This window comes from Massilia sp. LjRoot122 (genome assembly GCF_964252725.1).
In the GTDB taxonomy this organism is placed as follows: domain Bacteria; phylum Pseudomonadota; class Gammaproteobacteria; order Burkholderiales; family Burkholderiaceae_D; genus Telluria.
The window spans coordinates 1,870,148-1,981,734 of sequence record NZ_CAXUPB020000001.1 but is presented as its reverse complement, the minus strand read 5'-3'; the positions used below and the strand labels follow the sequence as shown (position 1 = coordinate 1,981,734).

106 protein-coding genes and 6 tRNA genes (2 of these 112 running past the window's edge) are annotated in these 111,587 nt (G+C 66.0%); 47 read left to right on the top strand and 65 right to left on the bottom strand.

Features of this window, described 5'->3' with window-relative positions:
• The 14 genes from lepA to ACSQ25_RS08730 form a co-directional block, all read right to left on the bottom strand.
• A protein-coding gene (lepA, locus tag ACSQ25_RS08795; protein ID WP_436105315.1) for a translation elongation factor 4 crosses the window boundary here: on the bottom strand, positions 1-1,632 show its 5' portion. The gene continues 162 nt to the left of window position 1, outside the view; 1,632 of the gene's 1,794 nt are visible here — the first part of the coding sequence; it begins with the start codon at positions 1,630-1,632; the stop codon falls past the left edge of the window.
• A gap of 400 nt (positions 1,633-2,032) precedes the next feature.
• Complete coding sequence (locus ACSQ25_RS08790) at positions 2,033-2,302, bottom strand: glutaredoxin family protein (protein WP_436105314.1); 270 nt, start codon at positions 2,300-2,302, stop codon at positions 2,033-2,035.
• A complete protein-coding gene (locus ACSQ25_RS08785) occupies positions 2,302-3,774 on the bottom strand; it encodes a DegQ family serine endoprotease (RefSeq protein ID WP_436105313.1) in 1,473 nt (490 codons plus the stop codon). The genes ACSQ25_RS08790 and ACSQ25_RS08785 overlap by 1 nt, the downstream gene beginning before the upstream one ends.
• A gap of 101 nt (positions 3,775-3,875) precedes the next feature.
• The gene (locus ACSQ25_RS08780; RefSeq protein ID WP_436105312.1) at positions 3,876-4,298 is read right to left on the bottom strand and encodes a sigma-E factor negative regulatory protein; all 423 of its coding nucleotides are present in this window, start codon (positions 4,296-4,298) and stop codon (positions 3,876-3,878) included.
• Between the two features lie 57 nt (positions 4,299-4,355).
• A complete protein-coding gene (gene rpoE, locus ACSQ25_RS08775) occupies positions 4,356-4,958 on the bottom strand; it encodes an RNA polymerase sigma factor RpoE (protein ID WP_436105311.1) in 603 nt (200 codons plus the stop codon).
• A 73-nt stretch (positions 4,959-5,031) separates the two neighbouring features.
• Positions 5,032-5,535: a hypothetical protein gene (locus tag ACSQ25_RS08770; protein WP_436105310.1), complete on the bottom strand. Its 504-nt coding sequence runs from the start codon at positions 5,533-5,535 to the stop codon at positions 5,032-5,034.
• A 155-nt stretch (positions 5,536-5,690) separates the two neighbouring features.
• Positions 5,691-6,941 carry a beta-ketoacyl-ACP synthase II gene (gene fabF / locus ACSQ25_RS08765; RefSeq protein ID WP_436105309.1) on the bottom strand — a complete coding sequence of 417 codons (1,251 nt, stop codon included), beginning with the start codon at positions 6,939-6,941 and terminating at the stop codon, positions 5,691-5,693.
• Between the two features lie 38 nt (positions 6,942-6,979).
• Complete coding sequence (gene acpP / locus ACSQ25_RS08760; protein ID WP_020653257.1) at positions 6,980-7,219, bottom strand: acyl carrier protein; 240 nt, start codon at positions 7,217-7,219, stop codon at positions 6,980-6,982.
• A gap of 167 nt (positions 7,220-7,386) precedes the next feature.
• Positions 7,387-8,124, bottom strand: coding sequence for a 3-oxoacyl-ACP reductase FabG (gene fabG / locus ACSQ25_RS08755; protein WP_436105308.1), 738 nt, complete (start codon positions 8,122-8,124; stop codon positions 7,387-7,389).
• A gap of 27 nt (positions 8,125-8,151) precedes the next feature.
• A complete protein-coding gene (gene fabD / locus ACSQ25_RS08750) occupies positions 8,152-9,090 on the bottom strand; it encodes an ACP S-malonyltransferase (protein ID WP_436105307.1) in 939 nt (312 codons plus the stop codon).
• A 72-nt stretch (positions 9,091-9,162) separates the two neighbouring features.
• On the bottom strand, positions 9,163-10,149 hold the full coding sequence (locus tag ACSQ25_RS08745; RefSeq protein WP_436105306.1) for a beta-ketoacyl-ACP synthase III: 987 nt from the start codon (positions 10,147-10,149) through the stop codon (positions 9,163-9,165).
• 22 nt (positions 10,150-10,171) lie between these two features.
• Positions 10,172-11,197, bottom strand: coding sequence for a phosphate acyltransferase PlsX (plsX, locus tag ACSQ25_RS08740; RefSeq protein WP_436105305.1), 1,026 nt, complete (start codon positions 11,195-11,197; stop codon positions 10,172-10,174).
• Positions 11,198-11,412: 215 nt separating this feature from the next.
• The gene (rpmF, locus tag ACSQ25_RS08735) at positions 11,413-11,595 is read right to left on the bottom strand and encodes a 50S ribosomal protein L32 (protein WP_005666806.1); all 183 of its coding nucleotides are present in this window, start codon (positions 11,593-11,595) and stop codon (positions 11,413-11,415) included.
• Between the two features lie 219 nt (positions 11,596-11,814).
• Complete coding sequence (locus ACSQ25_RS08730) at positions 11,815-12,312, bottom strand: YceD family protein (protein ID WP_436105304.1); 498 nt, start codon at positions 12,310-12,312, stop codon at positions 11,815-11,817.
• Positions 12,313-12,451: 139 nt separating this feature from the next.
• On the opposite strand from ACSQ25_RS08730, the gene ACSQ25_RS08725 reads away from it, so the two are divergent.
• Positions 12,452-13,066: a Maf-like protein gene (locus tag ACSQ25_RS08725; RefSeq protein WP_436105303.1), complete on the top strand. Its 615-nt coding sequence runs from the start codon at positions 12,452-12,454 to the stop codon at positions 13,064-13,066.
• 18 nt (positions 13,067-13,084) lie between these two features.
• Positions 13,085-13,834 carry an SAM-dependent methyltransferase gene (locus ACSQ25_RS08720; protein ID WP_436105302.1) on the top strand — a complete coding sequence of 250 codons (750 nt, stop codon included), beginning with the start codon at positions 13,085-13,087 and terminating at the stop codon, positions 13,832-13,834.
• A 164-nt stretch (positions 13,835-13,998) separates the two neighbouring features.
• On the opposite strand, the gene ACSQ25_RS08715 is transcribed toward ACSQ25_RS08720, so the two are convergent.
• From ACSQ25_RS08715 to aceA, 3 genes are all read right to left on the bottom strand, one after another.
• Positions 13,999-15,264 carry an EAL and HDOD domain-containing protein gene (locus ACSQ25_RS08715; RefSeq protein WP_436105301.1) on the bottom strand — a complete coding sequence of 422 codons (1,266 nt, stop codon included), beginning with the start codon at positions 15,262-15,264 and terminating at the stop codon, positions 13,999-14,001.
• Positions 15,265-15,385: 121 nt separating this feature from the next.
• Positions 15,386-16,639 carry a 23S rRNA (adenine(2030)-N(6))-methyltransferase RlmJ gene (locus tag ACSQ25_RS08710; RefSeq protein ID WP_436105300.1) on the bottom strand — a complete coding sequence of 418 codons (1,254 nt, stop codon included), beginning with the start codon at positions 16,637-16,639 and terminating at the stop codon, positions 15,386-15,388.
• A 154-nt stretch (positions 16,640-16,793) separates the two neighbouring features.
• Positions 16,794-18,092, bottom strand: coding sequence for an isocitrate lyase (aceA, locus tag ACSQ25_RS08705; protein WP_436105299.1), 1,299 nt, complete (start codon positions 18,090-18,092; stop codon positions 16,794-16,796).
• A 368-nt stretch (positions 18,093-18,460) separates the two neighbouring features.
• Between aceA and ACSQ25_RS08700 the strand changes: the two genes are divergently transcribed.
• Both ACSQ25_RS08700 and ACSQ25_RS08695 read left to right on the top strand, forming a co-directional pair.
• Positions 18,461-19,168 carry a PEP-CTERM sorting domain-containing protein gene (locus ACSQ25_RS08700; protein ID WP_436105298.1) on the top strand — a complete coding sequence of 236 codons (708 nt, stop codon included), beginning with the start codon at positions 18,461-18,463 and terminating at the stop codon, positions 19,166-19,168.
• Between the two features lie 174 nt (positions 19,169-19,342).
• On the top strand, positions 19,343-19,918 hold the full coding sequence (locus ACSQ25_RS08695; RefSeq protein ID WP_436105297.1) for a PEP-CTERM sorting domain-containing protein: 576 nt from the start codon (positions 19,343-19,345) through the stop codon (positions 19,916-19,918).
• 70 nt (positions 19,919-19,988) lie between these two features.
• Here ACSQ25_RS08695 and clpB read toward each other — a convergent pair whose 3' ends face one another.
• From clpB to ACSQ25_RS08660, 7 genes are all read right to left on the bottom strand, one after another.
• Positions 19,989-22,595 (bottom strand): ATP-dependent chaperone ClpB, encoded by a 2,607-nt coding sequence (gene clpB / locus ACSQ25_RS08690; protein ID WP_436105296.1) that lies wholly within the window; start codon positions 22,593-22,595, stop codon positions 19,989-19,991.
• A 100-nt stretch (positions 22,596-22,695) separates the two neighbouring features.
• The gene (gene yiaA / locus ACSQ25_RS08685; protein ID WP_436105295.1) at positions 22,696-23,118 is read right to left on the bottom strand and encodes an inner membrane protein YiaA; all 423 of its coding nucleotides are present in this window, start codon (positions 23,116-23,118) and stop codon (positions 22,696-22,698) included.
• Between the two features lie 92 nt (positions 23,119-23,210).
• Complete coding sequence (gene crcB, locus ACSQ25_RS08680) at positions 23,211-23,585, bottom strand: fluoride efflux transporter CrcB (protein ID WP_436105294.1); 375 nt, start codon at positions 23,583-23,585, stop codon at positions 23,211-23,213.
• Positions 23,582-24,064 (bottom strand): molybdopterin synthase catalytic subunit MoaE, encoded by a 483-nt coding sequence (gene moaE, locus ACSQ25_RS08675; RefSeq protein ID WP_436105293.1) that lies wholly within the window; start codon positions 24,062-24,064, stop codon positions 23,582-23,584. Before moaE ends, crcB begins: the two co-directional genes overlap by 4 nt.
• Complete coding sequence (locus ACSQ25_RS08670; RefSeq protein WP_436105292.1) at positions 24,061-26,709, bottom strand: DUF349 domain-containing protein; 2,649 nt, start codon at positions 26,707-26,709, stop codon at positions 24,061-24,063. The genes moaE and ACSQ25_RS08670 overlap by 4 nt, the downstream gene beginning before the upstream one ends.
• Before the next feature lie 101 nt (positions 26,710-26,810).
• Positions 26,811-27,380: a hypothetical protein gene (locus ACSQ25_RS08665; RefSeq protein ID WP_436105291.1), complete on the bottom strand. Its 570-nt coding sequence runs from the start codon at positions 27,378-27,380 to the stop codon at positions 26,811-26,813.
• Between the two features lie 219 nt (positions 27,381-27,599).
• On the bottom strand, positions 27,600-28,841 hold the full coding sequence (locus tag ACSQ25_RS08660; RefSeq protein WP_436105290.1) for a winged helix-turn-helix domain-containing protein: 1,242 nt from the start codon (positions 28,839-28,841) through the stop codon (positions 27,600-27,602).
• Positions 28,842-28,953: 112 nt separating this feature from the next.
• Between ACSQ25_RS08660 and ACSQ25_RS08655 the strand changes: the two genes are divergently transcribed.
• The 9 genes from ACSQ25_RS08655 to ACSQ25_RS08615 all read left to right on the top strand — a co-directional run bounded on the left by ACSQ25_RS08655 (position 28,954) and on the right by ACSQ25_RS08615 (position 39,068).
• The gene (locus tag ACSQ25_RS08655; RefSeq protein WP_436105289.1) at positions 28,954-30,237 is read left to right on the top strand and encodes an exonuclease SbcCD subunit D C-terminal domain-containing protein; all 1,284 of its coding nucleotides are present in this window, start codon (positions 28,954-28,956) and stop codon (positions 30,235-30,237) included.
• Positions 30,234-33,995 carry an AAA family ATPase gene (locus tag ACSQ25_RS08650; RefSeq protein WP_436105288.1) on the top strand — a complete coding sequence of 1,254 codons (3,762 nt, stop codon included), beginning with the start codon at positions 30,234-30,236 and terminating at the stop codon, positions 33,993-33,995. Before ACSQ25_RS08655 ends, ACSQ25_RS08650 begins: the two co-directional genes overlap by 4 nt.
• Before the next feature lie 51 nt (positions 33,996-34,046).
• On the top strand, positions 34,047-34,256 hold the full coding sequence (locus ACSQ25_RS08645; RefSeq protein WP_027863734.1) for a hypothetical protein: 210 nt from the start codon (positions 34,047-34,049) through the stop codon (positions 34,254-34,256).
• Positions 34,256-35,395 (top strand): methyltransferase, encoded by a 1,140-nt coding sequence (locus ACSQ25_RS08640; protein ID WP_436105287.1) that lies wholly within the window; start codon positions 34,256-34,258, stop codon positions 35,393-35,395. The genes ACSQ25_RS08645 and ACSQ25_RS08640 overlap by 1 nt, the downstream gene beginning before the upstream one ends.
• A gap of 49 nt (positions 35,396-35,444) precedes the next feature.
• Positions 35,445-35,521 (top strand) — tRNA-Met (locus ACSQ25_RS08635).
• A gap of 75 nt (positions 35,522-35,596) precedes the next feature.
• Positions 35,597-35,830 carry a hypothetical protein gene (locus tag ACSQ25_RS08630; protein ID WP_436105286.1) on the top strand — a complete coding sequence of 78 codons (234 nt, stop codon included), beginning with the start codon at positions 35,597-35,599 and terminating at the stop codon, positions 35,828-35,830.
• Positions 35,831-35,864: 34 nt separating this feature from the next.
• Entirely contained in the window at positions 35,865-37,283 is a 1,419-nt protein-coding gene (gene dbpA, locus ACSQ25_RS08625) for an ATP-dependent RNA helicase DbpA (protein WP_436105285.1), read from the top strand.
• A gap of 139 nt (positions 37,284-37,422) precedes the next feature.
• A complete protein-coding gene (locus tag ACSQ25_RS08620) occupies positions 37,423-38,556 on the top strand; it encodes a hypothetical protein (RefSeq protein WP_436105284.1) in 1,134 nt (377 codons plus the stop codon).
• On the top strand, positions 38,553-39,068 hold the full coding sequence (locus ACSQ25_RS08615; protein ID WP_436105283.1) for a TssQ family T6SS-associated lipoprotein: 516 nt from the start codon (positions 38,553-38,555) through the stop codon (positions 39,066-39,068). Before ACSQ25_RS08620 ends, ACSQ25_RS08615 begins: the two co-directional genes overlap by 4 nt.
• Positions 39,069-39,077: 9 nt before the next feature.
• Here ACSQ25_RS08615 and ACSQ25_RS08610 read toward each other — a convergent pair whose 3' ends face one another.
• From ACSQ25_RS08610 to apbC, 12 genes are all read right to left on the bottom strand, one after another.
• Positions 39,078-40,676 (bottom strand): amidase, encoded by a 1,599-nt coding sequence (locus ACSQ25_RS08610; RefSeq protein ID WP_436105282.1) that lies wholly within the window; start codon positions 40,674-40,676, stop codon positions 39,078-39,080.
• Positions 40,677-40,775: 99 nt separating this feature from the next.
• Positions 40,776-41,351 carry an elongation factor P gene (locus tag ACSQ25_RS08605; RefSeq protein ID WP_027863741.1) on the bottom strand — a complete coding sequence of 192 codons (576 nt, stop codon included), beginning with the start codon at positions 41,349-41,351 and terminating at the stop codon, positions 40,776-40,778.
• A gap of 111 nt (positions 41,352-41,462) precedes the next feature.
• A complete protein-coding gene (gene earP / locus ACSQ25_RS08600) occupies positions 41,463-42,647 on the bottom strand; it encodes an elongation factor P maturation arginine rhamnosyltransferase EarP (protein WP_436105281.1) in 1,185 nt (394 codons plus the stop codon).
• 83 nt (positions 42,648-42,730) lie between these two features.
• Positions 42,731-42,806, bottom strand: a tRNA-Glu gene (locus tag ACSQ25_RS08595).
• A gap of 45 nt (positions 42,807-42,851) precedes the next feature.
• A tRNA-Glu gene (locus tag ACSQ25_RS08590) sits at positions 42,852-42,927 on the bottom strand.
• A 31-nt stretch (positions 42,928-42,958) separates the two neighbouring features.
• Positions 42,959-43,034, bottom strand: a tRNA-Ala gene (locus ACSQ25_RS08585).
• Between the two features lie 76 nt (positions 43,035-43,110).
• Positions 43,111-43,186 (bottom strand) — tRNA-Glu (locus tag ACSQ25_RS08580).
• Positions 43,187-43,216: 30 nt separating this feature from the next.
• Positions 43,217-43,292, bottom strand: a tRNA-Ala gene (locus ACSQ25_RS08575).
• A gap of 124 nt (positions 43,293-43,416) precedes the next feature.
• The gene (gltX, locus tag ACSQ25_RS08570; protein WP_436105280.1) at positions 43,417-44,808 is read right to left on the bottom strand and encodes a glutamate--tRNA ligase; all 1,392 of its coding nucleotides are present in this window, start codon (positions 44,806-44,808) and stop codon (positions 43,417-43,419) included.
• Between the two features lie 31 nt (positions 44,809-44,839).
• On the bottom strand, positions 44,840-46,189 hold the full coding sequence (locus ACSQ25_RS08565) for an aminotransferase class I/II-fold pyridoxal phosphate-dependent enzyme (RefSeq protein ID WP_436105279.1): 1,350 nt from the start codon (positions 46,187-46,189) through the stop codon (positions 44,840-44,842).
• A 40-nt stretch (positions 46,190-46,229) separates the two neighbouring features.
• Positions 46,230-48,746 (bottom strand): bifunctional diguanylate cyclase/phosphodiesterase, encoded by a 2,517-nt coding sequence (locus tag ACSQ25_RS08560; protein WP_436105278.1) that lies wholly within the window; start codon positions 48,744-48,746, stop codon positions 46,230-46,232.
• Positions 48,747-48,852: 106 nt separating this feature from the next.
• Entirely contained in the window at positions 48,853-49,941 is a 1,089-nt protein-coding gene (gene apbC, locus ACSQ25_RS08555; protein WP_436105277.1) for an iron-sulfur cluster carrier protein ApbC, read from the bottom strand.
• Between the two features lie 148 nt (positions 49,942-50,089).
• Here apbC and metG point away from each other — a divergent pair, with 148 nt between their 5' ends.
• The 6 genes from metG (at position 50,090) to ACSQ25_RS08525 (ending at position 56,672) form a co-directional block, all read left to right on the top strand.
• Entirely contained in the window at positions 50,090-52,228 is a 2,139-nt protein-coding gene (gene metG / locus ACSQ25_RS08550) for a methionine--tRNA ligase (protein ID WP_436105276.1), read from the top strand.
• Positions 52,229-52,396: 168 nt separating this feature from the next.
• Entirely contained in the window at positions 52,397-53,713 is a 1,317-nt protein-coding gene (locus ACSQ25_RS08545; RefSeq protein ID WP_436105275.1) for an enoyl ACP reductase FabMG family protein, read from the top strand.
• A gap of 66 nt (positions 53,714-53,779) precedes the next feature.
• Positions 53,780-53,989 carry a DUF3460 family protein gene (locus ACSQ25_RS08540; protein ID WP_436105274.1) on the top strand — a complete coding sequence of 70 codons (210 nt, stop codon included), beginning with the start codon at positions 53,780-53,782 and terminating at the stop codon, positions 53,987-53,989.
• A 17-nt stretch (positions 53,990-54,006) separates the two neighbouring features.
• A complete protein-coding gene (locus ACSQ25_RS08535) occupies positions 54,007-54,897 on the top strand; it encodes a segregation and condensation protein A (RefSeq protein ID WP_436105273.1) in 891 nt (296 codons plus the stop codon).
• Between the two features lie 41 nt (positions 54,898-54,938).
• Positions 54,939-55,778, top strand: coding sequence for a pantoate--beta-alanine ligase (panC, locus tag ACSQ25_RS08530; RefSeq protein ID WP_436105272.1), 840 nt, complete (start codon positions 54,939-54,941; stop codon positions 55,776-55,778).
• 81 nt (positions 55,779-55,859) lie between these two features.
• Complete coding sequence (locus ACSQ25_RS08525; RefSeq protein WP_436105271.1) at positions 55,860-56,672, top strand: flagellar brake protein; 813 nt, start codon at positions 55,860-55,862, stop codon at positions 56,670-56,672.
• Positions 56,673-56,681: 9 nt separating this feature from the next.
• On the opposite strand, the gene ACSQ25_RS08520 is transcribed toward ACSQ25_RS08525, so the two are convergent.
• The 15 genes from ACSQ25_RS08520 to flhD form a co-directional block, all read right to left on the bottom strand.
• Positions 56,682-57,887, bottom strand: a complete 1,206-nt coding sequence (locus ACSQ25_RS08520; RefSeq protein ID WP_436105270.1) for an EAL and HDOD domain-containing protein — start codon at positions 57,885-57,887, stop codon at positions 56,682-56,684.
• Positions 57,888-57,946: 59 nt separating this feature from the next.
• A complete protein-coding gene (gene cheZ, locus ACSQ25_RS08515; RefSeq protein WP_436105269.1) occupies positions 57,947-58,585 on the bottom strand; it encodes a protein phosphatase CheZ in 639 nt (212 codons plus the stop codon).
• A gap of 1 nt (position 58,586) precedes the next feature.
• Positions 58,587-58,982, bottom strand: coding sequence for a chemotaxis response regulator CheY (gene cheY / locus ACSQ25_RS08510; protein ID WP_436105268.1), 396 nt, complete (start codon positions 58,980-58,982; stop codon positions 58,587-58,589).
• 121 nt (positions 58,983-59,103) lie between these two features.
• The gene (locus ACSQ25_RS08505; RefSeq protein WP_436105267.1) at positions 59,104-60,165 is read right to left on the bottom strand and encodes a protein-glutamate methylesterase/protein-glutamine glutaminase; all 1,062 of its coding nucleotides are present in this window, start codon (positions 60,163-60,165) and stop codon (positions 59,104-59,106) included.
• A 32-nt stretch (positions 60,166-60,197) separates the two neighbouring features.
• Entirely contained in the window at positions 60,198-60,794 is a 597-nt protein-coding gene (gene cheD, locus ACSQ25_RS08500; RefSeq protein ID WP_436105266.1) for a chemoreceptor glutamine deamidase CheD, read from the bottom strand.
• A 5-nt stretch (positions 60,795-60,799) separates the two neighbouring features.
• A complete protein-coding gene (locus ACSQ25_RS08495; protein ID WP_436105265.1) occupies positions 60,800-61,657 on the bottom strand; it encodes a CheR family methyltransferase in 858 nt (285 codons plus the stop codon).
• A gap of 91 nt (positions 61,658-61,748) precedes the next feature.
• The gene (locus ACSQ25_RS08490; protein WP_436105264.1) at positions 61,749-62,252 is read right to left on the bottom strand and encodes a chemotaxis protein CheW; all 504 of its coding nucleotides are present in this window, start codon (positions 62,250-62,252) and stop codon (positions 61,749-61,751) included.
• A gap of 27 nt (positions 62,253-62,279) precedes the next feature.
• Complete coding sequence (cheA, locus tag ACSQ25_RS08485) at positions 62,280-64,457, bottom strand: chemotaxis protein CheA (protein ID WP_436105263.1); 2,178 nt, start codon at positions 64,455-64,457, stop codon at positions 62,280-62,282.
• Positions 64,458-64,493: 36 nt separating this feature from the next.
• Positions 64,494-64,859, bottom strand: coding sequence for a response regulator (locus ACSQ25_RS08480; protein ID WP_436105262.1), 366 nt, complete (start codon positions 64,857-64,859; stop codon positions 64,494-64,496).
• A gap of 72 nt (positions 64,860-64,931) precedes the next feature.
• Complete coding sequence (locus tag ACSQ25_RS08475) at positions 64,932-65,480, bottom strand: chemotaxis protein (protein WP_436105261.1); 549 nt, start codon at positions 65,478-65,480, stop codon at positions 64,932-64,934.
• A 19-nt stretch (positions 65,481-65,499) separates the two neighbouring features.
• The gene (gene motB, locus ACSQ25_RS08470) at positions 65,500-66,459 is read right to left on the bottom strand and encodes a flagellar motor protein MotB (RefSeq protein WP_436105260.1); all 960 of its coding nucleotides are present in this window, start codon (positions 66,457-66,459) and stop codon (positions 65,500-65,502) included.
• A 51-nt stretch (positions 66,460-66,510) separates the two neighbouring features.
• Complete coding sequence (gene motA, locus ACSQ25_RS08465) at positions 66,511-67,365, bottom strand: flagellar motor stator protein MotA (protein WP_436105259.1); 855 nt, start codon at positions 67,363-67,365, stop codon at positions 66,511-66,513.
• A 131-nt stretch (positions 67,366-67,496) separates the two neighbouring features.
• The gene (locus ACSQ25_RS08460; protein ID WP_436105258.1) at positions 67,497-68,240 is read right to left on the bottom strand and encodes a class I SAM-dependent methyltransferase; all 744 of its coding nucleotides are present in this window, start codon (positions 68,238-68,240) and stop codon (positions 67,497-67,499) included.
• On the bottom strand, positions 68,237-68,836 hold the full coding sequence (flhC, locus tag ACSQ25_RS08455) for a flagellar transcriptional regulator FlhC (protein WP_436105257.1): 600 nt from the start codon (positions 68,834-68,836) through the stop codon (positions 68,237-68,239). Before flhC ends, ACSQ25_RS08460 begins: the two co-directional genes overlap by 4 nt.
• A gap of 59 nt (positions 68,837-68,895) precedes the next feature.
• Positions 68,896-69,213, bottom strand: a complete 318-nt coding sequence (gene flhD / locus ACSQ25_RS08450) for a flagellar transcriptional regulator FlhD (RefSeq protein WP_231059877.1) — start codon at positions 69,211-69,213, stop codon at positions 68,896-68,898.
• A 528-nt stretch (positions 69,214-69,741) separates the two neighbouring features.
• Here flhD and kynB point away from each other — a divergent pair.
• From kynB to ACSQ25_RS08420, 6 genes are read left to right on the top strand one after another with little or no spacing between them, the layout of a single operon-like run.
• Positions 69,742-70,389 (top strand): arylformamidase, encoded by a 648-nt coding sequence (kynB, locus tag ACSQ25_RS08445; RefSeq protein WP_436105256.1) that lies wholly within the window; start codon positions 69,742-69,744, stop codon positions 70,387-70,389.
• Positions 70,386-71,642: a kynureninase gene (gene kynU / locus ACSQ25_RS08440; RefSeq protein WP_436105255.1), complete on the top strand. Its 1,257-nt coding sequence runs from the start codon at positions 70,386-70,388 to the stop codon at positions 71,640-71,642. Before kynB ends, kynU begins: the two co-directional genes overlap by 4 nt.
• A 9-nt stretch (positions 71,643-71,651) precedes the next feature.
• Entirely contained in the window at positions 71,652-72,494 is an 843-nt protein-coding gene (gene kynA, locus ACSQ25_RS08435; RefSeq protein WP_436105254.1) for a tryptophan 2,3-dioxygenase, read from the top strand.
• Positions 72,495-72,538: 44 nt separating this feature from the next.
• Positions 72,539-73,090, top strand: a complete 552-nt coding sequence (locus ACSQ25_RS08430; RefSeq protein ID WP_436105253.1) for an RBBP9/YdeN family alpha/beta hydrolase — start codon at positions 72,539-72,541, stop codon at positions 73,088-73,090.
• A complete protein-coding gene (locus tag ACSQ25_RS08425) occupies positions 73,087-73,611 on the top strand; it encodes a GNAT family N-acetyltransferase (RefSeq protein WP_436105252.1) in 525 nt (174 codons plus the stop codon). The genes ACSQ25_RS08430 and ACSQ25_RS08425 overlap by 4 nt, the downstream gene beginning before the upstream one ends.
• 6 nt (positions 73,612-73,617) lie before the next feature.
• On the top strand, positions 73,618-74,016 hold the full coding sequence (locus ACSQ25_RS08420) for a GFA family protein (RefSeq protein ID WP_436105251.1): 399 nt from the start codon (positions 73,618-73,620) through the stop codon (positions 74,014-74,016).
• Between the two features lie 171 nt (positions 74,017-74,187).
• Here ACSQ25_RS08420 and htpG read toward each other — a convergent pair whose 3' ends face one another.
• Positions 74,188-76,107, bottom strand: coding sequence for a molecular chaperone HtpG (gene htpG / locus ACSQ25_RS08415; protein WP_436105250.1), 1,920 nt, complete (start codon positions 76,105-76,107; stop codon positions 74,188-74,190).
• Between the two features lie 190 nt (positions 76,108-76,297).
• On the opposite strand from htpG, the gene ACSQ25_RS08410 reads away from it, so the two are divergent.
• Positions 76,298-76,780 (top strand): VOC family protein, encoded by a 483-nt coding sequence (locus tag ACSQ25_RS08410; RefSeq protein WP_436105249.1) that lies wholly within the window; start codon positions 76,298-76,300, stop codon positions 76,778-76,780.
• Here the strand turns inward: ACSQ25_RS08410 and ACSQ25_RS08405 are convergent.
• A complete protein-coding gene (locus ACSQ25_RS08405) occupies positions 76,777-78,192 on the bottom strand; it encodes a PLP-dependent aminotransferase family protein (protein ID WP_436105248.1) in 1,416 nt (471 codons plus the stop codon). The two genes, ACSQ25_RS08410 and ACSQ25_RS08405, sit on opposite strands and share 4 nt — an antisense overlap.
• A 114-nt stretch (positions 78,193-78,306) precedes the next feature.
• On the opposite strand from ACSQ25_RS08405, the gene ACSQ25_RS08400 reads away from it, so the two are divergent.
• The 4 genes from ACSQ25_RS08400 (at position 78,307) to ACSQ25_RS08385 (ending at position 82,571) form a co-directional block, all read left to right on the top strand.
• The gene (locus tag ACSQ25_RS08400) at positions 78,307-79,218 is read left to right on the top strand and encodes a DMT family transporter (protein ID WP_436105247.1); all 912 of its coding nucleotides are present in this window, start codon (positions 78,307-78,309) and stop codon (positions 79,216-79,218) included.
• Positions 79,219-79,285: 67 nt separating this feature from the next.
• The gene (locus ACSQ25_RS08395; RefSeq protein ID WP_436105246.1) at positions 79,286-79,747 is read left to right on the top strand and encodes a RidA family protein; all 462 of its coding nucleotides are present in this window, start codon (positions 79,286-79,288) and stop codon (positions 79,745-79,747) included.
• A gap of 124 nt (positions 79,748-79,871) precedes the next feature.
• A complete protein-coding gene (locus ACSQ25_RS08390; RefSeq protein WP_436105245.1) occupies positions 79,872-81,065 on the top strand; it encodes a PLP-dependent aminotransferase family protein in 1,194 nt (397 codons plus the stop codon).
• A gap of 177 nt (positions 81,066-81,242) precedes the next feature.
• Positions 81,243-82,571, top strand: coding sequence for a diguanylate cyclase (locus ACSQ25_RS08385; RefSeq protein WP_436105244.1), 1,329 nt, complete (start codon positions 81,243-81,245; stop codon positions 82,569-82,571).
• On the opposite strand, the gene ACSQ25_RS08380 is transcribed toward ACSQ25_RS08385, so the two are convergent.
• Positions 82,568-84,142 carry an FGGY-family carbohydrate kinase gene (locus tag ACSQ25_RS08380; protein WP_436105243.1) on the bottom strand — a complete coding sequence of 525 codons (1,575 nt, stop codon included), beginning with the start codon at positions 84,140-84,142 and terminating at the stop codon, positions 82,568-82,570. The genes ACSQ25_RS08385 and ACSQ25_RS08380 overlap by 4 nt on opposite strands.
• Positions 84,143-84,251: 109 nt before the next feature.
• Between ACSQ25_RS08380 and ACSQ25_RS08375 the strand changes: the two genes are divergently transcribed.
• The 10 genes from ACSQ25_RS08375 (at position 84,252) to ACSQ25_RS08330 (ending at position 93,470) form a co-directional block, all read left to right on the top strand.
• Entirely contained in the window at positions 84,252-84,515 is a 264-nt protein-coding gene (locus ACSQ25_RS08375) for a hypothetical protein (protein WP_436105242.1), read from the top strand.
• Positions 84,516-84,592: 77 nt separating this feature from the next.
• Positions 84,593-85,234 carry a uridine kinase gene (gene udk / locus ACSQ25_RS08370; RefSeq protein ID WP_436105241.1) on the top strand — a complete coding sequence of 214 codons (642 nt, stop codon included), beginning with the start codon at positions 84,593-84,595 and terminating at the stop codon, positions 85,232-85,234.
• 30 nt (positions 85,235-85,264) lie between these two features.
• Positions 85,265-85,462 carry a hypothetical protein gene (locus ACSQ25_RS08365; RefSeq protein ID WP_436105240.1) on the top strand — a complete coding sequence of 66 codons (198 nt, stop codon included), beginning with the start codon at positions 85,265-85,267 and terminating at the stop codon, positions 85,460-85,462.
• A 125-nt stretch (positions 85,463-85,587) separates the two neighbouring features.
• The gene (dapC, locus tag ACSQ25_RS08360) at positions 85,588-86,799 is read left to right on the top strand and encodes a succinyldiaminopimelate transaminase (RefSeq protein WP_436105239.1); all 1,212 of its coding nucleotides are present in this window, start codon (positions 85,588-85,590) and stop codon (positions 86,797-86,799) included.
• Positions 86,800-86,839: 40 nt separating this feature from the next.
• Complete coding sequence (gene dapD / locus ACSQ25_RS08355; protein WP_436105238.1) at positions 86,840-87,667, top strand: 2,3,4,5-tetrahydropyridine-2,6-dicarboxylate N-succinyltransferase; 828 nt, start codon at positions 86,840-86,842, stop codon at positions 87,665-87,667.
• 31 nt (positions 87,668-87,698) lie between these two features.
• Positions 87,699-88,847: a PilT/PilU family type 4a pilus ATPase gene (locus ACSQ25_RS08350; RefSeq protein WP_436105237.1), complete on the top strand. Its 1,149-nt coding sequence runs from the start codon at positions 87,699-87,701 to the stop codon at positions 88,845-88,847.
• Positions 88,848-88,979: 132 nt separating this feature from the next.
• On the top strand, positions 88,980-89,339 hold the full coding sequence (locus tag ACSQ25_RS08345; protein WP_436105236.1) for an ArsC family reductase: 360 nt from the start codon (positions 88,980-88,982) through the stop codon (positions 89,337-89,339).
• Positions 89,336-90,472, top strand: coding sequence for a succinyl-diaminopimelate desuccinylase (gene dapE, locus ACSQ25_RS08340; protein ID WP_436105235.1), 1,137 nt, complete (start codon positions 89,336-89,338; stop codon positions 90,470-90,472). Before ACSQ25_RS08345 ends, dapE begins: the two co-directional genes overlap by 4 nt.
• Positions 90,473-90,490: 18 nt before the next feature.
• Positions 90,491-91,381: a 50S ribosomal protein L3 N(5)-glutamine methyltransferase gene (gene prmB / locus ACSQ25_RS08335; protein ID WP_436105234.1), complete on the top strand. Its 891-nt coding sequence runs from the start codon at positions 90,491-90,493 to the stop codon at positions 91,379-91,381.
• A gap of 121 nt (positions 91,382-91,502) precedes the next feature.
• The gene (locus tag ACSQ25_RS08330) at positions 91,503-93,470 is read left to right on the top strand and encodes an ATP-binding cassette domain-containing protein (RefSeq protein ID WP_436105233.1); all 1,968 of its coding nucleotides are present in this window, start codon (positions 91,503-91,505) and stop codon (positions 93,468-93,470) included.
• 4 nt (positions 93,471-93,474) lie between these two features.
• On the opposite strand, the gene ACSQ25_RS08325 is transcribed toward ACSQ25_RS08330, so the two are convergent.
• Genes ACSQ25_RS08325 through ACSQ25_RS08315 form a run of 3 tightly spaced genes read right to left on the bottom strand, consistent with a single transcriptional unit; the run spans position 93,475 to position 97,545 of the window.
• Positions 93,475-93,957 (bottom strand): chemotaxis protein CheW, encoded by a 483-nt coding sequence (locus ACSQ25_RS08325; RefSeq protein ID WP_436105232.1) that lies wholly within the window; start codon positions 93,955-93,957, stop codon positions 93,475-93,477.
• A 57-nt stretch (positions 93,958-94,014) separates the two neighbouring features.
• On the bottom strand, positions 94,015-94,641 hold the full coding sequence (locus ACSQ25_RS08320) for an NUDIX hydrolase (RefSeq protein ID WP_436105231.1): 627 nt from the start codon (positions 94,639-94,641) through the stop codon (positions 94,015-94,017).
• A 9-nt stretch (positions 94,642-94,650) separates the two neighbouring features.
• Entirely contained in the window at positions 94,651-97,545 is a 2,895-nt protein-coding gene (locus ACSQ25_RS08315) for a PAS domain-containing protein (RefSeq protein ID WP_436105230.1), read from the bottom strand.
• A gap of 173 nt (positions 97,546-97,718) precedes the next feature.
• Here ACSQ25_RS08315 and ACSQ25_RS08310 point away from each other — a divergent pair, with 173 nt between their 5' ends.
• Both ACSQ25_RS08310 and ACSQ25_RS08305 read left to right on the top strand, forming a co-directional pair.
• Positions 97,719-98,588 (top strand): DUF817 domain-containing protein, encoded by an 870-nt coding sequence (locus ACSQ25_RS08310; protein ID WP_436105229.1) that lies wholly within the window; start codon positions 97,719-97,721, stop codon positions 98,586-98,588.
• A 70-nt stretch (positions 98,589-98,658) separates the two neighbouring features.
• Positions 98,659-99,159: a nuclear transport factor 2 family protein gene (locus ACSQ25_RS08305; protein ID WP_436105228.1), complete on the top strand. Its 501-nt coding sequence runs from the start codon at positions 98,659-98,661 to the stop codon at positions 99,157-99,159.
• A gap of 12 nt (positions 99,160-99,171) precedes the next feature.
• Here the strand turns inward: ACSQ25_RS08305 and ACSQ25_RS08300 are convergent, their stop codons facing one another.
• Together ACSQ25_RS08300 and ACSQ25_RS08295 are read right to left on the bottom strand one after the other, a co-directional pair.
• A complete protein-coding gene (locus tag ACSQ25_RS08300; protein WP_436105227.1) occupies positions 99,172-101,031 on the bottom strand; it encodes a flagellar assembly protein A in 1,860 nt (619 codons plus the stop codon).
• Positions 101,032-101,187: 156 nt separating this feature from the next.
• Positions 101,188-101,583: a hypothetical protein gene (locus ACSQ25_RS08295; protein ID WP_436105226.1), complete on the bottom strand. Its 396-nt coding sequence runs from the start codon at positions 101,581-101,583 to the stop codon at positions 101,188-101,190.
• Between the two features lie 280 nt (positions 101,584-101,863).
• Between ACSQ25_RS08295 and ompR the strand changes: the two genes are divergently transcribed.
• Both ompR and ACSQ25_RS08285 read left to right on the top strand, forming a co-directional pair.
• Positions 101,864-102,565: an osmolarity response regulator transcription factor OmpR gene (gene ompR / locus ACSQ25_RS08290; protein ID WP_051306146.1), complete on the top strand. Its 702-nt coding sequence runs from the start codon at positions 101,864-101,866 to the stop codon at positions 102,563-102,565.
• A complete protein-coding gene (locus ACSQ25_RS08285) occupies positions 102,565-103,938 on the top strand; it encodes an ATP-binding protein (RefSeq protein ID WP_436105225.1) in 1,374 nt (457 codons plus the stop codon). The genes ompR and ACSQ25_RS08285 overlap by 1 nt, the downstream gene beginning before the upstream one ends.
• Here ACSQ25_RS08285 and ACSQ25_RS08280 read toward each other — a convergent pair.
• The 3 genes from ACSQ25_RS08280 to ACSQ25_RS08270 form a co-directional block, all read right to left on the bottom strand.
• Positions 103,935-105,416 carry a pyridoxal phosphate-dependent aminotransferase gene (locus ACSQ25_RS08280; protein WP_436105224.1) on the bottom strand — a complete coding sequence of 494 codons (1,482 nt, stop codon included), beginning with the start codon at positions 105,414-105,416 and terminating at the stop codon, positions 103,935-103,937. The genes ACSQ25_RS08285 and ACSQ25_RS08280 overlap by 4 nt on opposite strands.
• Positions 105,417-105,560: 144 nt before the next feature.
• Complete coding sequence (locus ACSQ25_RS08275) at positions 105,561-106,619, bottom strand: TIGR01777 family oxidoreductase (protein ID WP_436105223.1); 1,059 nt, start codon at positions 106,617-106,619, stop codon at positions 105,561-105,563.
• The gene (locus ACSQ25_RS08270; RefSeq protein WP_436105222.1) at positions 106,616-107,155 is read right to left on the bottom strand and encodes a GbsR/MarR family transcriptional regulator; all 540 of its coding nucleotides are present in this window, start codon (positions 107,153-107,155) and stop codon (positions 106,616-106,618) included. Before ACSQ25_RS08270 ends, ACSQ25_RS08275 begins: the two co-directional genes overlap by 4 nt.
• 96 nt (positions 107,156-107,251) lie before the next feature.
• On the opposite strand from ACSQ25_RS08270, the gene ACSQ25_RS08265 reads away from it, so the two are divergent.
• Entirely contained in the window at positions 107,252-108,229 is a 978-nt protein-coding gene (locus ACSQ25_RS08265; RefSeq protein ID WP_436105221.1) for a threo-3-hydroxy-L-aspartate ammonia-lyase, read from the top strand.
• Positions 108,229-108,603 carry a RidA family protein gene (locus tag ACSQ25_RS08260; RefSeq protein WP_436105220.1) on the top strand — a complete coding sequence of 125 codons (375 nt, stop codon included), beginning with the start codon at positions 108,229-108,231 and terminating at the stop codon, positions 108,601-108,603. Before ACSQ25_RS08265 ends, ACSQ25_RS08260 begins: the two co-directional genes overlap by 1 nt.
• Positions 108,604-108,616: 13 nt before the next feature.
• Here ACSQ25_RS08260 and ACSQ25_RS08255 read toward each other — a convergent pair whose 3' ends face one another.
• Together ACSQ25_RS08255 and ACSQ25_RS08250 are read right to left on the bottom strand one after the other, a co-directional pair.
• Positions 108,617-108,868 (bottom strand): hypothetical protein, encoded by a 252-nt coding sequence (locus ACSQ25_RS08255; RefSeq protein WP_436105219.1) that lies wholly within the window; start codon positions 108,866-108,868, stop codon positions 108,617-108,619.
• Between the two features lie 320 nt (positions 108,869-109,188).
• Positions 109,189-109,689 (bottom strand): hypothetical protein, encoded by a 501-nt coding sequence (locus ACSQ25_RS08250; RefSeq protein ID WP_436105218.1) that lies wholly within the window; start codon positions 109,687-109,689, stop codon positions 109,189-109,191.
• A gap of 693 nt (positions 109,690-110,382) precedes the next feature.
• On the opposite strand from ACSQ25_RS08250, the gene ACSQ25_RS08245 reads away from it, so the two are divergent.
• The gene (locus tag ACSQ25_RS08245) at positions 110,383-110,754 is read left to right on the top strand and encodes a DUF4124 domain-containing protein (protein WP_436105217.1); all 372 of its coding nucleotides are present in this window, start codon (positions 110,383-110,385) and stop codon (positions 110,752-110,754) included.
• Between the two features lie 19 nt (positions 110,755-110,773).
• Here the strand turns inward: ACSQ25_RS08245 and ACSQ25_RS08240 are convergent, their stop codons facing one another.
• Positions 110,774-111,587 carry the 3' portion of a putative bifunctional diguanylate cyclase/phosphodiesterase gene (locus tag ACSQ25_RS08240; RefSeq protein ID WP_436105216.1) on the bottom strand. The gene runs 2,069 nt beyond the window's last position, so only the last 814 of its 2,883 coding nucleotides appear in the window; its start codon lies beyond the right edge, outside the window; its stop codon occupies positions 110,774-110,776.

Here is a 111,587-nt window from a genome sequence, read left to right as displayed (position 1 = left end):
CGCCTTGACGTTTTCGCGGGAGATGATGGTGGCGCCGATCGCGGCCTGGATCGCCACGTCGAACATCTGGCGCGGGATCAGTTCGCGCATCTTGGCCGCCACCTGGCGTCCGCGGTAAGGGGCGTTGGCGCGGTGCACGATGATGGCCAGCGCATCGACCTTCTCGCTGTTGATCAGCATGTCGACCTTCACCACGTCGGCGGCGCGGTATTCCTTGAACTCGTAATCCATCGAGGCATAGCCGCGCGAGGTCGACTTCAGGCGGTCGAAGAAGTCCAGCACGATTTCCGCCATCGGGATCTCGTAGTGCAGCTTGACCTGGCGGCCGTGGTAGGCCATGTCCATCTGGACGCCGCGCTTGCCGTTACACAGGGTCATGACCGCACCGACGTATTCTTGCGGCATGTACAGGTTGACGTCGACGATCGGCTCGCGCACCTCGTTGATCTTGGACGGCTCCGGCATCTTCGACGGGTTGTCGACGCGGAGCATGCTGCCGTCGCGCATCTCGACCTCGTAGACGACGGTCGGCGCGGTGGTGATCAGGTCCATGTCGAACTCGCGCTCGAGGCGTTCCTGCACGATCTCCATGTGCAGCAGGCCCAGGAAGCCGCAGCGGAAGCCGAAGCCCAGCGCCTGCGAGACTTCCGGCTCGTACATCAGGGCGGCGTCGTTCAGCTTCAGCTTCTCGAGCGAGTCGCGCAGCGCGTCGTACTGGTTGGCTTCGACCGGGAACAGGCCGGCGAAGACCTGGGGCTGGACTTCCTTGAAGCCCGGCAGCGGGCTAGGGGCCGGCTTGGCGGCCAGGGTGACGGTATCGCCCACCTTGGCGGCGGTCAGTTCCTTGATGCCGGCGATGATGAAGCCCACCTGCCCTGCCGACAGTTCCGGCAGCGAGACCGAACGCGGGGTGAACACGCCGACGCTCTCGACCAGATTGACCGAACCGGTCGCCATCAGCAGGATCTTTTCTTTCGGACGCAGGGTACCGTTGACCACGCGCACCAGCATCACGACGCCGACATAGGGGTCGTACCACGAGTCGACGATCAGGGCCTGCAACGGCGCTTCCGGGTCGCCCTTCGGCGGAGGGACCTTGGCGATCAGGGTTTCCAGCACGTCTTCCACGCCCAGGCCGGTCTTGGCTGAGCAGGTGGTGGCGTCGGACGCGTCGATGCCGATGACGTCCTCGATTTCCTTCTTGGCGTTGTCCGGATCGGCGTGCGGCAGGTCGATCTTGTTCAGGATCGGCACCACTTCCACGCCCAGGTCGAGCGCGGTGTAGCAGTTGGCCACGGTCTGGGCTTCCACGCCCTGCGATGCGTCGACGACCAGCAGCGCGCCTTCGCAGGCCGACAGCGAACGCGAGACTTCATAGCTGAAGTCGACGTGGCCCGGGGTGTCGATCAGGTTCAGGTTGTAGATCTGGCCGTCGCGCGCCTTGTACTGCAGCGCCGCGGTCTGGGCCTTGATGGTGATGCCGCGCTCGCGTTCCAGGTCCATCGAGTCGAGCACCTGCGCGTCCATCTCGCGTTCCGACAGGCCGCCGCACAATTGAATGATGCGGTCGGCCAGGGTCGATTTGCCGTGGTCGATGTGGGCGATGATGGAGAAGTTACGTATGTTGTTCATTAACAAAGCTCAAAACCAAAAAGGCCGCGGGCAGCGCGGCGCTACGACAGCGAAAAGGGGCAAGCATCCAGCGTCATCCGTGCGAAACGTGAACGTCATGCAAAAAAGCGCTCCGTGGGGGCATGCCGGTCCCCGGCCGAAGCGCTTGTTAAAGCGAGAGAAAGCTCGTGTGCGAAGGGCAGACGCTTTTCCGACCCCGGCATTTTACCGGATTCCGCGCCGGAAAGCCCGGTTTTGGGGCTGGCTAGGGCAGAAAGGAGGGTTTCGCGCAGTCCGGCCGCGAATATGCTGGGTTTCGTAGGGTGGACGGCTCTGCCGTCCGCGCGTTCAACCAGCTGAAAAACAGCCGATACATCTGCTCAGCCTGGATTTGAACGCGCGGACGGCGAAGCCGTCCACCCTACGCGGCGGCTCGGGCGTAGGTGTCCGCCCAGCCGCGCGCCGCAGCCGGGTCGAGGAAGTAATGACACAACTCGGCACCGGCCGGATCGCCGAACAGCACCGGCACCAGCTCGTCGAAGCGCTCCACCAGGGCCGGGTCGGCATCGACGTCGACCACGGCGACCTCGAAGCGTTCGCCCGGCTGCTGCAGGGCCAGCAGGGCCAGCAGCATGTCCTCGCACAGGTGGCAGTAGCTGCGCGAGTACAGCGTGAACGGAACCGCGCGCATCACTGGCGCGGCTTCACGACGACGTACTGGGTGACGTTCTCGCGCCGCACCAGCAGGGCCACCGGCTTCTTCGGATCCAGCTTGGCGACCAGCGCATTGAACTGGGCCGCGTTGGCCACCGGGGTATTGCCCACCTGCGAGATCAGGTCGCCGGCGCGGATGCCGGCCGTGGCCGCGCTGCCCTCGGCATTTTCGACCAGCACGCCCTCGCCCGCCTCGGCGCGCTGGGCCGCGGGGACGTCGGACACCACCAGGCCGAGCGCGTTCGGCGCGGCGCCCGGGGCCGGCTTCTTCGGCGTCGGGCGGGCGGTCGGCGAGCGCTCTTCCTGGAGCTCGACGACCGTTACCGGCACCTCGATCTGGGTGCCGCGGCGCCAGACGGTGACGGTGGCGCGGCTGCCCACCTTGGTCGCACCGACCAGGCGCGGCAGGTCGCGGGTGGTCTCGATCGGCTGGTTGTTGAACTTGAGGATGATGTCGCCGACCTTGATGCCGCCCTTCTCCGCCGGGCCGCCGGCTTCGACCATCGAGACTTCGGCGCCGCGCGCCTTGCCCAGGCCGAGCGATTCGGCCACGTCGCGCGTGACCTCGCTGATCTGCACGCCGAGGCGGCCGCGCGTGACCTTGCCGGTGGTTTTCAGCTGATCGGCGACGCGCATCACTTCGTCGATCGGCACCGCGAAGGAAATCCCGTTGTAGGCGCCGGACAGGGTGGCGATCTGCGAATTGATGCCGATGACCTCGCCCCGCATATTGATCAGGGGACCACCCGAGTTGCCCGGATTGACGGCCACGTCGGACTGGATCAGCGGCAGGTATTCGCCGGTGTCGCGCGACTTGGCCGAGATGATGCCGGCGGTGACGGTGTTGTCGAGGTTGAAGGGCGAGCCGATCGCCACCACCCACTCGCCGACCCGGATCTTGCTGGAATCGCCGGTGCGCAGGTAAGGCAGGTTATTGGCCGACAGCTTGAGCAGGGCGACGTCCGAGCGGCGGTCGGCGCCCAGCACCTTGGCCTTGAATTCGCGGCGGTCGGTGAGCGTCACGGTGACCTCGTCGGCGCCCTCCACCACGTGGGCATTGGTCAGCACGAAGCCGTCATTGGAGATGATGAAGCCGGAACCGACGCCGCGCGTGACCTGTTCTTCCGGGCTGCCCTGCCCGCCCGGACGGCCCGGCGCACGGCCGCCGCCGCGCGGGATCTGGCCGCCGAAGAAGCGGCGCAGGAATTCCTGCATCTCCTCTTCACCCGGCATGCCCTGGCCGCGGGTGACGCGCTCGGTGGTGCGGATGTTGACGACGGCGGGCCCGACCTTGTCGATCAGGTCGGAAAAATCGGGCAGCCCGGTGACCACCGGGGTCTGCACCGGCGCCGCGGCCGTCGCGGTGGCGGGGAGGAAGGCGCTGGCACCCGAGAGCAGCAGGGCCGACAGGATCAGGCTGGTGGAAGGACGCGAAAAGTTGCGGGTCATAAGCTTGACGTGGGAAGGCTGAGATTGACTTTATGGTAAGCCAAAATACGCGCTTTGTCGCGCGCAGCGCGGGTGTGCGCCGGGTCGGCCAGCCGGCCGCGCTACAGGCGCTTCACGGTCGCCGGCCCGGGATCGGCTGCCGGGGCTGGATCGGCCACGGACGCTTCGCGCGGCGCCAGCGGAGCTCCGCCCAGCTTGGTCCCGTTGAGCGCCTCGGCACCCGCAGCGACGGCCGGGGCGATCGCCGCCAGCGCATCCGCCGGCGTGGGCGGGCGTGTTGGCGGGCGCCGCAGCGGTGCCGGCTCGGCGGCGAGCTTGTCCGCCAGGCGTGCAGCGAAGCCGGGTGTCAGCTCGGCCTGCCCTGGTTCGCTGCGCAGTGCGTCGCCGATATGGTGGTAGAGCGACCATGCCTGCCGCCCATCCGCTTCGCGCAGCGCAGCCAGCGCGAGCTCGAGGTCGGCATCCGGCAGCTCGCCGTCGGCAAAGGCCGATATGTATTCGCGCATCTTCTTGTTCGTGTCCATCTGCTTGCCCGTCGACGTCGGTTGTTCTAGTGTCCCGCCTGTGTACGATCCTGCTAGCTACCGACGTTTGTCAACCGGGAAATCGAGCAATGGGCGCAATTTCTCGGCGATGACTTCGCGTGCACGGAAAATCCGGCTGCGTACGGTTCCTATCGGACACGCCATCACCTCGGAGATTTCTTCGTAGCTCAATCCTTCTATTTCTCGCAGGACAATTGCCGTTCGCAATTCCAGCGGCAATGCTTCCATCGCCGCATTGACTGTGTGGGCAATCTGCTTGCTCGCCAACATCGATTCCGGCGTATTTATGTCGCGCAAGCTGTCCGCGTCGTCGAATCCCTCTGCCCGCTCGGCATCCGCCTCGGTGGAGGTCGGCGCGCGGCGGCCCTGTGTGACCAGAAAATTCTTTGCCGTGTTGATTCCGATGCGATACAGCCAGGTATAGAAGGCGGAATCGCCGCGGAAGTGCCGCAGGGCGCGGAAGGCCTTGATGAAGGTCTCCTGCACCACGTCCTCGGCCTCGGCCGGGTCATGCACGAGGCGCGACACCAGGCGCATCAGGCGACGCTGGTATTTGGCCACGAGCAGGTCGAACGCGCCCCGGTCCCCGGCCTGGACGCGCTCCACCAACACCTGATCACCCTCGCGTTCTGTCGTCACGGACCTTGCCCCATCGGCTGCAACGGCCCTCCTGCATAAGAGTTGGCCCGCTGCAATAAGTTCAAGCTATTTTTTATCCCGTCGCTGTGCCGGGTGCCCCACTGCCGGCGCCGAGCGCCACCGCCAGGGCACGAAAGGCCTCCGGCGCCAGGCTGTCGGGCAGGATCACGACGCTGAGGCAGGCAGGCTTGGCGCATGCCGCCGCAGTGCCCATGGCGCCATCAGCCGCCGTCTCCAGGCGCAGCACCAGCAGCCGCGGCCACAGCGTCGAACCGGGCAAAAGCCGCACCGGCAGCGCCCTGCTTTTGTCCGGCCGCACACCCTGTTGTACCGTCAGGCGTAGCTGGCCGGGTCCAGAAATATCAATGCGCTGCACCGTTGCGCGAGCCAGCGCCGCATGCACCACGCATACGCCCGCGAACAGCAGCGCAGCCGCCACAAGCGGCCCGGCAGCGAAGCGGAAGGACGCGTCCGTGCCCACGGCGCAGGCGGCCGCGAACAGGGAGGCGCCGAAGCCGGCGAGCAGGAAACGCAGGCGGCGCGACGGCGCAATGAGGACGCTCATCGCGATCGACATGCTTCGGACAGGGAAAAAATGGGGCGCCGCAGGCCGAGGGCCGCGCGGGAGAAGCTGAGAGGGGATTGGCTTGATGCGCAGGACCGAACGGTCCAGGCTGTCAGGCGCCCATCCCGGTTAGACCGGAATGGGCGTGGCCTGGTTCAGACCGACGGTCAGATTTTTGCGAAGACGAGGGTACCGTTGGTACCGCCGAAGCCGAAGGAGTTCTTGACCGCGTAATCGATCTTCATGTCCCGTGCCGTGTTGGCCACGAAGTCCAGGTCGCATTCCGGATCCTGGTTGAAGATGTTGATCGTCGGCGGCGACACCTGGTTGTGGATCGCCAGCACGGTGAACACCGATTCCAGGCCGCCCGCGCCACCCAGCAGGTGGCCGGTCATCGACTTGGTCGAGTTCACGACCAGGCCGCTCTTGGCGTGGTCGCCGAAGACGCGCTTGATGCCGCGCACTTCCGCCACGTCGCCCAGCGGCGTCGAGGTGCCGTGCGCATTGACGTACTGGACTTCGCCGGCGTTCAGGCCGGCGTTCTTCAGTGCCGCAACCATGCAGCGCGCCGCGCCACTGCCATCCTCGACCGGCGAGGTGATGTGGTTGGCGTCCGCGCTCATGCCGAAGCCGATGACTTCCGCATAGATCTTGGCGCCGCGTGCGACCGCGTGTTCGTACTCTTCGAGCACCATCACGCCGGCACCCTCGCCCAGCACGAAGCCGTCGCGGTCCTTGTCCCACGGACGCGAGGCGGTAGCCGGATCGTCGTTGCGGGTGGACAGCGCGCGTGCCGAGGCGAAGCCGCCCAGGCCCAGCGGCGACACGGTCGATTCCGCGCCGCCGGCGACCATCACGTCGGCATCGCCGTACTCGATCAGGCGAGCGGCGGCGCCGATGCAGTGCAGGCCGGTGGTGCAGGCGGTGACGATCGCCAGGTTCGGGCCGCGCAGGCCGAATTTGATCGAGAGATCGCCCGAGATCATGTTGATGATCGATGCCGGCACGAAGAAGGGCGAGATGCGGCGCGGGCCGCGATTCATGTACTCTTCCTTGGTGGCTTCGATCATCGGCAGGCCGCCGATGCCCGAACCGATGGTCACACCGATGCGGTCCGCGTTTTCCTCGGTCACGACCAGGCCCGAATCCTGCAGGGCCTGGATGCCGGCGGCCATGCCGTAATGGATAAAGCTATCCATGTTACGGCCTTCCTTGCCCGGCAGGTAGTCTTCCACCTTAAAGTTCTTCACCTCACCGGCGAAATGCGTCGTGAACGGCGTCGCGTCGAACTTGGTAATGTTGGCAATGCCCGACTTACCGGCCAGCGCCGCGTCCCACGCCTCGGCAATGGTGTTGCCGATTGGTGAAATGCAGCCCAGGCCGGTAACGACGACACGGCGGTTGCGTGAACGGCTCAAGCGATTCTCCCAGAAACTTTTAAAGCGCTAGCTACTACTTAGGCCTTGACGTGCGCGGTTGCGTAGTCGATGGCTTGCTTGACGGTGGTGATCTTCTCAGCCTGCTCGTCAGGGATTTCCATTTCGAACTCGTCTTCCAGTGCCATCACCAGTTCCACGGTGTCCAGCGAGTCAGCGCCGAGGTCGTCAACGAACGAGGATTCGATTTTGATGTCTGCTTCTGCAACGCCCAGTTGCTCAGCGACGATTTTTTTAACGCGTTGTTCGATATCCGACATGTTATGGCTCCATTAAGGTATGTGTTGCGGAAAGTGCGCGCATTTTATCAGGTTTGCGCGATGAAAAACTACTTTCGGCGATTACCGCTATTTCCACCGAAATTACAGCTAAAAGTACCGAATCCGCCGGATTTTGTTTCGCAGTAGTGCGAAGCCCGGCGCATCCATTAATTCATGTACATGCCGCCGTTGACGTGCAGCTCGGTGCCGGTGATGTAGGCGGCGGTCGGACCGGCCAGGAAGGCCACGGCGTGGGCGATGTCTTCCGGCTGGCCCAGGCGGCCCAGCGGGATCTGGCCCAGCAGCGCGGCGTGCTGGTCCTCGCCCAGCGCCTTGGTCATGTCGGTGTCGATGAAGCCGGGTGCGACGCAGTTGACGGTGATGTTGCGGCTGCCGATCTCGCGCGCCAGGGCGCGGGTCATGCCGGCCACGCCGGCCTTGGCGGCGGCGTAGTTCATCTGCCCCGGGTTGCCCGAGGCGCCCACCACCGAGGTGATGTTGATGATGCGGCCGTGCTTGGCCTTCATCATCCCGCGCAGTACCAGGCGCGACAGGCGACCGACGGCGGTGAGGTTGGTCGATATGACGCTCTCCCACTCCTCGTCCTTCATGCGCATGGCCAGGTTGTCCTGGGTGATGCCGGCATTGTTGACCAGGATGGACAGGCTGCCGAAGCCCTTCTGCACCTCGTCGACGACGGCGCCGCAGTTGGCGGCATCGGTCACGTTCAGCACCAGGCCCTTGCCGCCGAACTCTTTCAGGTAGTCGGTGATGGCCTGGGCGCCGCTTTCGCTGGTGGCAGTGCCGACGACCTTGGCGCCCTGGCGCGCCAGTTCGAGCGCGATGGCCTTGCCGATACCGCGCGATGCGCCGGTGACGAGCGCGACTTGGTTCTCCAGATTCATGCTATTCCTTTTCTTGTCGTGTTTGTTTCAAGCCGCCTTGATCGCCGCCAGCACGCGCTCCAGCGCGGCCTGGTCGACCAGGGCTTCGCCGGCCAGCGCCGGATCGATGCGCTTGGCCATGCCGATCAGGGTCTTGCTCGGCGCGCATTCGATCACCTGGGTGACGCCGCTCGCGGCCATCTTCTGCATGGTCTCGACCCAGCGCACCGGACCCGCGGCCTGGCGTACCAGGGCGTCCTTGATGGCAGCCGGATCGTGCAGGATAGCGACGTCCACGTTGTTGATCAAGTCGATCTGCGGCGCCGAGAAAGCGATGTTTTCCATGTAGTCGCGCAAACGGTCCGAGGCCGGTTTGAGCAGCGACGAGTGGAACGGCGCCGACACGGCCAGCTTCATGGCGCGCTTGGCGCCCTTGGCCTTGGCGATCTCGCAGGCGCGGTCTATCGCGGCGGCGTGGCCGGCGATGACGATCTGGGTCGGCTCGTTGAAATTCACGGCCTCGACCACTTCGCCCTGGGCAGCTTCAAGGCAGACTGCGCGCACGTCCTCGGCCTGCAGGCCCAGCACGACGGCCATGCCGCCCTGCCCGACCGGCACCGCTTCCTGCATCGACTGGGCGCGGAAGCGCACCAGCGGCACCGCGTCCTTGAACTGGATCACACCCGCGGCAACCAGGGCCGAGTATTCGCCCAGGCTGTGGCCGGCGACGACATTCGGCACCGGGCCGCCGGCGGCGATCCAGGCGCGGTACACGGCGACCGCGGCGGTCAGCATGACGGGCTGGGTGTTGGTGGTGAGGTCGAGGTCTTCCTTCGGGCCTTCGGCGATCAGCTTGCCGATGTCGAAGCCGAGTGCCTCGGACGCTTCGGCGACGGTCTGGTCGACGACCGGGTTGCCGGCGAAGCCGTTCAGCATGCCGACGGCCTGGGCGCCCTGGCCCGTAAACAGGAATGCGAATTTGCTCATCGTGTTCTCTCTTCTCTTATTTTTAATGAGGATGGCCGCGTTCGCCGCGTGGCGGCGAACGGTGTGCGTGCATTACATGCGGGCGAGAATCGCGCCCCAGGTAAAGCCGCCGCCGACGCCTTCCATCAGCACATTGTCGCCCTTCTTGATGCGACCATCGCGCACGGCAGCGTCGAGCGCCAGCGGGATCGAGGCGGCCGAAGTGTTGCCGTGCTGGTCGACGGTGACGACCATCTTTTCCATCGGCAGGTCGAGCTTCTTGGCGGTGCCCTTCATGATGCGCAGGTTGGCCTGGTGCGGGATCAGCCAGTCGATGTCGGACGGCTGCATCTTGGCGTGCTCGAGCGCTTCGCGGGCGACTTCTTCCAGCACCGTGACGGCCAGCTTGAAGACCGCCGGGCCATCCATGTAGAGGAAGCCGCTGCCGGCCACCGCGCCGCCGGCCAGGTTGCCCGGGATCGACAGGATGTGCGACTGGCTGCCGTCGGCGTGCAGCTTGGTGGCCAGCACGCCCGGTTCTTCCGAGGCTTCCAGCACCACGGCGCCGGCGCCATCGCCGAACAGCACGCAGGTGGTGCGGTCGGTGAAATCGAGGATGCGCGAAAACACTTCGGCGCCGATCACCAGCACGCGCTTGTAGACGCCGGCGCGGATGAAGGCGTCGGCGGTCGAGACCGCGTACACGAAGCCGCTGCATACGGCCTGCACGTCGAAGGCGGCGCTGTTGTTCGCCATGCCGAGCTTCTGCTGCACGATGCAGGCGGTGCTCGGGAAGCTGCCGTGGAAGTCGGGCGTGGAGCTGGCGACGATCACCAGGTCGATGTCGCCGGGCGCCTTGCCGGCTGCTTCGAGCGCGCGGCTGGCGGCCTGCACGGCCAGGTCGGAGGCATTCTCGTCGGCCGCCGCGTAGTGGCGGCTCTGGATGCCGCTGCGGGTGACGATCCATTCGTCGGACGTTTCGATCCCCTGCTCGGCCAGCTGGGCCGCGAGTTGCTCGTTGGTGACGCGCTTGGCCGGCAGGTAGCTGCCGGTTCCGGTGATCTTGCTGTAAACAGTCATCTCTCCACCATCCTGCTGTTGGTTACGCCTGGCGCTGGGCGTCGGGCGAGGTCGGCATCAGTTCGGCGATCAGGGCCGACAGCTGCTCGAGAACATCGTATTTGGCCGCGTCGTAGGCGCGCTTGATCGCCCATTCGAACGCGAAGGCATTGGCGCCGCCGTGGCTCTTGAAGACCAGGCCTTTCAGGCCGAGCAGGCTGGCGCCGTTGTAGCGCTCCGGGTTCAGCTTCTTCAACGACTTGCGGGCCAGCAAGGCGCCGGCCATCGAGAAGATATTTTCCGTGAACACAGATTTGACGAAGCGCGACAGGCCCTCGACGGCCTTGAGCGTGACGTTGCCGACGAAACCGTCGCACACGACCACGTCCACCGTGCCCTTGAAGATGTCGTTGCCTTCGACGTTGCCGTGGAAATTCAGCTTGCCGCGCTCGTGGTCCGCGCGCAGCAGCGCGCCGGTGGCCTTGACCACGTCGTTGCCCTTGATCTCCTCGGTGCCGACGTTCAGCAGGCCGATGGTCGGGCGCGGGATGTTCTCCATGGCCGAGCACAGGACCGAGCCCATGATGGCGAACTGGTGCAGGTGGTGCGGTTCGCAGTCCACGTTGGCGCCCAGGTCGAGCATATAGGTCGGGCCGCCCTTCTGGTTCGGCATGATCGAGCAAATCGCCGGACGGTCGACGCCGGCCATGGTCTTGAGCACGTAGCGCGAGACGGCCATCAGGGCGCCGGTATTGCCGGCCGAAACGCTGGCGTTGGCGCTGCCGTCCTTGACCAGCTCGACCGCCACGCGCATGGACGAATCCTTCTTCTTGCGCAGGGCGATTTCGAGCGGGTCGTCCATGGTGACGACCTCGGTGGCGTGCTTGACGGTGATGCGGGAATGCGACTCGGCACCATGCTTCTTGAGCTCGGCGCGCACGACGTCCTCGATACCGACCAGGATGAGGTGGACGTCAGCTTGCTTTTTTAGAAACGAGATGGCTGCCGGGATAGTAACTGAGGGGCCGTGATCGCCGCCCATGCAGTCAATGGAAATTGTGATTGTCATTTGTTAGGTGATGCCGGCTCATGCACGACGAAGAGGCGTGCGGGCGGCAAGTTGGGATCGGGCCTGGCTCGTGGCCAGCCTTGGTCCGCGCAATTCAAAATGACGGAGTGCAAGCTTGTTGCAGCCGCTGAAAACGGAAATGCGAAAGAAAAAGCGGTGCCACGCAGAAAACATACGTTGCACCGCTTTCATGGTACTAAAGGACAAGACGTCGATTACTCGTCGTTCTTGGTCTTCAGGACTTTGCGACCACGGTAGAAGCCGTTCGGGCTGATGTGGTGACGCAGGTGAGTTTCGCCGGTGGTCGGCTCGACTGCCAGGTTCGGTGCGGTCAGGAAATCGTGCGAACGGTGCATGCCGCGCTTCGACGGGGACTTCTTATTCTGCTGAACTGCCATGATGACTCCTAATACATAAGTTCTAAAATTCTAACACATTCGACTTGCAAATACTTGCAGATCGAGTATCCCAGCGGCAATTTCTTATTACATCCATTGCCGACATGTTTTAACGCTGCCTACATCAACTGCCTACTGCCATACTCGACTACTGCACGCGTTTGACACGTTCTTCCAGTCGTACTGCTCGGTGCTGCGGTACTACTAATTCTGTATTGCTTATTCGGACTTGAGATTTTTCAGTGCCGCGAACGGCGAGACCTTTTCGGTCTTCAGGGCGTCCAGGAGCTTGGTGTCCGGACATACCTCATGTTTCGGCGACTGCGGCAGGGCCAGCAGTGCTTCGTCTTCCAGCAGCTGGCGGATATCGCACTCGTGGCTGCCGACGATCACGTCGATGCTTTCGTCGTCGAGGACTTCCTCGATCCCGTCGGCGTCCTCGTCGTCCTTGCCGAGCACCAGCATGGTGGACGAGTCGATCTCGTAATCCATCGCAGTCAGGCAACGCTGGCAAACCAGCTTCACGGGACCGGCGACCGCCAGGGTCATCGATGGATAGCCCTGCTTGGTCAGACCACCGTCGATCGACCAGCGGATCTCTCCGGATTTGTCGGCGCAATCGGCTGCCAGACGGGTCATCTCGACCACAGGGGTCACGCCTTCGCGGTGTCCGCCATTCCGGCAAAACTCGAAAGCGTCAATGACAAAAGCGCTCATTTGGAAAACTTCCCCGGAAAACCTGCGATAATAACAGGCTTCTCCCCGCAGAGTCAAAGACTTACGCCGTTTTTGACCGATCTGCGTCGCATGCGATTGCCGATCTGTGGCATTTATCGCGTTTGCTTGATAGACCTACATGATACCAAGTTCCACGCCTTCGCGCCTCATTCTCGCTTCCAGTTCCGCCTATCGGCGCGAACTGCTGTCGCGCCTGCACCTTCCTTTTGAAGCGATCGCCCCGGACATCGACGAGACCCCGCATGCGGGCGAAGCGCCGCAGGACACCGCCCTGCGCCTGGCGCGCGAGAAGGCGGCCGCGGTGGCGGCCCGCTTCCCCGGCGCGCTGGTGATCGGCTCGGACCAGGTGGCGACCCTGGACGGCATGCAGATCGGCAAACCGGGCGAGCATGCGCGGGCGCTGGAGCAATTGCAGCTGATGCGGGGACGCCGGGTGGTCTTCCATACGGCCCTGTGCCTGTGGGACAGCCGCGTGGCTGATCCTTCCCAGGCGGCGCAGGTCGAGAACGTGCAGGTCTTCGTCGATTTCCGCGACCTGCCGGATGCCGAGCTGGACGCCTACCTGCGCATCGAGCAACCCTATGACTGCGCCGGCAGCGCCAAGAACGAGGGCCTGGGCATCGCCCTGCTCGAGCGGATCGAATCGCAGGACCCGACCGCCCTCACCGGCCTGCCCCTGATCGCCCTGACCGGCATGCTGCGCCGTGCCGGCGTTTCCTTCTTCGGCGTATAAGCCTTCACCTTGTTAACGATGCCCGCTACCCTTTACCTGATCCCGAACACCCTTGGTCCTGTCGATGCCGCTCCCGGCGCCCTGTCCGCCCTGCTGCCGACGCAGGTGCAGGCACTGACCGCCAGGCTCGATTACTTTGTCGCCGAAAACGCCAAGACCGCGCGCGCCTTCCTGAAACTGGTCGCCATCGACCATCCGCTGGCCAAACCCCTGCAGGAAATCGAGATCGCGGAACTGAACGTGAACACGCCGCCGGCCGCCCTCGCGCAATTGCTGGCGCCGCTGCTGGCCGGGCGCGATGCGGGACTGGTGTCGGAAGCCGGCGTGCCGGCGGTGGCCGACCCGGGCGCCGACTTGGTCCGGCTGGCGCACCAGCACGGGATCGCGGTGCGGCCGCTGGTGGGGCCGTCCTCGCTGCTGCTGGCCGTGATGGCGAGCGGGCTGAACGGGCAGAGTTTCGCCTTCAACGGCTACCTGCCGACCGATGCCGGCCAGCGTACCAAGCGCATCCAGCAGCTGGAAGGGCGTTCGCGCAGCGAGAAGCAGACCCAGCTGCTGATCGAGACGCCCTACCGGAACGGGCAGATGCTGGAGGCGCTGGTGGCGGCCTGCCAGCCGGGGACCCTGATTTGCGTGGCGACCGACCTGTCGCTGCCGACCGAGTCGGTCAGGACGATGACGGCGGCGAAGTGGAAGGCGGCGCTGGCTGCCGGCAAGGCGCCGGATTTCCACAAGAAGCCGACGGTGTTCCTCTTCCTCGCGCAATGATCCGCTGCCTCGGCACGTCGTTCCCGCGCAGGCGGGAACCCAATTTTCGTGCGATACCACTAGCGTCAAACACAATTGGCTACGCAACGGAATTGGGTTCCGGCCTTCGCCGGAACGACGGTTTTGGGGTTGGTGGTTAAAACAGTGACGCGACTGCGCTAACTTCAGTGCACTTCATGGGTAAGCTCCCTCACCCAATCAAACGCCTTCAGTTCGATTTCGCGGATCTCCGCCACCGACAAGTCCAGCTTGCGTAGCGCGTTATACAGCTTGCAGCCGCCCTCGGCCGCCTCGAGCAGTTCGGCCACCCTGAGCATCGTCCCGAAATCCCCTTCGCGGTCCAGCAGCGCGGTACGGACGTCGTCCGCCACTTCGACATTGTCGAGGATGTCGCGCATCGGAATCGAGAACAGCGCATCGGCCAGGGACATGATTCCCACCGTGAAGGCACGGTCGGCGCGCGCGGCGTCGCTCGGGTAGCGCGTCTGGGTCATCAGCTCCAGCAGCTTGCCGCGCGTGGTGGCCAGCTGCAGCAGCGGCGAGTCCAATTCCACGCCGCCGGCCGTGGTGTACAGCAGGATCTGCAGCCAGCGCTGCAGCTGGCGCCGCCCGAGCTGGCTCAGGGCCTGCGACAGCGATTCGATCTGCGGACCCGGCGCCGCGCGGCTGTTCACCAGGCGCAGCAGGTTCAGGCTGATCAAGGCGTCGCGCTTGACCGCGGTTTCGATCACCTGAGCATCGGCATCGGAACTCACCAGCTCCAGCAGATGCAGGATCGCCATTTCGGACGGCGTGATCTTCTTGCCCGACAAAATCACGGGGCGGGCAAAGTAATATCCCTGGAAGTATTCGAAGCCGAGGTCCATGCACAGCCGGAACTCGTCGAGCGTTTCGACTTTTTCGGCCAGCAGTTTCTTGCCCGTGGACTTCAAGGAGGACACCAGGCCCGCCAGCTCGCCCGGACGCACCAGCTTGACGTCGACCTTGATCACGTCGACCAGGCCGATCAAGCGGTCGAGCTCGGGAGAATGTTCTGTGACATCGTCGACCGCAAACTTGAAACCGAGTTCCTTCAGTTCGGCGACCCGCGCCACCAACGCCCGAGTCGGCTTGACGGTTTCCAGGATTTCGAGGATAACCTTATGCGGAGGCAGGAAACGCACGAAGTCGCTCATCAGGACGACTTCGTCGACGTTGACGAAGGCGAGCTGTTCGCCGACCACCTGCTCCATGCCGAGCTGCGACGCGTGCGAAATCACCGCCGCCGTCGCCGCAGCGTTGTCGGTCAGCTTCGCATCGTCGTCCTCACCGGCGGCCCGGAACAGCAGCTCGAATGCCACGAGATGCTGGTCACGGCCGAGGATGGGCTGACGTGCGAGGAAAAAATCGTTGGACGGCACGGATGCCGCTGCCGTTGCTTCGGCATGCATCAAAAAAACTCCTGGGAAACTGTTGCGGCGTAGACAAGCCAGCCGGACAGGCGCGCGCGCCTGCCTCGAAGACTATACTACAAATCCGACACTATTAGCATTTTTATATCGAACCGGGCGTTCAGCGATTGCCGCCGCCCTTGCCGCCCGAGCGCGGGCCGCCGGAGCGAGGCGCTCCCGTGCGTGGCGCCGCCGGCCTGGCGCCACCGGCGCCCGCAGCAGCCGCCGGACGCTTGCTCGGGGCGCGTCCCTCGGCCGGCGCCTGCGGCTTGGCCTGGGCACTGCCATCCGGACGCCAGACGCGGCGCGCGCCGGTCTTGGGTGCAGGCGCCGCCGGCTTGGCGACGCTGCGCGGATCTTCCTCGCCTTCGCGCACCATGCTCTGGCCCGGCAGGCGCAGGCTGCCCTTGCCCGACAGCGGGCTGGCGCGGCGCGCATTGCCGACCGGCACGCGCGGTCCCTCTCCGGCCAGGCGCGCGGAGACGGCGCCGGTCACCTGCGTCCCGGTTTCGATCGTGAAGCGGGCGCCGGCATCCTTGCCCAGCACCTGCACCAGCCAGGGCATGGTGTCGCGCAACATCGCTTCCAGGGTGTAGGGCGGATTCAGGATGAACATGCCGCTGCTGTGCAGGCCGAGGCCGTCCGGTCCCGGCGTCGATACGGTCAGGGTCACGTTGAGCCATTCCTTGGCCGGCAGGCGCTTGAGCTTGTCCGGGAACTGGCGCGACTCCATGCGCTGCAGGACCGGGTACCAGACCGCGTACATGCCGCTCGGGAAGCGGCCCAGGGCGTCTTCCAGCGCATCGCGCACCTTCTTGTAGTCATCCTTCACCTCGTAGGGCGGGTCGACCAGCACCAGCGCACGGCGCGAAGGCGGCGGCAGCAGTTTCTTGAGGCTCTGGAAGCCGTCGCCGTGCTCGATGATCACGCGCTTGCCGCGCGAGCGCTCGCCCTGCTCGGCCTTGTGCGCCTCGGCCTTGCGGACGTTCTCGTGCAGGATCTTGACGTCGGCCGGGTGCAGCTCGAACAGGCGCAGGCGGTCTTCCGAACGCGACATCTGGTCGGCCACCCAGGGCGAGCCCGGGTAGTAGCGCATCTTGCCGCTCGGGTTCATCGCCTTGACCAGGTCGAGGTAGGGCTTCAGCGCCTCCGGCACGTTGACCGCGTTCCACAGGGGACCGATACCCGTGTCGTACTCCCCGGTCTTGGTCGCCTGGAAGCTGTCCAGCGCATAGACCCCGGCGCCGGAGTGGGTGTCGATATAGGTGTAGGCGGCGTCCTTCTGGTTCATGTACAGGTGCAGCTGCACCTGGACGAAGTGTTTGAGGACATCGGCGTGGTTACCCGCGTGGAAGGCGTGGCGGTAGCTCAACATAAGCTGGAATTCCTGAGAAAAGATTCAATGCCGTGTTTTCAACGGCGCAATGGGCGCCATTATCCACTACATCGCTCATTCCCACGCCACAAATAAAAAGCCGCAGGCCCCTGCGGGCGCTGCGGCAAATCCCTGGAGGTCCGACAGAAGGCGCTTACGCGACCTTCTTTTCGTCGAAGAACTGCTCGTCCTCGGTCGAACCGTGCAGGGCGGTGGTCGAGCTCTGGTTCTGCTGGATGGTCTGGGTGACGGCGTCGAAGTAGCCGGTGCCGACTTCGCGCTGGTGCTTGACCGCGGTGAAGCCCTTCTCGGCGGCGGCGAATTCCGCTTCCTGCAGCTCGACGAAGGCCGACATGCCGCGCCGTGCATAGCCGTGGGCCAGATTGAACATGCCGTAGTTCAGGGCGTGGAAGCCGGCCAGGGTGATGAACTGGAACTTGTAGCCCATCGCGCCCAGCTCTTTCTGGAACTTGGCGATGGTGGCGTCGTCCAGGTTCTTCTTCCAGTTGAACGATGGCGAGCAGTTATAAGCCAGCATCTTGCCCGGGAATTTCGCATGGATCGCTTCGGCGAAGCGCTTGGCGAAAGCCAGGTCCGGCTTGCCGGTCTCGCACCACACGAGATCGGCGAAAGGCGCGTAGGCCAGGCCGCGCGAGATGGCCTGCTCGACGCCCGGCTTGACCTTGAAGAAGCCTTCCACGGTGCGCTCGCCGGTGCAGAAGGGCTTGTCGTTGTCGTCCACGTCCGAGGTGAGCAGGTCGGCCGCTTCGGCATCGGTACGGGCGATGACCAGGGTCGGGGTGCCCATCACGTCGGCCGCCAGGCGCGCGGCGTTCAGTTTCTCGACGGCTTCGCGGGTCGGCACCAGCACCTTGCCGCCCATGTGGCCGCATTTCTTGACCGAGGCCAGCTGGTCTTCGAAGTGCACGCCGGCGGCGCCGGCATCGATCATCGCCTTCATCAGCTCGAAGGCGTTCAGCACGCCGCCGAAGCCGGCTTCGGCATCGGCCACGATGGGGGCGAAATAGTCGATGTCGTCCTTGCCTTCGGACCATTGGATCTGGTCGGCGCGCTGGAAGGTGTTATTAATGCGGCGCACCACCTGCGGCACCGAGTTGGCCGGGTACAGCGATTGGTCCGGATACATCTCGCCGGCAACGTTAGCGTCGCCCGCCACCTGCCAGCCCGACAGGTAGATGGCTTTCAGGCCCGCCTTCACCTGCTGCATGGCCTGGTTGCCGGTCAGGGCGCCCAGGGCATTTACATAGGGCTCGTTGTTGACCAGATCCCACAGCTTTTCGGCGCCACGCTTGGCCAGGGTGTGTTCGATCTGGATCGAACCGCGCAGGCGGACCACGTCGGCCGCCGTGTAGTTGCGCGTCACACCCTTCCAACGCGGATTGGTTTCCCAGTCTTGCTGGAGTTCACTGATCTGCTGTTCACGAGTTGCCATGCTGTTTCTCCTGATTGAGGTACTAAGTTAAGAGATCAAAAGCGAGAGGAATCCGTTGGGTACATCATAGATCAGTTTGTGCGGAGCACAATAAGTCTTATATAAGACATCAAAAGATTTTTTTCTCTTTCAAATTCAACGCCTTGGGGATTCATTTCCATGATGCGGAATGAAATTTCTTACGATGGGAATCGGGTCGCGCCAGTAATTGCTGCATTTTCCCGTATTGCGGAAGCGCGGTTTCTCATCGTGAAATTCAGCGCCCCCTGTGTTGTAATCTCTCGCGCTTTGACAATATTGATTGACTTCAATCAATATTGCTGACAATCTAGATGAATCATCAATTTCATCAAAATAACGAGACCGCCATGTCCACGCTGCGCACCGCCTTCGTCTCCACCCTCCTCGTTCTTGCGATGCCGGCCAGCGCCAGCGTCATCACCCAGGACGGCGTCGTGTTTACCTCGACCTATACCGGCAATGTGCTGACCGTCGAAATCGACGCGGCCAAGCGCAGCGGCGGCTGGGCGGCGGCGACCGCGATCGATTCGCTCGCCCTCAAGACCATCGGCGACTTCACCGGCGTCACGATGAGCAGTTCGAACGGCAGCAACTGGTCGCTCTCGAATACCGAACTCAAGGCGAGCGGCTGTGGCGCCGCGTCCAGCGCCGCGGCCGGCACTTCCTTCAGCCGCCTCTGCTATGCCGGCATGCCGGTGGCGCTCACCGACAACATGCTGTTCACCTTCAGCTTCGACGGCAGCCCGAACCTGGACGCGCCGCACCTGAAGGTCCACTTCGTCAACGCCGGGGGCAGCAAGACCGGCAGCCTGCTGTCGATGGACTTCCCTTACCAGGCGCCGGGTACCGCCGTTTCCAGCGGATCGGGCGGCAATTCGACCGGCCTGATTCCGCCTCCCGTGCTGACCGAAGCGGGCAAGGCACCCGAGCAAACGGTGGTCGACCTGCCGGCGATCGGAGAAACGGCGGGCGCCGCGATCCCCGAGCCGCGCACCATGGCCTTGCTGACCGCAGGCCTGGTCATGCTGGCCGTGGCGCGCCGCCGCAGCAAATAAGCCCAGGGACAGTGCCTTGCCATGCCGAAACCCTACCTCAGCCATTGGTTAGTCGCCTAACAGAAAGTGTTATAGGGAGGGAATAGTCTGGGCCTGCGTACTCATCCGTACGCAGGTCCGGGCCGTTCGCCGACGCGAAGGCCCGGTCATTCAATGTCATCGAAGGAGATTGAATTGAAGACCTACCTACGCAAAGCAGCACTCGGCCTGGCGCTGGCCGCCGGCGTCGCCGCCGGCGCCCAGGCCGGCACCCTCACCTACCAGGGCGTGACCTTCACCTCGACCTGGAGCGGCAAGCTGCTGACCCTGGAAATCGACGCCGCCAACCGCACCGGCGACTGGCTCGAAGCGAGCAGCATCGGCGCCCTCCAGCTCAAGGACCTGGGGACCTTCTCGGACGTCACCCTGGTCTCGGCGCCGGGCATCGCGACCAACTGGACACTGTCGTCGAACGAACTGAACGCGAACGGCTGTGCCGGCGGCGGGCATGCGGGGAGCAGCCTGTGCTTCTCGGGCGATCGCGTGGCACTGACGGACAACATGGTGTTCCAGTTCAGCTTCAGCGGCGGCGCGCCGAACCTGGAGGCGCCTCACCTGAAGGTGAATTTCTTCGGTGACGGCGAGCGCAAGGTGGGCAGCCTGCTGTCGCAGGCCATCGCGCCGGTGCCGGAGCCGCAGACCTATGCGCTGATGCTCGGCGGGCTGGGGGTGATGGGCTTCATGGCGCGCAGGAAGCGCAAGCAGGGCTGACCAGGCTCTCACGTAAAAACGGCGCGGCCCTTGCGGGACGCGCCGTTGTCGTTTGTGGGCAGGAGCAGGCTTACTTCGCCAGCTCCACCTGTTCGCCGAACACGAGGTTGCCGCCGCGCACCCGCACCGGAATGGTGTCCTTCGGTCCGAACTTGCCGGACAGGATAGCCTTCGACAGCGGGTTCTCGATCTGCTGCTGGATCGCGCGCTTGAGCGGGCGGGCGCCGTAGACCGGGTCGTAGCCCGCTTCGGCGATCTTCTGCAGCGCCTCCTCGTCGATGTCGAGCGCCATGTCCATCTTGGCCAGGCGCTGCTCCAGGTGCTGCAGCTGGATCCGGGCGATCGCGCCGATGTTCTTCTCGTCGAGCGCATGGAACACCACGATCTCGTCGATACGGTTGATGAACTCGGGGCGGAAATGCCCGCGCACCTCGGCCATCACGGCCAGCTTCACCACGGCCGGCTCGTCCGTGTCCATCGACTGGATCTTGTGCGAACCCAGGTTCGAGGTCATCACGATCACGGTGTTCTTGAAGTCCACGGTGCGGCCCTGGCCATCGGTCATGCGGCCGTCGTCCAGCGCCTGCAGCAGCACGTTGAACACGTCCGGATGCGCCTTCTCGATCTCGTCGAGCAGGATCACGCTGTAGGGCTTGCGGCGCACGGCTTCGGTGAGGTAACCGCCCTCCTCGTAGCCCACGTAGCCCGGCGGCGCGCCGATCAGGCGGGCCACCGAATGCTTCTCCATGAACTCGCTCATGTCGATGCGGATCATCGACTCCTCGGTGTCGAACAGGAAGCCCGCCAGTGCCTTGCACAGCTCGGTCTTGCCGACGCCGGTCGGCCCCAGGAACATGAAGGAACCGTAGGGCTTGTTCGGGTCGGACAGGCCGGCGCGCGAGCGGCGGATCGCATCCGACACCGCCTCGATCGCCTCGTCCTGGCCGACCACGCGCTCGTGCAGCTTTTCCTCGATGTGCAGCAGCTTGTCGCGCTCGCCCTGCATCATGCGGGACACCGGAATGCCGGTGGCACGCGAGACGACTTCCGCGATCTCTTCCGCACCGACCTGGGTACGCAGCAGCTTCGGCTTCGCCATATCGCCGTCGGCGCTGGCGGCAGCTTCCTCGGCCTTCTTCAGCTGGGCTTCGAGCTGGGGCAGCTGGCCGTACTGCAGCTCGGAGACGCGCTGCCAGTTGCTCTGGCGCTTGGCCTCCTCCATCTGGTGGCGGATGCGCTCGATCTCTTCCTTGATGTGGGTCGTGCCCTGCACCGCCGCCTTCTCGGACTTGAGGATCTCCTCGAAGTCGTTGTACTCGCGCTCCAGGCGCGCGATCTCTTCGCCGATCAGTTCCATGCGGCGCATCGAGGCTTCGTCGGTTTCCTTGCGCACGGCTTCGCGCTCGATCTTCAGCTGGATCAGGCGGCGCTCCAGCTTGTCCATCACTTCCGGCTTGGAATCGATCTCGATCTTGATTTTCGATGCCGCCTCGTCGATCAGGTCGATCGCCTTGTCCGGCAGGAAGCGGTCGCTGATGTAGCGGTGCGACAGCTCGGCCGCGGCGATGATGGCCGGGTCGGTGATCTCGACCTTGTGGTGCAGCTCGTACTTCTCCTGCAGGCCGCGCAGGATGGCGATGGTCGCCTCCACGCTCGGCTCGTCGACCATGATCTTCTGGAAGCGGCGCTCCAGTGCGGCGTCCTTCTCGACGTACTTGCGGTACTCGTCGAGGGTGGTCGCGCCGACGCAGTGCAGCTCGCCGCGCGCCAGCGCGGGCTTGAGCATGTTGCCGGCGTCCATCGCGCCTTCGGCCTTGCCGGCGCCGACCATGGTGTGGATCTCGTCGATGAAGACGATGGTCTGGCCTTCGTCCTGGGCCAGCTCCTTCAGCACGGTTTTCAGGCGCTCTTCGAACTCGCCGCGGTACTTGGCGCCGGCCAGCAGGGCCGCCATGTCGAGCGAGAGCACGCGCTTGCCCTTGAGCGAATCGGGTACCTCGCCGTTGACGATGCGCTGCGCCAGGCCCTCGACGATGGCGGTCTTGCCCACGCCCGGTTCGCCGATCAGCACCGGGTTGTTCTTGGAACGGCGCTGCAGCACCTGGATTGCGCGGCGGATCTCGTCGTCGCGGCCGATCACGGGGTCGAGCTTGCCCTGACGGGCGCGCTCGGTCAGGTCGAGGGTATATTTTTTCAGGGCTTCGCGCTGGCCTTCGGCATCCTGCGAGTTCACCGACTCGCCGCCGCGTACCGCCTGGATCGCCGACTCGAGGGCTTTCCTCGCCAGGCCGTGCTCGCGCGCCAGCCGGCCGGCGTCCGACTTGTCTTCGGTGAGCGCCAGCAGGATCATCTCGGAGGCCAGGAACTGGTCGCCACGCTTCTGCGATTCGCGGTCGGCCAGGTTCAGCAGGGCCACCAGCTCGCGCGACACCTGCACGTCGCCGCCGGTGCCCGAGACCTTCGGCAGGCGCTCCAGCGCCGATTTCAGCGCGTTGGACAGGCCGCCGACGTTCACGCCGGCACGCTGCAGCAGCGAGCGGGCGCCGCCGTCGTCCTGGTTCAGCAGGGCGACCAGCAGGTGGACCGGATCGATGTACTGGTTATCGTTGCCGACTGCCAGGCTCTGGGCATCCGCCAGCGCTTCCTGGAGCTTGGTCGTCAGTTTGTCTTGCCGCATGGTATTGCTCCCTAGTGGTGTTCTTGACTAAGGAGCAAAGTAAGGCTGACTGTCCACTTTTCAAGATGTGCAATGCGCCTTCCCTTGCCGGCGTGCTGCCTTATTCCACGCCGGGGGTCTGTTCGGGCTGGCGCAGGCTGCCGAGGTCGCGCACGTTCTTCTGGACCGCGACGACAGCGAACAGGCTCAGGACGAAGGACATCGCATAGAAGCCTTTCTCGCTGGGCGCCAGCGTGGCGTTCCACAGGCCGACGGTCAGCAGCAGGATCGCGGCGATCAGCGACACCCAGCACAGGCCGACGTAGATGCCCGTGACCGGCAGACCTTCGGCACGGTCGCGCAGGGTCTTCTGCAGCGACACCGCCGCGAACAGGCCGAACAGCAGCAAGGTCAGGTAATAGCCCTTTTCGTTCAGCTGCATCTGGGCATTCCACAGACCGATCAGGTAAGCGCTGCCGCCAATCAGGAGCGCACTCCAGGAGGCGCCAACAAAAGCGGCGGTCGGGCGTTGAACAGTTTGCATGGCGGCTTCCTTGATGTTGATCCAGCCGCAAACGTATCACGCCCGGCCGCCGGGGGAATTGCGCTATTCCGTGGTATCGGCAGGCGATACCGCTAGCCGCGCAGGGCGCGCCATGTCGCGAAGCCGGCCACGCAGAACAGGATCGAGCCCAGCAGGTGCAGCAGGGTATGGGCCAGCGCCCAGCCGTATTCGCCGCGCTGGAGCAGCACCACCGATTCTCCGGAAAAGCTCGAGAAGGTGGTCAGGCCGCCAAGGAAACCGGTGATGGCGAACAGGCGCCACTCGGGCGACAAGCCAGGATGGGCCGTAAAGAAGCCCAGCGCCAGCCCGACCAGGTAGCCGCCGGCGAGGTTGGCCGCGAGCGTGCCGAGCTGTACGTAGGCGTGCAGGCTGCCCAGCCAGAGGCCCAGGCCCCAGCGCAGCCAGGCGCCGAGCGCCGCCCCGGTACCGACTGCCAGCCAGCTCAAGGCTGGAGCCACTTGCGCTTGGCGGAATCGTCGCTGGCGCGGGCGTCGACCCAGCGCGCGCCCTCGGGCGTCTGTTCCTTCTTCCAGAACGGCGCGTCGGTCTTCAGGTAGTCCATGATGAACTCGCAGGCGGCAAAGGCCTCGCCGCGGTGCGCCGAGCTGCAGGCCACCAGCACGATCTGGTCGAGCGGCTTCAGGGGGCCGACGCGGTGGATGACCAGCACGCCGAACAGCGCCCAGCGCGCCCGCGCCTGGGCCACGATGTCTTCCAGCGCCTTTTCCGTCATGCCGGGATAGTGTTCCAGCTCCATCTCGGACACCTGCGCGCCCTCGTTCAGGTCGCGCACGGTGCCGACGAAGCTGACCACGGCGCCGACGCGGCCGTCGCCTTCGCGCAGGCGGGCGATGTCGCGCGACAGGTCGAAGTCATCCTGCTGGACGCGGATCTCCGTGAGCTCGGTGGCAGCCGGGACATTCATCGGCCGTCCTTCGCGGAACGGGCCAGCAGCTGTTCGATGCGGGTTTCGGTGCGCGCATCGGCCAGCGCCGGCAGGGCCAGCAGGTCGAGCAGGCCGTTGGCGCCGCCCTGCGCGCCCTTCTGGGCCGACTTGTGGCCCGACTTGAGCGAGCTTTGCAGCACCTCGACCTGCAGCTTGAGGCGCTCGCGCGCGAACTCGGCGCCGCTGTCGATGCCGGCCGCGATCTCGAGCCGCAGCAGCGCGTGCAGCATGCGTTCACGGTTCGCTTCGAGCTGGCGCGCGTAGCTGGTGCGCTCGCCTTCAAGTGCCCCCAGCGCGGCCTCGAAGCGGGCATGCAGGACCGGCTCGTAGCCGCCCTCGAGCGGCAGCAGCGCGTCCCAGCGTCCGCGCCAGTCGGATGGATTGGTGTGCGCGTCGGGATTGACGATGGCGCTTTCGAGGGCCTGGATCAGGCGCAGCTTGTCGCGCACGGCGCCGGCCAGCGCCAGTCCGGCGGCGCGGCGCGCGACGTCGGCATGGTGCTGCACCGCCGCCACCGCGGCATGGTAGCGCTTCTCGACGCGCGCCTCGTGGGCGCGCGGCACCGGTCCGATCGCCGCCCACTCGGCGGCGGCCTCGCGCAGCAGCTTGCCGGCGCTGGCCGGCGTGACCTCCGGGGCGGCCGCTTCCAGGCGGGCGGACACGGCTTCCTTGGCGGCCTCGTGGGCGCGGCGCTCGGCGTCCGCCGCGTGGGCCTGTTCCTTGCGCTGGGCGAACAGCGCATCGCAGGCGGCGCGGAAGCGCTGCCACAGCGCCTGCTCGGCCTTGCGTTCGAGCGGCAGTGCGCGCGCATGTTCCTGCCAGCGTGCCTGCAGGTTGCGCAGTGCATCGACGGCATGGCGGTCGTGCGGGTCGAGCCCCAGCGCTTCCTCAATCAATTGCTCGCGCACGGACATCTCGCCCTTGCGCTGTTCTTCCAGCGGGCGCTGGAGGGTATTCAGCGCATCGGTGAACAATTGATCGAGGCGCTTCTTGTCCTTGCGGTCGATCGCGCCCAGGTGGCTCCAGGCGGTACGCAGGCGCTGCACCGTGCCGGACACGTGCTTCCAGTCGGCCTCGCCCGATTCCAGGCGGGCGATCTCGGCCTCCGCTTCCTCGACCAGGGCCTGGCCGCGTGCGGCGTTGGCATGGCGCTCGTCGGCCAGGTGGCGGAAGTGGGCCGCGGCCGGCGCGTAGGCGGCGGTGCAGGCGGCGTCGAAGCGCTCCCACAGCGAGCGCGGCGCGGCCCCGGACAGGCTGTCGAGCGCTTTCCAGCGTTCGCGCATGCTGCCCACCTTCTTGGCCAGTTCGCCCATCGCCAGGTTCTGGGTCGGCAGCGCTTCCACCGATTTGATCAGTTCTTCGCGCGACACGTTGCCGCCCCAGCGCGCCCAGTCGGACAGGCGCTTGAGTTCGGCGCGCACGTGGTTGAGCCGGTCGGCCTGGGCCGGCGTCAGGCGCATGCCCTTGTCCTTGCTTTCCTTGAGCGATTTGTCGAGCTCGGCGGCAGTACCGAGGGAACCCTGCTGCAGCGCCGCTTCCATGGCGTCGAGGCGGTCGAGGAAGTGCTGGTCGACGCCCTTGTTCTGGGCCTTCTGCGGCCTGGCTGCGGGCGTCTCGGCGGACGGGGCCGCGGCTGCGGCGGCAGGGGCATGCTGTTCCTGCTTCGGTTTGCGCGCCTCGGGACGCGGCGCTTGCGGCAGGCTGGCCAGCAGTTCGTCGAAACGCTGCTGCAGTTGCGCGCCGGGTCCGCTGGACGGCAATGCCGGCAGTTGCCGCCATTCCTGGCGCAGCTGCTCCGCCTTCAGTTCCGCTACCGGCTGGGCCTGCCATTGGGCCAGCGCGGCCTCGCGCGCAGCCAGGACCGCCCGGTCCTGCTCGATGGTGGCCAGGCTGGCGCCCAGGCGCGCCTGTTCGGTGGCGAAATCGGCCACCAGCGCGCGCGGCAGCGAGGCATGGCCCGGCGCCACCAGGGCGGCGGCCTGCTCGGTCGCCAGGGCCGCGAGGCGCTCGCCGAAAGCGGCGGCATCGAGCCCGGCCGATTCGAGCTGACGCAGGGCCGCAAGGCGGTCGATCATGGCGCGCTGCAGCTGCACCTGGTCTTCCAGGCGCTTGCCGAGTTCGGCGCGGACGGCGTCGAATTCCGGCGCCAGCTCGGGCGCGGCGATGATCGACCATTTGCGGTCGAGTTCGGCGACGTGGTTCGGCGTCAGCAACTCGTCGCCGAGCAGGGCTTTCGCCTGCGCCAGGGCTTCCTGGCCACGGCGCAACTCGGCTTCATGGTGGCGGATCGCGTCCAGGCGCGACTGCATCAGCTTGGCGACGCGGCGATCCAGGTTGCGCATCGCCGTGTGCACGCGCTCGAGCTGGGGCCGGCTGTGGACCAGCTCGGCCGCAGCCAGGCGCAGTTCGGAAAATTCGGAGGAGAGGATGAAGGCGACGGCGGCGTCTTCGTCGCCGTTCAGGTGCTTGAGCTGTTCGGCCTGCTGCTCGCGCGGGCTCGGTGCGCCGGCCGCGGATGCGTCCGCGCCTGCCTGCTGGCCTCCGGCTGGCCGGCTTCCGGACTGTTCACCGGGAGCACCGGCCGGCTTGTCGCCGCCCTGCCGCTTGAAAAGGAATTCGAACATGATGAAATCGCACTTCCAAAACCCCCATCATAGCAAAGAACCATGGTGGCGCCCGCCGGCTGTGAAGCCCGGCGTTCGCTCAGTATGCGCTCAATGGATGCTCAGTGGGTGGCAAAGTGAGGCGTGGCCGAAGGCGCACTTTGCCTGAAAGAATTCCTGGCCACGCTGCCCGCCGCGGGGTAGCTGCGGTTCTCGTTCTGCCAGGCGTCGTGGGCCAGCATCTGGTTGGCGATCGCGAACCAGACTTCGCTCGGCACATGGGTGCGCGCAAGTGGGAACAGCTCGCGTTCTTCGCGTTCCAGCCGCTCGAGCAGCAGGTTGCAGCAGCGTTCGAGCGCGGCGCCGAAACCGGGATCGTAGACGGCCGCCGCCGCATGGGCATCGGCGCGCGCCTCGATCGCCGCCATGGTCAGCGCGTCGAGTTCGGCCAGCAGTTCGGTGCCCGCGCCGGCGCGGCGCAAGGCCGGCACCACGAATTTGTCGAGTTTGCGCCAATAACAGTTATCGAAAGCAACCCGCAAGGCGTCGCAGGCCAGGCCGATCTCGCGCGGCGTGGGCATGGCATGCCGCCAGGCACTCGGCTGCCAGCGCTCCAGCAGGGACTGCAGGCCGATCCGCGCGCTGGCCTGCTCAATGGACAGCGCGACCAGCGTATAGGTTGATGTCAGCATTCATGTCTCCTCTCAGGATGGCTTCGCCAAGGCGCGGCCTGGCGCGGGCCGCGAGTCCTTGGCTGGGGAAGCTTTTTATCGGGGTCGGGCGGGCAGGTTTTGTTGTTGTAGCCAGCCGTTGGGAACTCGTAGTGTAGAGAGATGCCCCCGCTCGGGTTTGAGGTGGCGCAAACCCGGACCGGTGGACATTGGAGACTTTTTATCTGCCGCGATGTCCAATTACGATTGCACGTCCAGCGCTGCGGCAAGCCGCCCGCCGAAGTCCTGCGGCACGGCCTGGGTCAGGCTTACCCGGGGGCATCCATGCCAGTCGGCGCAGCGCTGCACGGCGGCCGCGACGTCGTCCACCAGGCGCTCGCTGGCGCGCACACCCGGCTCCAGGTGGATGCTGCGCAACTCGAACTCGCCGGCCTTGCGGTGGGCCTTGGCGTCGACGCGCCCGACCAGCGCGCCGCGGCGCAGGATCGGCAGCGTGAAGTAGCCGTAGCGCCGCTTCTGCGCCGGGGTATAGCATTCGAGCCGGTAGTCGAAGCCGAACAGCTCGAGCGCGCGCCGGCGGTCCCAGACGATGGGATCGAAGGGCGACAGCAAACTCGTCAGGCGCGGCGCCAGCTTCCCCTCCATTGCCTGGCGCGCCAGTTGCGCGTGCTCCGGGTGGATATACACCGGCTCGTTCCAGCCGGCGACCCGGCCGCGCAGCAGCAAGCCCTCTTCCACCATCCGCTCCGGATCGGGATGCGGGCGCCGGGTGCGGTGGTAGTCGGGAATCCACGCCGCCTTCGCCAGCCCGAGCGCGCGCACCGTGTGCAGCACGAAACTGCGGCGAACTTCCTCGAGCGGCGGCATGCGGCCGTCGTGCCATTCCGGATGCACGCGCTCGGCCAGGTCGTAGATGCGCTGGAAATTGTGGCGGCGCGCGATCATCAGCTCGCCCGCGGTGAACAGCACTTCCAGCGACCGCTTCTCGGGCTTCCATTCCCACCAGCCGCCGGCCTTGCCGTCGCTGCGCCCGAAGTCGGACGAGCGCACCGGCCCCTTGGCGCGCACGTGCGCGAGCAGGGCCGCCACTTCAGTGGCGCGTTCGCGCATCCAGTTGGCGGAATACTTCCAGCCCATGGCTTCCGGGTCCAGCATGCGGTGGCGGTACAGGCCGTAGTCTTCGATCGGCAGGAAGCAGGCCTCGTGCGCCCAGTATTCGAACAGGGCGCCCTCGGCCAGCAGCTGGTCCAGCCAGGCCGGCTCGTAGTGGCCCAGCCGGCTCCACAGCACCAGGTAGGGACTGCGCGCGACCACGCTGATGGTGTCGATCTGCAACATTCCCATGCGCCGGATCGCGGCCAGCACGTCGGCCTTGGTGGCGCGCCGGCGGCGCGGCGCCAGCATGTCCTGGGCAGCCAGGTGCAGGGCGCGGGCGGCGCTGAGGCTCAGTTCGAAGTCTGGTTCACGATTGATCTGGCTCATGTCTTTATTCTAATAGCAAACCAATACTACTGTAAAAAAACACAGTCTTTTATCTGGGCGACACGGTAAGTCTGCGCTATAGTGGGCGCCGACCCGACTTTCCATTCTAACCATGCGGCTGCTCCATACTTCCGACTGGCACCTGGGCCAGACCCTGCACAATTTCGACCGGACCTACGAGCACGCCTGCTTCCTCGAGTGGCTCGTGGAAACGCTCGTGCAGGAAGATATCGACGTGCTCCTGATCGCCGGCGACATCTTCGACAACGCCAACCCGTCGGCCGCCGCCCACCGCCAGCTGTACCGCTTCCTGCAGCAGGCCCGGGCCAGGGTGCCGCATCTGCAGGTGGTGGTCATTGCCGGCAACCACGATTCGCCGGGGCGGCTGGAAGCGCCCACCCCGCTGCTGGAAGCGCACGGCACCATCGTGGTCGGCAACGTCGGGCGCACGGCGGACGGCGGCGTCGACCTCGAGCGCCTGCTGGTGCCCCTGCGCGGACGCGACGGCAAAGTCGCTGCATGGTGCCTGGCAGTGCCCTTCCTGCGCCCGGGCGACGTGCCGCGCGCAGTGGCCGAACAAGTTGCCGAAGCGGCCGCGGCCGGGGGCGCTGAAGCGCCGGGGCTCGATCCGTATTTGCACGGCACCGCCCTGCTCTACCGGCAGGCCTTCGCGCTGGCGCAAGCGCGCTGTACGGGGACCGAGGCCATCGTCGCCATGGGGCACTGCCACATGGTGGACGGCCAGTCGTCCCAGGATTCCGAGCGCCGCATCGTCATCGGCGGTACCGAGGCCCTGCCGGCCTCGATGTTCGACCCGGCCGTGGCCTATGTCGCATTGGGACACTTGCACCTGGCCCAGCGCGTCGGCGGCCACGAGCACCGGCGCTACTGCGGCAGTCCGCTGCCGCTGTCCTTCTCCGAGGTCGGCTACCAGCACCAGGTGCTGCGCATCGAGCTCGACGGCCCGGCGGTGAGCGCGGTGACGCCGCTGCACGTGCCGCGCGCGGTGCAGCTGCTGCGCGTGCCGGCCCAGCCGGCCCCGCTGGAAGAAGTACTGGCGGCACTCGAAGCGCTGGACCTGCCCGCTGCGCCGCCGCAGCAGCAGCCTTTCCTCGAAGTGCGGGTGCTGCTCGAAGGCCCCGAGCCGGGCCTGCGCACGCGCGTCGAAGCGGCGCTGGAGGGCAAGCCGGTACGCCTTGCCAAGATCGAGCCGACCCGTCGCCATGCGGCCCCCGACAGCGCCGGCGAAGCACTGAGCCTCGACCAGCTGGCCCAGCTCCAGCCCGACGACATCTTCCGCCGCCTGTGGGCGCAGCGCTACGGCGACGAGGCCCCGCCCGACCAGCTGGCCGCGTTCGCCGAGCTCAGCACGGCCCTGGGTGGAGACGCGGCATGAAGATCCTGCGCATCAGCGGCAAGAACCTGGCCTCGCTGGCCGGCGAATTCCTGGTCGACTTCGAAACCGAACCGCTCGCCTCGAGCGGCCTGTTCGCCATCAGCGGACCGACCGGGGCCGGCAAAAGCACCCTGCTCGACGCCCTCTGCCTGGCCCTGTACGACGCCACCCCGCGCCTGCTCAAGCGCGCCGGCAGCCAGCTGCCCGACGTCGGCGGCGATACCGTGTCGGCGCTCGACCCGCGCACCCTGCTGCGGCGCGGCGCCGCCGAAGCCTGGGCCGAGGTCGACTTCGCCGGCAACGACGACATCCGCTACCGCGCCCGCTGGAGCGTACGGCGCGCCTACGGCAAGCCGGGCGGCGCCCTGCAGCCCTCGAAAATGAGCCTGCACCGCCTGCCGGAGCTCGATCCCCTGGGCGGCACCAAGACCGAAGTGGCACTCGAGATCGTGCAGCGCATCGGCCTCTCCTTCGAACAGTTCACGCGCGCCGTGCTGCTGGCGCAGAACGAGTTCTCGGCCTTCCTGAAGACCGACGAGAACGAGCGCGGCGAGCTGCTGGAAACCCTCACCGGCACCACGATCTACAGCGACATCTCGCGCCGCGCCTTCGAGCGCTACCGCGCCGAGCAGGAACGAACCCGGGCGCTGGCGGCCAAGCTGGCCAACCAGGCCCCGCTGCCCGCCGAAGAACGCGAAAAACTGGAAGCCGAGCGCGTGAATGCCGAGCTGGCGCTGGAAGCCGTGGACGCGCGCCGCGCCGCCCTCGAAGGCGAGCTGCGCTGGCACCAGGAAGCCGCCAAGCTCGAGCGCAGCGAAGCCCAGGCCCGCGATGCGCTGGCGGCGGCCGAGGCCGCGCAGCAGGAGGCTGCCGGCCGCCGCCGACGCCTGGCCACCCTCGAGGCCGTAGAGCCGGCCCGCGCGATGGCGGCCGAAGTCCTGCGCCTGCAGGAAGAGCACAAGGCGGCGGTCGACACCACCGCCAGGCTCGAAGCCGCGCTCACCACGGCGCTCGATGCGCGCCGCCAGGCGGTGCTCGACGTCGACGCCGCCCTGGCCGCGCTCGATGCCGCCGACGGCGCCCTGCGCGGCGCCGCGCCCCAGCTCGACGGCGCCAAGGCGCTCGACGCCGCCATCGCCGCACTGGCGCCTTCGCATGTCCAGGCGGCGGGCGCGCTGGAAGCGGCCCGCAACGAAGCGCGCCAGGCGCGCGCCGTGCACGCGAGCAAAGCAGCGGAACACGATGCCGCCAAAGGCCAGCGCGAGCGCGCGGCCGGCTGGCTGTCCGCGCACGCCCGGCTGGAACCGATGGCGGCACAGTGGCAGCGCTGGGACCAGCTGCTGGCCCAGGCCGCGCAGTCGGTAGCGGCCGAGGCCGCAGCTGCCTCCACCCTGGCATCGGTGAGCCGCCAGGCCCAGGAAGCCGCCGCGCACGAACAGGCCGCCATGCTGGCCCTGAACGATGCCGGCGCCCGCCTCGCTGCGCTCGACACCGCGCGGCGCGAGGCCATGGCCAGCCTCGAGGCCGCCGATCCGCAGGCACTGGACCAGGAGCGCCAGGCGCTGGACGCGCGCCGCGAGCGCCTGGCCGCCGCGGAAAAAGCCTGGACCGCGCTGGTCAGCACACGCCAGGAATTCAGCGACACGGCAAGCGAACTCGACCGCGTCGACACGGCCCGCGCCGGCGCCAGCCGCCTGCTCGAAGAAGCACGCGCAGCAGCGCCCGCCCTCACGGCGGCCATGCAGCAGGCCGAGAAATCGCTGGCCGTGGCCGAACTGGCCTGCGCCGCCAGCGTGGAAGAATTGCGCGCCACCCTGCATGAGGACGCGCCCTGCCCGGTCTGCGGTTCCGAGCAGCATCCCTACCGTGACCACGGCCGCGAAGACATGCTTCACAGCATGCTGGCAAACCTGCGCAGCGAAGTCGGCGACTGCCGCGCGCGGGTACGCGACAACGAAGCGGTGCAGGCGAGCCAGGCCGCCACGTTGAGCGCGGCGAGCGAACGCCTTGCCGGACTGCAGCGCGAACGCACGACGCTGCGCAAGCTGCTCGACGAACTCGAAGCGGAGTGGACCGCGCAGCCGCTGGCAGCCGAGTCGCCGGCTGACGAGCTGCGCATGGCCTGGTTTGCCGAGACCCGCGACGGCCTGCGCGCCGCGGCGGCTGCGCTGGACAGCCGCGCCGCCGCACTGCGCCGTGCCGCCCAGGCGCGCGACGCCGCCCAGGCCGCGTACGACAAGGCTCAGCTCGAGCATGCGCGCCTGCGCCAGGCAGCCGATGGCGCACGCGAGACCGGCGGGCGCCTGCAGACCGAGCTGCGCGCCACGTCGGTCCAGCAGCAATCCGTCGCCGCCCAGCTGGCGGCACTGCTGGCCGAGCTCGACCCGGTGCTGGCCGGTGCCTGCGGCGACGGCTGGCAGGAGGCCTGGCGGCGCGAACCGGCTGCCTGGCGCGCGGCGCGCGCCCAGGAGGCCGCGCAATGGCAGGAACAGACGTCCCTGCAGACGCGCAGCAGCGCCGCTGCCGCCACGCTGGAAGCCGAGCTCGCCGGCGTCCTCGAGCGCATCGCCCAGGCCGACCGTCACGGCGCCGGGGTCGCCGCCGAGTTCAAGCGCATCGATACCGAACTGACGGACAAACGCGCCCAGCGCCTCGCCCTGTGGAACGGCCGTCCGGTGCTGGAGGTGGAGCAGGAACTGCAGGCCGCGGTGGGCGCCGCGCGCAATCACCTGTCTGCGCGCCAGGCGATCGCCGCCGAGACGGCGCAGCGCGAAGCCAGCGCCCGCAGCGCACTGGCCCAGCTCACCGAACGCATCGCCAAGCTCGACAGCGACGGTGCGAAAGCCGCGTCGGTCCTGGCCGACTGGCTGGAAGACTATCGCAAGTCGGCCTTCGTCAAAGGCCTCGATCCGGTCGAGGACACGGTCGAACTCGGCCGCCTGCTGGCGGTCGGCGGCACCTGGCTGGCCCAGGAACGCACGGCGCTGGGCGCGCTCGACGTCCAGCTGACCAATGCCGCCGCCGTGCTGGCGGAGCGCCGGGCCCAGCATGCCGTCCACGGCGAAGGCAGGCCGGAAAGCGGCCTGAGCGCCGAAACGGTGGCGGCTGCGGTCGAGGCCCTCACGGCCGAGCGCCGTAGCGCCCACGACCTGGCCACCGAGCTGCGCATGCGCGCCGCCCAGGACGACACCCGGCGCGTGCAGGCGCAGGCGGTGCTGGCCGAGGTCGAACGCCAGCAGGCCGAAGAGCAGCGCTGGGGCAAGCTGTCCGAGCTGATCGGTTCCAGCGACGGCAAGAAATTCCGCAACTACGCCCAGCAGTTCACGCTCGACGTGCTGCTCGGCTACGCCAATGCCCACCTCGGGCAGCTGGCGCGGCGCTACCGCCTGGAACGCGTCAGCCACAACGGCGCGCCTTCGCTGGCGCTGATGGTGCGCGACCAGGACATGGGCGGCGAAGTACGTTCGGTCAATTCCCTGTCCGGCGGCGAATCCTTCCTGGTGTCGCTGGCGCTGGCGCTCGGCCTGGCCTCGCTGTCCTCGAACCGGGTGCGGGTGGAATCGCTGTTCATCGACGAGGGCTTCGGCAGCCTGGACACCGAGACCCTGGGCGTGGCCATGGATGCCCTCGACGCGCTGCAATCGCTCGGCCGCAAGGTGGGCGTGATCTCGCACGTGCAGGAAATGACCGAACGCATCGCCACCAAGGTGCTGGTGCGCCCGGCGGGCGGCGGCAGCAGCGCGGTCGTGGTCGAGTAAACGAGGCGGGTGTAGAATGCCGCTCTTCCCGAGAACCAACAGCATACCGATATGAAACCTGCCCGCTTCCTCACTTTCAAATGCGCCAAGTGCGCCAAACCGGTCAAGGTCACCCTGCAGAAGGTCTCGGCCTGCTCGCATATCCAGCCTTACCTGGGCGTCTGCGAATGCGGCGAGCCCAAGCGTCACGCCACCGGCAGCCCGGACGCGGTCAAGTCCTACCTGGAATCGGCCGACGGCAACTGGCACCATCACCACTGATGAGCGACATCACGTGGCTCGAGGGCGGCGCCGAGCGTAGCGCACAGTGGCGCTCGGAAAGCGGCTGGCCGGCGCCGAAGAAGGTGGTCGTCGCCGACGACACCATGAACGCCGACACCGCATACCGGCTGGCGCTGGAAGGCACCGCCCTGCTCTGGCGCGGCGACTTCCAGAACGCGCGCCAGCTGCTCAACGCGCTGGTGCGCCGCGTCGAACACAAGAGCGATCGCGCGCGCCGCGCCAAGGCCCAGAAAGCCCCGGCCACGCCGACCGAGCTGTTCCACCGCCACCGCCTGCAGCAGCTGCAGCGCGCCCGCACCCTGGCCATGCTCCTGATTCCCTTCGAGGCCGGCCACACGATTCCGCTGCGCCGCGCGCCGGACGTGCATGAGGCCTGCCTGGAAGCCTACGGGCCGGTGGACGCCCCCTACGTCGCCTCGCTGCGCGAGCTGCTGGGCGTGATCGGCGCCCACGAATGGCGCCGCAAGGGCGTGCGCATTCCCGCGCTCGACGCCAACATCCACCCCTGGTACGGGGTGTTCTCGCCGGTGCGCGGCGAATACGTCGAGCTGGTGGCGCAGGCGCCCCTGCCCAAGGGCGCCAAACGCGCCTTCGACATCGGCGCCGGTACCGGCGTGCTGTCGGCGGTGCTGGCCAGGCGCGGCATCATGCAGGTGCTCGCCACCGACATGGATGCCCGCGCCCTCGGCTGTGCACGCGAAAACATCGCCCGCCTCGGCCTCGACGCCCAGGTCGAGATCGTGCAAGCCGACCTGTTCCCCGAAGGGCGCGCGCCCTTGGTCGTCTGCAACCCGCCCTGGCTGCCCGGCAAGCCCAGCTCGGCCATCGAATATGCGATCTACGATCCCGACAGCCGCATGCTCAGGGGTTTCCTCGGCGGGCTGGCGGCCCACCTGGAGCCGGGCGGCGAAGGTTGGCTGATCCTGTCGGACCTGGCCGAGCACCTCGGCCTGCGCCCGCGCGAGCAGCTGCTCGGCTGGATTGCCGATGCCGGACTCGAGCTCGTGGCCCGCCACGACGTGCGCCCGACCCACGGCAAGGCGAGCGACCCGGACGATCCCCTGCATGCGGCGCGCACGAAAGAAGTGACCTCGCTGTGGCGTTTGCGCGCGGCGTAATTGTTTGATTGCGCCGGCTGTTGATCCGCGCTATAATCTTTTTCTCAGACGCGGGGTGGAGCAGTCTGGCAGCTCGTCGGGCTCATAACCCGAAGGTCACAGGTTCAAATCCTGTCCCCGCAACCAAATACCGACAAAAGCCCGACTCTTGCAGCCGGGCTTTTGTTTTCTGTGGCAGCAAAAGCAGCGCACTATAAGCTGATGAGAGACAAGAAAGACAACGCGACAATCGACCTGCCGGGCTTCGAACCCGCCGCACCGCTTGACCCCGTTGTCGAACCGAAGCGCGCCGCCCCGCGGGCGCGCCGCGTCTCCCTGAAACAGGAGCAACTCGAGTTGCTCGAAGAAACCGATACGTCCGGCCTGCCTGTCTGGCGCCGCGACGACAAGCTCGACCTGACCGGCCTGCCGGTCTGGGCGCCGGCCTCAGCGTAGTTCGCCTCGGGCCAACCCTTTTGGCTGGACTACCATGAACACGCAACCCTTCACTTCGCTGCCGCTGGCACCGCGCTTCCTCGCCAACCTCGCCACCCTGGGCTATCACGGGATGACGCCGATCCAGGCGGAATCCCTGCCGGCAGTGCTGGAAGGACGCGACCTGATCGCCCAGGCCAAGACCGGCAGCGGCAAGACCGCCGCCTTCGGCATCGGCGTCCTGCACAAGCTCAATCCCGCCTGGTTCGCGGTGCAGGGCCTGGTACTGTGTCCGACGCGCGAACTGGCCGACCAGGTGGCGAACGAACTGCGGCGCCTCGCGCGCGGCGTCGGCAACGTCAAGATCCTGACCCTCACCGGCGGCGTGGCGATGCGCCCGCAGATCGCTTCGCTCGAGCACGGCGCCCACATCGTGGTCGGGACCCCGGGCCGCATCCGCGACCACCTCGGCCGCCACACCCTCGACCTGTCGAAGGTGCAGACCCTGGTGCTGGACGAAGCCGACCGCATGACCGACATGGGCTTCTACGACGAGATCGCCGGCATCGTGAGCGCCTGCCCGGAACGCCGCCAGACCCTGCTGTTCTCGGCTACCTACCCGGACGACATCCGCTTCGCCACCGCCGGCTTCCTGCGCGATCCGCTCGAAGTGGCGGTCGAGAGCCAGCACAGCGCCGAGAAGATCGAGCAGCGCTTCTTCGAGATCGGCTTCGAGGGCCGCGACGAAGCGGTCGCGCGCCTGCTCAAGCATTACCAGCCGGTCTCCACCCTCGCCTTCTGCAACACCAAGGCCCATTGCCGCGAGCTGGCCGAACACCTGCGCTCGCAGGGCTTCTCGGCGCTGGCCCTGTACGGCGAGCTGGAACAGTGGGAGCGCGACGAGATCCTGGTGCTGTTCTCCAACCGCAGCTGCTCGGTACTGGTGGCCACCGACGTCGCCGCACGCGGCCTCGACATCGCCAACCTCGACACCGTGATCAATGCCGACGTATCGAAGGATCCGGAAGTGCACGTGCACCGCATCGGCCGCACCGGCCGCGCCGGTGAAAGCGGCCTGGCCCTGACCCTGGCCGCGCCGAACGAAAAGAAATGGGTGCGCCTGATCGAGGAATACCAGGACGCGCCGGCCGAATGGCACCCGCTCGATGAATTGGGCGAACACCTGGAAGCGGCCGCGCCGGCGCCGATGCTGACCCTGCACATCGCGGGCGGCAAGAAAGCCAAGCTGCGCCCGGGCGACATCCTCGGCGCCCTGACCGGCGACGCCGGCCTGGCCAAGGACCAGGTCGGCAAGATCAACGTCGGCGAATTCGCCAGCTACGTGGCACTCGACCGTCACGCCGCCCACGCCGCCGTGGCGAAACTGCACGACCGCCAGGCGCCGGGGCCGGAGTTCGGCGCCATCAAGGGACGCTACTTCAAGATGCGCTTCCTCGAGGTCCAGGATTTGTAACTGAGTTGTAACAGCCGCGCACGGTTCGCTCAGCAGCGCCACCGGCGCGGCAAATCTGGCATTATTTGTCAAAATACAAATACCGCGCTGGGACACATTCTGGACATCTTTTCCGGGTGTCGTGGCGCGGCTCGATGCCATGATGACCAGCACACCCGTATCCCAGCAACAGCAGACCGACGGCCGGACCGTGCGTGAAGTGGTCGAGTTCAATCAGGAACTCGTCAACGAGGTCTGGTGCCGGCGAATCTTCCGCCAGATCCTGCAGTCGCTCGAACTGCAATATGCGATGCAGATGCCGCACCGCCCCATCAGCCCGGACACGGTGCTGGTGCTCGACTCGGGCGATCCCATGCTCCTGCCCTCGCAGGAAGTCGGCACCGAATGGTCGGAAGCCGGCGACATGCATGACCTGGCCGCGGTCGTCCATTACGCGATCACCAGGGAATATCCGCCGGAGGCTCCGCTGCAGGGACGCGTATCGGGCACACCGGGCAGCGGCGACGATTACAGCGAGACCTTCATCACCGCGGTCGACCGCTGCCTGTCGCCCGACCCGCAGCAGCGCCCCCGCAGCATCGAACAACTGCGCAACCTGCTCGGCATCGTGCCGCTCGGCCCGGCCGTCCCGGCGCAGCCGCTGTCCGCACCGCCGCCCCCGCCTCCGGTAGCCTCCTTCCTCGATGATCCGGCTCCCGTGACCGAAAAAGGACGCCTGCAGCGCTGGCTCATGCTGCTGGCCGCGGCCACCGTGCTGCTGGCCGCGCTCGGCGCCCTGTTCGCGCTGCTGCACCAGGCCGATTCGCGCGATACGGTGACGCTGGCCTTGCCGGGCGATCCCCCGGCCGAACAAGCGCCCGCAACACCCGCGCCTGCCGCGCCGGAAAGCGTGAGCGGATCGGCCGATCCGTCCGCACTGGCGGCCGTGCCGCCCGAGGCGCAGCACGTCACGCCGCCGGTCGCAGCACCCGCCGCCCTGCCGCCGGGAAGCGTCGTCGCCCCACCGGCAAGCGGCCAGGTCCTGGCGAACCGTCCAGTGTCCGCCGCGGCCGGCGCCAGCTACAAGCTCATGATCAAACCCTGGGGCATGGTGCAGGTCGACGGCGTCGACCGCGGCGCCAGCCCGCCGCTCAAGCGCCTGGTCCTGGCGCCGGGCCAGCATACGATCCGCATCGTCAACCCGAACTTCCCCGAGCACACCGTGATCGTGAACGCCGTCAAGGGCGCCACCTCGGTGATCGAACTGGATTTTACTGAAGAGGAGGTCGAGTGATTCCCGCAGTGCCGCCATCCTTCCTGCGCGCCAGCCTGCTCGGCGCCGTGCTGCTGCTCGGCGGCTGCGCCGGGCTGAATTCTCAGCTGAATTCGATCCTGGGCAAGAACGAGCCGCCGCGCGCCCAGGGGCGCAGCGAGGAACGCTCGCGCCCCCGTGTCGAACGGGCAGAACGCAACGAGCGCCCCGCCCCGCGCCCCGAGCGTCCCGCGTCCGACCGCGACGACATCGCCCTGCGCGAAGGCATCGCCCTGTACAACGACGGCGACTTCAACGGCGCGATCAAGCGCCTGAATTCCGGCGACATGAACGGCGGCTCGGTGCGCAACCGCGTCAGCGCGCTCAAGTACTCGGCCTTCAGCTATTGCGTCACCAACCGGCCGGTTCCCTGCCGCCAGGCCTTCGAACGCGCGCTGCGCCTCGATCCCGCGTTCGACCTGGCGCCCGGCGAACAGGGCCACCCGCTGTGGGGGCCGCAGTTCGCCAAGGCCAAGCAGGGCGCCGGACGCTGATGCCTGGCCTTACAGCTTGACGTTGATGCTCGCCGGGTACATCGGCGGGCGACGGCGCTTCGAGGCCTGTTCGTAGGCGTAGGCCATGCCGATCAGGGCGGCCTCGCTCCAGGCGCCGCCCACGAAGGAGATCCCCACCGGCAGCCCGCGCGTGAAGCCGGCCGGGACCGTGATGTGCGGATAGCCCGCCACCGCCGCCGGGGTCGAGAAGCTGCCGCCGTAATGGTCGCCGTTGATGTAGTCGGTGAGCCAGGCCGGGCCGCCGGTCGGCGCCACCAGCGCATCCAGTTTGTGCTCCTTCATGACCTGGTCGATGCCTTCGTCACGCGCATAGCGCAGGTCGTTGGCCAGCGCCTCGCGGTATTCGCGCGCATCCAGGCCCGGCTTGGCCTGGGCGGCGACCAGGTGTTCCTGCTTGAAATACGGCATTTCGCGCGCCGCGTTCTTTTCGTTGAACGCGATCACGTCGGCCATGTTCTTGATGGGCGCGTGCGGCGCATAGTTCTTCAGGTAAGCCTCAAGCCCGGGGGCGAACTCGTACAGCAGCACCTGCAGTTCGCTCTCGCTGTACTTGTCGGCGTTCGGCAGCTTCACGTCGACCAGGATCGCCCCTTGCGCCTTCAGCACTGCCAGTTCCTTCTCGATGATGGCGTCCACCGCATCATTGCTGCCGAAGAAATTGCGCGCGACACCGATGCGCTTGCCCTTGAGCCCGTCCGTGCGCAGGGCCGCCGCGTAATCTCCCATGAAGCGCTTGCTGTCGGCAGTCGCCTTGTCGTCCGCATCCGCGCCCGCCATGGCGGCCAGCATCAGCGCCGCGTCGGCCACGCTGCGCGTCATCGGGCCGGCCGTATCCTGCGAATGGGCGATCGGGATGATGCCGCTGCGGCTGAGCAGGCCCAGGGTCGGCTTGATGCCGACGATGCCGCAGGAAGAAGACGGCGAGACGATCGAGCCGTCGGTCTCGGTGCCCACGGTGAGCGTGGCCAGGCTGGCCGCAGCGGCCGCACCCGAGCCCGAGCTGGAGCCGCTGGTGTTGCGGTCGAGCGCGTAGGGGTTCTTGGTCTGTCCGCCGCGGCCGCTCCAGCCGCTGACCGACTTGGTCGAGCGCATATTGGCCCACTCGGACAGATTGGTCTTGCCGATGATGACGGCGCCGGCATTGCGCAGCAGCGTGACGATGTGGGCGTCCTTGACCGCACGCACGCCGTCGAGGGCCAGCGAACCGGCGCTGGTGCTCATCCGGTCGGCGGTGGCGATATTGTCTTTCAGCAGGACCGGAATGCCGTGCAGCGGTCCGCGCAGCTTGCCGGCGGCGCGTTCGCGGTCCATCTCGGCCGCGATCTTGAGCGCGTCGGGATTGGTTTCAATGACAGAGTTCAGGCGCGGCCCGGCCTTGTCGATGGCGGCAATGCGCGCGAAATAGCGCGTCACCAGGGCCTTCGACGTGAGCGTGCCCGCGGCCATCGCCTCCTGCTGCTCGCGCACGCCCGCATCCAGGATGCCGCCGGCGTCCGGCACCGCGGCCTGCGCGCTGCCCGCAGCGCTGACGGCGCCCGCTACCGCACCTGCCGCCACTCCCAGTCGTACGAAATCCCTGCGGTCCATCCTGTCTCCAATGCTTTTATTGAAAGCAATAGGATAGCAGTACAGGCGAAAAAAAACGCTGCCCGGAGGCAGCGTTTTTTCGACGAAGAGCGCCGATGCTTAGTTACGCACGACTTTCTTGTATTCGTTGGTGCGGGTGTCGATTTCGATGACGTCGTCGGTGCTGACGAACAGCGGCACCATCACGGTGTGCTGCTTGGCTTCGATGGCGTTCTCGATCTTGGCTTCCTTCAGGACGTTGCCCGAGGTGTTGCCCTTGACGGCCGGCTCCGAGTACACGACCAGGCGTGCGATGGTGGTCGGCAGTTCGACCGAGATCGCCTTGCCGTCGTAGAACACGGCTTCGCATTCCATACCGTCTTTCAGGTAGTTGATGGCGTCGCCCATGTTCTCTTCTTCGATTTCGTACTGGTTGTACTCTTCGTCCATGAAGACGTACAGCGGGTCGGCGAAGTACGAGTAGGTCACCGGCTTCTTGTCCAGCACGACCACGTCGAACTTGTCGTCGCCGCGGAACACGTTCTCCAGCGGAGCATTGGTCAGAAGATTCTTCATCTTCCACTTGTAGGTGAAGCCCGTGCGGCTCGAACCGTTCACGTCGGAACGCAGCACGATGAACGGCTTGTCTTCGACCATAATGATGTTGCCAACACGGATTTCTTTAGCGAATTTCATAGTAGTTTTACGTAAAAAGTAAGTTGCATTAAATCAGCGGTGGCCGGTGAGCGAAGAGAGCCTTGAAGCCTACGTTTGATCCTGTGTATTTCGTTACAGACTAACCGCGCATTATACCGGATTTTCAGCAGCAAGCCTCAGGGCGTGGGCAAATTCGAGCAGGTTCGTCGTCAAATCGCCATGGGCGAGTACCTCCCTGCGCCATTCTTCTGCACGAATGACAATGCCCGGCAGCGCGGCTTGCAAGTCCTGCCACGCCAGGGGCCAGGAGTCGATGTCGATCGCGCCATTCCAGCCGAGCGCAAACCTGCTGAGCGCAGCGAGCCCCTCGTTTTCCGCATGTGCATAGCGGCCCAGAAAGGCACGCAATTTCTTGTGGTGCAGATTCTCTTCTTGCGGATAAATGTGCCAGACGAAAGGCCGGCCCGCCCATTGCGCGCGCACGAAGGAATCCTCGCCGCGCACGAAGTTCAGATCACAGGCCCACAGCAGGCGGTCGTAATCCGGCTGCGGCACGAAGGGCAGCACGTGCACGGTGAGCGCGCCCCGGATGGCACTGGCGCCCGCGCGCGCTTCGGTTCCGAGGAAGGCGCCGATTGCTTCCGCCGCCACGCCCTCCGGCACCAGGCAGCTCACCGGCCGGCCGCCTTCCGACCACGCACGCAACAGCGCGGCAACCGGCGCATGCGGATAACAGAACAGCGATACCTTCAGCGCATCCATCTCGTCCGCGCCCACGCCGAAACGGGCCAGGAAGCCGGCCATGGCCGCGCGGTCGGCCTGGAAGGCCAGGCGCTGCTCGTCCAGGCCGGCCTCGTGCAGCAGGCCGCCGGTGCGGGCCGTGAAGCCGGGGAAGAAGAAGTGCTTGGTCAGTTTCAGGCGCGGATGCATGGATGGCAGCCGGTGGCAGCCTTCGACCCACTCTTCCGCCGTCAAGCCTTCGAGGTTGAACCACACCGGACGCGGCGTGCGCTGGGCCATGGCCGCGACATAGCCGGGCGGCGGATCGACCGCGAAGAATTCGATGACGATGTCGGAGAGGTCTTCGGGCGTGAAGCTGCCCTCCTGGTCGCGCCAGTGGCGCACCTGCACGCCTTCGACCTGTTGTGCATCGGCGGCGGGGTCGACCGCGGGACAGATGCGGCGGAAGCTGCCCAGGTCGTCGACCCACAGCGTGACCTGCACGCCGTGTTCGTTCCACAGCTGGCGCGCCAGGCGCCAGCAGATGCCGATGTCGCCGTAGTTATCGACGACTTTGCAGAAAATTGCGAGGGTCAGTACTGGATTGGATGGCATGTCGATCACGCAAAAGCGACGGACAAAAAGAAAAACCGGAGCACCTCTCCGCGCAAGCGCGTTGGTCTACTCCGGTCTTATGCTGGCGTCCCCACGGGGATTCGAACCCCGGTACTCACCGTGAAAGGGTGATGTCCTAGGCCTCTAGACGATGGGGACCTTGAACTGTACTTGCTGCTTCTTATTACTGATTTACCAAATTCTTGGCGTCCCCACGGGGATTCGAACCCCGGTACTCACCGTGAAAGGGTGATGTCCTAGGCCTCTAGACGATGGGGACCCGGACGGTCAGAACTGTTGTTTTTCCTACGTGGTGGAGGTAAGCGGGATCGAACCGCTGACCTCTTGCATGCCATGCAAGCGCTCTCCCAGCTGAGCTATACCCCCTACGGGAAAACAACATTCTAACATACTGCATTTACTTCTACTACTGCGTGCCGCTGGTTGCACGCTGCCAGAACCCTGGCGTCCCCACGGGGATTCGAACCCCGGTACTCACCGTGAAAGGGTGATGTCCTAGGCCTCTAGACGATGGGGACCTGGAACTACCATACTGCACTTCAGAGTGTTGGTGGAGGTAAGCGGGATCGAACCGCTGACCTCTTGCATGCCATGCAAGCGCTCTCCCAGCTGAGCTATACCCCCTCTTCACTGTACCTTACTGCCTACTGCTTCGTACCGTGTGCTGCTGAAGTGCGAGCATTATAGCGGAGCGCCTTGCATTTCGCAAATAGCTGTTTTCAGAAAATGCGCGCTCCGCGAAAAGGCATTAAAGATACTTTGCAATGCGCGCCAAAACGACGTCGCGGCCGAACAATTCCAGCACCGCATCGATGGCCGGCGTCTGCAGCTGGCCGGTGACGATCAGGCGCAGCGGCATCGCAATCTGCGGCATCTTCAGGCCGTGCGCGGCGAGGACTTCCTTGAACATGGCGGCGATCGCGGCCTTGTTCCATTCCACGTCCTTGCAGCGCCCGGCGAAGGCGGCCAGCGCCGGACGCACCGCATCCGTCAGGTGCTGGGCCAGCAGCGCGGCATCCGGCTTCGGCTCGCGGTAGAACAGCATCGCGGTATCGGCCAGCTCATTGATGGTATTGGTCCGGTCCTTCACCAGCGCGATCACGGTCGGCAGCGCCGGTGCGCCCTCGAACACCGCGCCCTCGCGCTCCAGCACCGGGCGTGCCAGCGCGGCCAGGCGCTCGTTGTCGGCCTGCTTGATGTAATGGTTGTTCAGCCAGGCCAGCTTCTCTGGATTGAACTGGGCCGCCGACGCGGTCAGGTGCTCCAGGTTGAACCACTCGGTGAACTGCTCCATCGAGAAGATCTCGTCGTCGCCATGGCTCCAGCCCAGGCGCGCCAGGTAGTTCAGCATCGCTTCCGGCAGGTAGCCCTGCTCCGGGTACTGCATCACGCTGACGGCGCCGTGGCGCTTCGACAGCTTCTGGCCGTCCGCGCCCAGGATCATCGGCAGGTGGCCGTACTGCGGCAGTTCGGCGCCCAGCGCGCGCAGGATGTTGATCTGGCGCGGCGTGTTGTTCACGTGATCGTCGCCGCGCAGCACGTGGGTGATCTTCATGTCCCAGTCATCCACCGACACGCAGAAGTTGTAGGTCGGGGTGCCGTCCGGACGCGCGATGATGAGGTCATCGAGCTCCTTGTTGGCGATGGTGATCGGGCCCTTGACCACGTCGACCCAGGTGACTTCGCCGTCGAGCGGGTTCTTGAAGCGCACCACCGGCTTGACGCCTTCCGGCACCGGCGGAAGCTGCTTGCCCGGTTCCGGACGCCAGGTGCCGTCGTAGCGCGGCTTCTCGCCCGCGGCGCGCATGCGCTCGCGCATCGCTTCGACTTCTTCCGGCGAGCAGTAGCACAGGTAGGCCGTGCCCTGCTCCAGCATCGATGCCACCACCTCGCGGTAGCGCTCCATGCGCTGCATCTGGTAGAACGGGCCTTCGTCGTGCGACAGGCCGAGCCACTGCATGCCGTCCAGGATGGCCTGGACCGCTTCCGGCGTCGAGCGTTCGAGGTCGGTGTCTTCGATGCGCAGGATGAAGGTGCCGCCGAAGTGGCGTGCATAGGCCCAGGAATACAGCGCGGTGCGGGCGCCGCCCAGGTGGAGGTAGCCGGTCGGGCTCGGAGCGAAACGTGTGCGGACGGTCATGGCGGGATGCAAAAAAGGTAAAAGAGGTATTTTACCCCGCCGGCCGCAGCACCGGCCGCGGCGCATCGAGCGCGCGCCGCACCGCCGATGCCAGCAGCTTCGCCGCGCGCCGGGTCTGGGCCGGCGTATGCCGCGCCATCATCTGCAGCCGCAGGCGCGCCCCTCCCAGCGGCACGCCCGGGAACTCCATCGGGTTGACGAATACCCCCTCGCGCGCCAGCAGCATGCCGGCCACCCGCACGGCGGATTCGCTGCCGGTCCAGAGCGGGACGATCGGCGAAGGCGCGCCGAGGCAGCGCATGCCCTCCTCCTGCAGCAGCGCGCGCAGCTCGAGCGCGTTGCGCATCAGGTCCGCGCGCAGGACATCCCCCTCGTTGCCGCCCACGATGCGCAGGCACTCCAGCACCGTGGCCGCCTGCATCGGCGACAGCGCGTTCGAGAACATGTGCGGGCCCGCGAACAGCTGCAGCTGGCGCCGCACGCTGCGCTCGTTGCAGGCCACGAAGCCGCCGTTCGAGGCGAAGGTCTTGGAAAACGCCCCCATCACGATGTCGATCTTGCCCAGCATGCCCTGGGCCCCGATCACGCCGCTGCCGCCCGGCCCCATCGCGCCCAGGTCGTGCGCCACGTCGACCAGCAGCGTGGCGCCGTACTCGCGGCACAGGTATTGCGTCAGCGGCAGGTCCGGGCTGTCGGCATCCATGCTGAACAAGCCTTCGGTGACGACCAGGATCGCAGCCTCGGCGTCCACCGCGCGGATCCCGGCCAGCAGCTCGCGCAGGTGGTCGCAGTCGAGGTGGCGGAACGCGGACACGTTGCGGCTCGCCGCCGCCGCGCCCTGGCGCAGCGAGGCATGCGCCAGGGCGTCGATCAGGACGTAGTCGCTGCCGTGCACCAGCGCCGTCACCGCGCCGAAGGCCGCGCCCCAGCCGGTCGGGAACAGCACCACGTGCTGGCAATGCAGCAGCGCGCCGAGGCTGTGCTCCAGCGCGCCGGAATAGCGGCTGTTCCCGAGCAGGATGGCCGAGCCGGCGCTGTGCGGGCCGCATTCCGCCAGCACCCGCATGGCCGCGTCGATGACGTCCGGATGGCCGGCCAGCGAGAGGTAGTCCTGCGAAGCGAAGTTGATGCCCTGCTGCGCCGCCAGGCCATCGCCCTCGACGGTGGCCAGCGGCGCCGGCGGTCCTTCCAGGATGCGGCCATAAGGCCAGACCCCGTGCCGCATGCGCAGCGCGCACCAGTCGTCGAGCGGCGCGCCGCGGCGCAGCAGGTCCGGGCCGCGCGGCTGGCGGAACAGGGCGACATTGCCGCCCAGCGCACCCGACGCGGCCAGCGCGTCCAGGTCGTGGGCGGGATCAAAGGGAATCGGTTCATTCAGCACGGCATCCTCCGGCAGGGAAACAGGTCAATCGGATCGGCGTTCAGGCCGGCACGAGGGGCGCCGCCTCGACCTGGCGCGCCAGCAGCGCCGCGACCTCGGCGGGCGGCAGCGGCCGGGCGAACAGATAGCCCTGGGCCGCGTCGCAGCCCATCGCGCCCAGGTCGGCCAGCTGCTCGGGCGTCTCGACCGCCTCGGCGATCACGCTCAGGCCGAGGCGGTGCGCCATCGCCACGATGGCTTCGGCGATCGCGAACGGACGGTTGCGCGCCGCGCCGAGGCGGCGTACGAACAGGCCATCCATTTTCAGGATGTCCACCGGCAGCTCGGACAGGTAGTTCAGGCTCGAGTAGCCGGTGCCGAAATCGTCGATCGAGACCACGACGCCGGCCTGGCGCAGGCTGTTCATCAGGGCGCAGTTGGCGGCCAGGTCCTCGATCAGCATGCCCTCGGTGATCTCGAGGTCGAGGCAGCGCGCCGGCATGCCGGTCTCGCCGAGGATGGCCAGCACGCGCGCCGGCAGCCCGGGTTCCTTCAGCTGGCGCGCCGACAGGTTGACCGCGGTCTTGATCTCGGGGAGCCCGGCCGCGCGCCAGGCGCGGTTCTGCAGGCAGGCGGTGCGCAGCGCCCAGTCGCCGATCGGGACGATCATGCCGGTCTCCTCGGCCAGCGGAATGAAGCGGCCCGGATCCACGCGTCCGTACACCGGATGCTGCCAGCGCAGCAGGGCTTCGACGCCGACCACGCGGCGGCTGCCCAGCTCGATCTGGGGCTGGTACTCGAGGAACAGCTGGCCCTGCGCGAGGGCCTCGCGCAAGCCGTTCTTCAGGGCCAGGCGCTCGCTCTGCGGCTGCATGGTGTCGCCGGAATAGACCTGCACGCCATTCTCGCCCCAGCGCTTGGCGCCGCGCATGGCGATGTCGGCGCGCTTGAGCAGGGCATCGAGGTCGCAGTCGGCCGCCGGGTACAGGGCCACGCCCACCGCCAGCGTCACGAAGCACGCGCGTCCCGCCACGTTCAGGGGCAGCCCGAAGCGGTCGAGGATTTTCTCGGCCACCACCTGGGCGTCGGATTCGAAGCTCACGTCCTCCAGCAGGGCGACGAATTCGTCGCCGCCCCAGCGCGCCACGGTGTCGGAATCGCGCAGGCAGCGCCGGATCGTGGCCCCGGCCTGGCTCAGCAGCTCGTCGCCGGCCTCGTCGCCGAGTTCGTCGTTGATCTCCTTGAAGCCGTTGATATTCAGCAGCAGCAGCGCCACCAGGCGGCGGTTGCGGTTGGCCCGCTCCATCGCGTGGCGCAGGCGGTCGCGCAGCAGGTTCCGGTTGAGCAGGCCGGTGAGCTGGTCGCACTGGACGCCGCCGGGGAGCCGTCCCGTACCCGGTTCACGGCCGGCCGCCTCGGTCTTCTGCACCACCGGCAGGTGCTCGTCGTCGTCGTGGCAATGCACCCGGTTGCGCCCGAGCGACTTGGCCGTGTACAGCGCCTCGTCGGCGCGCGCGATGACCTGGGCCACGGCCTCGCCGAGGCGGTATTCGGCCACCCCGGCCGACACCGTGAGCGAGATCGCGGGCCCGCCCTCGCTGCCCGCGCAGCGCAGGTCCGCGATCACGCCCCGCACCCGCTCGGCCAGCACCATCGCATCCGGCGCCGGCGTCTCGGGCAGCATCAGGAGGAATTCCTCGCCGCCGTAGCGCCCGAAGGCGTCGGTGGCGCGGATCTGGCCCTGCACCGCCGCGGCGAAGCTGCGCAGCACCTCGTCGCCCGCCGCATGGCCATAGGTGTCGTTGATGCGCTTGAAGAAGTCGATGTCGAACAGGCACAGGCAGAACGGACGGCGATTGCGGTCGCTGCGTTCCTTCTCGCGGTCGATCAGGCCGAGCAGGAAGCGGCGGTTATGGCAGCCGGTCAGCTCGTCGCGGATCGCCAGCTCGTTGATGGTCGACAGGGCGCGCTGCAGCTTGACGAAGCCTTCGGTCTTGGTCAGCTCGAACAGCAGCACGAACACCAGCACCACCACGTACAGGCCCAGGTTGCAGATCAGGTGCAGCAGCGGCATGTCGAGGCTGGGGGTGGCGGGAGCGGCCCAGCCGAAGGCCGGCAAGCCCCAGATCGTGGCGGCGGAAGCGCAGCTCGCCGCCAGCCAGAACACGCCGCTGCCGACGCCGCCGAGGAACATCGCCACCACCGGCGCCGTGATCAGCCAGCTGGCCGTGGGGGCGTGGATGCCGCCCAGGTGCCAGGTCAGCCAGGTGAAATTGAAGAACAGCGCGCACAGGAACAGCTCGCGCGCCAGGGCGATGCTGCCGCTCAGGCGCAGCACGGGCGGCGCCATCAGCATGAACAGGCAGCAGGCCAGGATCTCGACGGCCGCCAGCTTCAGGCCGAGCAGCCAGTAGGCCAGCGCATACAGGGGGCCGGCGGTGGCCGCCATCAAGGCCGCGTTGACCACGTTCTCGGCCCGCGCCAGCACCGCGGGTTCCTGCCGCAGTCTGGCGGGTACGAACAGGTGAGCCGCGTCCAGGTAACGCCCGCGCCACCGCTGTCTGCTGTCGTCGCTCATCGCTTATTCCATGGGCCACACTCCAAATTACTAGTGTTGCAGGAAAAATCCGATGAACTTTATTTTCAAACAGAAAGTTGCTGGAAAGATGGGGCCGTGCTCAGCTTCAGTCGTTCTTGACGACGATGCTCGGGAACTTGCTGGTCATGTCCTTCGCCTTCTCGGCGACCTTGACGGCGACCTTGCGCGCGATTTCCTTGTAGACGTTGGCGACCGGGCCGTCCGGGTCCGCCACCACGGTCGGGCGGCCGGAATCGGTCTGCTCGCGGATCGACAGGGTCAGCGGCAGCTTGCCGAGGAAGTCGACGCCGAAGTCGCGGCACATCTTCTCGCCGCCGCCTTCGCCGAAGATCGATTCGTGGTGGCCGCAGTTCGAGCAGATGTGGGTGCTCATGTTCTCGACCACGCCGATGATCGGGATGCCGACCTTCTCGAACATCTTGAGGCCCTTGCGCGCGTCCAGCAGCGCGATGTCCTGCGGGGTGGTGACGATCACCGCGCCGGTGACCGGCACCTTCTGCGACAGGGTCAGCTGGATGTCGCCGGTCCCCGGCGGCATGTCGACGATCAGGTAATCGAGGTCGCGCCAGTTGGTCTGCTCGAGCAGCTGCTGGAGCGCGCCGGTGACCATCGGGCCGCGCCACACCATCGGCTCGTCCGGATCGATCATGAAGCCGATCGAGGATACCTGCACGCCGTGATTCTCCAGCGGCTCCATGGTCTTGCCGTCGCGGCTCTCGGGACGCCCGTTAATCCCCAACATCATCGGCTGCGAAGGGCCGTAGATGTCGGCGTCGAGGATGCCGACGCTGGCGCCCTCGGCGGCGAGGGCCAGCGCCAGGTTGACGGCGGTGGTCGACTTGCCGACCCCGCCCTTGCCCGAGGCGACGGCGATGATGTTCTTCACGTTCGGCATGATTTTCAGGCCACGCTGGACCGCGTGCGACAGGATCTTGCTGTATACCTTGACCGTCACGTTGCCGATCCCCGGCAGCGCCTTGAGGCCGGCGAGCACGCTGTCGCGGATCGCGGCGACCTGGCTGGCCGCCGGATAACCCAGCTCGACGTCCAGCGCGACGTCGTCGCCGCTGAGCTTCAGGTTCTTGATCGACTTGGAAGAGACGAAATCCTTCCCGGTGTTAGGATCGATAACTGCCGACAATGCCGCCTTGACGTCGTTCTCAGTAATGCTCATGTATTTCTCCAAGTGATAAGGCCGAAGTGTAGCAAAAAACGCCGGGGTCTTCTTGTTGGTTTGGCAAACCCTGCCTTGGCCCCTGCGCATGTGGGGCCTTCCGCTGTTAAAATGCTTCTTTCCATATAACCAAAGCGCTTCGACCACCATGACCCGCAAGCTGTTCGTCACCACCGCCCTGCCCTACGCCAACGCTGCCTTCCATATCGGCCACATGATGGAATACATCCAGGCCGACATCTGGGTCCGGTTCCAGCGAATGCAGCGCGACAATGGACAGCAGCGCCAGGTGCACTTCGTCTGCGCCGACGACACCCACGGCACCCCGATCATGATCGCGGCCGAGAAGGAAGGCATCACGCCCCAGGAATTCGTGGCCAAGATCGCCGCCGGCCGCCCGCAATACCTGGACGGCTTCCACATCGCCTTCGACAACTGGTATTCCACCGATTCGCCGGAAAACGTCGAGCTCTCGCAAGGCATCTACCGCAAGCTCAAGGCCGAGGGCCTGATCGTCACCAAGACCGTCGACCGCTTCTACGATCCGGTCAAGGGCATGTTCCTGGCCGACCGCAACATCAAGGGCGAGTGCCCGACCTGCCACGCCAAGGACCAGTACGGCGACAACTGCGAAGTCTGCGGCGCCGCCTACCAGCCGACCGAACTGATCAACCCGTTCTCGGTCTTCACCGGTTCGACCCCGATCCTGAAGCCCTCGGAACAGTATTTCTTCAAGCTGTCTGACCCGCGCTGCTTCGCCTTCCTGAAGGAATGGCTGAACACCCCGGGCCGCCTGCAGCCGGAAATGGTCAACAAGGTCTCGGAATGGCTGGGCGAGTCCGGCGAAAAGCTGGCCGACTGGGATATTTCGCGTGACGCGCCCTATTTCGGCATCCCGATCCCCGATGCGCCGGGCAAGTTCTTCTATGTGTGGCTGGACGCGCCGGTCGGCTACCTGGCTTCGCTGAAGAACTATTTCTCCAAGCGCGGCATCGACTACGAAGCCTTCCTGAACGACCCGGCGGCCGAGCAGGTCCACTTCATCGGCAAGGACATCGTGTCCTTCCACCTGCTGTTCTGGCCGGCGATGCTGAACTTCTCGAAGCACCCGATCATCGACAAGTTGAAGGTCGCGGTGCATGGCCACCTGACGGTCAACAACGAAAAGATGTCGAAGTCGCGCGGCACCGGCATCTCGCCGCTGCGCTACCTCGAGCTGGGCATGAACCCGGAATGGCTGCGCTACTACCTGGCCTTCAAGCTGAATGCCAAGGTCGAAGACCTGGACTTCAATGGCGAGGACTTCGTCGCCCGCGTGAACAGCGACCTGATCGGTAAATACATCAACATCGCCAGCCGCTGCGCCGGCTTCATCACCAAGAAGTTCGAGGGCAAGCTGGCCGACAGCCTGTCGGATACCGCCAAGGGCTGGATCTGCAAGGCCCTGATGAACGAGGGCGCCGAGCGCCAGGCGAACATCGCGGCGGCCTTCGAAGCGCGCGAGTACGGCCGCGCGATGCGCGAGATCATGGAGATCACCGACATCGTCAACCAGTACGTGGACGAGAACAAGCCCTGGCTGCTGGCCAAGGACGAGAGCAAGCTGGCTGAACTGCACGACGTCTGCACCACCGCGCTGATCCTGTTCCGCCAGCTGAGCATTATGCTGTCGCCGGTGCTGCCCCAGATCGCCGCCCGCGTCACCGAATTCCTCGGCGACGGCGAGCTGAGCTGGGCCGACACCCATGGCGCGGCCGTCTACGAAACCATGCTGGGCCGTACCATCGGCGCCTACAGCCACCTGATGCAGCGCGTGGATGCGAAGATGGTCGAGAACCTGTTCGACAAGCCGGCGGCTGCTCCTGTCGCTGCCGCTCCAGCCGTTGCTGTAGCCGCCGAGCCGGCTGCGGACGCCCCGGCGGGTGGCGATATCGAAGAACTGGCGCCGGAAATCTCGATCGACGATTTCACCAGGATCGACCTGCGTGTGGCGAAGATCGTCAACTGCGAACACGTCGAAGGCGCCGGCAAGCTGCTGCGCCTGACCCTGGACGTGGGCGAAGGCCGCTACCGCAACGTGTTCTCGGGCATCAAGTCGGCCTACAAGCCGGAAGACCTGATCGGCAAGCTGACCGTCATGGTCGCCAACCTGGCGCCGCGCAAGATGAAGTTCGGCGTGTCGGAAGGCATGGTGCTGTGTGCGTCGGCGGCGGACGAGAAGGCGAATCCGGGCTTGTACCTGCTGGATCCGATGCCGGGCGCGCAGCCGGGCATGCGCATTCGCTGATACCAGCTGGAAGAATTGGGGGGAACAGTGCCGCCGGCATTGTTTCCCCCAATTGTTTGGACCGCCCTTTTGCGGCGTTATAATGGCATGTTTTTTCTGAAACTCGCGCCCCTACGGCCCTTGCCGGCAGGCCTTCTTCAGACCATTCAAAAATAGGTAGATAACAAGATGACCGAATTGACTCCTCTCCGCCACATCCCCCAGGCCAACGTGTTCCGCAAAGGCGACGTCTTCGTCCTGTTCGGCGAACTGTTCGGCCGTGGCTATGTGAACGGCCTGATCGATGAGGCACGCAAGGCCGGCATGAGCATCGTCGGCATCACCGTCGGCCGCCGCGATGAAACCGGCGCCCTGCGCGCCCTGACCGCGGAAGAGCATGCCGAGGCGGAAGAGAAACTGGGCGGGAAAATCGTCAACGTGCCGCTGATGGCCGGCTTCGACATGGATGCGCCGGAAGGCGAGCAGAATCCGACCGAACTGCTGGCGAACGTCAAGCTCAAGACCTGGCAGGACGACAAGCTGGACTGGGAAAAGATCGAGCGCTGCCGCGAAGCCGGCGTGCGCCGCTTCGCCACCTCCGCCGCCCAGGCAATGGCCGAGATCGACAAGCTGATCCCGGACGGCGCGAACGTCTTCTTCGCCCACACCATGGCCGGCGGTATCCCGAAGATCAAGGCCTTCCTGGCCATCGCCAACCGCATCTACAAGGGCCGCGGCGAGCGCTTCGAATCCTCGCGCGCCTTGCTCGACAGCGACCTGGGCAAGCTGATCCTGATGAACTTCGATGAAGTCACCGCCAACACCCTGAAGTACCTGATCGACGCATCGGGCGCGATCCGCGAGCGCGTGACGAAAGCCGGCGGCGAAGTGCGCTACACGGCCTATGGCTACCACGGCACCGAAATCCTGATCGGCGGCGAGTACACCTGGCAGACCTACACCAACTACACCCAGGGCTACGCCAAGATGCGCCTGGAGTCGATCGCGCAGGCCGCCTGGAACCAGGGCGTCTGGGCCACCGTGTTCAACTGCCCGGAAATCCGCACCAATTCCTCCGACATCTTCGTCGGCGTCGAGCTGTCGCTGTTCCCGCTCCTGACCGCGCTGAAGAAGGAAGGCGGCGGCGCCTGGGCCGACCAGCAATGGCAGATCTGCCAGGACCTGCTGAACGAGGGCGTGTCGCTGCAGTCGCTACTCGACACCATCGAGCGCTACAACAACGACGCCACCAGCGCCGAGTTCCGCAACTTCGAAGCCTGGCCGATGGACAACACCCCGGCACTGGCGGACGTCATGATCGGCACCTCGGAAGACATCACCGACCTGCACAAGGACAAGAAGGCCCTGATCACCGACCACCTGTCCAGCCTGGTGCTGGAAGGCGCCGGCCCGCTGATGTTCCATGGCGCTTCCGAGAAGATCGCGCCGGTGCTGTGGCTCAGCCACGACATCATCGCCCGCCAGCTGAACGAACTGCACAAGTAAACTTGACCCGGAGGCGCCGGGGCGGAAGAATCTGCCCGGTCTCTTGCTTATCACTTTCTGGAAATCATGTTCTTCGCAAAACAACACTCGATGTACGAATCCGAGCACACCAAGTTCATCAAGGAGCTCAAGGCCAAGACCCCCGGCATGGACGAGCGCCAGGTCGAAGGCCGTTCCCTGCTGTGGGACAAGGCCCCGCTGTCGCTCGACGAGCAGGAGCGCATCAAGCAGTCGCGCCTGCGCCAGCAAGCCTACCCCTACCAGACCAAGGTCTGAGGTAGGGACGCGCCCCCATGCTGCCCGAGCAGGCCGAGCACGAGCTGCCGGCCGGTCCCCGGCACGACGGGGCGCCTCCAGGATCCGACCCGCATGACGCACACATTACCGCGGCTGCCGAAGCGGCCGAGGGAGCGATCGCGCGCCTGTACGGCGAACCGCTGACGCGCCTGCCGAGCGACCTGTACATTCCGCCGGATGCGCTCGAGGTCTTCCTCGACGCCTTCGAAGGCCCGCTCGACCTGCTGCTCTACCTGATCCGCAAGCAGAACTTCAACATCCTCGACATCCCGATGGCGCAGGTGACCCTGCAATACCTGGAATACGTCGAGCAGATCCGCCAGCACAACCTGGAACTGGCCGCCGAGTACCTCTTGATGGCGGCAATGCTGATCGAAATCAAGTCGAGGATGCTGCTTCCCAAAAGGCAGGACGACCTGGTCGAGGACGTCGGCGACCCGCGCGCGGAACTGGTGCGGCGCCTGCTGGACTACGAGCAGATGAAGGCGGCCGCGCTGGCGCTCGGCGCCCTGCCCCAGGAAGGCCGCGACTTCGTGCGCCCGCAGCTGTTCGTCGAACAGGGCCTGGCCCCCGCGCTGCCCGACGTCGACCCCTGGGACCTGCAGCGCGCCTGGCTCGACGTCCTGCGCCGCGCCAAGCTGACCCAGCACCACCGGATCAGCCGTCAGGAACTGTCGGTGCGCGAGCACATGTCGGCCATCCTGCGCACCCTGCAGTCGCAGCGCTTCGTCGAATTTTCCGAACTCTTCGCAGGCCAGCACACGGTTCCGATAGTGGTTGTACACTTTGTCGCCATGCTCGAACTGGCGAAGGAAACCTTGATCGAGATCACGCAGGCCGAGCCCTTCGCACCGATCTATGTGCGCCTGGCCTATTCCCCGGCTTGAAAGCCGCTACATTCATTCTTGCATCTGTACATTACAACCCCATGAAAATCATTTCCTCCATCGACGAACTGCGCGACCAGCTGCGCGGCCAGCTGCGCACCGCCTTCGTGCCGACGATGGGCAACCTGCACGAAGGCCATCTTTCGCTGATGCGCCTGGCGCGCAGGCATGGCGACCCGGTGGTGGCGTCGATCTTCGTCAACCGCCTGCAGTTCGGCCCGAACGAGGATTTCGACAAGTACCCGCGCACCTTCCAGGACGACGTCGCGAAACTCGAAAAGGAAGGCGTCTACGTGCTGTTCGCGCCGACCGAGAAGGACATGTACCCGGAACCGCAGGAATACCGCGTGCGCCCGCCCGATGGCCTCGGCAACACGCTGGAAGGCGAGTTCCGCCCCGGCTTCTTCGACGGCGTCTGCACCGTGGTGACCAAGCTGTTCTCCTGCGTGCAGCCGCGCGTGGCCGTGTTCGGCAAGAAGGACTACCAGCAGCTGATGATCGTCCGCAATATGGCACGCCAGTTCGCACTGCCGACCGAGATCATCGGCGCCGAGACCTTCCGCGCCGAGGACGGCCTGGCCCTGTCCTCGCGCAACGGCTACCTGTCGAGCGAAGAGCGGGCCGAAGCACCGGTGCTGTACCAGCAGCTGAACGCCGTCGCCGAAGCCATGCGCGCCGGCGGCCGCACGCCGGCCGAGGTCGAGCGCCAGGCCATGGAACACCTGGCCGCACGCGGCTGGAAGCCCGACTACGTCTCGATCCGCAAACGCATCGACCTGCAGGCGCCCGGCGCCGCCGACCTGGAAGCGGGCACGCCGCTGGTGGTGCTCGCCGCGGCCAAGCTCGGCAACACGCGCCTGATCGACAACCTGGAAATCTGAGCTTAGCAAAAAAAACATCTTTGATTGCTAAATTGCAATAGGGTAATTCTGGCTTTATACTTGACGTAAGCGGAAACCTGCATGGAACCGCAACTCATGAAGTCAACGCAAGGAATTGTTGCCGTGAACGACACCGCTCCCCTCACCCGCAAGGGGCCGCCGAAGCAGAACGATGCGCTGCACCGCATCGGCAGCACCGCCACGCCCCATGAAATGCGCGACCCCTTCGACATCGGCGAGGCGCTCACGGCCCTGTCGCTGTCCGGTGAGCCGGTCACGGTATTCCCGACCGGCTGGATCGAGCCGCTGCTGGCGCGGGTCGAGTCGGTCGACCCGGAGCTGCCGCACTTCGTGCTCGACTTTACCGGCAGCGAACGCCCGCCCGCGGGCAAGGCCACCCTGGTCGCCTCGCTGGGCGGCAATGCCAAGCTGCAGTTCGAGCTCGACCAGTCATGGAAACCGGCGCCGGACAATCGCATGCACGTGGCGGCCGAGTTCCCGCCGACCTGCCTGGTGCTGAACCGGCGCGCCGCGCGCCGCGTCGAGACGCCGGTGGGCGTCAACTACATGGCCAGTTTCCGCATCAAGGGCGTGCAGATCGACCTGCCCCTCTACGATTTCTCGCAGGGCGGCGTCGGCATGCGGGCAACGCCCGAGCAGTGCTTCGGGCTGCACGTGGGGAAGAAGCTGGACGGCGTACGCCTGGAACTGGGGCCGAACCTGGTCATCATGGCCGACCTCGAAGTGCGCCTGCTGCGGCCCTTCCGCACCTTCCTGCTGGGAGAACAGGTGCAGATCGGGTGCAGCTTTGCGAGTATTTCGATGCAGATGCAGCAGACGCTGGAGCGCTTCGTGACGACCGGCACCGTGGATCGGCGCGCCGCAGCGCGCTAGCTTCCGACTTTACGCAGCGAGGTTCTGCGCCCAGGCCAGTGCCGACAGGTGCGCCTTGTTGACCTCGAGTGGGCTGATATCGAGCGACTCCGCCAGCGAGGCCACCAGCCGCGAATTGAGCTCGCAAGCCTCCGCCAGCGCCAGGTAAGGCCCGTATTTCCCTTCGCGCGCCACCAGCGCCCTGACCACTTCTTCCGGCAGCTGCACCGACTCCAGCACCTCCAGCATGGGCAGCCCCAGCAGGCGGTCGAGCAGGGAGAACATGCCGGCGACGAACAGGTTTTCCGACTCCCCGGGCAGTGCCTTCTGGCCCAGCAGCTCGGCCAGGCGGCCGCGCACCACCGCGGTTTCCATCAGTACCGGCGAATAGCCGCTCGAGCTGGCCGTGGCCAGCAGCAGCACCAGCCAGCGGTACAGCGGCGCATAGCCCATCAGGGCGATCGCCTGGCGCAGCGATTGCACCTGGCGCGCGGCGCCGAAGCCGGCCGAATTGATGTAGCTCAGCAGCTTGTAGGTGAGCGCCGGATCGCGCTTGAGCACGTTCTCGAGCTTGGGCACGTCCTCGTTGTTCTGCACCATCTGCATCAGCTGGAGGATCACGCTCTGGGTCGGGTTCATGCCCTTGACCGGATTGCCCGGCCGCGGCGTCAGGTGCAGCTTGCCGACGAAGGCGTCCAGGCCCAGCGCGGCGCAGGCGTCGAAGTCGGCCCAGCTGGCCACCGGACGGCCCACCATGCGCATCGCCGCGTTCTTGGCGGCGGCATAGGTGCGCGCCTGGCTGGCGACGTCGTTGCCGGCGAACTGCACCTCGACATAGGAGGCATAGGGAGACAGGTTGCGGCCCAGCAGCTTGAGGTCGGCCCCGCGGATCGACACCCCCACGCCGCCCGCGCGCACCGCCTGCACCGCCGCGCGCACGTCGGGGTCGGTCAGCCTGCGGATGTTGAGGGTGAGGACGGTGCGCTCGGGCGGCAGCGCATGCAGCGCATCGGTCGAGAGCATCGCGGGCACCGCATCGAGGAACAGGATCTTGTCGCGCAGCAGCCAGCCGTGTTCGGGATGGTTGACGTGCTCGGCGACGAAGCCGACCAGGTCTTCCAGTTCCTGGTCGGTCGCTAGCTTGCCGTCGTGGTGCTGCCATGACAGCTCGTAACCGATGACGCGCTGCTTGGGATCGAGCAGCGGTTCACGAACGATGAAATTGGTTTGGTGCATGTGGGCGCGGAGAAAAAACTAGAACGAGCACGCGGCCCGGACGCCGACGGACGAGCCCGTCAAAAACCGAGACTGTCGAGCAGGTCGTCGACCTGGCCCTGGTCGGCTACCACCTCGCTCTTGCCTTCCGGGTTGATTTGCGGACCGTTGAGCAGGCCATTGTCCAGCTCGCGCTTGATCTCGCTCGGCGCGAAGTCGATCAGGACCTGCACCAGCTGTTGTTCGAGGTTCTGGGCGATGCCCGTGATGCGGCCGATCACCTGGCCGGTCAGGTCCTGGAAATCCTGGGCCATCATGATGTCCATCAGCTGGCCGCGGGTCGCCACCGCACCGGCACGGGACTCGTCCAGGCCGGCGATGGTGCGCTGGGCCAGCGCGCGCCACTCGAGCTCCGATGCGCCCTTGTCCAGCAGCGACTGCCATGCGCCCGAGAGCTCGGCCGAGCGCGTTTCGATGGCATCCTGCACCGGGCCGGCGGCGTCGGTGGCGTCCAGCACGCGCTTGGCGGCCTGTTCCGACAGGCGCGCCACGTAGTCGAGGCGGTCGCGCGCATCCGGGATGTCGCTCGCCGCTTTCTCGATCAGCTTGTCGAGGCCGAGGCCGCGCAGGCTTTCGTGCAGCGCGCGCGTCATGTGGCCAATCCGGCTCAGGACCTCCTCGTGGGAGGCCTCGGCCTGGACAGCAGTCTGCTCAATCATCTCAGCCCGCCTTGTCCATCTTCTCGAAGATCTTGTTCAGCTTCTCGTCCAGCGTGGCGGCCGTGAACGGCTTGACCACGTAGCCGCTGGCGCCGGCCTGTGCGGCCGCGATGATGTTTTCCTTATTGGCTTCGGCGGTCACCATCAGCACCGGCAGCTTGGCCAGCGCGGGATCGGCACGGATGTTCTGCAGCATGGTCAGGCCGTCCATGTTCGGCATGTTCCAGTCCGACACCACGAAGTCGAATTGCTCGCTGCGCAGCTTGGCCAGGCCCATCACGCCGTCTTCGGCTTCGTCGACATTGGCATAACCCAGTTCCTTCAACAGATTCCGGACGATGCGGCGCATCGTCGAGAAATCGTCAACAACCAGAAAACGCATCTTTGGATCAGCCATGAATTACTCCGTTTTGAATCTTGTACTTTGGTTTATTGGGCGAAGACTGCATAACAGCCTCCAGAATAGCATTTTTGTTGCCGTACGGCGATAAAATGGCATCAATACAAGGCGTGCTGGATCAAACACGCAACGCCCTGCTCCCCTGCGAGGCCAGGTGCTCGAGTACCATGCGCGGCAGCGACTGCAGGCTGCCGATGTCGTGGGCCGCGCCCAGCGCGATCGCCTCGCGCGGCATGCCGAATACGACGCAGCTCGCCTCGTCCTGGGCAAAATTGTGCGCCCCCGCATTGCGCATGTCCAGCATGCCCGCGGCGCCGTCCTTGCCCATGCCTGTCAGGATAACACCAACGGCATTTTTGCCCGCCGCTTCGGCCGCGCTTCGAAACAGCACGTCTACCGAGGGACGGTGCCGGTTGACCGGCGGGCTTTGCTCGATGCGGGTCATGTAGTTGGCGCCGGAACGGGCCAGCAAGAGGTGCGAATGCCCAGGAGCAATGTAAGCGTGGCCGGGCAGCACCCGCTCGTTGCCCGCCGACTCCTTCACGCTGATCTTGCACAGCGAATCGAGGCGCTTGGCGAAGGAGCTGGTAAAGCCTTCCGGCATGTGCTGGGCGATCAGGATGCCCGGGCAGTCCGAGGGCATCTGCATCAGGAATTCGCGGATCGCCTCGGTGCCGCCGGTGGACGCGCCGATGATGATCAGTTTTTCCGACGAGATGAGCGGGCTGCGCAGGGCCGACAGCTGGGGCGCCGGCACCGTACCCGGGACCGCGCGCTTGACGCGGGCGCGTGCGGCGGCCCTAATTTTGTCGGCGATCAACTCGGTGTACTCGCGCATCCCGGTCTGGATCGAGATCTTCGGCTTGGTCACGAAGTCGACCGCGCCCAGCTCCAGCGCGCGCATGGTGATCTCGGAGCCGCGCTCGGTCAGCGAGGACACCATCAGCACCGGCATCGGGCGCAGGCGCATCAGCTTTTCCAGGAAATCGAGGCCGTCCATCTTCGGCATCTCGACGTCGAGGGTCAGCACGTCGGGGTTGTGGCGCTTGATCAGTTCGCGCGCGACCAGCGGGTCGGGGGCCGTGGCCACGACTTCCATGTCGGGCTGGGAGTTGACGATTTCGCTCATCACGCTGCGGATCAGCGCAGAGTCGTCGACGATCAGAACCTTGATTGTCATACGTCGTCCTTTCAGGTTTTTTCTTCTTCTGGTTAAAACAGGTCGATGTCGCCGCCGACCGGTTCCACCTTGAGTCGCTTGGCGTAATCGAGCTCGCGTTTTGCCAGCGTATCGTTTTGGGTTTGCATCAGCTTCTTCACCAGCACCTTGCCGGTCTTGGGGAAGAAGTAGACCTTGCGCGGGTAGATGTCGTTCAGGTCCGCGGCCAGCACCGGGATCCGCTCGGTCTTCAGGAAGCTGGTCACGAAGGCGGCATTGCGCTCGCCCACGTTCATCGCCGTGAAGCCGCGCAGCACGGCGCCGCCGCCGAATACCTTGGCCTCCAGGTGCTCGCGCCGCGCGCCCGCCTTGAGCAGGTCGTTGATCAGGATCTCCATCGCGAAGCTCCCGTAGCGCATCGAGGCTGACACCGGGCTGCCGCCGTCGCCGCCGCCGTCGGGCAGCATGAAGTGGTTCATGCCGCCCAGGCCGGTGAGGCGGTCGCGGATGCAGGCCGACACGCAGGAACCGAGCACGGTCACGATCAGCATGTTCTTGCCGGTGTAGTAGTACTCGCCCGGCAGGATCTTGGCGGCGTCGCAGTCGAAGGTGCGGTCGTAGTAGACGTTGGTGGCGAACTGGTTGTTCATGTCGATCAGCGCCGCCCCGCCCCGTCGAGTTCGTACACGGTCTTGCCGCGCAGGCGCAGCGCATCCGACACGTACAGGAAGTTTTCGGAATGCCCTGCAAACAGCAGGGCATGGGGCTTCATCAGGGGCACGAAGCGGGCCAGGATCTTGCGCTGGGTGTCCTTGTCGAAGTAGATCATCACGTTGCGGCAGAAGATCGCATCGAAAGCGCCGTCCACCGGCCAGTCGCTGGCCAGCAGGTTGAGCTGGCGGAAGCTGACCAGCTGGCGCAGCTCAGGGCGCACCCGCGCCATGCCTTCGTTGGCGCCCTTCCCTTTCAGGAAGAAGCGCTTCAGGCGCTCCTGGCCCACCTTCTCGATGCGCTCCATCGGATAGACCCCGCTGGCGCCGACCGCCAGCACGTTGGTGTCGATGTCGGTCGCGACGATCTGCACCGGCGGCGTGAGGGTGTTGAAGGCCTCGCAGGCAGTCATCGCGATCGAATACGGCTCTTCGCCGGTGGACGCGGCCGAACACCAGATGGTGAGCGGTCCGCCGCCCTTGCCGCGCAGGCCGGCCAGGTGCTCGGCCAGCAGCGGGAAGTGGTGGGCCTCGCGGAAGAACGAGGTCAGGTTGGTGGTCAGCGCATTGGTGAAGGCTTCCCATTCGGTCGCCATGCGGCCGGCCTCGAGATCGTCGAGGTAGCGCACGAAGGACTGGATGCCGGTGGCGCGCAGGCGCCGCGCCAGGCGGCTGTAGACCATTTCCTGCTTGCTGTCGGCCAGCGAGATGCCGGCACGCTGGTAGATCAGCGCGCGGACCCGCTCGAAATCACTGCGCGTGAAGTCGAATTCCTTGACCGTGTCGGTTCTTTGCTGCGGCACGTCCTTGCCTCTTTCTAGCTGTTGCTCTTTGCGTTGCTCGTGCCGGGCCGTGCGTGGGATGGCCTGAATCACAAAAGGCCACCCCGCGAGATCATGCTGCCAGCTTGTCCATCAGGCCCATCTCGCTGGACGACATCAGCTTGTCGATGTCGACCAGGATCAGCATGCGCTCGTCCACGGTGCCCAGGCCGATCATGTAGTCCGAGTTGAAGGCGGTGCCCATTTCCGGGGCCGGCTTGATCTGGTCCGGGGTGAGCGTGGTCACGTCGGAGACGCTGTCCACCACCATGCCCATGATGCGGCCGCCGATGTTCAGGATGATCACGACGGTGAACTGGTCGTACACCGGGGTGCCCAGCTTGAACTTGATGCGCATGTCCACCACCGGAATGATGATGCCACGCAGGTTGATCACGCCCTTGATGAATTCCGGGGCATTGGCGATGCGGGTGACCGCTTCGTAGCCGCGGATCTCCTGCACCTTGAGGATGTCGATGCCGTATTCCTCGGAGCCCAGGGTAAAGGCCAGGAATTCGCTGCCCGCGCCTTCGATGGCGTTGCCGTCAGCCGGCTTGTTGTTCTGTACAGTAGACATGGTCACGTCCTCTTGATTGATGATGTGTTAAAGGCTTCTCGAGACGAGGGGGTCGTCCAGCAGCTGGCGCGAGGAGCGCACCAGCGCGGCCACGTCCAGGATCAGGGCAACGCCGCCGTCGCCGAGGATGGTGGCGCCCGAGATGCCGGCCACCTTGCGGTAATTCGCTTCCAGGTTCTTGACCACCACCTGCTGCTGGCCCACCAGCTCGTCGACGAACAGCGCGGTCTTCTTGCCCTCGGTCTCGAGGATCACCACGATGCCCTCGGACGGGTCGGTGATGCGCGGGGTGATGTCGAACATCTGGTACAGCGGGATCAGCGGCAGGTACTCGCCGCGCACCTTCAGCACCTGGCCGCGACCCGCGATTTCGCGGATGTCCTGCGGCGCCGGCTGGAGCGACTCGACCACGAAGGACAGCGGCAGGATGTAGATCTCCTCGCCGCTGCGGATCGACATGCCGTCCAGGATGGCCAGGGTCAGCGGCAGCGAGATCGAGATCGTGGTGCCGAAGCCGCGCGCCGAGCGGATGTCGACCGTGCCGCCCATCGAAGCGATATTGCGCTTCACGACGTCCATGCCGACACCGCGGCCGGACACGTCGGTCACCTGTTCCGCGGTCGAGAAGCCCGGCGCGAAGATCAGCTGCCAGACATCCTCGTCGCTCATGTTGTCGGACACCGGCAGTCCGTTCTGGGCCGCCTTGGCCAAAATGCGCTCGCGGTTCAGGCCGGCGCCGTCGTCGGAGACTTCGATGACGATGTTGCCGCCCTGGTGGCCGGCCGACAGGAACAGGCGCCCCGCGTCCGACTTGCCGGCTTCGACGCGCGCCGCCGGCATCTCGATGCCGTGGTCGATCGAATTGCGCACCAGGTGGGTCAGCGGGTCGACGATGCGCTCGATCAGGCCCTTGTCCAGTTCAGTGGCGGCGCCGTTGGTGATGAAGTCGACCTTCTTGCCGAGCTTGGTGGCGAGATCGCGCACCATGCGCGGGAAGCGCGAGAACACGAAGTCCATCGGCATCATGCGGATCGACATGACGGCTTCCTGCAGCTCGCGCGTATTGCGTCCGAGCTGGCTGATGGAGTTCAGCAGGCGCTCGTGCGCCATCGGGTCCAGGTTGCCGCTGCGCTGCTCGAGCATGGCGTTGGTGATCACCAGCTCGCCGATCAGGTTGATCAGCTGGTCGACCTTCTCGACCGACACGCGGATCGAGGACGATTCGGCATGCGGGTCCTTCTTCGCCGCCTTCTTCTCGGCGGCCAGTTCGCTGGCCAGCTCGGACAGCTCGATCGGATCCGGGCCCTTCGGCGCCGCAGCCTGCGGTTTCGCTTCGTTGGTGATGCCGGCCGCGGCGCGGATCTGCTCGATCGGCTGGAAGAAGCCGTAGCCGCGCTCGTCGTCGGACAGTTCCTCTTCGCTGGACGCGGCAGCGGCCTCGTCGTCGAAGTCGAAGAAGCCGTAGCCCTGCTCGTCCTCGATGCGCTTGCGCTCGGCGGCCTCGATGGCGCGCTGCTCGGGCGTGAGCGCGGGCGCCTCGAATATCTTCAGGTCGTCCGGGTTCAGCACGAAGGAGCAGATCGCGATGATGTCGTCCAGGCTCTCGTGGGTCGTGATGATGATGGCGCTGCGGCCGCCGTCGAGCGGCGTGACCTTGGCGCGGCCCATCAGGCCCAGTTCGTCGACCAGGGCCGTGATGTCGCGCGGTTCCACCGGCGGCAGTTCGATCTTGTAGCGGTGCGCACCCTCGGTCGGGTGATGGGCCTTCGTTTCGGCGGTCAAATAGGATGCCGCCACCAGCGGCGCCTGCGGCACCAGGCCCTCGGCCAGGTCATGCAACACCATGCGCACGTTGGCGACCGCTTCCTGGTCCACGGCCGCACCGTGGCGGTGGCCGTCCAGCTGCATCTTGAGGCTGTCCTTGGCGGCCAGGAAGGCGTCCACGTGGTTCGAGGTGAGCGCCATCTCGCCCTTGCGGATGCGGTCCAGCAGCGACTCGAGCACGTGCGTGACTTCGCTCATGTCGGTCAGGCCGAAGGTCGAGGCGCCGCCCTTGACCGAGTGGGCGGTGCGGAAGATCGCGTTCAGGTCTTCCGGGTCGGGCGATGCCACGTCGACGCCCAGCAGCAGCCGCTCCATTTCGGCGAGCAGTTCCTCTGCCTCGTCGAAAAAGACCTGGTAAAACTGGCTGATGTCGATCGTCATGATGAAATCCGTTCTGAAGCCCGCTGCGCCATGGCCTTAGCCGATGACCTTTTTCACTACTTCGATCAGGCGTTGCGGATCGAAAGGCTTGACCAGCCAGCCGTTGGCGCCGGCGGCGCGGCCCTTGGCCTTCATCTCGTCCGAGGACTCGGTGGTCAGCATCAGGATCGGGGTCTTGGCGTAGTTCGGCAGCGTGCGCAAAGTCTTGATCAGGGCCAGGCCGTCCATGCGCGGCATGTTCTGGTCGGTCAGGACCAGGTCCACGCTCTGCAGCTTGGCCTTGTCGAGGCCATCCTGGCCGTCGACCGCTTCCACCACGTTGTAGCCGGCCGCCTTCAGGCTGAAGGCCACCATCTGGCGCAGCGAACTGGAATCGTCGACCGCGAGAATCGTTTTTGCCATGTTTTGCTCCTGCTGTTTTATTCCGGTATGTTCCGGTTGAATGTAAAGTGGCTGAATGTTTGGCCAGCGAACTCAGAAGAGCTCGATGTCCCCGCTTTCGAGGTGATGCTGTTCCACCGACTTACGCAGCATGCTGCGCAGTTCGAGCGACTGGATCGCCAGCGCCATGCTGACCTTGCCCAGGCGTTCGACGATCTCCTCGCTGTCGGTCTCCGGCGCGATCTCGGCGCCGTGCTCGCTGAGCGTGCCGAGGAATTCGCGCAGGCCGGCCACGCGGCGCAGCGTGCGGTCGATCAGCTGGCTGGTCATGTCCTGGAACTGCATGCTGGTGATGGCCGAGTTCACGTGCTGGCCGATTTCACCCGACATGTCGGACAGCCGGGCGCTGTCTTCCGCGCTCGGGGTCTCGCCCGCCAGCAGGCGGTTGATCGCTTCCTGGCGCGCGCCGACCGCGGTGTGGATCGCCATGAAGCTGCTGGTCAGCTTGTCGATGGCTTCTTCCAGCAGCAGTTCGGTCTGCAGCAGGTCGGTCTCGACCTCGGTCAGGTGACGGCGTCCGTGGATGGCCACGCCCGACAGCAGGCGCTTCACGTGCGAACCGAGTATCTTTTTTCTTTTCATTCCAGTCTCCAGTCCTGGATCATTGTGCGACGGTCGCAGCGCCGGCGGCGTGCCGCCCTGCGGCGGCACCCACTCCGGCTGCCGCTGCGGGTTGTTGCGCCGGCACGTCGAGCGAAGCGGCGTCGCGCTGGACGGCCTCCTCGGTCTTCTTGTTCATCACGATGATGCTGATACGCCGGTTGATCGGGTTGAACGGGTCCTTGCGGTCCAGGTGGGCGGCCGAGGCCAGGCCCACCACGCGCAGCACCTTGTCGTCGGTCAGGCCGCCGCGCACCAGTTCGCGGCGCGATGCATTGGCGCGGTCGGCCGACAGTTCCCAGTTGCTGTAGCCGGCGTCGCTGAAATACGGCGTGGCGTCGGTATGGCCCGACAGGCCGATCTTGTTCGGCACCTCGTTGAGCACCATGCCGATGATGTTCAGGATTTCCTTCGTGTAGGGCTGCAGCTCGGCCCTGGCCAGCGCGAACATCGGGCGGTTCTGCTCGTCCACGATCTGGATGCGCAGGCCTTCGCTGGTGATGTCGAGCAGCAGCTGGTTCTTGTACTTCTTGAGCAGCGGGTTGACCTCGATGACCGATTCGATCTTCGTCTTCAGGGACTGGAGGCGCTCGGCTTCCGCTTTCGCCACCTGGGCCTTGGCGGCTTCGAGGTTGTAGGTCTTCGAGGTCGGGTCGACGTCGCCCTTCTTGACTTGGCCGTTGCGGCGGGTCAGGTCGGTGCCGCCGCCCTTGATCACGGACGAGGAATCGCCCGCGCCCGAGCCGCCCGCCATCGCCACCTTCAGCGGGGTCTTGAAGTATTCCGAGATGCCTTCCAGGTCGCCCTTGGCGGTCGAGCCCAGCAGCCACATGAGCAGGAAGAAGGCCATCATCGCGGTCACGAAGTCGGCGTAGGCGATCTTCCAGGCACCGCCATGGTGGCCGCCGGCGACCTTCTTGATGCGCTTGACGACGATGGGGCGCATGTTTTCATCAGCCATGCTCCCTCCCTTCGGTCGGCGTCAAGTGGATGGACAACAGCGGCATGGGGCTTACTTCTTCCGCTTGATATGGTCTTCGAGCTCGGCGAAGCTCGGGCGCTCGGTCGAGTACAGCACCTTGCGGCCGAATTCGACCGCCAGCGCCGGCGCATAGCCGTTCAGGCTGGCCAGCAGGGTGACCTTCACGCACTGGAACATCTTGGTCGATTCTTCCAGCTTCTGTTCCAGCACGTTCCCCAGCGGCGACACGAAGGCGTAGGCCAGCAGGATGCCGAGGAAGGTACCGACCAGGGCCTTGGCGATCAGGATACCCAGCTCGGCCGGAGGCAGGCCCACCGATTCCATCGTGTGGACCACGCCCATCACCGCCGCCACGATACCGAAGGCCGGCAGGCCGTCGCCGACCTTGGCGATCACGTGGGCCGGGATCGCGCCTTCGTGGTGGTGGGTCTCGATCTCGTTGTCCATCAGGTTTTCGATTTGCATCGCGTCCATGTTTCCCGAGACCATCAGACGCAGGTAGTCGGTCATGAATTCGATGATGTGGTGGTCGGCCAGCACGGCCGGGTATTTCGAGAACAGCGGCGAGGCTTCCGGCGCCTCGATGTCGCCTTCGATCGACATCAGGCCTTCCTTGCGCACCTTCGACAGCACGTCGAACTGCAGTGCCATCAGCTCCATGTACATGTCCTTGGTGTACTGGGAGCCCTTGAAGATGCTCGGGAAGGCCTTGGCGGTCGCCTTCACCGACTTCATGGTGTTACCGACAAAGAATGCGCCGACCGCAGCACCGCCGATCATCAGCAGTTCGAGCGGCTGCCAAAGCGACGCGATGTGGCCGCCAGTCCAGACGAAGCCGCCGAACACGCTGGCACAGACGATGATGTAACCGACAATGACTAACAAGGGAATTCCACTCCAGAAAGGCCGGGGTCCACCGGCATGCTCAAATTAAGTGATTTCAGGCAAAGTTGATGCAGGGAACCACTCTAGCGGGAGAATGGCCCATGGGCAAGTAAAAAGCCCCCTGTTGTCGCCTAAAAGTGCCAGATATGCAGGGCCGGGCCGCCCTCTGTGGGATAGACGGTACGGTTCGCTAAACGATCGTCAATGGCGAATTCGTAACTGAGAAGCAGCGAGCCCGGACGCATCTCGCGTGCCGCCTTGCGCCACAGCGCACCCATGGCTGCTGGAGACAGGTAGGCGAAGACCAGGTCGTAGCCGGCGAAATCGAGGCGCTCGTAGTCGCCGCGGATGAAGCGCGCGCGGCTGCCGCCGAGGCGTGCGCGCAGCCGGCTGACCAGCCAGGGCAGCGGCGCCAGCTCGATGCCCGTGGCCTCGATGCCGGGCCGGCGTTGCGCCAGGTCCAGCACCAGGCCGCCCAGGCCGCTGCCGATGTCGATCACGCGCACCGGGTCTTTATTCGGAAGGAGAGCGGCGACCGCCTCCCAGACGCGCCGGTTGGACGGGTAGTACGGTACCTGGGTACGGTAGGTGGACCAGTACAGCAGCAGCAGGAACAGGAAGATGGCGAGGAAGACCGGCGGCGGGACCGCCAGCTGGGCGGCGCCGACCAGGGCGGCCGGGAACAGCAGCTGGATGGCACGCCACCAGCTGGCCAGGCCGCGCCACCAGCTCAGGGCGGCGGCGATGAGGCCCTGGATCAGGGCCACGCCGAGGTAGGACATCGGCACGCCGGCCGTGGCCAGCAGCCAGGTGACGGCGAGCGTCAGGGGAAAGGCGGCGGCCTGCAGCAGCAGCGCCGCGACGGCGGGTTTCACTCGGGGGATGGACCGGCGCTCTGGCTTGCCGCGGCGTCCCTGGCATCCTGGGCGTCCTGCGCCTCTTTCGCGTCCCTGGCCTTGCGGGTCTTGCCGGCACGCGAAGGCATGTGGCACAGGCCGCACAGGTAGTCGGCGTTCAGGTCGAGGGCATTGACGATGAACTTGCCCTGGCACTTCTGGCACGGGGCCAGCACCAGCATGCCGCTCTGGAAGAAGCGCACCAGGGTCCAGGCGCGGGTGAGCGACAGCAAAGGCTCTTCGCCCGGCTCGGGCGGCATCTGTTCGAGGTAGAGCTTATAGGCCTTCATCACCGCCTGGATGCCGGTGGCGCCGGCATGTTCGACCAGGAAGTTATGGATGTTGATGAACAGCGAGGAATGGATGTTCGGCTGCCAGGTCAGGAACCAGTCGGTCGAGAAAGGCAGCATGCCCTTGGGCGGAGAGACGCCCTTGAGTTCCTTGTACAGCTTGAGCAGGCGTTCGCGCGAGAGCGAGACTTCGGTTTCGAGCAGCTGGAGGCGCGCTCCCAGGTTGATCAGTTCGATCGCAAGCTGGATTTCCTGCGCTTCCGACACGACACTTTTCTTGCTCATCCCTGCTCCCGCCACTAGTACTGATGTGCGATCCCGGCGGGATCGCGTCTAGCGGGATTTTATACGATCTCTTCGACCGGCTGGCCGGCCATCAGGATGGCGGCGTGCGACTGGGCCAGGCTGCGTTCCTTGGTGTGGCTGGTCAGCATCGACAGGATGGCGGTGTCGTCGAAGCGGAAACGGGCCAGCATCATGTTGCCGCTTGCCAGTTTCAGGATCTGGGCATTGCTCATGCTTTCGATCAGGTCGGCGATGTCGGCCGAGATGCCGAGACGGAAGATGGCGGTGACCTTGTCGGCGCGGATCATCTGCTGGGCCAGCATCAGGTAGCTCAGGTTTGCGTCGCGGATTTCAGCCATCATGTCGTTCATCGTCATTTCTATCTCCGTATCCGTTGGTTCGGCGACTTGCGTGTTGCCGATGAGATAGATTCTGACCGTACGGAAACTTTTGAGCTATTGGACGAAGTCTGTATTTTGCGTCCGCGAATGACGGACAGGACCCGTAGGAGTTTGTCTGACAAACCCTGCTGGATCACTGTGGCGCCCCTATGAAAAAGGGGCTGGGGGAGGTGCCGGAATCGGCTTAAATTGTGTGCGCCCGAACCTGCTTCTGTCGTGCGCTTGCTACGATTTACGTCAAGCTTTTGGAGAACTTTAGGGTTTTCGCAAAATATTTTTCAATCTTTTGCTGCCCTGTCCACCCTTTAACGGAGCGTCTGGCGAGAACTTGAGGGTTTTTTGAAAATATTTTTCAGGACCCTTTACCGCGCTTCTGAGAGGGGTAACGGCAGCGGTTTTGGGAACTTTAGGGTTCTGTCGAAAATTTTTTGAAGTTTTTTTCGTTCACTTGCTACACTGCGGCCCTGAAGAAACTTCAGGCCTCAACTATCCTTTAAGGCAAGCATGGAATCTTTACGACTCTGGGACATCAGCCCGACGATCTCGGCTGCCATCCCGGTCTGGCCCGGCGACACCCCCTTCGAAGCCGCGCCCACCTGGGAAATCAAGGATGGCTGCCCGGTCAAGGTCAGCCGGATGACGATGACGACCCACCTCGGCGCGCACACCGACGCCCCCAGCCACTACGACCCGGCCGGCAAGTCCATCGACCAGGTCGACCTGCTCCCGTATATCGGGGCCTGCCGCGTGCTCCACTGCCTCGGCGTGGCGGCGGTGGAACCGGCCCACCTGGAGGGCAAGCTGGACGGCGTGCCGCCGCGCGTGCTGCTGCGTACTTACGCCAGTGCGCCCCAGAGCGCCTGGGACTCGGCCTTCCCGGCCATCAGCCCGGCCGCCATCGCACTCCTGGCGAGCAAGGGCGTGATCCTGGTCGGCACCGACACCCCCTCGCTCGACCCGCAGGACTCCAAGACCCTGGACGCCCACCACGCGGTACGCGCCGGCGGCATGGCGATCCTGGAAGGCATCGTGCTGGACGCGGTGCCCGAGGGCGACTATGAACTGGTCGCCCTGCCCCTGAAATTCGCCGGCATGGACGCCAGCCCGGTGCGCGCCATCCTGCGCGCCCTACCCGCCAAGGAAACCGCATGAACATCGACATCACCCGCGCCGACTGCGTCGCCCGCGACGAGCGCGATCCGCTGCGCCCCCTGCGCGAGCGCTTCGACCTGCCCCCGGGCCTCATCTACCTGGACGGCAATTCGCTCGGCGCCCGTCCGAAGGCGGCCCTTGCGCGCGTCCAGGACGTGGTGGCCCGCGAATGGGGCCAGGACCTGATCAAGAGCTGGAACACGGCCGGCTGGTTCGACCTGCCCAAGCGCCTCGGCAATCGCCTGGCTCCGCTGATCGGCGCGAAGGACGGCGAAGTCGTGGTCACCGACACCACCTCGCTCAACCTGTTCAAGGCGCTGGCCGCCGCGCTGCACCTGCAGGCCCAGGGCCCCGGCTCCGCCCGCCGCACCATCGTCACCGAACGCAGCAACTTCCCGACCGATATCTATATGGCGGAAGGCCTGACCCAGTGGCTCGAACGCGGCTACCGGGTGCGCCTGGTCGATTCGGTGGAGGAGATTCCCGCCGCCGTCGACGCCGACTGCGCGGTGCTGATGCTCACCCACGTGAATTACCGCACCGGCTACCAGCACGACATGGCCCAACTGACCCGTCATGCGCATGCCGGCGGCGCGCTGGCGGTCTGGGACCTGGCCCACTCGGCCGGCGCGGTGCCGGTCGACCTGCATGCGGCGGAAGCCGACTTCGCGGTGGGCTGCACCTATAAATACCTGAACGGCGGCCCCGGCGCGCCGGCCTTCATCTGGGTGCCGCAGCGGCACCAGGCGGCGTTCGCCCATCCCCTCACCGGCTGGTGGAGCCATGCGAAGCCCTTCGCGATGTCGCACGGCTTCGCGGCCTGCGAAGGGATCGGCCGCGCCCTGTGCGGCACCCAGCCGGTGGTCTCGCTGGCCCTGGTCGAGTGCGGGCTGGAGATCTTCGAAGAGACCGGCATGGAGGCCATCCGCGCGAAATCGCTGGCCTTGACCGACCTGTTCATCGAACTGGTCGAAGCGACTTGTGCGGGTCACCCGCTCGGCCTGGTGACGCCGCGCGAGCATGCGCGGCGCGGCAGCCAGGCCAGCTTCACCCATCCGCACGGCTATGCGGTGATGGCGGCCTTGATTGCGCGCGGCGTGATCGGCGACTACCGCGAGCCGGAGATCATGCGCTTCGGCTTCACCCCGCTGTACACCAGCTTCGCCGACGTCTGGGACGCGGTGGCGATCCTGAAGGACATCCTCGACAACCAGGCCTACGATACCCAGGCCGAACGCAGCGCAGTGACCTGAGGAGCCCAGATGAACGACCAAACCAATGACAAGGCGGAGTGGCACGGCGCGAAGCTCGACTTCAAGGAGTCCATGAGCTACGGCGACTACCTGGGTCTGAACCAGATCCTGTCCGCCCAGCACCCGCTCTCGCCCAACCACAACGAGATGCTGTTCATCATCCAGCACCAGACCAGCGAGCTGTGGATCAAGCTGATGCTGCACGAACTGCAGGCGGTGCGCCGCCACATCCGGGAAGACAACCTGCCGCCGGCCTTCAAGATGCTGGCGCGGGTAGCGCGCATCATGGACCAGCTGGTGCATGCCTGGGACGTGCTGGCCACCATGACGCCGCCCGAGTACACGGCGATCCGCCCCTACCTGGGCGCATCCTCGGGCTTCCAGTCCTTCCAGTACCGCGAGCTCGAATTCATCCTGGGGAACAAGAACGCGAACCTGCTCGCCGTCCACGAGAAGTCGCCAGATGCGCATGCCATCCTCGAACGCGAACTGCACACGCCCTCGGTGTACGACGAGGCGGTGATGCTGCTGGCGCGCAGCGGCTTCGCGATCGCGCCCGAGCGCCTGGCCACCGACTGGACCCGCCCCACCGAGCTTGACGACACCGTAAAAGCGGCCTGGCTGGGCGTCTACCAGGACACCGAGCACCACTGGGCGCTGTACGAACTGGCCGAGAAGCTGGTCGACCTGGAGACCGCCTTCCGCTTCTGGCGCTTCCGCCACGTGAGCACGGTCGAGCGCATCATCGGCTTCAAGACCGGCACCGGCGGCACGGCGGGCGTCAGCTACCTGCGCAAGATGCTCGACGTGGTGCTGTTCCCGGAACTGTTCGCGCTGCGCACGGCGCTCTGAAGACGTACAATCGCCGTTGATCTTTTCTTAACGGTGGAGGCGCGATGAAGTGCGACGTACTGATCCTGTCAGGCCTGTGGAACTCCGGCCCCGAGCACTGGCAAAGCCAGTGGCAGGGGCGCTATCCGGCCTGGACCAAGGCCCAGCACCGCGACTGGAACTGCCCGGACCGCGACGAATGGGTGGCCGAGCTGGATGCCGCGATCGGGGCCTGCAAGGGCGCGCCGATCCTGGTCGCGCACAGCCTCGGCTGCATGCTGGCGGTGCACTGGGCGCTCAGCGGCTCGCCGCTGAAGGTGGCCGGCGCCTTCCTGGTGGCGCCGAGCGACGTCGAGGCCCCGAGCTATCCGGTACCCGTCAACGGCTTCGCGCCGATTCCGCTCCAGGCCCTGCCCTTCCCGAGCCTGGTCATCGCCAGCACCGACGATCCCTATGTCTCGAACGAGCGCGCGGCGGCCTTCGCCCGCGCCTGGGGCAGCCGTTTCATCCAGATCGGCGACGCCGGCCACGTCAACGCGGATTCGGGCCACGGTCCCTGGCCCGAGGGCGAGCGCCTGCTGCAGGAATTCTGCGACCAGCTCGGACACACGACGTGACGATCCTCGCTACCCCACGCCTGCGCCTGGAACCCGTCTGTCCCGCGCACTATGAGGGCCTGCGCGTGCTGAACGCCGATCCGGCGGTGCAGCGCTACATCGCGGGCAGGCCCGAGACGCCCGAGGAGACGGCGGCCATGATCGAACGCGTGCAGGGCCGCTGGAAACAGTTCGGTCATTCGTGGTGGAGCTTCATCGAACAGGACAGCGGGGAACTGGTCGGCGCCGGCTGCATCCAGCACCTCGGCCACGATCCCGCCAACGAGCACGAAATCGGCTGGCGCCTGCGCCCGGACCGCTGGGGCCGCGGCTATGCGACGGAAGCGGCACGCCGCATGGCGGCCTTCGCCTTCGACGAGCTGAAGGCGCCGCTGCTGGCGGCGATCTGCCATCCGGACAACGCGGACTCCAGCAGGGTCATGCAGCGTCTCGGCATGCGCTACCGGGGCGAGGAAACCTGGCACGCACAGACGGTGTCGGTCTACGACATCAGCGCGCAAGCCTGGGCGGCCATGAAATAAGAGAAGATGAAGACTTACCACGGCAGCTGCCACTGTGGCAGCGTACGGTTCGAGGCCGATATCGACCTCGGTGCCGGCACTATCAAGTGCAACTGCACGATCTGCAGCAAGATGCGCTTCTGGGCGGCGCAGGTGCCTTCACATGCATTCCGGCTGCTTGCGGGCGCCGAGACGCTGCGCGAATACCGCTACCACACGCGGCGCGACGCCCATTACTTTTGCGGGAATTGCGGCATCAATACCTTCTCCACCGGCGACTCGCCGTCGCTGGGCGCCTTCCACGCGGTGGTGCTGGCCAGCCTGGACGACCTGCCGCCCGAGGAACTGATCGCCGCACCGGTGCGCTACCTCGACGGCCGTAATGACAATTGGACCACGCCGCCCAGAGAGGTCAGGCATTTGTAGGGTGGACGGCTTCGCCGTCCGCGCGTTCGATTCCGGCATGCGTTGCCACTGCGCGTAGGAGAGTTGAACGCGCGGGCGGACAAGCCGCCCACCCTACGAAAAGCAAATGCCACACCCATGAAAAACCGGGGCTCACGGCCCCGGTTCTTTGTGCAGCTTACTGCCTGACGCTTACTTCGCCGTCGCCAGCAGCATCTCGTTCAGGCGCTTCACGAACGAGGCCGGATCGCTCAGGCTGCCGCCTTCGGCCAGCATGGCCTGGTCGAACAGGATGTGCGACCAGTCGGCAAAGCGGGCACCGTCCGCGTCCTCGTACTTCAGGCGCGTCACCAGCGGGTGGTTCGGGTTGATCTCGAGGATGGGCTTCGATTCCGGCGCGTTCTGGCCGGCCGCCTTCAGCATGCGCAGCAGGTTGCCCGACAATTCGTTCTCGTCCGCGACCAGGCAGGCCGGCGAATCGGTCAGGCGGAAGCTGACGCGCACGTCCTTGGCCTTCTCGCCCAGCGCGCCCTTCATCTTCTCGACCAGCTCCTTGTAGCCGGCTTCGACTTCAAGGTGCTCCTTCTTCTCGGCTTCGTCCTCGAGCGCACCCAGGTCCAGGCCGCCCTTGGCCACCGACACCAGTTCCTTGCCCTCGAACTCGCTCAGGAAGGACAGCATCCACTCGTCGACACGGTCCGTCATCAGGAGCACTTCGACGCCCTTCTTGCGGAAGATCTCCAGGTGCGGGCTGTTCTTCGCGGCGCTGAAGCTGTCGGCGGTGACGTAGTAGATCTTGTCCTGGCCTTCCTTCATGCGCTTGACGTAGTCCTCGAAGGACACGGTCTGCTCGTCCGATTCATTGGCGGTCGAGGCGAAGCGCAGCAGCTTGGCGATGCGGTCCTTGTTGGTGGCGTCCTCGCCGATGCCTTCCTTGAGCACCTGGCCGAACTCTTTCCAGAAGGTGGCGTACTTGTCCTTGCCCGCCTGCTCTTCCGAATTCGCCATCTCTTCCAGCATGCCCAGCACGCGCTTGGTCGAGCCTTCGCGGATCACCTTCACGTCGCGGGATTCCTGCAGGATCTCGCGCGAGACGTTCAGCGGAAGGTCGGCCGAGTCGATCACGCCCTTGATGAAGCGCAGGTAGGTCGGCATCAGCTGCTCGGCGTCGTCCATGATGAACACGCGCTTGACGTACAGCTTGATGCCGGCACGCTTGTTGCGGTCCCACAGGTCGAAGGGTGCATGCGCCGGGACGAACAGCAGCTGGGTGTACTCGCTGCGCCCTTCCACCCGGTTGTGGGTGTAGGCCAGCGGTTCCTGGAAGTCGTGCGAGACGTGCTTGTAGAACTCGTTGTACTGCTCGTCGGTGATGTCGCTCTTCGAGCGCGCCCACAGTGCGCTGGCCTGGTTGACGGTCTCGAACTCGTCCTTCAGCACGGTCTGCTTCTGCTCGTCGTCCCACTCTTCCTTCTGCATCACGATCGGCAGCGAGATGTGGTCCGAGTACTTGCGGATGATCGATTTCAGCTTCCAGGACGACAGCAGCTCTTCCTCGCCGGCGCGCAGATGCAGGATCACGTCGGTGCCGCGGCCCGGCTTTTCGATCGATTCGATGCTGTAGTCGCCCTCGCCGGTCGACTCCCAGCGCACGCCTTCCGAGGCGAAGGCGCCGGCGCGGCGGGTGTTCACGATCACGCGGTCGGCCACGATGAAGGCCGAGTAGAAGCCGACGCCGAACTGGCCGATCAGGGCCGCGTCCTGCTGCTGGTCGCCCGACAGCTTGCTGAAGAATTCCTTGGTGCCCGACTTGGCGATGGTGCCCAGGTGCGAGATGACTTCGTCGCGGCTCATGCCGATGCCGTTGTCCGAAATCGTGAGGGTGCGCGCATCCTTGTCGAAGCTGACCTTGATCTTCAGTTCATGGTCATTGCCGTACAGGGCGTCGTTGTTGATCGCCTCGAAGCGCAGCTTGTCGGCCGCGTCGGAAGCGTTCGAGATCAGTTCGCGCAGGAAGATCTCCTTGTTCGAATACAAGGAGTGGATCATGAGCTGCAACAGCTGTTTTACTTCTGCCTGGAAGCCAAGGGTTTCTTTTTCGGCAACTGCCATCTTGTTCCTCGTAAAAAACATGGGTGGGGTGGTTCAACTCGGAGGCATATAGGGATGGGCAAGCCGTTTTCAAGGGTCTTTTTGGCAAGTTTTGCGGCGGCCGGACTTTTTTTGCCCGGCCTGTCGAATCCGGGCCGCCCCGTTCGTCGTCCTGGGAGCAGCACCCCACAACGAATACAGGAGATCGATCATGAAGCAGGCAGCGCGTCCAATCCCCGAAGGCTTCCACAGTGTCACCCCGCACCTGGTCTGCGAAGGCGCGGCCAGGGCGATCGACTTCTACCGCCAGGCCTTCGGCGCGGTCGAAATCGACCGCATGCCCGGCCCGGGCGGCAAGATCATGCATGCCAGCCTGCGCATCGGCGATTCGGTGCTCATGCTGTGCGACGACTTTCCCGAGTACGGCAGCCGCGGGCCGCTCGCCCTGCAGGGCTCGGCGGTCGTCATCCACCTGTACGTACCCGACGCCGACGCGGTCTGGGAACGCGCACTGGCGGCCGGGGGCAAGCCCCTGATGCCGCTGGACGATGCGTTCTGGGGCGACCGCTACGGCCAGCTGGTCGATCCCTTCGGCCACCGCTGGGCCATCGCCACCCACCTGCGCGACATGACGCCGCAGGAAATCCAGGACGAGATGGCCAAGGCGATGCCGGGTGGCTGCCCGGGCGCCTAGGTTCGCAGGGCGCGCTCCAGCAGGCGGAGCGTGGCCGCGTCCTGCAGCGCCGCCACGTTCAGGCGCATGCGGGTCGAGGGCAGCTGGTTCGGCGAAAACAGGCTGCCCGGCGCCAGCAGCAAGTCGTCCTGCATGGCGCGCGCGGCCACCGCATTGGTGTCGCGGCCGGCGTCGACCCAGACGAACATGCCGGCGCTCGGGGCCGGTTCCGGACGCAGGCCGAACGCCTCCAGCTGGCGCAGCGCCTTGGGACGCACCGCGTCGAGCCGGCTGCGCACCCGGTCCAGGTGCTTGCGGTAGAGGCCTTCGGACAGGATCTTGTAGACCACCCGCTCGCCGATGTCGCTGGTGGTGAGCGTGGCCAGCATCTTGCGGTCGGCCAGGCGCTGCGCCCGTTCGCCGGACGCAGCGATGAAGCCGACGCGCAGGTTCGGGGCCATCGATTTCGAGAAGCCGCCGAGGTAGATCACCTGGCGCAATCCGTCCAGTGCCGCGAGACGCGTGGCATTCCCGGGGTGCAGGTCGGCATAGATGTCGTCCTCCACCACCGTGAAACCGAATTGCTCGGCCAGGCGCAGCACCTGGAAAGCCTTGGCCGCCGACAGCGAGGTCGAGGTTGGGTTGTGCAGCACCGAGTTGATCACGTACAGGCAGGGCCGGTGCAGGGCCGCCAGCGCGGCCAATTGTTCCAGGTCGGGACCGTCGCCCAGGCGCCGCACGCCGACCACGTTCAGGCCCATCGCCGCGAACGAGCCGAACATCAGGAACCAGGCCGGGTCGTCGACCAGGATGGTGTCGCCCGGCCGGCAGAACTCGCGCGCGACCAGGTCGAGCGCCTGGGTCACGCCCATGGTCATGACGAGCTGTTCGGGCGGCGCCTCGATCTCGAATTCGGCCAGTTTCAGTTGCAGCTGCTGGCGCAGCGGGAGGAAGCCTTGCGGCGCGCCGTAGCCGAGATAGCCGGCGCTGTTCTGCCGGCTCAGGGCGGCCAGGGCCTTGGCCACGGCCGGACCGTCGAGCCAGTCGGCCGGCAGCACGCCCGCGCCCGGCGAATGCTGGAGCGGCGACTGGCGGAACATGTTGCGGATCAGCCAGGCAACGTCGAGGGTGGCCGCGGCAGGCGGCGCCGGCGCCCTGCTGCCGGCTCCGGACTGCGGCTGCGCCCGTTCGCGCACGAAGAAGCCGGCGCCGCGGCGTGAATCGAGGTAGCCCTGCGCCACCAGCCGGTCGTAGCTGGCGACGACCGTGAACGGCGACACCCCGTGGCTGGATGCGAAGCGGCGGATCGAGGGCATGCGCGCGCCGGGCCGCAGCAGGCGCTCGTCGATGCGCGCGGCCACGGCGCGCACGATCTGGTCGGCCAGGGGCTCGCCGGCGTCGCGCGCCAGGCTCAGGATGGGCGTATCGGTCATGTCACCATCACAGTGAAGAAATTAAGTGTCGAAGTGTACTGGGACTGTGTTGGTCCGCAGCGCTAGCATAGACCTGACTCCACGACCGCCGCAAGCATTTCGACAAGGACTTCCATGCACACCGCCAGCCCCGCCGCCGTTTCAACGACCACCGTCCGTGACGAGAACCGCGGCATGCTGCTCGGCCTGCTCGGCGTGGCGATGTTCAGCCTGACCATCCCGTTCACCCGCATGGCGGTCGCCGAGCTCGACCCCGTGTTCGTCGCCCTCGGCCGCGCACTCGGGGCCGCCCTGCTGGCGGCCGGATGGCTGGCCTGGCGCCGCGCGCCCCTGCCGCCGCGCAGCGCCCTGGTCCCGCTGGCCCTGGTGGCGGCCGGCTGCATCGTCGGCTTCCCGCTGCTGACCTCGATCGCCTTGCGCAGCGTGCCCGCCTCGCACGGCGCCCTGCTGGTCGGCGTGCTGCCGCTGGTCACCGCGCTGTACGCGGCCCTGCGCGGCTACGAACGGCCTTCGCGCGGCTTCTGGGGCATGGCGCTGCTGGGATCCGGCCTGGTGGCCGCCTTCGCCCTGGTCGAGGGCGGCGGCAGCCTGCACCTGGCCGACCTGCTGATCTTCGGCGCCGTGCTGGCGGCGGCGGTCGGCTACGCCGAAGGCGGCCGCCTGTCGCGCAGCCTGGGCGGGCCGGAAACCATTTGCTGGGCGCTGCTGCTGGCGGCGCCGGCGGTGCTGGCCGCCCTGGCCTGGTACGGCGTCCCCGCCCTGGGCACGGTCGGCGCCTGCTCCTGGCTCGCGTTCGCCTACGTCACGGCTTTCTCGATGTTCATCGGCTTTTTCTTCTGGTACCGCGGCCTGGCCCTGGGCGGCGTGGCGCGGGTCGGCCAGGTGCAGCTGCTGCAGCCCTTCCTGAGCCTGCTCGGCGCCAGCCTGCTGCTGGGCGAGGCGCTGACCCCGGCCAACGTCGCCTTCGCGCTGGCAGTGGCCGCCGTCGTGTTCGGCGGACGCCGGATGGCGGTACGCCAGCAGTAAAAACACGCTCCAGGACGCCGGGTGGACGTACAATACCGGCTTCTTTCACCGCAACGTCACGAAAATTATGTCCGTCTACGACAAACTCAAAGAACTGAACATCACCCTGGCCGCACCGGCCACCCCGGCTGCCGCCTACGTCATGTACGTGCAGACCGGCAATCTCGTGTTCATCTCGGGCCACATCGCCAAGAACGCCGACGGCTCGCCGAACACCGGCATCCTGGGCAAGGACAAGACCACCGCCGACGGCCAGGCCGCTGCGCGCTCGGTCGCCATCGACCTGCTCGGCACCCTGCAGGAAGCCGTCGGCGGCGACCTGACCCGCGTCAAGCGCATCGTCAAGGTGATGAGCCTGGTCGCTTCGACCCCGGAATACAACGAGCAGCACCTGGTCACCAATGGCTGCTCGGAACTGATCGGCGAAGTCTTCGGCGAAGCCGGCAAGCACGCCCGTTCGGCCTTCGGCGTCGCCTCGCTGCCGCGCGGCACTTGCGTCGAAATCGAAATGATCGTCGAAGTCGCCTGACATTTGTTAACTAGTACCGATCGCGGGCTGGGCCTACCCGGCCCGGTCCATCCCGAGGCCGCCTACCCGCGTGCCTTATAATGGTCCGGCACTACCCGTGCGGTCCCTTCCTGTGAGATAGAGCATGAAAATCGAGAATCCAAATCCCATCCAGTGGCAGTTTTCGGAGCGCGCGCAGCAGCTGCAAAGCTCGTTCATCCGCGAAATCCTGAAGATCACCCAGCGTCCGGAGATCATCTCCTTCGCCGGTGGCCTGCCGTCGCCAGCCACTTTCCCGGTCGAGCGCATGAAAGAAGCGTACGACAAGGTCCTGAGCGAGGCCGGCAAGGTCGCGCTGCAGTACGGCCCGACCGATGGCTATGGCCCGCTGCGGGAATGGATTGCCAACTCGCTCTCCACGGAAGGCAGCCGCATCCTGCCTGAACAGATCCTGATGACCTCGGGCTCGCAGCAGGCGCTCGACCTGCTGGGCAAGGTCCTGATCGACGAAGGCAGCCGTGTCCTGGTCGAGACCCCGAGCTACCTCGGCGCCCTGCAGGCCTTCTCGGTCTACCGTCCCGAATTCAAATCCGTCGACACCGACGAGCACGGCCTGGTCCCAAGCTCGATCGACGCCGTGGCCAAGGGCGCGCGCCTGCTGTATTCGCTGCCGAACTTCCAGAACCCGACCGGCCGCAGCCTGTCGGTGGAACGCCGCCAGGCGTTGGTGGAAACCTGCGCCCGCCTGGGCGTGCCGCTGATCGAGGACGATCCCTACGGCGCCCTGTCTTACCGCGGCGAGCCGATGCCGAAAATGGTCGCGATGAACCCGGACGGCGTGATCTACATGGGTTCCTTCTCCAAGGTGCTGACCCCGGGCATCCGCCTCGGCTACGTCTGCGCGCCGCTGCCGCTGGTGCGCCGCCTCGAGCTGGCCAAGCAGGCGGCCGACCTGCACACCGCCCAGCTGACCCAGATGGTGGTGCACGAAGTGGTGAAGGACGGCTTCCTCGACCAGCACATCCCGACCATCCGCAAGCTGTACGGCGACCAGTGCCAGGTGATGCTGGACGCGATGACCGAGCACTTCCCGAGCAGCGTGACCTGGACCAAGCCGGAAGGCGGCATGTTCATCTGGGTGACCCTGCCGAAGAGCATCGACGCCATGAAACTGCTCGACCAGTCGCTGGCCGCCCGCGTGGCCTTCGTGCCCGGCGCGCCGTTCTACGCGAATGAGCCGGCGAGCAACACCCTGCGCCTGTCCTTCGTGACCGTGCCGCCGGAGCGCATCCGCGAAGGCATTGCCGTCCTCGGCAAGCTGATCAAGGACATGCTGTAAACCTTAGGCCTTCATGACAAACCGCCGGCCCGCCCGGCGGTTTTGCATTTCTGTCATGACAAGTGGATATTAGGCAACATAATATCCACAAGTCACTCCGATGGGAGTATCATCGTTCGCAGCCTTACTTTTCGGCAACTTAGCGATCGTATGAATTCCCCTTGCCCAGCGTTTTCGATGCCTGTCCGCCAGACGACGATCCTGATCGTCGACGATGCGCCGGACAGTCTCGACCTGCTCAACGAAATGCTGCGCAGCGAGGGCTATCACACCTTCGTCGCCAACTCGGGCAAGCGGGCCATCGCACTGGCCGAGCGCGTGCAGCCCGACCTGATCCTGCTCGACGTCCTGATGCCGGGCATGGATGGCTTCGAAACCTGCCGCCATCTCAAGGCGCATCCGGAAACGACCGGTATTCCCGTCATCTTCATCAGCGGCTGCAGCACCACCGACGATGTCGTCTCCGGTTTCGACCATGGCGCGGTCGACTACATCTCGAAGCCCGTGCGCCTGCCTGAAGTCCGGGCGCGCGTGCGCTCCCAGCTGCAGATGCAGTCCAGCAGCGAACACCAGAAACGCCAGACCCGCCGCTTGCGCATGATCGTCGAAGGCATGGACGAAGGCCTGATGCTGGTCGGCGCGGACGGACGTATCCAGTATGCCAATCCGGCCAGCGAGCGCTTCCTGGGATGCAAGGAGACCGAACTGGCCGGCCGTCCCCTGGCCGCGCTGCTGGCGGAGCCCGCGGCGAACGACTATGCCGCCTATTTCGACCGGCGTGACGCCGCCCTGCTGGAGCGCTGCCGCGGCACGCGCGAGGTACTGCTGCAGCAAGCCGACGGCAGCCTGCGTCCGATGGACCTCAACCTGTCGCCGATGGCCTCGGGCGAACAGCTCTATGTCGCCCTGCTGCACGACATCAGCCACCACAAGCGCTCCGAGACCGCCTTGCAGCAAGCGGCCCTGGCCGACCCCCTGACGGGGATCGCCAACCGGCGCCAGTTCGACGCCTGCCTGGAGAAGGAATGGCAGCGCGCGATCCGTACCGCGCGGCCGCTGTCGCTGCTGGTCCTCGACGTCGATCACTTCAAGCTCTACAACGACCTGCTCGGCCACGCGGCCGGCGACGTCTGCCTGCAGGCGGTCGCGGGCTCGCTGCAGGCGCATGCCCTGCGCGCGACCGACCTGGCGGCGCGCTATGGCGGCGAAGAATTCGTGCTGCTGCTGCCGGACACCCCGCATCCGGGCGCGGCCAAGATCGCCGAATCGATCCGCGCCGCCATCGAACGCCTGCGCGTGCCGAATCCGCGCTCGTCGACCTCCGACTTCGTCACCGTCAGCGTGGGGGCGGCCACCTTCGTACCGACCCAGTTCGACGACATCCACTCGCTGTTCCTGGCCGCCGACCGCGCCATGTACGATGCCAAGGCGGCCGGGCGCAACCAGGTGCGTTCGGTCGAAGGCGGCTACACCTGGGACGCGATGCAGCGCGCGCTGGCGCGCTAGAAACGCTGCGGGTAGCCGGTAATACGGGCGATATCGCGGTACATCGGCTGCAGCCGGCGGTACATCTTCAGGTAGACCTCGCGGTACAGGCGGTCGTAGACCGCATGGTTTGCCGCGATCGGCTCGAACACCCTGCCCACCCGCGTCATGGCCTTGATGGCCGTCCCGAAATCCGGATACAGGCCCAGCCCGACCGCGGCGTCGATCGCCGCGCCCAGTCCCGAGGTCTCGTACACGTGCGGGCGCGCGGTCGGCAGGCCGAAGATGTCGGCGGTGAGCTGCATCGCCGCGTCGCTTTGCGAGCCGCCGCCCGACACGCGCAATTCCAGGATGCGGGCACCGCCGCGCCCTTCGATCCTTTCCTTCCCTTCGCGCAGCGCATAGGCCAGCCCTTCCAGGATGGCGCGGTAGACGTGGGCGCGGGTGTGCACGTCGCCGAAGCCGATGATCGCGCCCTTGGCCTCGCGCCCCGGCACCCGGATGCCCGGCGTCCAGTAGGGCTGCAGCATCAGGCCCAGCGAGCCGGGCGGCACTGCGTTCGCCAGTTCGTCGAACAGGTGTTCGGGCGCCACGTCCTCCAGCAGCGCGCGTGACTGCTCGTGGTGGCCGAACTGCTCCTTGAACCAGTTGACCATCCAGTAGCCGCGGAAGACCTGCACTTCCGTACTGTAGGCGCCGGGGACCGCCGCCGGATAGGGCGGCACGAAGGGCGTCACCTCGAGGTAGCGGGTGGTGGTGGTGTTGATCGTCGCCGTGGTGCCGTAGCTCAGGCAGCCGACCTGGGGCGTGCTGCAGCCGGCGCCGATCACTTCGCAGGCCTTGTCGGCGGCGGCGGCTAGCAGCGGCAGGCCTTGCGGGATGCCGGTCTCCAGCGCCGCCTGCGCGCCGATCACGCCCAGCTGGGTGCCGGGCTCCTGCAGGGCGGGCAGCATGTGCGGCTCCACCGCCAGCGCCTGCCACTTCCAGTCGCGCCGGCCGGCCCACCTGCGCCGGCGGTAGTCGAAAGGCAGATAAGCCACCTGGGAGCCGGACGAATCGGCGAAGCGCCCGCACAGGCGCCAGTTCAGGTAGCCCGACAGCAGCAGGAATTTATCGGTCGCCTGCCAGACCTCGGGCTGGTGCGCGCGGATCCAGTTGATCTCGGCTTCGCCGCGGAAGTAGTCGATGGTGCCGTCGACCCGCGCCAGCTTGAAGGCGGTGCGCCACAGCGGGCCGATCGGCGGCACGGTCTCGGTGCGGCGCTGGTCGAGCCAGGTGATGGCCGGGCGCAGCGGCCTGCCCTCGCGGTCGAGGTTGATCACGGTCCCGCGCTGGGTCGTCACCGCCACGCCGGCAATCCGGGCGCGCTCGGCTCCCGGCTGGGTCCACAGTGCTTGACACGCCTGGCACAGCGCCTGCCAGAAGCCGTCCGGCTCGTGCTCGGCCCAGCCGGGATGCGCGCTCGTGTAATCCAGCAGCGGGACCTGGGACTTGGCGACGATGTCGCCCTTCAGGTCGAACAGGATGGCGCGCACGCTCTGGGTGCCATTGTCGATGGCGAGGATCAGGGGTTCGCGCATGGTATGCCGCATGTCTCTTTTCTCTTGTTATGTACAGCCATTGCCGATTAAGCCAGAATAAGCCCTGGTCCTCAAGCGTATTGCCGACATGAATGACAATAAAAGAAACGAACTGACGCGGATGGCTTGGGAGATCCATGGCGCCGTCGAAGACAGCTACCTGCGCCACCCGGCCACCCGGGACGATCCGGACGCCTGGCGCGAGAAACAGCGCCTGCTGCTGGCGGATATGGCGCTCCACCTGCTGCAGACGGCGCTGAAGCCGGGCGACATCGAACTGGAAAAGCTGAGGAATAACCTGCACGCGATCCTGACCATTTCGGATGGGTTCCTGCCGCATGCCGGATTGAAAGCTGCTACCGAGAATTTGTACATCGACCGCTAAGCTCGCACTACGCAAGGTTCGAGCCTCTACTGGGCCCGCCCCTGTCGGTTCGGCCGCCGCTCCGGTATCATGCGGGTATGAATGAGACTACTTCCCAGCCGTTTATCATCGGTGTCGCCGGCGGCAGCGGCAGCGGCAAGTCGACGGTGACCCAGCAGGTGCTGGCGTCGTTCGGCGCCGAGATGGTCTCGGTCGTAATGCAGGACGATTACTACCGCGACCAGTCCGATCTCAGCCCTGAAGTCCGCCGCAAGCAGAATTACGATCACCCGCAAGCTTTCGACTGGCCACTGCTGGTACAGCACGTCCAGGCCTTGCGCAATGGCGAAACGATCGCGATGCCGGAGTACGACTTTACGATCGACAACCGCTCCGACAAGACCATTCCGGTCAAGCCAGCCCCGGTCATCGTGATCGAGGGCCTGTTTGCCCTGTACGACGCGGACTTGCGCAACATGATGTCGCTGAAGATCTTTGTCGACACCGCTGCCGACGTCCGCTTCATCCGCCGCATGCAAAGGGATATTGCCGAACGCGGGCGCTCGATGGACAGCATCGTCGGCCAGTACCTGGAAACCGTACGCCCGATGCACAAGCAATTCATCGAGCCGACCAAGCGCCACGCCGACGTCATCCTGCCGCACGGCGCGAATGGCCCGGCAGTCGACGTGATCACCACCAAGGTAGCGAGCGTCATCGGCCAGCTGCAGCGCCCCTGATGTTTTTTTAATGCAGCAATAAGGAATGGTATGGCAAAGAAAGAAGAACTCGACGAAGAAACCCTGGCCTTCATCCAGTGGTGCATCGAAGTCGAAGGTTTCCTGGTAGCAGGCGGCGCGACCGTCAAGCAGGCGCAGGACCATATCGAAGAGCAGGTCGAGTGGTTCATGGACCAGTTCTACGACGGGTTGACGCCCGAGGAAGCCGCGAAAGAAGCGTTGGCCTGAACCCTCACCCGTTCGTGCGGCGGCTGCCCGGTCGCAAGCTGGGCAGCCATCCATCGCTTCAGCGTGCAAAGGCTATAATTGCCTGAATATCCAAAGCGAACAGGCCGCTCACCGCGGTGACAGACGTGAATCCACATCTCGACCAGCTCCACCCCTATCCCTTCGAACAGCTGCGCCAGCTGTTCAGCGGCGTTACCCCGAACGCCGCACTCAGTCCGATCAGCCTCGGCATCGGCGAACCGAAACACCCGACGCCCGCCTTCATCGAAAAAGCCCTGATGCATGCGATGGCGGGCCTGGCCGTCTACCCCAACACCCACGGCGGCGAGCCGCTGCGCGTGGCGATCGCGGGCTGGCTGGAACGGCGCTACGGCATCCCGGCCGTCGACCCGGCCACCATGGTGCTGCCGGTGAATGGTTCGCGCGAGGCGCTGTTTGCCTTTGCCCAGTGCATCGTCGACGGCAGCAAGAGCGGCGCGCTGGTGATGAGCCCCAACCCCTTCTACCAGATCTACGAAGGCGCGGCCTACCTGAGCGGCGCCACGCCCTATTACGTCAACTCGGAACCCGGCCGCAACTTCGCACCCGATTTCGGCAGCGTGCCGGATGACATCTGGGCGCGCGTGCAGCTGCTCTACGTCTGCTCGCCGGGTAACCCGACCGGCGCCGTGCTCACGCTCGAGGACTGGCGACAGTTGTTCGAGCTGTCCGACCGCCACGGCTTCGTGATCGCCGCCGACGAATGCTATTCCGAGATCTACTTCGGCGCGACCCCGCCGCTGGGCGCATTGGAAGCCGCGCACCAGCTGGGCCGCAGTGAAGGTAACCGCCCCTACGCCAACCTGGTCGTCTTCTCGAGCCTGTCGAAGCGCTCGAACGTGCCGGGCATGCGCTCGGGCTTCGTCGCGGGCGACCCTCAGCTGCTGAAGAAGTTCCTGCTCTACCGCACCTACTGCGGCGGCGCGATGTCGCCGCCGATCCAGGCGGCCTCGATCGCGGCCTGGAACGACGAGCACCACGTGCAGGAGAACCGCGCGCTCTACCGCGAGAAGTTCCAGCTCATCACCCCGCTGTTGAAACAGGTGATGGACGTCGAGCTGCCGGACGCCGGCTTCTACCTGTGGGCCGACGTGCGCCGCACCGGCCTGTCGGACACCGAGTTCGCACGCCGCCTGTACGCCGAATATAATGTGACGGTTTTGCCAGGCAGTTACCTTGCACGCGAAGCGCACGGCCTCAACCCGGGCCGCAACCGTATCCGCATGGCGCTGGTCGCCAGCGTCGACGAAGGACTCGAGGCCGCCAACCGCATCGTCGAGTTCTGCAAGGGCTTGTGACTGGCAGCACCACCGAATACACCTTAACTAGAGAATCCTCATGACCCAACAACTCCAGAACATCATCGACACCGCGTGGGAACAGCGCGCGGAAATCAGCCCGTCCAAGGCCAGCGCGGAAGTGCGCGACGCGGTCGCCCACGTGCTCGCAGGCCTCGACAACGGCAGCCTGCGCGTGGCGCAGAAGGATACCGGCAGCTGGGTCGTGAACCAGTGGATCAAGAAGGCCGTCCTGCTGTCCTTCCGCCTCGAGAACAACGTGCCGGTGGCAGGTGGCGGCGGCATGCAGTTCTACGACAAGGTCCCGACCAAGTTCGCCGACTACACCCCGGAAGATTTCGCCAAGGGCGGCTTCCGCGTGGTGCCGCCGGCAGTCGCGCGCCGCGGCAGCTTCATCGGCAAGAACGTGGTGCTGATGCCGTCCTACGTCAACATCGGCGCCTACGTCGATGAAGGCGCGATGGTCGACACCTGGGCCACCGTCGGCTCCTGCGCCCAGATCGGCAAGAACGTGCACCTGTCGGGCGGCGTCGGCATCGGCGGCGTGCTGGAACCGATGCAGGCCAACCCGACCATCATCGAAGACAACTGCTTCATCGGCGCGCGTTCGGAAATCGTCGAAGGCGTGATCGTCGAAGAGAACTCGGTGATCTCGATGGGCGTCTACATCGGCCAGTCGACCAAGATCTACAACCGCGAAACCGGCGAAGTGACCTACGGCCGCGTGCCGTCGGGCTCCGTGGTGGTGTCGGGCAGCCTGCCGTCCGCCGACGGCAAGTACAGCCTGTACTGCGCCGTGATCGTCAAGCGCGTCGATGCGCAGACCCGCTCGAAGACCGGCATCAACGAGCTGCTGCGCGGCGACTAAGCCGACCCCGGACGACAAAGGAGACGATGACATGGCCATGGACCGCCTGTTCCAGCTGATGAAGGAGAAGAACGCTTCCGACATGTTCTTCGCCGTGAATTCGCCGGTGCACATCAAGATCAACGGGAACCTCATCCCGATCAACCAGCATCGTCTCGAACCGGAAAACATCGTCTCGCTGCTGTCCGAGATCGCCACGCCCGAGCAGATGCAGGAACTCGAGCGCGAGAATGAGCTCAACCTGGGTGTCTCGGTCGCCAACCTCGGGCGCTTCCGCCTGTCGGCCTTCCGCCAGCGCGGCTCGATCTCGGCGGTGTTCCGCTTCGTGCCGGCGAATATCCCGCCGCTTGGCGAACTGGGCCTGCCGCCGGTGCTGTCCGAGCTGATCATGGAAAAGCGCGGCCTGCTGCTGATCGTGGGCGCGACCGGCTCCGGCAAGTCGACCACCATCGCCTCGATGCTGGACCACCGCAACGAACAGCGCAGCGGCCACATCCTGACCCTGGAAGACCCGATCGAGTACCTGTTCAAGAACAAGAAGTCGATCGTCAACCAGCGCGAGATCGGCAGCGACGCCACCAGCTTCGGCACCGCCCTGCGCAATTCGATGCGCCAGGCCCCGGACTGCATCCTGATCGGCGAGATCCGCGACAAGGAAACCATGGCGGCGGCGCTGGCCTATGCCCAGTCCGGCCACCTGGTGCTGGCGACCCTGCACGCGAACAACAGTTACAACGCGCTGAACCGCATCATCAGCTTCTACCCGATCGAGAACCGCGCCGCCCTGCTGCAGGACCTGGCATCGAGCGTCAAGGCGATCGTCTCGCAGCGCCTGATCAAGTCGGCCGCCGGCGGCCAGCGCCAGGCCGCGGTCGAAGTCATGCTGAATACCCGCTACATCGCCGACCTGATCGAAAAAGGCGAGATCGGCCAGATCAAGGAAGCGATGGACAAGAGCCTGTCGCCGGGCTCGCAGTCCTTCGAGACCGCCCTGCTCAAGCTGGTCAAGGACGGCCTGGTGAGCCAGGAAGAAGCGCTGGCGAATGCGGATTCGGCCACCAACCTGCTCTGGCTGCTCAACAATGGGCCGGACAGCCAGGTGCAGCCGGAAGAGCAACAGAAGAAACCGGGCGACGAGCCGCCGGGCGCGTCGTTTACCGAATTCACCTTGAATAGCTGAGCCGTTTCTTCCGTCCGCTGCGGAAAAACGCCCCTGTGTAGAATCCTCGCAGGGGCGTGCTGTGCTATCCTTCCCGCCTTTCCAAAATACCATCGGCCTGCGCGTTCGCGCGGGCGCAAGGATTGACGCAACATGACCACGACCCTCTACGGCATCCCCAACTGCGACACCGTCAAGAAAGCCCGCACCTGGCTGGCCGACAAGGGCCACGACTTCACGTTCCATGACTTCAAGAAACAGGGCTTGACGCGCGAACTGGTGGCCGGCTGGCTCGAACAGCTCGACTGGGAAACCCTGGTCAACCGCAAGGGCACGACCTGGCGCAATCTGCCCGACGAGCGCAAGGCGCAAGTCAGCGACAAGGCCGCAGCGCTGGAACTGATGCTGGAAAACCCCTCCGTCATCAAGCGTCCGGTATTGGCCGGCGTGGGCCCGGTCTCGGTCGGCTTCTCGGCCGACATGTACGACGCCAAGTTCAAGGCCGCTGCATGAAACCCTCGCGCACCCTGCTCCTCACCGAAGAGCTGATCGCCCTCGATTCGGTCACCCCGCACGACAAGGGCTGCCAGCAGCGCCTGATCGAGCTGCTGGCGCCGCTCGGTTTCCACTGCGAGACCATCGAATCGAAGGGCGTCACCAACCTGTGGGCGCGCAAGGGTACGACTTCGCCGGTGTTCGTGTTCGCCGGCCACACCGACGTGGTGCCGTCCGGTCCCGAACATCAATGGACCTCAGCCCCCTTCGTGCCGACCCGGCGCGACGGCAAGCTGTATGGCCGCGGCGCCTCCGACATGAAGACCTCGATCGCGGCCATGGTCGTCGCCTGCGAGGAGTTCATCGCGGCCCACCCGGACCACAAGGGCTCGATCGCCTTCCTGATCACCAGCGACGAGGAAGGCCCGGCCGTGGACGGCACCGTGGTGGTCTGCGAGCGCCTGGAAGAACGCGGCGAGACGCTCGACTACTGCCTGGTGGGCGAGCCCACCTCGGTGCACGTGCTGGGCGATACCATCAAGAACGGCCGCCGCGGCTCGCTTTCGGGTCACCTGGTGATCAAGGGCGTCCAGGGCCACATCGCCTATCCGCACCTGGCGCGCAACCCGATCCACCAGGCTGCGCCGGCGCTGGCCGAACTGGCCGCAGAAAGCTGGGACGAAGGCAACGAGTACTATGCGCCGACCAGCTGGCAGATCTCGAACATCCAGGCCGGCACCGGCGCCACCAATGTGATCCCGGGCAGCCTGAGCCTCGACTTCAACTTCCGCTTTTCCACCGCCAGCACCGCCGACGGCCTGGAAGCGCGCGTGCACGCCATCCTCGACCGCCACTGCCTCGACTACGAGCTGCAGTGGACCTTGTCCGGACAGCCCTTCCTGACGCCCAAGGGAACCCTGTCGGACACCCTGTGCGACGCGATCCGCGAGGAGCTGGGCGTGCAGACCGAACTGTCGACCACCGGCGGCACCTCGGACGGCCGCTTCATCGCCCGCATCTGCCCGCAGGTGATAGAATTCGGGCCTCCGAACGCCAGCATCCACAAGATCGACGAACACATCGAGCTGCGCTACATCGATCCCCTCAAGAACATCTACCGCCGCACGCTGGAACAGCTGCTGGCGCAGTAACACAACCGGGAGAAGGCCATGACCAATACCACTTTCAGCACGCCGCGCGACCTGCTGCGCTATGCGATCACCCGCTTCAACGGCGCCAAGCTGTTCTTCGGCCACGGCAGCGCCGAGGCCTTCGACGAAGCCGCCTACCTGATCCTGCACACCCTCAAGCTGCCGCTGGACCGCCTCGATCCCTTCCTCGACGCCCGCCTGCTGCCGGACGAAGTGATCCAGGTGATGGAAGTGATCGAGCGCCGCGTCAGCGAACGCGTGCCGGCCGCCTACATCACCAAGGAAGCCTGGCTGGGCGATTACCACTTCTACGTGGACGAGCGCGTGCTGGTGCCGCGCTCCTTCATCGCCGAACTGATCCCGCAGACCTTCAGCCCCTGGGTGCAGGACGCGGACGCCGTCGAGAACGTGCTGGAACTGTGCACGGGCAGCGGCTGCCTGGCGATCATGATGGCCGACGCCTTCCCGAACGCCGTGGTCGATGCGGTCGACATCTCGAAGGATGCGCTGGCCGTGGCCGAGCACAACATCCGCGAGTACAAGATGGAAGGCCGGGTCAACCCGATCGAATCGGACCTGTACACCAATGTGCCGTTCAAGAAGTACGACCTGATCGTCACCAACCCGCCCTACGTCAACAGCAGCTCGATGGGCAAGCTGCCGCCGGAATACCTGCGCGAGCCGCAGATCGCCCTGGCGGGCGGCGAGGACGGCATGGACCTGGTGCGCAAGATCGTCGCCGGCGCCGCCGAACGCCTGACGCCGGAAGGCATCCTGGTGGTCGAGATCGGCAACGAGCGCGATTTCACGGAAGCCGCCTTCGGGCATCTCGGCCTGACCTGGCTGACCACCAGTGCCGGCGATGATGCCGTGTTCCTGCTTACGGCCGAACAACTTCAATCGCAATAATCCGTAGGGTGGGCGGCTTCGCCGCCCGCGCGTTCAACTCCCGGACGCACTGTGGCAACGCATCCTTTAGTTGAACGCGCGGGCGGGAGACCCGCCCACCCTACATAGACAGAACTACGCAATGATCCGTTTCCAGAACGTCAGCCTGATGCGCGGCACCAAGCCGCTGCTCGAGGACGCCGACCTCACCCTCAACCCGGGCGACAAGATCGGCCTGATCGGCGCCAACGGCGCCGGCAAATCGAGCCTGTTCGCCATGCTGAGGAACGAATTGCACCCCGACCAGGGTGCGATCGATTTCCCCGCCAAGTGGCGCATGGCCTACGTGGCGCAGGAGACACCGGCCCTCGACCGTCCGGCGCTGGAGTACGCGATTGACGGCGACGTCAACCTGCGCCGCCTGCAGGCCGAGCTGGACGAACTGGAAGCGCATCCGGATGCGGACGACCACGGCATGCGCCTGGGCGAACTCCACAGCCTGCTGCTGGATGCCGACGCCTACACGGTGCAGTCGCGCGGCGAGCAGCTCCTGATCGGCCTCGGCTTCTCGCTGGAGCAGATGCAGCAGCCGGTGGCGAGCTTCTCGGGCGGCTGGCGCATGCGCCTGAACCTGGCGCAGGCGCTGATGTGCCCTTCCGACCTGCTGCTGCTGGATGAACCGACCAACCACCTGGACCTGGACGCGATCATCTGGCTGGAAGACTGGCTCAAGCGCTATCCGGGCACCCTGATCATCATCTCGCACGATCGCGACTTCCTCGACGAGATCGTGAACGTGGTCGTGCACATCGACGAGCGCAAGCTGAAGCGCTACTCGGGCAACTACAGCGCCTTCGAGCGCCAGCGCGCCGCCCACCTGGTGCTGGCCGCCGCCGCCTTTGAAAAGCAGCAGCGCACCCGCGCCCACCTGCAATCCTTCGTCGACCGCTTCAAGGCCAAGGCCACCAAGGCGCGCCAGGCCCAGAGCCGCATGAAGGCCCTGGCCAAGATGGAAGAACTGGCGCCGCTGCGCGCCGCCGCCGAATTCTCCTTCGAGTTCCGCGACCCGCTGTCGGCCCCGAACCCGCTGCTGGTGCTGGAAGACGTCGACGCCGGCTATCCGCTGCTGGACGAGCACGGCGACAAGGTGGGCGGCAAGGCCATCGTCAAGCGCGTGAATTTCTCGCTGCAGATCGGCCAGCGCATCGGCCTGCTGGGCGTGAACGGCGCCGGCAAATCCACCCTGATCAAGACCGTCGCCGGCGAACTGATGCCGCTGGAAGGCAAGGCCACGCTCGGCAAGGGACTGTCGATCGGCTACTTCGCCCAGCACCAGGTCGAGATGCTGCGCCACGACGAGTCGCCGCTGTGGCACCTGGCGAAGATCGCGCCGACCGTGCGCGAACAGGAACTGCGCAATTTCCTGGGCAGCTTCAACTTCCCGGGCGAGATGGTGAGCAGCCCGATCGCGCCCTTCTCCGGCGGCGAGAAGGCGCGCCTGGCGCTGGCCCTGATCGTGTGGCAGCGGCCCAACCTGCTGCTGCTGGACGAACCGACCAACCACCTCGACCTCGAGACCCGCGAGGCCCTGACCATGGCACTGGCGCAGTTCGAGGGAACCGTGGTCCTGGTCTCCCACGACCGCCACCTGCTGCGCGCCACCACCGACGAGTTCATCATCGTCGCCGACGGCAAGCTGCAGCCCTTCGACGGCGACCTGGACGACTACAAGGAATGGCTGTTCCAGACCAAGCTGGGCAAGGGCACCGACACCCTGCCGGCGCCGAAGGCGGCGGCACCGGTACAGATCGTTGCGCCGGTCGACCGCAAGGAACAGAAGAAGCAGGAAGCGGAAACGCGCCAGCGCCTCGCGGCCCTGCGCAAGCCGATCGAGAACCGCGTCAAGCGCCTCGAGGAGCAGATGGCCAAGCTGAACGCGAAGAAGGCCGACATCGACGCCCAGCTGCTGGACCCGGGCATCTACGAAGCCGAGAACAAGGACAAGCTCAAGATCCTGGTGGCCGACCAGGCCTTTGCAGTGCGCGACCTGGAGCAGCTGGAGTCCGAATGGCTGGAACTGCAGGAGCAGCTGGAAGGCTTGGCCGCCTGAGTTCTCAAGCCACCTGGCGCGGTTCCGCGGGCGCCACCGACATCAGGCGCCCGATGTCGATCAGGATCAGGCGCCGTCCCCGGGCCAGGCCCAGCCCGATCAGGTAGTCGGCATCGAACTGCGCGTCCGGCAGCGGCACCACCTGCTCCGGATGCAGGCGCACCACGCCGGTCACGCGCTCCACCACCACCCCGACCACGCCGGCCGGCACGCGCACGATCACCACGTCGGTATCCGGCTCCGGCAGCGAAAAGCCGGGGGCGAATGCGGCCCGCAAATCGACCACCGGCATGATCACGCCGCGCGACAAGGCCACGCCGCCGATGATCTCGCCGTCGCTGGAAAAGCGCTCGAGCGAGCGGAATACCTTCAGTTCCTGCACGGCGGCATAGTCGAGCCCATAGTCGAGCCCGCCCAGGGTGAAACCGAGGAACTGCTGGGGTCCAGAAAGAGCGGGAATGTGGTTCGACATGGTGGTTCCTTTCATCGGCACCACCTATCCTAAGGGCGAGCTCCTTCCGAAATGTTGACTGTAGTCAACTACTCACTTCCCGAGCATTGCCACGAGCGGGGCATCGTTGGGATTGACCAGCAGCTTCGCCAGCAGCGCGCGCGGCACCAGCGAGACCGCCTGGCTTTCCCAGCCCATGTCGGACGGGCAGCCGCCAAGGCGCCGGCCCAGGTAGTAGCGGGTCCGGCTGCGGCTGCGGGTCAGGTCGGCCAGGAAGCCGGTGAGCGCCACCCGCATGCCGCTTTCTTCGTGCGCCTCGCGGATCGCGGTGGCGCGCAGGGACATGCCCGGGTCGAGCGTCCCTTTCGGAAAGGTGGCGCTGTAGCCGCCGAAGGCGTTCGACGGGTGCACCACCCACAGCCGCCCGTCCTCTTCGAGGATGACGACGCCCGCCGCCACCCGCTTGTCCGGCGCGGGCACGAAGTCGGGTTCCTCGAAGCCTTCCCGGCCAGCTAGCGCGGCCCAGCCGGCGTCGTCCCGCGGCGCATCCTTCCATACCCCGAAGGAGATGCCGTTCAGGGCGGCGGGCAGCGCGCCTTGCGGGATCACGGTGGCCACCTGTCCCGGATCAAGCCAGTGCGCCATGGGCGTGGCCGGGGTCGGGCACGCGAGCACCACGGGGACGCCGCTATCGTTCTTCTTCGGATGGATGACGGTCATGCGGCCATTCTACGCCAGCAGGTCGAGCAGCTGCTGGATGTCGACCGGCTTGACCAGGTGGTGGTCGAAGCCGGCCGCCAGCGCGGCCTCGCGGTCCTGCGGCCGGCCGTAGCCGGTGACCGCGACCAGCAGCGCGCCGCGCATCTGCGGCAGTGCGCGCAGCCGGCGCGCCAGCTCGTTGCCGTCCATGTCGGGCAGGCCGATGTCGAGGATGCAGGCGTCCGGCATGGCCGCACCCGCGTAATCGAAGGCGCCCTGCGACAGGTGTTCGATGTGTACGCTGTGGCCGGCCCCCTCCAGCATCATTCCCAGCAGCTCGGCCGCATCGACGTTGTCGTCGACCACCAGCACCCGCCGTCCGCTCGCCGCCGCCGGCTGCCGCCGGCTCGCTTCGTCGGGCGCACCGGGGACCGGCGCCGCGGCGCGCGGCAGGCAGACCGAGAAGCGGCTGCCCTGCCCCGGCCCGTCGCTGTGCACCGACACGCTGCCGCGGTGCAGCTCGACCAGGCTCTTGACCAGCGCCAGGCCGATCCCCAGCCCGCCCTGGGAGCGGTCCGAGGTACGTTCGGCCTGGGTGAACAGATCGAACACGCTGCGCTGCACGTCCGCCGTCATGCCGATGCCGTTGTCGGTGACCTTCATGGTCACGTGCCCGTCATCGACCTCCATGCGCACCACGATGTGGCCGCCGTCCGGCGTGTACTTGGCCGCGTTGTTGAGGAGGTTGGCCAGCACCTGCACCAGCCGCTTGTGGTCGCCCTCGACGCTCGCGTCCTCCAGCGGCAGCTGCATTTCGAGCCGGTGGCGGCGCGCCTCGACCAGCGGGCGTACCTGTTCCAGGGCGTCGGCGATGGCGGCCTTGACGTCCACCGGCTCGCAGGCCAGCGCCACCAGGCCGCGCGTGACGCGCGACACGTCCAGCAGGTCGTTGATCAGGCTCGTCATGTGGCCGACCTGGCGCGCCACGATCGCGCTGGTGCGGCGCACGCCGTCGGCATCGAGGCGGCCGAGCGCCAGCAGTTCGGCGGCGGCGCCGATCGGCGCCAGCGGATTGCGCAGCTCGTGGGCCAGCATCGCCAGGAATTCATCCTTGCGCTGGGCTTCGAGGCGCAGCTGTTCCTCGGCGTCGCGGCGCTTGGTGATGTCGCGGAAGAAGATCGCCAGGCCGCCGTCCATGGCCGGATACACCCGCACTTCCATCCACAGCCGGCCGCCGCCGGGCAGCGGATACGCGTATTCGACGGTGCCGGCCGCGCGCGTGGCCATCACCTCGCGGCAGATGCGTTCGACCTCGCTGCCGACCGACTCGGGGAACACTTCCCAGTGGTCGTGGCCGACCACCTCGCTTTCCGGGCGTCCCACCAGCTGGACGCCGGCGCCGTTCATGCTGGTGATGACCCAGTCCGTATCGACCAGCGCGAAGCCCTCGGTCATGCTGTCGAAGATGTACTGGGAGCGGTCGCGCTCGACGCGCAGCTCGGCCTGGGCGCCGGCGTTCTCGACGGCCGCCCAGGTACGCTCGGCCATCTCGCGCGCCATCCACACCTCTTCCTCGGTCCAGGCGCGCGCTACGTCGCTGTGCAGGCTCAGGACGATGCGCAGTTCTCCGGCCTTGATCAGCGGCAGGGTGACCAGGGCGCGCAGCCCGATCGCCTCGTAGGCCGGGTACACGCCGAGCGTGCGCGGATCCTGGGCGGCATCCGCGACCACCACGTCGTTACCGTGGCGCAGGTCCTCGGCCAGGCTGGGACCGAAGGCCTCGAGCGTGGTGACGATCCCCGCGATGCTGGCCACGTCCGCGCGGCACCAGTCACGCCGCACCGTGGCCGCGCCGGATGGCTCGCGCACTTCGGCGAACAGCACGCGCGCCAGGCCGAGCGTCTCGCCCAGCAGCGCGCTGGCCGCGCCGATGATGTCCTCGACCGCGACCAGCGGCGCCAGGCGGTCGGCCAGCGCGAGCTGGAAGGCCTGCTGGCGCTCGACCTGCTTCATCCGCGCCACCTGCATCTCGACCGTGCGGCGCGCCAGGTGCTGCCCGGTGACGTCGGTGCCTTCGACGAAGATGCCGGCGATGACGCTGTCTTCGACGATCGGCTGGTAGATCACGTTGATGTAGCGCCGCTCCAGCGCGGCGCCGGCTGCGCGCCGGACCTGGATCGGGATGTCGTAGGCCAGGTATTCCCTGCCCGAGGCGAACACCGCGTCGAGCACCTCGAACAGGCGCTGGTCCGCCAGTTCCGCCAGGGCCGCACGCACCGGCTTGCCGATGTAGCCGCGCGGCCCGAGCAGCTCGACCATCGCCTCGTTGACGAACTCGAACACGTGGTCCGGGCCGCGCAGCACGGCCATGAAGCTCGGCGCCTTCAGAAACAGGGTCTGGAGGCGCGCGACGTCGGCCCGCAGGTGCAGGTTGGCTTCCTGGACGTCGCGGGCGCGGTCGATCAGGCCGGTCTGCTCGGCCAGCAGCGGCGTGTCGCCGTCCAGCGCCATGCCGGCGGCCTCGCGCATGCGCGCCAGGCCGGTGACGTCGATCGGATGCTGCAACACCAGCACGACCTCGCCCGTCTCGTCCAGCACCGGCAAGTGGGTGATGGTCCAGTAGCGGGTCGCCACGCCGCCTCCGTCCGCATCGGGCCGGTGTATGTCGTAGCGCAGCAGCGCCATGGTGTCCGGCCGGCCGCTGCGCAGCACCCGCTTGAACGAGGCCAGCATGTGACGCATGGTGTCGGGGTCGGACGGAAATGCCTCGCCGGCCTGGCGTCCCGCGATCTGGTCCAGCGAACGCCCGGTCGAGGCCAGGTAGGCGCGGTTGGCGGTGACGATGTTGAGCTGGCGGTCGAGGACCAGGTAGGGATTCGGCGACGCGTCAAACAGGGCGCGGTAGGCGAGGTCGTGGAGCGCCATGATCCGGGAACGGTAGATGATGACAAGCTATTTTACTCGTATCTATTTTGACAAGATTTCGTTACGAGCAGGCATCGTTTTCGCTGCGCGGCATTGATTCGGCAACCCTTCTGTGACAAGATCGGCTGACCTCCCCGGCCTGCCGCCAAGGGAAGAACAACGATGCCAACAACATGAACAAGACGCCCGGCTCCGCCCCCATCACGCTTGCGCTCGACAACGTCCTGCTCGACACCCGGCCGCGCCAGCTGGGCGGCTGGCGCCGCGGTGGCGTGGAGTTTCTCTGGTTCGGGTTCAAGAATGCGCGCGCCTGCCTGTTCGTGGGCCTGTTCTTCGCCGCCATGATGCTGACGCCGCGCACCGGCGTGTCCGGCATCCCGCGCTACGACGTGCTGCTGCTGGTGGCGCTGGCGATCCAGCTGTGGATGGTCCGCTCCGGGCTGGAGACGATGGACGAGCTGAAGGCGATCTGCCTGTTCCACGCGATCGGCTTCGCGCTGGAAGCCTTCAAGGTCTCCGGCGCCATCCAGTCCTGGGCCTATCCGGACTTCGCGTACACCAAGGTGCTGGACGTGCCGCTGTTCTCGGGCTTCATGTACGCGGCGATCGGCAGCTACATCGTGCAGGCCTGGCGCCTGTTCGACCTGCGCATCCGCCACCATCCGCCGCACTGGATGGCCTGGACCATCGCGATCCTGATCTACCTGAATTTCTTCACCCACCACTACATCGGCGACTACCGCTGGTACCTGGCGGCCTGCGCGCTCGGCCTGTACTCGCGCACCACGGTGGTGTTCCGGCCGCTCGACCGCGACCGCAAGATGCCGCTGCTGCTGGCCTTCGTGCTGATCGGCTTCTTCATCTGGCTGGCCGAGAACATCGGCACCTTCTGGGGCGTGTGGCGCTACCCCAACCAGCTGGGCGCCTGGTCGGTGGTCCATGTGAGCAAGTGGAGCTCGTGGTCGCTGCTGGTCATCATGACCTTCACCATCGTGGCCAACCTCAAGCACATCAAGGAAAAGATCCACGTGGCGCGGGCCTGAGGGGGACTGCTATGATGGCGGCACGCGGCACACCCGTGCCGGCGCTATCGTAGGATTCGTAGGTAACTTCATGAAGCCGCTGTTCAAGCTCATCCTCTGCCTGGCCATCCTGCAGCTTGCGGCCGGCATGCCCGCCACCGCGGCCCAGGCCGATCGCCCCGCGGGCGCCGAGGCCGAGGTCCGGGCCCTGCTCACCATGCTCGAGCGGCAGCGCGCCAACGCCATCCGCCTGCGCGACACCGCCACCCTGCGCCACCTGATGGACCGCCAGTACCACCACGTCGAAAGCCGCGGCCGGATACGCAGCAAGACCGAGCTGCTCACGGCGATCGAGCGCGAGGACCTGCGCTTCCGCGTATACGAGGTCGAATCGATGGAAGTGCAGGTGCTCGACGGCGGCAGCGCAGCCCTGGTCACCGGCATCTTCCGCTCCCAGCAGGCCGGCGCCGCGGCCAGGCACTTCCGTGCGCGCTTCGTCCGGGTCTGGGTGAACCAGCCGGACGGCTGGAAGAACACCTTCCACCAGACTACCGAGATCCGGCCGGCGCAGGACGACTGTCCCTGCAACTGAGCGGGACGGGATTCAGCAGGCGGAAGCGTCCGCCGTGCTCCAGTCGAAGCTGCCGCTGCTGCCGGCGAACAGCAGTTCGGCGCCGCTGGCGTCGCGCAGGCGCGCCTTGATTTCGCGCGGCGCCAGCCTGTAATTGCTGCCGCGTTCCGCTTCGGCGCCGTCCGGCTCCACGTCCAGCGCGCGCACCGATATGTCGCCGCTCACCTGCCCGATGGCGACGCTGACCGCGCCGCTGTGCTCCGCGCGCTGCGCCTCCAGCCGCGCCAGCAGCGCCATGCCGGACTGCTGTTCGGCCTCCTGGTCCTTGATCTCCTGCGACAGCGCGGCCATCTGCTTGAGTGCCGGCGCGACGCCGGCGGCCAGCTTCTTGAAGGCCGGCTGCTGCTCGGGAGTGAGCACCAGTTCGCCCTTGCGCACGCGTCCGGCCAGCTTGACGTAGCTGCTCACTTCCGGCTGGGCAGTCAGCGCGGCCATGGCGGCGCGGCGCTGCGCGGAGAGCTGGCCGAACTGTTCGACACGCTCGCGGATCATGCCGATCGCCGCCTCGATGCGCCTGCAATCGGGGCGCATCACGAACACCCGCATTTCGCTGTGCCCGCGCGGGGCGGCGCACTCGATCGCGATGCGCCTGGCGGCGACGGCGCAGCCTTCGGCCTTGCCGATCACCACCTCGTCGGCGACGATCTCGCAATTGACCGCTTCTTCCACCGTCACCTTGCTGCCGGAGACGGTGCAGTTCTCGGCGCGCTGCAGGCGCACTTCCCCGTTCGCGCTCTGGATGGTGGCGCCGGAGGCCACGCCCAGCACGTGGATCGGGCCGTCCGCATTGCGCGCGCTGCCGCCGATCAGGTTGCGGTTCAGGCAGACCACGCCGCCGCGCGAGACCACGTTGCCGAACACGTCGGCATGCACCGTGATGCTCTCGCCCTCGACCACGCGGTTTTCCTGGATCTCGCCGAATTCCTCGTAATCGCCTTCCAGTTGCAGGTTGCCGGTGGTCCTCGCGCTGACGCCGTCGTGGCTGACGATCTTGTCGCCCACCGACAGCCGGTTGCCTTCCACGTTCAGGAAGCCCTCCTGCATGGCCACCACGAACTCGCCCTCGGCGATCCGGTCCACGGTCGTGCCGGGGCCGCTCCAGTCGGCCAGTTCGAGGTCGGACGGCAGCTCGGGGGCCAGCGCGATGCCGGACAGCTCGAAGCCCGGCTCGCCGTGGACGCGCGGCAGCTTGCGCAGCAGGCGGATGCCGCGCTGGACCTGGGGGAAGCGGTTCTGGAAGCTCATCAGGTCGAGCTTGCCGTTGGCGAGCTGGCGCGGAGCGTCGCTGCGGTGCAGTTCGTTCGAGACCTCGACCACGCGCGCGTCCTCCCCCGGCAGCGGGGCCAGGCGGCGCGCCACCACCATGCGGCCCGCCGCGCCCGCGCCGATGGCGGCCTGCACGGTGTCGACATCGATGCCGAAACGGATGCCCTTCATCCACATGTCGGCGATGAACTCGTCGATGTCGAGCCGGGTCGGCTGTTCAACGCCTTCTTCATCCGGCAGGAACACGGGTTCGAAATAATATTCAGCCTGGCCGTCGGCGATCTTCACCGCGCGGTACAGGCTGCGGCGGCTGGGATCGAAAGGCAGGATGTCGTCGGCCAGGCGCACCACGGTCTCGCCCCGCGCATTGCGCGGCAGCTCGGGGCCATGGCCGAACAGCGCCTTGATCAGGACCGGGTAATTCAGGCGGGAGAAGACCTGGTTGCGAAGCAGGATGGCATCAACCGCTGCGAGCAGCACCGGGCCGAGCGCGGCCACGTCACAATACACGCCATCCGGCTGCCGGGCGATGCAGGCCTCGGCGCCAGGTACTGCTTGGTTGGACACGGCGCACTCCCAGTCTGATCAGGTGTCCTTACGATAGCATGTTGCGGTAATTAAATAAACATATGGCAACAGCAATCCCGAAGGGAACCCTCCAATGGGGGAGTTCGAATGACAAACGGCGCCCTCGGGCGCCGTCGGTCAGGCAAGCCGCTGCGCTCAGCGGCGGCGTGCGTTCGGGTACAGGTCGCGGTTGGCTTCGTTGATCTGGCGGCGCAGGTCGCTGCGCTCGTCCGGGGTCATGCGGCCGCGGCGGCCACCCTCGTCGCGCATCTGCTGCTCGCGCATCTGCTCGCGCATGGCCTGCTCCTGCATGCGGCGGGCTTCCTCGCGCATCTCCTGAGCACGCTGATCGTAGCGCGGGTCTTGCGCACGGGTGTCATAACGCTGCTGCATCTCTTCGCGGCGCGGGCCGCGGTCCTGGCCGGACGCCATGGCGCCGGCGGCAGTGCAGGCCAGCATGCAGGCGACGACACCGTGCCTGACGAAACGCGCCAGCCGGTCGCCGCTTGCCGCTGCTCCTACTGCCTGGTTTTTGGTGAGCACGTTGTTCATAGTGTTCCTCTTCCGCGATGCCATATAAACAGATAAGCTGTGTTTTCCACTTGCAGCCAGTGTATGTGCATAGCGTCCGAGGTGTAAGACCGAATGGGTAAAGTTTGTAACTTAATGTAATGGCTGAGCCATTGGAACGAGATGTTCAAGCGATAACACGTTACCATAGCGACATGCTTCTGACAATTCTGGATTCCATATGAACGCATCGACGAACAATACGGGCAGCAGCCCGACGGGCGCCACGCCCGGCAGCCAGGGCGGACACTCCGCCAAGATCATGGTGGTGGACGACGACGTCCGCCTGCGCGACCTGCTGCGCCGCTACCTCACCGAACAGGGCTTCCAGGTGGTGACCGCCGAAAGCGCGCCGGCCATGAACAAGCTGTGGCTGCGCGAGCGCTACGACCTGCTGGTACTGGACCTCATGCTGCCGGGAGAAGATGGCCTGTCGATCTGCCGCCGCCTGCGCGGTGCCGGCGACCAGACCCCGATCATCATGCTGACCGCGAAGGGCGAGGACGTGGACCGCATCGTCGGCCTCGAGATGGGCGCCGACGACTACCTGCCCAAGCCCTTCAACCCGCGCGAGCTGGTGGCCCGCATCGGCGCGGTCCTGCGCCGCAAGGGCCCGGACGAAATCCCGGGTGCGCCGAGCGAAACCCCGCAGACCTTCGAGTTCGGCGACTTCGTGCTCGACCTGGGCACCCGCACCCTCAAGAAGAACGGCGAGACGGTGCCCCTGACCACCGGCGAATTCTCGGTGCTGAAGGTGTTCGCCCGCCATGCGCGCCAGCCGCTGTCGCGCGAGAAGCTGATGGAACTGGCGCGCGGCCGCGAGTACGAAGTCTTCGACCGCTCGCTCGACGTGCAGATCTCGCGCCTGCGCAAGCTGATCGAGCCCGATCCTTCCAGCCCGCTCTACATCCAGACCGTCTGGGGCCTGGGCTATGTGTTCATCCCTGAAGGACAGCCGCGCTAGTGTTCGCACCATTTTCCGCGGCGCGCCGCGCCGCGCGTTTCGCCTGGTACCGCAGCGGCCTGTTCTGGCGCACCTTCCTGCTGATGTCCGCCCTCACCGCGGCCTCCATGGGTTCGTGGATCGGCATGATCAGCGTGTTCCAGCGCGGCCCCCAGGTCCAGCAGACCGCCGAACTGGTGGTGTCGGCGGTCACCATCACCAGGGCCGCCCTGATCCACTCGGCGCCTGCGCAGCGCCTGGAACTGCTGCTCGAACTGGTCTCCAACGAAGGCATCCGCGTCCTGACGCTGAACGAGGACGACCTGGTCGAGCCGCCGCCGAACAATCCCTTGATGCCCGAGATCGCGGCCATCGTGCGCGAGCGCCTGGGCAAGCAGACCCGCTTTTCCAGCGGCGTGAACGGGGTGCCGGGCTTCTACATCAGCTTCAACATCGATGAAGATGAATACTGGCTGATGCTCGAGCGCGAGCGCCTGGCCGGCCTGACGCGGGTGCAATGGCTGGGCTGGGCCACGCTGGTGGGCCTGCTGTCCCTGATCGGCGCGGCCTTCATCTCCTCGCTGGTGAACCGCCCGCTGGCGCGCCTGACGGCGGCCGCGCGCGCCATCGCCAAGGGCGAAAAGCCGGCGCCGTTGCCCGAGAAGGGTTCGCAGGAGATCATCGAGGCCAACCGCAGCTTCAACCAGATGGTCGACGACCTGGCCCAGGTCGAGAAGGACCGCGCGGTGATCCTGGCCGGCATATCGCACGACCTGCGCACCCCGCTGGCGCGCATGCAGCTGGAAGTCGAGATGGCCAAGCTGCCCCAGGATGCGCGCGAAGGCATGCAGTCGGACATCAACCAGATGGACGCCATCATCGGCCAGTTCCTCGACTACGCCAAGCCGACCGATGCCGCCACCTTCGTTGCGGTGAACCTGTCCGAGATGCTGGCCGAAATCGGCCGCGAAGCAGGCCGCATCCGCGACCTGCGGGTGCAGGTCGACCTGATGCCGGGCGTGCACGTGATGGGCAATGCGACCGACCTGCGGCGCGTGGTCAACAACATCATCGAGAACGCGCGCAAGTATGGCAAGACGCCGGGCCAGGACTTTACCGAGATCGCGATCATATTACGGGTAAAGGCAACCGGCCACGGACGGCGCGCCGTGATCGAGATCTGCGACCACGGCGTGGGCGTGCCGGACGACCAGATCAACCAGCTGCTGAAACCCTTCACGCGCCTGGACAGCGCGCGCGGCCAGGCCAACGGCGCCGGCCTGGGACTGGCCATCGTCGAACGCGTCCTCACCCGCCACAACGCCGATCTCACGGTCAGCAACCGCGAAGGCGGCGGCCTGCTGCTGCAGCTGGCGCTGCCGCTGGCCGGCTAGGCCTGCTGCCGGAACACCGGCGGCGCCACCGGCCGTGCCAGCGCTTCCCTGCCCCCGAAGGTCTGCGCCATGTCGTAACGCAGGCCGGCGGCTTCCCAACGCCGCAGGAATTCCTCGATCACGTCCGGATGGCTGCCGAGGTGCAGGCGCACGTAAGGCACCGGTGCGGTCTGGTTGAACAGCGAGGCCGACACCAGGGTGCCGGTGGCGAAGAACAGGTCGTCGCGGAAGCGGTCGATGCCGCCGTTCGTGTCCTGGTAGACCCCCGGGATCTCGATCAGCATGTAGGAGGTCGAAGGGCCGACGCACAGCCCCGCGTCCGACCACCCCATGCGCTCCTTCAGGCGCGCGCGCACCAGTTCCTTCTGGCGGGTGTAGAACAGGCCGGTCTCGATGGTCCAGTCGGCCGCCTCGGGGGTGGCCAGCCAGGCGCACATCAGCTCCGCATTGTGGGTATTGGTGTGGTAGCGGTTGATCCAGGATTCGCGGTTCAGGTGGCGCAGCATTTTCGGCGAGGTCGTGATGGCCGCGACGCCCATCGTATTGCAGGAGAACTGCTTGCCGAAGGGCCGGGTGGCGACCCAGCGTTCGAACATGCCGGAGCGGGCCAGGACGCCGGCGTCACCCTTGCCGTCCTTGTCGTCGAAGGCCTCGAGCAGGGCCTTCAGGTGGTTCACGACGGGCGCGCGCGGGTCGTGCACGCAGTAGTAGGCGTCGTCGAGCAGCAGGAAGCCGCGCTGGGCGGCACAGAGCTTGAGCAGGTAGCGCGTCACCTCCACCGGCCATTGCATGCCGGTCGGGTTGTGCTGGGGATTGCTCACGGCCATGGCGATCTGGCGGCTGCCGTCGGCGAGCGTATCGCGCACGATGGCCTCCCATTCGCGCAGGTCCGGCAGCCAGCCGTTGCGCGGCCCGAGCGGCAGGAACACGACCTCGAAGCCGACGTCCCTGAAGATGCCGCGGTAGTCCCAGGCCGGGGTCGGCACCAGCGCCACCGGGGTCTTTCCGGGCGCATGCTCCATCGCGTGGCGCAGCGCGACCTTGGCCATGTCGTACATCGCCATCCGGGTCGTCATCGCCAGGCAGCCGACGTCGATGTCGAGCCCCGCTGCCGGCCTGCGTTCGCCCAGGTGGTGCTCGCTGACGATCAGGCGGCGCATGAAATTGCGGTGGCGCTGGATGCCGTAACCCGATTCGGCATACCCCATGTCGCCGCGCCCGAAGCGGAAGCTGTTGATGAAGTCCAGGAATGCCGGGCTGACGCCGTTCCAGTGCTCGCCCTTGACGGCATACAGCGCCGGTCCGTGCGGCGCTCCGGCCTGCATGTAGTCGTGGTACAGCACCTGCTCCGGCGAGCACTGGCGCATCTCTTCCGAATCGTTCTGCAGGTGTTCGGCGGCCGCCTGGATGTGGCTGCGCAGATGCGGGGTGTCGTTCGGGACCGTGGGGCGTTCGAGTGCTTGGTTTAGCTGGGTCATCGCGTGTCTCTCACTCATGTCTTCACGAAGGAATGCGGGATGAAATTTTGCCCCGGGGCAATCGCAAACCTTCGCGCAGTCTACTGAGTCGGGATGGAGCCGGTCGCACGATTGCGCGCCCATGCAGGCAGCATGAAACCGGCCTTATTTCAGGCTCGCCAGCGCCTGCGCAAGGCCGGGATAACGGAACACGAAGCCTTCCCGCTCCAGGCGCCGCGGCGCCACGCGCTGGCCTTCGAGCAGCAGGTCGGCCTGTTCTCCGAGCAGCAGGCGCAGTGGCCAGCCGGGGGTCGGCATGAAGCTGGGACGGCGCCAGATGCGCGCGGCGATCCGGCTGAACGCCGCCTGGCTCACGCATTCGGGCGCGGTGAAGTTGCTCACCCCGGCAGCCGGCGCTGCGCTTTCCCGCTTGGGGAGCGCATGGCGCCAGCGGTGCGCCATGGCGCGCACCACATCGTCGACGTGGATCCAGGACTGCCACTGGCGTCCGCTCCCCAGTTTTCCGCCCAGGCCGAGCAGGATCGGCAGCAGCAGCATCGGCAGCGCGCCGCCCGCGCCCAGCACCAGGCCGAAGCGCATGCATTCCACCTGCACGCCGTAGCGCACCGCCTGGCCCGCCGCCTCCTCCCATTCGCGGCACAGGTCGGACATGAACACCGGCTGCGGCGGTGCCGCTTCGTCGAGCTCCGCCGCGTCCCCGGGCGCCTGGATGCCGTAATAGCCGATGGCGGATGCGTTCAGGAGCAGGAAGGGCTTGCGCTCGGCCCGCGCGATCCAGGCGAGCAACTGGTGCGTCAGGCCGATGCGGCTGCGGCGCAGGGCCTCCCTGCGCGCCGGACTCCAGCGCTGGCCGAGGATGCGGGCGCCCGCCAGGTTGACGACGACGTCGACGGCGGCGCTATCCGCGAGCGCGTCCATCGCGGCGATGCAGCGCACCCTGCCGTTGAAGATTCCGCCAGCTTCTTCCGGCCGACGGGTCAGGACGATCACCCCGTGACCGTCGCGCAGCAGCGCATGCACGAGGTGCTGGCCGATGAAGCCGGTGGCGCCGGTCACGAGAACGGTACGGGCCTGCGTGTCGAAGGACAGGGGCGGCGCGCCGGTGTCATCGGCGACGATCCGCGTGCGCCGCATGGCGGCCAGCACATCACCCAGGCCTGACAGGCGATGCCCTTTTGAAGTGGCGGTGGGTACGCTGCTCATGGCTTGTCCTTGCCGGCCGGGAGGAAGCGCGCCACCTGCCCGCCCATCCTGAGCATGCGCTGCAAGGTTTGCGGCGGCAGGTGCTGGAAGTCCTGGAAGCTGGCGCTGAGCATCTCGAGGAAGTCCAGCACGGTCTGCATGCGCGCCAGCGTGGCGGCGTCGAGCTCCCGGTCATCCGCCCCGTCGATGGCGCATTCGCGCAGCACGCTGAGGGTCGGGTCGATCTCGCGGCGCTTGCGCTCCTCCAGGATGACGCGGAAGATGTCCCATACGTCCTGCAGGGCCTGGAAGTGGTCGCGCCGGTCGCCCAGCACGTGGGTGATGCGCACCAGCTTCCAGCTCTGCAGCTCCTTCAGGCTGTTGCTGACGTTGGAACGGGCCACGCCCAGGGTCTCGACGATGTCGTCGGCGGTCAGCGGGCGCTCGGACAGGTAGAGCAGCGCATGGATCTGGGCCACCGTCCGGTTGACGCCCCAGCGGGTGCCCATCTCTCCCCAGTGGAGCACGAATTTCTGTGCGGTCGGGCTCAGGGCCATGGCATTTCCTTTATTTCTGTCGATACAGAAATTAAAGAACAAAATGAACACAGTGTCAAGCGTATACTGTCGGCTTTCGACTTTCGCGAGCCCGCCATGACCGCTACCACCGCCCTCTCCTACCGTGACGTCGAACTGGCCGCCGAGCGCCTGGCCGGCGCCGCGCACCGCACGCCGGTCCTGACCTCGACCACGGCCAACACGCTGAGCGGCGGGACGCTGTTCTTCAAGTGCGAGAACTACCAGCGCATGGGCGCCTTCAAGTTTCGCGGCGCCTACAATGCCATCGCGAAATTCGACGATGCCCAGCGCAAGGCCGGCGTCGTCACCTTCTCGTCGGGCAACCATGCCCAGGCGATCGCCCTGTCGGCCAAGCTGGCCGGCATCAAGTCGGTCATCATCATGCCGAACGACGCGCCGGCGCTGAAGGTCAAGGCCACCAAGGAATACGGCGGCGAGGTCATCACCTACGACCGCTATACCGAGAACCGCGAAGAGATCGGCCGCCGCCTGTCGGAAGAGCGCGGCATGACCCTGATCCCGCCCTACGACCACCCGGACGTGATCGCCGGCCAGGGCACGGCGGCCAAGGAATTGTTTGAGGAAACCGGTCCGCTCGACATCCTGCTGGTCTGCCTGGGCGGCGGCGGCCTGCTGGCCGGCTGCGCGCTGGCGGCACGTGCGCTCTCGCCGGAGTGCAAGGTGATCGGGGTGGAGCCTGAAGCCGGCAACGACGGCCAGCAGTCGCTGCGCAAGGGCGAGATCGTGCACATCGCCGTGCCCAAGACCATCGCCGACGGCGCCATGGTGACCCATATCGGCGAGCACAATTTCGAGGTGATCCGCCGCAGCGTGGACGACATTGTCACCGTCAGCGACGCCCAACTGGTGCAGACCATGGCCTTCTTTGCCGAGCGCATGAAGATGATCGTCGAGCCGACCGGCTGCCTGGCGGCGGCCGCGGCGCTGCACGGCGTGGTCGACGTCAAGGGCAAGCGCGTCGGCATCCTGATCAGCGGCGGCAACGTCGACCTGTCGCGCTTTGCCGAACTGATGCAGACCCTGGACGCCTGATGGAATTCATCCAGTCACCCGAATTGCCCGCGCCCGGCGGGCATTATTCGCAGGCTGTCGTCACGCGCGGCGGCCTGGTATTCGTGTCGGGTGTCCTGCCGGCACGCGAGCTGGCCGGGCTCTCCTTCGAGGCCCAGTGCGCGTCGGTGTTCGAGCAATGCGGGAAGATCCTGCGCGCGGCCGGCTGCGGCTTGAACGACGTGGTGCAATGCACTGCTTACCTGGCCGATGTGGCGTACTGGCCGGCATTCAACGCGTTGTATGCCGGCGTCTTCGGCGCGCACCGGCCGGCACGCGCCGTGGTGCCGGTGCCGGCGCTGCACTATGGTTTTCTGGTGGAAGTGCAGTTGGTGGCGGAGCAGCCGGCGAACTGAGCGAGCGCAGTCATCAACGCTTGCTGTCCGCGAGCGGGACGATTTTTTCCAGTTTATCCAGCAACACCTGCTTTTGCTGGACCGGCAGCCGTGACAGGCTGGGGTACATCTCGATCAACATCAGCCGCTGCGAAGAAGACTTGGCGGGTAACAGCAGAAACAAACCCGCCTTCTCGCGTGCCGATAGCGCCGACAAGTGTGGCAGTGCGCTGAGCTGTGCCAGACCGGCTGACTTCAACGCAATTGCAGTGGTATCGTCCGGCACGGTGGGCGCTGGCGATATGGCGGCCAAACGGCTCGACCCTGGCGAAGCCTGCTGCGGGGATGCGATCGATGCCGCGGATGACATTACATGGGATGTGCCGTCATCCCCTGCGCCCCCGCATCCAGCTATTAGCAGGCCGGGCAGCAGCATGCAGAGAACTAACAAGCGGCAATGGCGGTGAAGAGCTTCTTGCATGGCCAGCATCCGATCGACAAAAAAGCAGGCAGGACCGGGTAGAAGACAGTGCCGGCCACACCGATTGCAAATCGGTCGAGCCGGCCCTGGCTTATCTCCTGTGTGCCGACGCCTGAGTCAAGCCATCAAGGATAGACTTTACTGAAGAATGGCTGGGTGTAGCCAACGAAGGTGAGCGTATAGACGTAACTGATCAGGGTTGGCCCGTCCCGTACTTCCTTGGTCCAGTTCCCGTTAGGGCAGTCAGCATCTGCCTTCATTTCCGCATCGGTTGGCGCTGCCGCACTGAGCGGCGGCACGACAAGCTGCCCGTTGCGGGAAGGCCTTAGCACGCCCGACGACGTACCCTCCGTGGTCTGCGTCTTCACTTCGACTACTTGGCCGCCATGGTTTCGGCACTGCACGGTACCGGTGTAGGTGGCAGACAGCGTCGCAGTCGCATTGGTATTGCCGACGCCCCCGATGACGGTCCCGGTACAGCTGACCAACTGAGTTCCATCGACGCTGCATACAGGCGCGAAACTGCCTTTCGCGTAATGCGCTCCGCTCGGACCAGTTGTCTGGGCCCATGCTGAGCTTATCGCGAGTGTCGCGGCGAATCCTAGAGCTAGTTTTTTCGCATTCATTTTCATCTCCAGTTATGTTCATTTTGATCGGCAATATTGGGCTGCGATATCTTGCCCACTGCTCTTATTAAAAACAATATGCGATTGCTTTGCCGCAGTGATTTACACCACCGATAAGTGCACAGTAGAGTTTCACCGATTGCAATCGCGGTGTCCCGACATTCCATTCTTATGAAACGCAAGTATTGGGACATACCTCTCCCAACGCCATCGTGCCATGATGGCGCCTTGCTCAGGAATGCTGTTGAATGCTACCCGCAGCCGCCGTTGTGGACTGCAGGATAGGACTCCCCTTTATAAATTATCCAATGGCATTGACCGCCATTGGTTCGCAAATTCTTATTGAATTTGTCATTACTGAGTCTAGTGAGGATTTAGAGGAAATCAATGTTATCTGAGAAAAGAATTTATTAATGGACCCCGTAATGGCGATTGCATTTCAAGCGCAAAGGATCAGGTTTCAAAACGCCGGGCCGAATAAACCCTGATAATCGTTATTTCAGCTGGATGTAATTATCCGGATTATATTGATTGCCGCGCTGCCGGCGCCGCGCACGATGGCGAACGCCAAGGGATGAAGGGGCTGTAGTACGGCTGAGAGATTCTTGTGCGCATGCCGCGCGCAAGTGCGTCAGCGAACAGAGCGTTGTAAGACGGACACGGACAATGGAGGCTCAAGAAAAGGAGTCGGCCATGAAGCGTCATCTCTGTCTCAGTATCCTCGTCGCGGCAATGGCCGCGCCCGCTACCCTTCCTGCCGCGGACATCGTCAAGTGCGTGGATGGGGCCGGCCGCATCACTTTGACCGACCAGCCCTGCGATGGCGGCGCGACCAGGGTGCGCATGGCGAATACCCCGGCTGACGAGGGCGTGACGCGTGCGGAGCCCTATCCGCTCGTTACCGAGCAAGGCGTACTGCCGCCTCCCCCGCAACGCCGCCAGGCGTCGCCGCGCGTGAACGCTAAGCCGATGAAACAGGACGTGGCCACCTTGAAGGCGGCGCGGGCGCAGTTATTACTGATGGATGCGGGGGCGGGCAAGCAAACCCTGGCGACGCTGCATTAAAGCCGCGCGCCGGGCGCGCTTAATGCAAATCGTGCAGCCGCGTCACGCTCGCCAGATGCGGCGGCGTCGGTGATTCCAGCAAACGCAGCACTTCCAGCACTTCCGGGTCGGTGATGAAATCCGCCGCCGAGCGCGCCTGCAGCAGGCGCTCGGGCGGCTGCGAACGCGCTACCGCCCAACCCTGCACGTAGTCTACGCCGATCTCCGCCAGCGTCTGCACCGTGGCGGCGTCTTCCGCCCATTCCGCGATCGTCTTCATGCCCAGGTTGCCCGCCAGGCTGACGATCGCTTCGACGATCGCCACGTTGGCCGGGTGGGCGTTGATGTTGACGATGAAGTTGCCGTCGATTTTCAGCACGTCGGCCGGCAATTCCTTCAGGTAGGAGAAGGAGGTGTAGCCGGCGCCGAAGTCGTCCAGCGCCACCTTCACGCCGAAGCTGCGCACCTGGTCGATGAAGCGACGGGTGTTGTCGAGGTCGTGCAGTGCGACGCTCTCGGTGATCTCGAGGCACAGGCGGCTGGCGACGTGCACGTAGCGTCCCAGGATGTCGAAGGTGTCCTGCACGAAGCGCTCGTCGTTGAGCGAGGCGCCCGACAGGTTCATGCACACGAAGCGGGTATTGGCCAGCTGTTCGGCATGCTCGGCGATCCAGGCCAGGGTGCTGTTCAGCACCCAGCGGTCGATCATGCTGGCGCGGCCGCTCTTCTCGGCCGCGGAGATCACGGCGCCGGCCGGCACGATGCGGCCGTCCGGGTCGCGCATGCGCAGCAGCACCTCGAAATTCAGCGATTCGCGCGGGTTCCGCAGCGACATGATCGGCTGCATCTCGAGC

What these genes read in the sequence shown, in the direction of transcription:
- acpP (WP_020653257.1), bottom strand. Translation starts at nt 7,219, where the DNA reads ATGTCGGATATCGAACAACGCGTTAAAAAAATCGTCGCTGAGCAACTG.
- ACSQ25_RS08330 (WP_436105233.1), top strand. Translation starts at nt 91,503, where the DNA reads ATGATCCGTTTCCAGAACGTCAGCCTGATGCGCGGCACCAAGCCGCTG.
- ACSQ25_RS08395 (WP_436105246.1), top strand. Translation starts at nt 79,286, where the DNA reads ATGTCCGTCTACGACAAACTCAAAGAACTGAACATCACCCTGGCCGCA.
- ACSQ25_RS08790 (WP_436105314.1), bottom strand. Translation starts at nt 2,302, where the DNA reads ATGCGCGCGGTTCCGTTCACGCTGTACTCGCGCAGCTACTGCCACCTG.
- moaE (WP_436105293.1), bottom strand. Translation starts at nt 24,064, where the DNA reads ATGAATGTCCCGGCTGCCACCGAGCTCACGGAGATCCGCGTCCAGCAG.
- ACSQ25_RS08560 (WP_436105278.1), bottom strand. Translation starts at nt 48,746, where the DNA reads ATGAGCGACGACAGCAGACAGCGGTGGCGCGGGCGTTACCTGGACGCG.
- ACSQ25_RS08725 (WP_436105303.1), top strand. Translation starts at nt 12,452, where the DNA reads ATGATACCAAGTTCCACGCCTTCGCGCCTCATTCTCGCTTCCAGTTCC.
- aceA (WP_436105299.1), bottom strand. Translation starts at nt 18,092, where the DNA reads ATGGCAACTCGTGAACAGCAGATCAGTGAACTCCAGCAAGACTGGGAA.
- earP (WP_436105281.1), bottom strand. Translation starts at nt 42,647, where the DNA reads ATGCCATCCAATCCAGTACTGACCCTCGCAATTTTCTGCAAAGTCGTC.
- cheZ (WP_436105269.1), bottom strand. Translation starts at nt 58,585, where the DNA reads ATGATTGAGCAGACTGCTGTCCAGGCCGAGGCCTCCCACGAGGAGGTC.
- ACSQ25_RS08715 (WP_436105301.1), bottom strand. Translation starts at nt 15,264, where the DNA reads ATGCATGCCGAAGCAACGGCAGCGGCATCCGTGCCGTCCAACGATTTT.
- ACSQ25_RS08745 (WP_436105306.1), bottom strand. Translation starts at nt 10,149, where the DNA reads ATGACTGTTTACAGCAAGATCACCGGAACCGGCAGCTACCTGCCGGCC.
- cheD (WP_436105266.1), bottom strand. Translation starts at nt 60,794, where the DNA reads ATGAACAACCAGTTCGCCACCAACGTCTACTACGACCGCACCTTCGAC.
- ACSQ25_RS08310 (WP_436105229.1), top strand. Translation starts at nt 97,719, where the DNA reads ATGAACAAGACGCCCGGCTCCGCCCCCATCACGCTTGCGCTCGACAAC.
- ACSQ25_RS08645 (WP_027863734.1), top strand. Translation starts at nt 34,047, where the DNA reads ATGAAACCTGCCCGCTTCCTCACTTTCAAATGCGCCAAGTGCGCCAAA.
- ACSQ25_RS08730 (WP_436105304.1), bottom strand. Translation starts at nt 12,312, where the DNA reads ATGAGCGCTTTTGTCATTGACGCTTTCGAGTTTTGCCGGAATGGCGGA.
- ACSQ25_RS08390 (WP_436105245.1), top strand. Translation starts at nt 79,872, where the DNA reads ATGAAAATCGAGAATCCAAATCCCATCCAGTGGCAGTTTTCGGAGCGC.
- ACSQ25_RS08540 (WP_436105274.1), top strand. Translation starts at nt 53,780, where the DNA reads ATGTTCTTCGCAAAACAACACTCGATGTACGAATCCGAGCACACCAAG.
- ACSQ25_RS08430 (WP_436105253.1), top strand. Translation starts at nt 72,539, where the DNA reads ATGAAGTGCGACGTACTGATCCTGTCAGGCCTGTGGAACTCCGGCCCC.
- ACSQ25_RS08380 (WP_436105243.1), bottom strand. Translation starts at nt 84,142, where the DNA reads ATGCGGCATACCATGCGCGAACCCCTGATCCTCGCCATCGACAATGGC.
- cheA (WP_436105263.1), bottom strand. Translation starts at nt 64,457, where the DNA reads ATGACGATCGACATCAGCCAGTTTTACCAGGTCTTTTTCGACGAGGCA.
- ACSQ25_RS08610 (WP_436105282.1), bottom strand. Translation starts at nt 40,676, where the DNA reads ATGGACCGCAGGGATTTCGTACGACTGGGAGTGGCGGCAGGTGCGGTA.
- cheY (WP_436105268.1), bottom strand. Translation starts at nt 58,982, where the DNA reads ATGGCTGATCCAAAGATGCGTTTTCTGGTTGTTGACGATTTCTCGACG.
- apbC (WP_436105277.1), bottom strand. Translation starts at nt 49,941, where the DNA reads ATGAGCATTACTGAGAACGACGTCAAGGCGGCATTGTCGGCAGTTATC.
- ACSQ25_RS08345 (WP_436105236.1), top strand. Translation starts at nt 88,980, where the DNA reads ATGACCACGACCCTCTACGGCATCCCCAACTGCGACACCGTCAAGAAA.
- dapE (WP_436105235.1), top strand. Translation starts at nt 89,336, where the DNA reads ATGAAACCCTCGCGCACCCTGCTCCTCACCGAAGAGCTGATCGCCCTC.
- ompR (WP_051306146.1), top strand. Translation starts at nt 101,864, where the DNA reads ATGGTGGTGGACGACGACGTCCGCCTGCGCGACCTGCTGCGCCGCTAC.
- ACSQ25_RS08770 (WP_436105310.1), bottom strand. Translation starts at nt 5,535, where the DNA reads ATGTCGATCGCGATGAGCGTCCTCATTGCGCCGTCGCGCCGCCTGCGT.
- ACSQ25_RS08650 (WP_436105288.1), top strand. Translation starts at nt 30,234, where the DNA reads ATGAAGATCCTGCGCATCAGCGGCAAGAACCTGGCCTCGCTGGCCGGC.
- ACSQ25_RS08490 (WP_436105264.1), bottom strand. Translation starts at nt 62,252, where the DNA reads ATGTCTACTGTACAGAACAACAAGCCGGCTGACGGCAACGCCATCGAA.
- ACSQ25_RS08665 (WP_436105291.1), bottom strand. Translation starts at nt 27,380, where the DNA reads ATGCTGACATCAACCTATACGCTGGTCGCGCTGTCCATTGAGCAGGCC.
- udk (WP_436105241.1), top strand. Translation starts at nt 84,593, where the DNA reads ATGAATGAGACTACTTCCCAGCCGTTTATCATCGGTGTCGCCGGCGGC.
- fabG (WP_436105308.1), bottom strand. Translation starts at nt 8,124, where the DNA reads ATGAATCTGGAGAACCAAGTCGCGCTCGTCACCGGCGCATCGCGCGGT.
- ACSQ25_RS08405 (WP_436105248.1), bottom strand. Translation starts at nt 78,192, where the DNA reads ATGACCGATACGCCCATCCTGAGCCTGGCGCGCGACGCCGGCGAGCCC.
- ACSQ25_RS08260 (WP_436105220.1), top strand. Translation starts at nt 108,229, where the DNA reads ATGGAATTCATCCAGTCACCCGAATTGCCCGCGCCCGGCGGGCATTAT.
- ACSQ25_RS08700 (WP_436105298.1), top strand. Translation starts at nt 18,461, where the DNA reads ATGTCCACGCTGCGCACCGCCTTCGTCTCCACCCTCCTCGTTCTTGCG.
- ACSQ25_RS08620 (WP_436105284.1), top strand. Translation starts at nt 37,423, where the DNA reads ATGATGACCAGCACACCCGTATCCCAGCAACAGCAGACCGACGGCCGG.
- ACSQ25_RS08475 (WP_436105261.1), bottom strand. Translation starts at nt 65,480, where the DNA reads ATGAAAAGAAAAAAGATACTCGGTTCGCACGTGAAGCGCCTGCTGTCG.
- rpmF (WP_005666806.1), bottom strand. Translation starts at nt 11,595, where the DNA reads ATGGCAGTTCAGCAGAATAAGAAGTCCCCGTCGAAGCGCGGCATGCAC.
- flhD (WP_231059877.1), bottom strand. Translation starts at nt 69,213, where the DNA reads ATGACGATGAACGACATGATGGCTGAAATCCGCGACGCAAACCTGAGC.
- ACSQ25_RS08785 (WP_436105313.1), bottom strand. Translation starts at nt 3,774, where the DNA reads ATGACCCGCAACTTTTCGCGTCCTTCCACCAGCCTGATCCTGTCGGCC.
- ACSQ25_RS08265 (WP_436105221.1), top strand. Translation starts at nt 107,252, where the DNA reads ATGACCGCTACCACCGCCCTCTCCTACCGTGACGTCGAACTGGCCGCC.
- ACSQ25_RS08640 (WP_436105287.1), top strand. Translation starts at nt 34,256, where the DNA reads ATGAGCGACATCACGTGGCTCGAGGGCGGCGCCGAGCGTAGCGCACAG.
- ACSQ25_RS08670 (WP_436105292.1), bottom strand. Translation starts at nt 26,709, where the DNA reads ATGTTCGAATTCCTTTTCAAGCGGCAGGGCGGCGACAAGCCGGCCGGT.
- ACSQ25_RS08420 (WP_436105251.1), top strand. Translation starts at nt 73,618, where the DNA reads ATGAAGACTTACCACGGCAGCTGCCACTGTGGCAGCGTACGGTTCGAG.
- metG (WP_436105276.1), top strand. Translation starts at nt 50,090, where the DNA reads ATGACCCGCAAGCTGTTCGTCACCACCGCCCTGCCCTACGCCAACGCT.
- kynU (WP_436105255.1), top strand. Translation starts at nt 70,386, where the DNA reads ATGAACATCGACATCACCCGCGCCGACTGCGTCGCCCGCGACGAGCGC.
- gltX (WP_436105280.1), bottom strand. Translation starts at nt 44,808, where the DNA reads ATGACCGTCCGCACACGTTTCGCTCCGAGCCCGACCGGCTACCTCCAC.
- ACSQ25_RS08655 (WP_436105289.1), top strand. Translation starts at nt 28,954, where the DNA reads ATGCGGCTGCTCCATACTTCCGACTGGCACCTGGGCCAGACCCTGCAC.
- ACSQ25_RS08505 (WP_436105267.1), bottom strand. Translation starts at nt 60,165, where the DNA reads ATGACAATCAAGGTTCTGATCGTCGACGACTCTGCGCTGATCCGCAGC.
- ACSQ25_RS08535 (WP_436105273.1), top strand. Translation starts at nt 54,007, where the DNA reads ATGCTGCCCGAGCAGGCCGAGCACGAGCTGCCGGCCGGTCCCCGGCAC.
- ACSQ25_RS08605 (WP_027863741.1), bottom strand. Translation starts at nt 41,351, where the DNA reads ATGAAATTCGCTAAAGAAATCCGTGTTGGCAACATCATTATGGTCGAA.
- ACSQ25_RS08320 (WP_436105231.1), bottom strand. Translation starts at nt 94,641, where the DNA reads ATGACCGTCATCCATCCGAAGAAGAACGATAGCGGCGTCCCCGTGGTG.
- ACSQ25_RS08275 (WP_436105223.1), bottom strand. Translation starts at nt 106,619, where the DNA reads ATGAGCAGCGTACCCACCGCCACTTCAAAAGGGCATCGCCTGTCAGGC.
- ACSQ25_RS08375 (WP_436105242.1), top strand. Translation starts at nt 84,252, where the DNA reads ATGGCTTGGGAGATCCATGGCGCCGTCGAAGACAGCTACCTGCGCCAC.
- dbpA (WP_436105285.1), top strand. Translation starts at nt 35,865, where the DNA reads ATGAACACGCAACCCTTCACTTCGCTGCCGCTGGCACCGCGCTTCCTC.
- ACSQ25_RS08270 (WP_436105222.1), bottom strand. Translation starts at nt 107,155, where the DNA reads ATGGCCCTGAGCCCGACCGCACAGAAATTCGTGCTCCACTGGGGAGAG.
- ACSQ25_RS08315 (WP_436105230.1), bottom strand. Translation starts at nt 97,545, where the DNA reads ATGGCGCTCCACGACCTCGCCTACCGCGCCCTGTTTGACGCGTCGCCG.
- ACSQ25_RS08545 (WP_436105275.1), top strand. Translation starts at nt 52,397, where the DNA reads ATGACCGAATTGACTCCTCTCCGCCACATCCCCCAGGCCAACGTGTTC.
- ACSQ25_RS08245 (WP_436105217.1), top strand. Translation starts at nt 110,383, where the DNA reads ATGAAGCGTCATCTCTGTCTCAGTATCCTCGTCGCGGCAATGGCCGCG.
- panC (WP_436105272.1), top strand. Translation starts at nt 54,939, where the DNA reads ATGAAAATCATTTCCTCCATCGACGAACTGCGCGACCAGCTGCGCGGC.
- ACSQ25_RS08350 (WP_436105237.1), top strand. Translation starts at nt 87,699, where the DNA reads ATGGCCATGGACCGCCTGTTCCAGCTGATGAAGGAGAAGAACGCTTCC.
- ACSQ25_RS08385 (WP_436105244.1), top strand. Translation starts at nt 81,243, where the DNA reads ATGCCTGTCCGCCAGACGACGATCCTGATCGTCGACGATGCGCCGGAC.
- ACSQ25_RS08305 (WP_436105228.1), top strand. Translation starts at nt 98,659, where the DNA reads ATGAAGCCGCTGTTCAAGCTCATCCTCTGCCTGGCCATCCTGCAGCTT.
- ACSQ25_RS08410 (WP_436105249.1), top strand. Translation starts at nt 76,298, where the DNA reads ATGAAGCAGGCAGCGCGTCCAATCCCCGAAGGCTTCCACAGTGTCACC.
- kynB (WP_436105256.1), top strand. Translation starts at nt 69,742, where the DNA reads ATGGAATCTTTACGACTCTGGGACATCAGCCCGACGATCTCGGCTGCC.
- ACSQ25_RS08325 (WP_436105232.1), bottom strand. Translation starts at nt 93,957, where the DNA reads ATGAAAGGAACCACCATGTCGAACCACATTCCCGCTCTTTCTGGACCC.
- plsX (WP_436105305.1), bottom strand. Translation starts at nt 11,197, where the DNA reads ATGACAATCACAATTTCCATTGACTGCATGGGCGGCGATCACGGCCCC.
- kynA (WP_436105254.1), top strand. Translation starts at nt 71,652, where the DNA reads ATGAACGACCAAACCAATGACAAGGCGGAGTGGCACGGCGCGAAGCTC.
- ACSQ25_RS08480 (WP_436105262.1), bottom strand. Translation starts at nt 64,859, where the DNA reads ATGGCAAAAACGATTCTCGCGGTCGACGATTCCAGTTCGCTGCGCCAG.
- ACSQ25_RS08525 (WP_436105271.1), top strand. Translation starts at nt 55,860, where the DNA reads ATGGAACCGCAACTCATGAAGTCAACGCAAGGAATTGTTGCCGTGAAC.
- ACSQ25_RS08660 (WP_436105290.1), bottom strand. Translation starts at nt 28,841, where the DNA reads ATGAGCCAGATCAATCGTGAACCAGACTTCGAACTGAGCCTCAGCGCC.
- ACSQ25_RS08710 (WP_436105300.1), bottom strand. Translation starts at nt 16,639, where the DNA reads ATGTTGAGCTACCGCCACGCCTTCCACGCGGGTAACCACGCCGATGTC.
- htpG (WP_436105250.1), bottom strand. Translation starts at nt 76,107, where the DNA reads ATGGCAGTTGCCGAAAAAGAAACCCTTGGCTTCCAGGCAGAAGTAAAA.
- prmB (WP_436105234.1), top strand. Translation starts at nt 90,491, where the DNA reads ATGACCAATACCACTTTCAGCACGCCGCGCGACCTGCTGCGCTATGCG.
- ACSQ25_RS08780 (WP_436105312.1), bottom strand. Translation starts at nt 4,298, where the DNA reads ATGGACACGAACAAGAAGATGCGCGAATACATATCGGCCTTTGCCGAC.
- ACSQ25_RS08295 (WP_436105226.1), bottom strand. Translation starts at nt 101,583, where the DNA reads ATGAACAACGTGCTCACCAAAAACCAGGCAGTAGGAGCAGCGGCAAGC.
- ACSQ25_RS08520 (WP_436105270.1), bottom strand. Translation starts at nt 57,887, where the DNA reads ATGCACCAAACCAATTTCATCGTTCGTGAACCGCTGCTCGATCCCAAG.
- ACSQ25_RS08365 (WP_436105240.1), top strand. Translation starts at nt 85,265, where the DNA reads ATGGCAAAGAAAGAAGAACTCGACGAAGAAACCCTGGCCTTCATCCAG.
- yiaA (WP_436105295.1), bottom strand. Translation starts at nt 23,118, where the DNA reads ATGCAAACTGTTCAACGCCCGACCGCCGCTTTTGTTGGCGCCTCCTGG.
- flhC (WP_436105257.1), bottom strand. Translation starts at nt 68,836, where the DNA reads ATGAGCAAGAAAAGTGTCGTGTCGGAAGCGCAGGAAATCCAGCTTGCG.
- clpB (WP_436105296.1), bottom strand. Translation starts at nt 22,595, where the DNA reads ATGCGGCAAGACAAACTGACGACCAAGCTCCAGGAAGCGCTGGCGGAT.
- ACSQ25_RS08400 (WP_436105247.1), top strand. Translation starts at nt 78,307, where the DNA reads ATGCACACCGCCAGCCCCGCCGCCGTTTCAACGACCACCGTCCGTGAC.
- ACSQ25_RS08280 (WP_436105224.1), bottom strand. Translation starts at nt 105,416, where the DNA reads ATGACCCAGCTAAACCAAGCACTCGAACGCCCCACGGTCCCGAACGAC.
- motB (WP_436105260.1), bottom strand. Translation starts at nt 66,459, where the DNA reads ATGGCTGATGAAAACATGCGCCCCATCGTCGTCAAGCGCATCAAGAAG.
- ACSQ25_RS08720 (WP_436105302.1), top strand. Translation starts at nt 13,085, where the DNA reads ATGCCCGCTACCCTTTACCTGATCCCGAACACCCTTGGTCCTGTCGAT.
- ACSQ25_RS08630 (WP_436105286.1), top strand. Translation starts at nt 35,597, where the DNA reads ATGAGAGACAAGAAAGACAACGCGACAATCGACCTGCCGGGCTTCGAA.
- fabD (WP_436105307.1), bottom strand. Translation starts at nt 9,090, where the DNA reads ATGAGCAAATTCGCATTCCTGTTTACGGGCCAGGGCGCCCAGGCCGTC.
- dapD (WP_436105238.1), top strand. Translation starts at nt 86,840, where the DNA reads ATGACCCAACAACTCCAGAACATCATCGACACCGCGTGGGAACAGCGC.
- ACSQ25_RS08250 (WP_436105218.1), bottom strand. Translation starts at nt 109,689, where the DNA reads ATGAATGCGAAAAAACTAGCTCTAGGATTCGCCGCGACACTCGCGATA.